This window comes from Comamonas sp. FUJ_7 (genome assembly GCF_057369555.1).
The window spans coordinates 219,290-306,932 of sequence record NZ_JBXXZI010000006.1; the positions used below are offsets into that span (position 1 = coordinate 219,290).

The window sequence follows — 87,643 nt, forward strand, 5'->3', positions numbered from 1 at the left end:
ATGCAGCATGTTTCTCACACTGGAGATGTCGTCATGCACTTTGCATGGCTGGCCAGTCCAGAAAGGAGAACCTGATGACTACCGTCGCCGACATTCTGCGCGCCAAAGGCAATAGCACCATCTACAGCGTCTCTCCCTCCGACACCATGCTTGCGGCGTTGCAGCTGATGGCGGACAAAGGCATAGGCGCATTGCTGGTGCTGGAAGCGGGTGAGATTGCGGGCATCGTGACCGAGCGCGACTATGCCCGCAAAATTGCGCTGCAAGGGCGCAGCTCTGCCAATACCCGGGTCGATGAAGTCATGACGCGCAAGGTGCACTGCGTGCTGCCGCACCAGACTAGCGAGGAGTGCATGTCGCTGATGACCAGTAATCGCATGCGTCACTTGCCGGTCCTCAACGAAACGCAGAAGCTTCAGGGCTTGATTTCCATTGGCGATATCGTCAAGGAAATCATCTCGGCCCAGCAGTTCACCATTGAGCAGCTGGAGCACTATATTTCCGGTACACCCAGCGCCCATCAAGCGCTATAAGCTATCAATTGAATAGTGAAGGCGGACAGGGCTAATGTCCGCCTTTTCTGCGTTTGGTGGCGGCAAGTTCTACACTTGCGGCCATGAGTTTGCTGATCCTCGGAATCGAATCCTCTTGCGATGAAACTGGTGTGGCCCTGGTGCGCACTTCAGATGCCCAAGGCGTGCCTACCTTGCTGAGCCATGCGCTGCACAGCCAGATCGAGATGCATCGCGCCTATGGTGGTGTGGTGCCTGAGCTGGCCAGTCGCGACCATATTCGCCGTGTGCTGCCGCTGACGGAAAAAGTGCTGGCCGATTCCGGGCAAACGCTGGACAACGTGGATGTGGTTGCCTTTACCCGCGGCCCAGGTCTTGCGGGTGCTTTGCTGGTCGGCTCTGGCGCAGCTTGCGCCATGGCGGCCGCGCTGGACAAGCCCGTGCTGGGCGTGCACCACCTCGAAGGCCATTTGCTCTCGCCCTTTCTCAGCGAAGATCCACCGGAGTTTCCGTTCATCGCCTTGCTGGTCTCGGGCGGCCATACCCAGTTGATGCGGGTTGATGGCGTGGGTGAATACGAAATTCTCGGCGAAACCATCGACGATGCGGCGGGTGAGGCGTTTGACAAGTCCGCCAAACTCATGGGCTTGCCTTATCCCGGCGGTCCCGTGCTCTCCAAACTGGCCGAGGGCGGTGACGCCGAGGCCTTCAAGCTGCCGCGCCCCTTGCTGCATTCGGGCGATCTGGACTTCTCCTTTGCCGGCCTCAAGACGGCGGTGCTGACCCAGGCCAAAAAGCTGGGCGATGAGCTGGAGGCGCGTAAGGCCGATCTGGCCGCCAGCACGCAGGCCGCGATTGTGGATGTGCTGGTCAAAAAGACCATGAATGCGCTCAAGCAAACCGGCATGAAGCGGGTGGTGGTGGCCGGAGGCGTGGGCGCGAACAAACTGCTGCGCGAGCAGCTCAATGCCGCTTGTGCCAAGCACAAGATTCGCGTGCACTACCCCGAGCTGCATCTGTGCACCGACAACGGCGCCATGATTGCCATGGCCGCGGCCATGCGCATACAGGCAGGGCGTGAGCAGGCCCAGCATGAATACGCGTTTGACGTGAAGCCGCGCTGGCCGCTGGACTCGTTGAAATAACGCCATCTCCAGAGCTCTTGGAGCCGCTTTTCAGGCAGCGGGGACTCCAGAGCAAACTCAAAACAATAGCGCTTGGCGCTGGTCAATACTTCACTTCAGGTCGTTTTGTATCTGAAGTCAAGGAAGGGCCAGCGCCAAGCGCTCTTTTTATTGATAAAAGCCCGCAATGCTTGCGCACTGCGGGCTTGGGGGGGGTGTCGATCTGCCCTTTGCTAAGAGGAGAAGGAAGAAAGGGTAGGGCAGACCGACAAAAACGGATGGCTTGGTGGCGCTTACTCGATGCTCAGCGTCACGGCCTTGCTCTGGGGTTCGAGCTTGGCCAGTGTCAGCGTCAGCACACCATGCTCAAGGTGGGCCTTGCTAGCTGCGGCATCAATTTCATGGTCCAGCTCCCAGGCGCGCTTGACCTGACGGGCTGCACCTTCGACGCTTTCGAGCTTGACGAGGGCGCCTTCGATGGAGAGCTTGAGCTGCTCGCGGGACAGACCGGGAACGTCAATGCTCAGAGTGGTGGCCTGGTCGTCGCGCTTAACTTGAACTTGTTGCTGCACAGGGGCTACAGCACCCAGGGTGCCTTGCAGAAAACGCTGCAAAGTCAGATCGGCAGCGCGAGGGGAGACAAATGCATTGCGGCTCATCACAGGGGCGAAGATCATGGTTTAACTCCTATCAACGGTGCGGCTTGCAATGTTGCCGCTTGGTTCATAGGTAGGTAGCCGCAAGCGCATTTCAAGAGTTTTTTGGAAAGAATAAATTTTGCGCTAATGCCTTGAATTACCTGTAATTGGCATTATTTTGCGTGCCGTTTGCAGTAGCTGGCGCATGGTCTCCAAGCTTTTTAAAGACTATTGAATTCATAGCTGATGACGCTTTCCCAATAAGCGCCCTGACCCTTTTTCTTTAATTTCTGGCAGCAAGTGCGGCTTGACTGGCCAGAAAGGCATCGTGCACTTCACGGCCCAGTTCAATGACCGAAAGCGCATAAAAAGCCGACCAGTTGTAGCGCGTGATGGCGTAGAAGTTCTCGGTGCCGGCGATGTACTCGGTGGGGCCGGAGCTGCCGTTTTTCAGTTCGATCAAGGCTAGCGGACGCTCGTAATGATCGCCGCCCAGCACGCGTACATTGTGCTCGGCCATTTGCGCTGCGGTGAATGTGGGGTTGATATCGGGGGCCAGCAATGTGGCCAGATTTTCGCCTTGGGCACGCATCTCTACCGTGAAGGCCGTGGGCAGGCCCGGTTTCCAGCCGTGGCCGATGAAGTAGTTGGCTACCGAGCCTATGGCGTCGGCGGCGCTGTTGAACAGGTCGATGCGGCCGTCGCCATCAAAGTCGATGGCGAACTTGTCCCAGCTGGTGGGCATGAACTGGCCCAGGCCCATGGCCCCGGCATAGCTGCCGCGCAGTGCAAATGGGTCGGCGCCTGTGCGGTGGGCGGTGACCAAGACCTGCTCCAGTTCGCCGCGGAAGTAATCGGTGCGGGCTTGCGCGCGGGGGTGGGATTGGGGAAAGTCCAGCGCCAGCGTGGCCAGTGCATCCATCACGCGGAAGTTGCCCATGTTGCGACCGTAGATAGTTTCCACGCCGATGATGCCGACGATGATCTCGGCGGGCACGCCGAACTGCTGCTCGGCACGCTCCAATGCACGGCGGTTGGCTTGCCAGAACTGCACACCCGCGCGGATGCGCACCGGGTCGATAAAGCGGCTGCGGTACACCGTCCAGTTCTTCACAAAGGTCTTGCCGGCGGGCGTCATCAAGCGGGTGACCACGGGCAGGTTCTTGGCTTCACCTAGCTGCGCACGCACCCAGTCAGCGGGCAGGTCACGGCGCGCGGCAATATCGTCGGCCAGCAGCATGGCATCGCCCCGGCTGGCGTAGGCCACGGCAGCGGCAGCGGCAGTGCTGGCGGCTACAGCCGGTGCTGCCTTGCGGACTGTCTTTTTGGCAGGCGCGGCGATGGCGGTGGCTGTGAGCAGGCACAGAGCCAGGGTGCTCAGTGTTTTTGCCTTGAAGTGCTTGCTGTATTTAGAGTGAATGCTCATGTTTTTGATTTTTCTGAGACGAGGCAAGAGGCCAGCGCTGCTTTTTGAGAGCAAGCCAGCGCTGGCGCATTTTTTTCAATTCCAGGCTTTCTTGGCTGTTCGATGGGGCGTAGCGTAGCCGCTCCATGTCCAGCAGCCAGTCGGATAAGGCCGAGGCCTGTGGGGTGCAATCTTGGCTCCAGCGCTTTTGCACGCTATGAGCGAGGCTGCGTGGGGACTGGCTGGCGCTGCTTTCAATGCCTGTGCGCTGCAAATATTGTCGGGCACTGTGCATGAGCTGATTCCAGCCATCGCGCTGCGGGCGTGTGACACGGGCCCAGACCAGCCAGAGCAGGGCCAGTGCACTCAGACTGACGCCCAGCAGGCGCAGCAAATCGGTCCAGCTGGGTGATTCAAAGCCCAGGCTTTGCAGCAGATTGAGCTGGCGGCTTTGTGTGTAGTTGATGACCCACTGGTTCCAGCGGTTGTTGACGGCCTCCCATACGGCCCGCAGTTGTTGCAGCGTGCTGGGGCTCATGAAATTGCCAACAGCGCTGGCAAAGGCACCGGCGGGGGCGCTCAGGCGCTGGAACTGACCGACCCGGCCGGGAGAGACCGCTCCTGTGGGGTCAATGCGGACCCAGCCCTGATCGGCGATCCAGATTTCTGTCCAGGCATGGGCGTCGCTGTTGCGCACGGTCCAGTAGTTGTCCACGCTATTGCGGTCGCCGCCCTGGTAGCCGGTAACAATGCGGGCGGGCACGCCCATGCCGCGCATGAGAACGGCGAAAGCCGAGGCGATGTGCTCGCAAAAACCTTGTTTGCTGTCAAACCAGAAGTCGTCTGCGGTGTGAGTGCTGTTCACCACGCCAGGCTCCAGCGTGTAGGTGTAGCCGCCGCTTTTCAGGCGCAGCAAGGCGGCGGCGATCAGGTCGTGCGTGTTGATGTCGGTATGGGGCGGGCTGCGCAATTCGGCCAGCAATTGCTCACCCAGCGCTTGTGTGCGCGGGTTGCTGCCTGTTGGTAGTTGCAGATAGCGTTTGAGGTCGGGCGTGGCCTGCAAAGGGCCGTGGCTGAACTCTGTATGGCTTTGCGCATCGACGCGCAAAACATCGGTGATGGGGCGCCAGCTCAGCCACTGCAGGCTGGACGTCATGCGCAGGCGGCCTACCGACGCGCCGGGAGGAATTTGCGGCTCTGTCTTGACGGCATCGAGCAGCGTCAGCCAGCGGCGCTTGCTGGGCTCGATCAGCATCTGGTAGCGAATGGGCTCACCGCTCACGCGCAACTGCGGCAGGGTCAGAGCATCCAGCGTAGGGTCGGCCTGCCAGTTGCGCCCGTCGAAATGGCTGAGCACCGGGCCGCGAAAATACAGCTGGCTGGCGGGTGGCTCTTTGCCGCCGGGCGTATCAAAGCGGATGCGCAGGGCGACGCTATCGTCCATGGCCAGTGAGGCGACTTCGCCCACGCGCATGTTTTCGGACAGGCCTGATCGCCCCGCCATATCGTCGGCAGGCACGCCCCACAGCGGAGCCATGCGAGGGAAAAAGAGAAACAAGGCCACCATGACAGGCACACCCCAGAGTGCCAGCTTGGCCGCAGTGCGCAGCGCTTGCCTCAAAGGTGGCTTGCCAGCCGTCATGTGTGCATTAACCAAAGCCGTGAGCAGGCCCATCAGCCCCAGCACCATGGCTGCTGCCGTGGGCAGCGATTGTGAATAGAAGAAGTTGCTGAGCAGTACGAAAAAGCCCAGAAAAAACACCACCATGGCATCGCGCCGGGCGCGTAGCTCCAGTGTCTTGAGGGCCAGCAGCATGACCACCAAGGTCACGCCCGCGTCGCGGCCCACAATGGTTTTGTGACTGGCCCAGGTCGCGCCAATCGCAACAGCCAGCGCACCGGCCAGAACCCAGCGGCTGGGCAATGCCGCGCCGGACAGTGCAAGACGTCCGCGCCAGAGTAAAAGAATGGCGACAAAGGTACTGCACCACCAGGGGGTGTGTTGCACCTGCGGCAGCATGATCCAGGCAATGACGGCCAGTAGGAACAAGGTGTCCCGCGCATCGCGGGGCAGGGCGTCCAGTGACTTGAACCCGCTGGGGGCAGGCGTAGATGTGGTGGTGCTGCTCATGATGCGGCCAAGGCCTCCAGACAGCGTGTGACATGCGGTGCACCGTTGGCCGGGGCAATTTCCTGGCCGTTTGGCAGGCGCAGGCCCCAGGTGCGGCCCTGTTGCTGCGCCATCAGTACCCAGGCGGTGAGGCGGGAAAGACGGGCCTCATGATCTGCCAGGCCGGTATGGCGCGCATCAAGCCAGAGGCGGTGGTGAAAAGCCGTGGGGCGGTCACGGCTGACGAGCTGGTGGCTGCCTGCTGCAAAGGCTTGGGCTGCTTTTTTCCAGATCACAAGCTTGAGCGGGTCGCCTGTTTGATAGGCGCGTACGCCATCAAACTCTTCGCCACTGCGCACTTGAGCGCTGCTATGGCCACCCGCTTCGGGGCTGGCGGCAGGTAGCGGGGGCGCATGGGGCTCGGGGGCAGGATAGACCCAGACTTTGGTTGCCGGGCGCCACAAGGCCCAGACGCGAAAAGCACCCAGCGGATAGCGCGTGAGGATGGAGATCACGGGCAGCTCTTGCTGGCCGCGTTGTGTGGGCACAAAGCTCAGCTCCACAGTGGTGCTGCCTTGCTCGGATACATCGACCCAGGTCCAGACATCTGCGTGCTTGGCATTGTTCCGGGGCTGCTGCAATGTCAGGCCTATGCCCCAGCGGCGTGAGCGGCGGGCATTGTGCAGGCTGATATGCAGAGGGCAGGGGGCATGGGCAAAGCAGCCGCTGGAGCTTGCATGCTGTGCACCCGCTTTGACAAGACCGATCTGCAGGCCGCGCAGATTGCCATGGCCCACGATCATGCTGGCCGCAGCACTGCCAGCCAGTAAAAAAGTGAGCAGATAGCCGAGGTTGAGCTGGTAATTGATAGCCGCAATCAGCAGCACGAGCAATGTAGCTAGCATGGCCCAGCCAGCACGCGAGGGCAGTATGTAGACATTGCCCTGGGTCAGCGTGAGCTGATCGCGGCGCGGCAGGCGCGAGAGCATCCAGTCGCGGACTTTGGAGCGTAGTGGCAGTGTTGGCAAAATTTTGAATGATTTCGGCTTGTAGCCCTTTATTGGTAAGGGCTGTGTGCTATTGGTTTTGTATGCTTACTAGTCCTGGGCTCAAGGCAAAGGGATGGCCTGCATCATGGCGCGCACCTGCTCTACGGCACCGCGCCCGGCTTGGCCCACAGGTACAAGCCGGTGAGCCATCACTTGCGGCAATATGGCCTGCACGTCATCGGGGGCCACATAGTCACGCCCTTCCATCAGCGCAATCGTCTTGGCGGCACGCAGCAGCGCGATGCCGGCGCGGGGAGACAGGCCTTGCACAAACCACTGGCCGTTGCGTGTAGCGGCAATCAGGTCCTGCACGTAGTTGAGCAGGGCATCGCTGGCGTGCACCGCCAAAGCCGCATCCTGCAGCTGCTGTAATTCTTGCTGTGAGATGACGGGCAGCAGCGCATCGGCCGCTGCGCGGCGGCCATTGCCTGCGAGCAGCTTGCGCTCTGCTTCGCGCGAGGGGTAGCCCAGGCTGATGCGCATCAAAAAGCGGTCCAGCTGGCTCTCGGGCAGCGCAAAGGTGCCCAGTTGCTCCAGCGGGTTCTGTGTGGCAATCACAAAGAAGGGGGCAGGCAGGCTGTGGGTCTTTCCCTCGGTGGTGACCTGTCGCTCCTCCATGGCTTCGAGCAGCGCACTCTGGGTCTTGGGGCTGGCGCGGTTGATCTCGTCCGCCAGCAGAACCTGGGCAAATACCGGCCCGGGGTGGAATACAAAAGCCTCTTGGCCGCGGTCGTAGATGGACACGCCGGTGAGGTCGCTGGGCATGAGGTCGGCGGTGAACTGCACGCGTGAGAACTGCAGACCAAAACTGCGGGCCAGCGCATGGGCCAGCGTGGTCTTGCCCACACCAGGCACGTCCTCAATCAGCAAGTGACCGCCCGCAATCAAGCAGGCCACTCCGTCTCTGACCTGATCCGGCTTGCCCTCCATCACCGTGTTAAGCTGATTCAAAAGCGCATTAATTGTGTTCTGTGCATGCATGGCAGAAACATATCCTAAATAAGCGATAGCGGAGACATGGCTGTGGGCAAGACAGGTTATTTCACCCACCGGGATTGCTGGTTGCATGAGATGGGGCCGGGCCATCCAGAGTGCCCGGCGCGGCTCGATGCGATTGAGGACCGGCTACTGATAACTGGGGTGGGCGATGCATTGGAGCGCTGCGAGGTTCCTGAGGCTTCACTGGATGAGGTCGAACTCGCCCATGACCCTATGTATGTGGCGGCGCTGCGAGGGTTGACCGACCGACTGGAGCAGGAACAGGTTGCAGGCGGCCCCGAGTACCGGCAGATGGATACGGACACCTCCATCAATCGCCATACCTTGAAAGCGGCTCTGCGCTCTGCCGGGGCCGCGATGGCGGCAACCGATGCCGTTCTGGCCGGAGAGCTGGAGAACGCCTTTTGCGCCGTTCGCCCGCCGGGCCACCATGCCACACGCAACCAGGCCATGGGCTTTTGCTTTTTCAACAACGTGGCCATTGCCGCCAAGTATGCGCTGGAGCGCCATCAGCTCAAGCGCGTGGCAGTGATCGACTTTGATGTGCATCACGGCAATGGCACGGAAGATATCTTGGCGGGAGATGAGCGTGTGCTGATGTGCGGCATCTTTCAGCATCCTTTCTACCCGTTCAGCGGTGACAAGGAACCAGCCCCCAATATGCTCAACGTGCCCGTGGCGGCCTACACCAAGGGCATGGATATCCGCGAGATTGTCGAGATGATGTGGGTTCCTCGGCTTGAGTCTTTCAAGCCCGAGATGATCTTCATCAGTGCCGGCTTTGATGCACACCGCGAAGACGATATGGGCCAGCTGGGAATGACGGAAAACGACTTTGCCTGGATCACGACACGCATCAAGGATATTGCGCGGCGTTTTTCCCAAGGGCGCATTGTCTCCTGTCTTGAAGGCGGCTATGTGATGGAGCCGCTGGCGCGCAGCGTGGAGGCGCATCTGCGTGTGTTGGCCGATATCTAGTCTGAAAGCAGGGTGACAGTGATGAGCGAACCGTTAGTGCAAAGCAATCTGGACGAGCGTGGCGTGGTGCGTATTACGCTGACGGACCCGCAGCGCTTCAATGCCTTGAGCGCTGAAATGCTTGCAGCCTTGCAAGCGGCGCTGGATACGGTGGCGAAAGATGAGCAGGCCCGTGTCGTGGTGCTGGCTGCCGAGGGCAAGGCCTTTTGTGCGGGCCACAATCTCAAGGACATGGCAGCCCATACAGAGCTGGCCTATTACCAGCAGTTGTTTGCTCAGTGCAGCCGCATGATGCTATCGCTTCAGAAGCTGCCTGTGCCAGTCATTGCAAGGGTTCAGGGCATTGCGACGGCTGCGGGCTGTCAACTGGTGGCGCAGTGTGATCTGGCCGTAGCCAGCAGCGAGGCGCGCTTTGCCACCAGCGGCATTCAATATGGTTTGTTCTGCTCCACGCCCAGCGTTCCGTTGGTGCGCAACATGCCCATAAAGCAATCCATGGAGATGTTGCTGACAGGAGAGTTCATCGACGCGCAGACGGCGCTGCACTATGGCTTGCTCAATCGTGTGGCTGAGCCTGAGCAGCTGGATGCGGCCGTGGAGGAGTTGGTGGCAGCCATTGTGAGCAAGCCCCGTGTGGCCATCAAGATGGGTAAGGAACTGGTTTATCGCCAGCGAGAAATGGGCCTGGAATCGGCTTATCAGCTGGCGGGCCAGACCATGGCCACCAATATGCTGGATGCCGATGCACAAGAAGGCGCTCAGGCTTTTGCGCAAAAACGCAAGCCGCAATGGCGCTGAAAATTCGCGCAAAGCGTGCGGGGCATCTGATGAAGGCAAAGGTCAGCCCGTCCATTTGAACGACGTGACGCCTGGCAGGCGGTGATACCGTGTGGGCTGACTGCCAGTTCGAGATAGATGTTTCTGCAAGTCTGACCTAGGTTTTACCCTGGGTTGAGCCGTGGAGAAGTCATCCCTTGATAGCAGTTATGCATAGAATTGAACGATCGTTCTTTTTTATGCCATGTCGCCTGACAAGGCTGAGCCACACATCTCCGGCAAGATTGTCTGGAATATTGTGCGGAGAGTGTTGCAGTGCCGCATAAAATGAATTCAGTTTACGTAAACGTCAATGCAGTAATCATTAAGGAGCCGCAGCAATGAAGGTATTGGTCCCTGTCAAGCGCGTGGTGGACTACAACGTGAAAGTCCGCGTCAAGTCGGACGGCACGGGTGTAGACATCGCCAACGTCAAGATGAGCATGAACCCCTTTGACGAAATCGCCGTCGAAGAAGCCGTGCGCCTCAAAGAAAAAGGCGTGGTGACGGAAGTCATCGCCGTCTCCTGCGGAGTCGCTCAGTGCCAGGAAACCCTGCGCACCGCCATGGCCATCGGTGCTGATCGTGGCATCCTGGTCGAAACAGACGTCGAACTGCAGCCTCTGGCTGTGGCCAAGCTGCTCAAGGCTTTGGTGGACAAGGAACAACCCGGTCTCGTGATCTGCGGCAAGCAGGCTATTGATGACGATGCCAACCAGACCGGCCAGATGCTGGCGGCTCTGGCCGACCTGCCCCAGGCCACTTTCGCGTCCAAGGTGGAAGTGGCCGGCGATAAGGTCAATGTGACGCGTGAAGTGGACGGCGGCCTGGAGACCGTGGCCCTGAATACACCTGCAGTCATTACCACCGACCTGCGCCTGAACGAGCCCCGCTACGTCACCTTGCCCAACATCATGAAGGCCAAGAAGAAGCAGCTGGACACCTTCAAGCCCGAAGATCTGGGTGTGGACGTCACGCCTCGCCTCAAGACCGTGAAGGTCTCCGAGCCCGCCAAGCGCGGTGCCGGCGTCAAGGTGGCCGATGTGGCCGCTCTGGTCGACAAGCTCAAGAACGAAGCGAAGGTTATCTAATCCCCTGAGTCGCCTGCGGCGCCATCCCCCAAGGGGGACGACGGCCTTGGCTGCGGGGCGGCCCTTGCTGGCCGTCCTTGTTGAGGCAGCGCTGTAGCGCAGGGCTGATAACTCTCTCGAACTACGCAAGAACGTAAAGAATTTTGGAGTTGAAATGACTTCTCTCGTAATCGCAGAACACGACAACGCTTCGATCAAGACGGCGACCCTGAACACCGTGACGGCTGCCGCTGCCTGCGGTGGTGATGTGCACGTGCTGGTGGCCGGTGAAGGCGCTGGCGCTGCTGCCGCTGCTGCAGCCCAGATCGCGGGTGTCTCCAAGGTCATCCACGCTGACGGCGCAAGCCTGAAGGACGGCCTGGCCGAAAACGTGGCCGCGCAAGTGTTGGCCATCGCTGGCAACTACAGCCATATCCTGTTTCCCTCGACCGCCTTCGGCAAGAACGTGGCTCCTCGCGTGGCCGCCAAGCTGGACGTGGCGCAGATCAGCGACATCACCAAGGTGGACTCCGCTGACACCTTCGAGCGCCCCATCTATGCCGGCAACGCCATTGCCACCGTGCAGTCTGCCGATGCCGTCAAGGTCATCACCGTGCGTACGACTGGTTTCGATGCCGCAGCAGCCACCGGTGGCTCCGCTGCTGTCGAAACCGTTGCTGCGGTGGCTGACTGCGGCAAGAGCACTTTTGTGGGCCGCGAAGTGACCAAGAGCGAGCGTCCCGAGCTCACCGCCGCCAAGATCATCGTCTCCGGTGGTCGCGCACTGGGTTCGGCCGAGAAGTTCACCGAAGTGATGAGCCCTCTGGCCGACAAGCTGGGCGCTGCCATCGGTGCCTCGCGCGCTGCGGTGGACGCGGGCTACGCGCCCAATGACCTGCAAGTGGGTCAGACCGGCAAGATTGTGGCGCCTCAGCTGTACATCGCAGCCGGTATCTCGGGCGCTATCCAGCACCTGGCCGGCATGAAGGACTCCAAGGTGATCGTGGCGATCAACAAGGATCCTGAAGCACCGATCTTCTCGGTGGCCGATTACGGCCTGGAAGCAGACCTGTTCACGGCAGTGCCTGAGCTGGTCAACGCGCTGTAAACATTGGCGTAAATCAAAAGAGGGGCTACTAGCCCCTCTTTTTCCATGGGCGCTAGGCTCGCTCTGGCTAGGGCATCAACAATAATTCCGCAACGACATGAGCACTTGTAGCGCTCAGGGTATTGATGGAGAGGGAGACTCGGGATGAATCGCAAGCATTGGGTGTTGGCGCGTGCCGGTTTGGCCGCACTGTGTGCCGGGGCTGCTTTGGTGGCTCAGGCCTGGACTGTTGGGCAGGTTGCTCCCATGTCGGGGGCGGAGGCCAGTCAGGGGCGTGCTTATGCGCAAGGCATGCGTCTGTATTTTGATCAGGTCAACAAGGCCGGTGGCGTGCAAGGGCAGCCTGTGGAGCTGGTGGTGCTGGATGACGTCGGCCACCCGGACGAGACCGTTGCCAAGACCCGAAAGCTGTTGACGGAGTCCAAACCTGTCGTGCTGGCGGGCTATTTCGGTAACCGCAATCTCTCGGCCTTGCTCGAAAGCAAGACACTGGACGGCACGCAAATTCCACTGGTGGGCTATCAGAGTACGGATACCCGTGTACTGGCGTCGCCTCTGATGTTTTCCACGCGTGCAGGCTTGGCCGAGCAGGTGGCAAAAATTTCCACCCATCTGGCAACGGTGGGCATTACGCGTCTGGCACTGGTGTTTGAAGAACGCCCCGACGCGCAGGAGCTGAGCACGCTGGTGACTCAGGCCATTCAGCCCAGTGGAGCCAAGCTGATGGCGACGGCGATGATGAAGGGCAAGAGCGGATCGGACCAGGCGGTGCTGGATTTACAGGCCTCAAAGGCTTCGCCCCAGGCCATTTTGTTGGTGGCCTCCAGTCCTGCGACGGCTGCGTTTGTCGAGGCTTATCGCATGGATGGGGGGAATGCGCAGGTCTATGCCACGGCAGAAGCCGACATCGAGCAACTGGCCAAGCGCCTGCCGGTGGAGTACATGAGTGGCCTGTCCATCGCCCAGGTCGTTCCCAGTCCTTACAAAGTCTCAGGCAAGCTCAACAAGGAGTTTCGTGATGCGACGCTTGCCGCAGGAAAGACGCTGCAAGTGCCTGTGAGCTTTGCCATGATGGAAGGCTATGTGAATGCCAAAGTCATTGTAGAGGCCATGCGCCGCAGCCAGCCGGTGACGCCGGAAAAGGTGAGCGGGGCCTTGCGTGGGCTGGAGTCTTATGACCTTGGGGGATATTGGGTGAACTTCAAGCCCGGGCAGGTGGGGTCCAAATATGTGGACTTGTCCATCGTCAACGCTGCAGGGCGTGTGACACAGTAAGCAGCCAAGGCCTGACGCACTTTGTGTTCAGGCCTTTTTTGTATCCGGAGACTATGCGCCGCATGAGGGCGATGCCGGACTTCAAAACTGTTGCCCATGGGACATGGAATTTATAGGCGAAACGGTAAAACTGGAGGCTTTTGTGCTTGGCTGCAAGTTTTGGATGCTTCTGAAATAAGAGCTGCTTGCGCAATTGCAGTAAGGGCTGGGGCCATTTTTTATAGATAAAACGAAGAAGGAGACCTGAAATGTCAAAACTGCCTAAAGCCCTTCAAGGCCTGGCTTTGCCCGTCATCGGCTCACCGCTGTTCATCATCAGCAATCCCAAGCTGGTCATAGAGCAGTGCAAGGCGGGCATTGTGGGATCCATGCCGTCATTGAACGCCCGGCCGGCAGAGCAGCTGGAGGACTGGCTGGCCGAGATCACCGAGACTTTGGCCGCCTGGGACAAAGCCCATCCTGATCAGCCTTCGGCTCCGTTTGCCATCAACCAGATCGTTCACAAGAGCAATGACCGGCTGGAGCACGATATGCAGGTCTGCGCCAAGTACAAAGTGCCCATCGTTATCACTTCGCTGGGGGCGCGCGAGGACGTGAACCAGGCCGTTCGCAGCTGGGGCGGGGTGGTGCTGCACGACATCATCAACAACAAGTTTGCGCGCAAAGCGATTGAAAAAGGGGCTGATGGTCTGATTGCCGTCGCAGCTGGAGCGGGAGGCCATGCGGGTGTAAAGAGCCCGTTTGCACTGGTGCAGGAAATTCGCCAGTGGTTTGATGGCCCACTGGCTCTGTCTGGTGCGATTGCCACAGGTGGCTCGATTCTGGCAGCCCAAGCCATGGGGGCGGATTTCGCCTATATCGGCTCGGCCTTTATTGCCACGGACGAAGCACGCGCCGTGGACGCTTACAAGCAGGCCATTGTCGATGGTGACTCCGACGATGTGATCTACAGCAATCTGTTTACCGGCGTGCATGGCAACTACTTGGCACCGTCGATTCGTGCCGCAGGGCTGGACCCCGATAACTTGCCGGAATCCGATCCCAGCAAGATGAATTTTGGCGGTGGTGCGCAAAAAGCTTGGAAGGATATATGGGGCTGCGGCCAGGGCATTGGTGCGGTGGACAAGGTGCAATCCACGGCGGAGCTGGTGGCTCGACTCAAACATGAATATGCACAGGCGAGGTCTAGGCTGATGGTGGTCTAAGGTCGACCTAACGCCGGCCTGAACTGTGCAACGGCGCCTTGGGGCGCCGTTTTTGATGGAGCAAAGAGCGACTTTCTGCAGGCTTGACGTTGCTCAATAGCGACGAGGCCTGGTATTAACCCTTGATTTCCTGACAGAGATTTGATGCGGGTCAATGTGAGCCAAGTCCTGCGATTGGCTTTTACCTCTCGAGTCATGATGATGATCAAAAGACAGGTACTATTCTGTTAATTTCAGTAATTACTGAAAATTGGTAAATGAAAAAAGCATCTTCCATCGTGAACGCCACTCAAGCTACTGCTGGTAACTCAGCCGTGGCTGATGCTGTTCGCCGTCCGGGCGCGGGAGCCGTGTGGCAGTTGTTGGCTGGCCTGATCTGGCTGCCACAGGCGGCCTTGCTGGCCTGGGCTGTACAGCGCATGGCGGAGGGGCAAGGAGTTGCCGCAATCTGGCCCATGGCGGCAGCTGTGTTGGTCCTGGGCTTGCTCAAGGCCTGGGTGGATGGTCATGGGGGCTTGTTGGCCAATCGCGCGGCGCGTGCGCAGCTGAGCCAATTAAGAGCGCAGGTGCTCAAGGCCTTGGCACAGGCTTCGCCACTGGATAAGCGGCGTGCACCATCAGGGCAGGCTGCCAGTGCGGTGGCAGAGCAGGCTGAGGCCATTGTTCCCTGGCTTTCTCGCTATCAGAGCGCTATGTGGCGTGTGCGTCTGATTCCATTGGTCATTGTGCTTGCAGTGTTTTTGCAGTCTTGGGTGGCAGCTCTTATTTTGATAGTGGCAGCGCCTCTGATTCCTTTGTTCATGGCCATTGTGGGCTGGCGTGCCAAGTCGGCCAGCGAAGAGCAGATGCTGCAACTGGGGCAAATGAATGCCTTTTTGCTGGACCGCCTGCGTGGCCTTAGCACCTTGCGTGCTTTGCATGCAGTCGAGCTGACGGGCCAGCGCCTGCGCGATCATGCCGAAGGGCTGCGCACCCGCACCATGCGCGTGCTGCGGATTGCCTTTTTATCGTCTGCGGTGTTGGAGCTTTTCTCTGCACTGGGCGTGGCCATGGTGGCCGTCTACATCGGTTTTCATCTGCTGGGCACGCTGAACTTTGGCGCCTGGGGTGACAAGCTCAGCCTGGGGCAGGCCATGTTTGTGTTGCTGTTGGCGCCCGCTTTCTTTGAGCCGCTGCGCGATCTGTCTGCTGTCTGGCATGACAAGGCCTCTGGTGAGGCCGCTTTGCAGACTTTGCAAGATATGCAGCAGCAGTCCGTGGCTCTTGTTGGTGCGCAGACAGGAGAAGAGGTGCTGACTGCACAAGCGGGACAGCCAGTGTCGGTTGCCATCTTTGATCTGGAGGTTCAGGCTCCCGGCGCGGAAGCGCGCCTGGTTCCTGTGAGTCTGCATGTGCAGGCCGGAGAGCATGTCGCTCTGTGGAGTCCCAGCGGCAGCGGCAAGTCCTTGCTGTTGGCTCAGATCGCAGGGCTGCTGCCCGTGCAGCAAGGGCGTATAGAAATTGACCAGCAATTGCTGGATGAGCACAATGCCGCTCAGCTGCGCCAGCGCATGGGATGGCTGGGCCAGCAGCCCCACGTTTTTGCCGGTTCTGTTGCCCGCAACATCGCTTTGGGACGTAAGTCAGTGGGTGCCGAGAAATTGGCGCAGGTCACACAGCAAGCAGCGCTTGAAGATGTCTTGGCGCAGCGCCCGGGCATGAGCCTGGGTGAAGGCGGAGTGGGCTTGTCGGGCGGTGAAGTGGTGCGACTGGCACTGGCGCGCATGGCTGCACAAGCCGATGCCGGCCTGCTGCTGGTGGATGAGCCTACTGCGCATCTGGACCCCGGTACCGCAGCGCAGATTGCACAGTCTTTGAGGCAATTGGCCAAGGGGCGCACCATGCTGGTGGCCACCCATGATGCGCAGCTGGCACAGGCCATGGATCGCGTGATCGAGTTGCCTTTGCAGGACTTGGATGAGCAGCCTGAGCAAGGAGCACAGGCATGAAAAAACAAGAAAGCTCCGTGCGCACCATGCTGAAGTTACTTGCTCAGATGGCACCCCGCAAGCTCTGGCTGGGCGGGGCGGCACTGGCGGCCTTGACCGTGCTGATGGGTATGGCTTTGCTGGGATTGTCTGGCTGGTTTATCACCGCCACAGCACTGGCTGGGCTGCTGCCCGCGACGGCGCTGGTGTTTGATGTCTTTATGCCCTCTGCGGGCATTCGTTTGCTGGCCGTCGGACGTACCGGTGCACGTTATGCAGAGCGACTGGTGACCCACGATGCCACGCTGGCGGTTCTGGCCGCCTTGCGCCAGAAGCTGTTTCTGAGCTGGGCCAGACCAGAGGCTGCCCGCGCTTTACTGCAGCGCCCGGCACGTCTTTTGCAGCGTCTGACTTCCGATGTGGATGCGCTGGACAATCTTTATCTGCGCCTGCTGGTCCCCGCTGTATCTGCGCTGGGCGCGGCTTTGCTGCTGGCTGTGGCTTATGGCTTCATGCGTTGGTGGCTGGGTGCGCTGGCCTTGCTGTGGCTGATTTTGACCGGATGGGGAATTGCGCTGTGGCATGGCCTGCGCAGCCGTAAGGCGGCGATACGCCGTGCAATGGCGCTGGAGTCCATGCGCTCACAGACGGTGGACTTGGTCGCTGGGCAGGTGGATTTGCTGATGGCCGGGCGTTTGCAGGCCCAGGTTGAGCAGGTTCTGCACAGCGATGCGCGTGGTGCGCAGGCTGATGAGCAGCTTTACGGCTCAGAATCGGCTGCAACCAAGGCATACGGCGCGGTGTCTGCTATTACTTTGAGTGCGTCTGTGGTGCTGATGGCTTGGCTGGTGGAGCGAGGTCATATCAATGCCCCAGTCGCTGCGCTAGGGATTTTGCTGGCTTTGTCGGCGATGGAGCCTTTTGCGGCCTTGCGCCGTGGGGCGGAGCAGGCCGGGCGCACCTGGCTGGCGGCGCGCCGCTTGGCACCCGCGCTGGCCTCTCAAGAGTCATTGGAGCAAAGTCTGGCGCAGCCGCAGAAGCCTGAGCTGGCTGTCAGCCTGAATGGGGTACGACTGCGCCAACAAGGGCCGTTCACGCTGGATGTGCGCAAAGGTGAGCGCGTGGCACTGATTGGCAGCAGCGGCGCAGGCAAGAGCACGCTGCTGCATTTGATTGCGGGTGAGTTGCAGGCGGAGGCTGGCCTTGTGCATGCATGCCGCAGCAGCTGGATGACGCAAAGAACAGAGTTGTTTCAGGACAGTTTGCGCGATAACCTGAGGCTGGCCGATGCACAGGCAGGTGACGAGAGGCTGTGGCAGGTGCTGGATGCGGCTGGTCTGAGTGCCGATGTCATGGCCTTGCCACAGGAGCTGGACACCATGCTGGGAGAGGGCGGGCTGGGCCTGTCGGGCGGGCAGTCACGCCGTCTGGCACTGGCCCGGCTGCTGCTGAGTCCGGATGCCTGCTGGCTGCTGGATGAAGTCAGTGAGGGGCTGGATGCGACCACGGCGGCAGATGTGTTGCAGCGCTTGCAGCAAGTGGCGCAAGTGGGCGGCAAGACCGTGATTTTTGCCACGCACTGGCAGCGAGAAGCGCGTATGGCCGATCGCATCGTGCAGTTACAGGCAGGGCAGGTGATAGCGCAGGCGATACGTGATACGCCCGAGTTCGAGCAGTTGATTTCCAGGCTGCGGCCCGATGGGCAAGGTGCCCAGGTGTCGTCAGCCAACCGTTTTTTCGATTGATTTTTTGAAGTACCGAGAAAGGACCAGACCATGGACCTCGATATCGTCGATTTATCGCGACTGCAGTTTGCGATAACGGCGCTCTACCACTTTCTGTTCGTGCCCCTGACGCTGGGCCTGTCCATACTCGTCGCCATCATGGAGACGGTGTATGTGATGACAGGTCGGACGATCTGGCGCGACATGACCAAGTTCTGGGGCGTTTTGTTTGGCATCAACTTTGCCATGGGCGTTGCCACTGGCGTGGTGATGGAGTTCCAGTTCGGCATGAACTGGAGCTACTACAGCCACTATGTGGGTGACATCTTTGGAGCACCTCTGGCGATTGAAGGTCTGATGGCCTTCTTCCTGGAGGCCACCTTTGTCGGTCTGTTCTTCTTTGGCTGGGACCGCATGAGCAAGGTCAGCCACCTGATTGCGACCTGGCTGGTGGCCATTGGCTCCAACTTCTCGGCACTGTGGATTCTGATTGCCAACGGCTGGATGCAAAACCCCGTCGGCGCCGCTTTCAATCCCCAGACCATGCGCATGGAGGTCTCTGACTTCTTTGCCGTGCTTACCAACCCCGTTGCGCAAGCCAAGTTTGTGCACACTGTGTCGGCAGGTTATGTGACTGCAGCCATCTTTGTGCTGGGTGTCTCTGCCTGGTATCTGCTCAAGGGCCGTCATATCCATTTGGCAAAGCGCTCCATGACCGTGGCTGCCTCGTTTGGTCTCGCGGCTTCTCTGTCGGTGGTGGTGCTGGGTGATGAATCTGGCTATCTGTCGTCAGAGCATCAGAAGATGAAGCTGGCCTCCATCGAAGCCATGTGGGAGACCGAGCCCGCACCGGCCTCTTTCACGGCCTTTGGTTTCCCTGATCGTGAAGCGCGAGAAACCCACTTCGCCGTGCATATCCCATGGGTCATGGGTCTGATCGGTACCCGTTCGCTGACCACGGAGATTCCCGGCATCAATGATCTGGTCAAGAGTGCTGAAGGCAATATCCGTAACGGTATTGACGCCTATGACGCCTTGCAGACCATTCGCCAGGCCAAGACGGATGCAGAGATCCCTGCAGAAGCTCGCCTGCGCTTTGAAAACAATGGCGTGCATCTGGGCTATGCCCTGCTGCTGATGCGCTACGTGGATGATCCCCGCAAGGCGACCGAAGAGCAAATCAAGCTGGCTGCCATGGACACGGTTCCCCCTGTCGGCCCGCTGTTTTGGAGCTTCCGCATCATGGTCGCTTTAGGCATGTTCTTCATCGCTCTGACTGCCACTTTCTTCTGGCTGTCTGCCCGTCACAAACTCGACGCCTACCCTTGGTTGCTCAAGGTGGCCGTGCTCTCCATTCCTCTGCCCTGGATTGCTGCCGAGTGCGGCTGGATTGTGGCCGAGCTGGGTCGCCAGCCATGGATCATCGAAGGTGTCTTGCCCACGGTGATGGCGGTATCCAACCTGGGAGCCACTACGCTGCTGCTGACGATTGCAGGCTTCATCCTGATCTACACCGTGCTGTTCATCATCGAGATGAAGCTGATGGTTCGCGCCATCAAGAAGGGGCCGGAGCATGTGAGCGAACCGCATCTGAGCATGTATGAACCCATGATCAAGAAGCTGGCGCGCGGCCAAAGCTGAGAGGAGCAAAGCAATGATCTTGCATGAACTGATTTCGTATGACGTGCTGCGTGTCATCTGGTGGCTGCTGCTGGGCATCTTGCTCACTGGCTTTGCCGTGATGGATGGCTTTGACCTGGGCGCCGCCGCCTTGCTGCGTGCCACGGCCAAGACAGACGTGGAACGACGCACCGTCATCAACTCCATTGGCCCGGTCTGGGAAGGCAACCAGGTGTGGCTGATTCTGGGGGGCGGAGCCATCTTCGCCGCCTGGCCTCAGCTCTACGCCGTGTCCTTCTCCGGCTTTTATCTGGCCATGTTTGCCATCCTGGTGGCCCTCATCCTGCGCCCAGTGGCTTTCAAGTTCCGCAGCAAGCGTGAGGAGCCGGGCTGGCGCAATGCCTGGGACTGGGTGCTGTGCATTTCCGGCATCGTACCTGCGCTGATCTTTGGCGTGGCCATGGGCAATGTGCTGCTGGGTGTTCCTTTCCGTCTCGGCGATGACCTGCGTATTTACTACGAAGGCACCTTCTTTGGCCTGCTGACGCCATTTGCTCTGCTGTGCGGACTGGTTTCTGTCGCCATGCTCGTCATGCATGGCGCAGCCTGGCTGGTCTTCAAGACGGAAGCCGATGTGCAGGCGCGCTCCGCCCGCTATGGCTCTCTGGCTGCTGTGGCAACAACGATCTTGTTTGCTCTGGCTGGTGTGTGGCTTGCCACGGGAATCAATGGCTATGAGATCACCAGCGCCGTGAGCACCACCGGTCCGTCCAACCCCTTGTTCAAGACAGCTGCTGTGGCTCCCGGTGCCTGGATGGCAAACTTCAAGGCTCAACCCCTGCTGTGGCTGCTGCCTGGTCTGGGCCTGTTGCTGCCTCTGGTCACTGCCGCTGGCCTGCGTGGCCGCAAGGAATGGCTGGCGCTGCTGAGCAGTGGCTTGTCCATTGCCTGCATCATCTTGACCGTGGGCGCTGCCATGTTCCCCATGATCCTGCCTTCGTCGCTGGACCCTCGTTTCAGTCTGACGGTCTGGGACTCCTCGTCCAGCCATGTGACGCTGTTCATCATGCTGGTCTGCGCGCTGATCTTCATGCCCATCATCCTGGCCTATACGACCTGGGTGTATCGCATTCTGCGCGGCAAGGTGAACGTGACCGCGATTGCGACGGGTCAGGGTCACTCGTACTAATCAAGAAAGAAAGGACTGTATATGTGGTACTTCGCCTGGTTGCTGGGCCTGCCTCTGGCAGCTGCTTTCGCCGTTCTCAATGCCATGTGGTTTGAGCTGACGGAAGATGAGGTGACGCGACGTCGCCTGCTCGAAAAAGCCAACACACTGCCAGACGCCTGAGCAGACTGAGAAATGAAAAAGCCCGACGGATCTGCATCCGCCGGGCTTTTTTAATGGGAGATAGGGCCAAAGACAAAGATGCCTTGATGAGGCTATGGCGCTTCTTTGCTGCCCTTGCCGGTAATCTTGTCTTTGAGGTCCAGCAACCGGGTGACGGCCGACCCCATGCCCATGAGCTGCATGGCAGTTTCGGGCGACAGGCGCTGCACGTCATCAAACCAGCTCATGAGTTTGTCGATGAGTTCGTGCATATCACGCATACGTTGCTGAGCGTAGCGCTCTTCGTCGCTGCTGGCCTCTTCCATCATGGCCGCGCGCAGCATGGACTGGGTGGGTTCGATTTCGCGGCGGCGGCGCTCTTCGGCCAGACGCTTGAAAATTTCCCAGACATCTTCAGGAGCCTGGAAGTATTCGCGTCGGTCGCCGGGCTGGTGACGCAGCTGAACCAGCCGCCATGCTTGCAGCTCTTTGAGGCCCATGCTCACGTTGGAGCGTGAAAACTCCAGCGTATCGGCAATCTGATCGGCATTCAGAGGCGCTGGAGAAATAAACAGCAGGGCATAGATTTGACCCACGGTGCGATTAATGCCCCAGCGGCTGCCCATTTCGCCGAAATGCGAAACAAATTGTCGGCTCAGCTCCGACAGTGGTTTGGCTTGCGTCATGGTCGCCATTGTGCCTTTGCAGGGAAATTGCAGTGAGGCTAGGGAATCAAGCCGCAGTGCTGCAGCCTTGTTTTTCAAGCGCTCTGGCTGTGCAACGGTATGAAGCTGTTTCGTAAAACTTGCAACGCTGTCAGCAAATTGTCGGGAATCGGCGCAAAATCGCCACCCTGTTTTACGTCACCTTTTTTACTTTGCCTGTCGCCGGGCAAAACTCACTTTGTTGCTGTGCAGCCCGTAGCTGTCAGTGGCCGTGATGCTATGGCCTCCCATTTGTCCTCTACCCACACTTTTCATGCACGCAGCGCTTTGATCGATTGCAGCAAAGGGCTGGCCTGTGCCGCCATTGTTTGGCATCACCTGGCTTTTTACGGGCCCATGTCGGACGTGGCACATCCTGCCATGCCTGATTTGCTGGACTGGCTGTATGAGTACGCCCGCATGGCAGTGCAGATCTTTCTGGTGATCGGTGGCTTTCTGGCTGCAGCCAGCCTGGCACCGCAGGGGCTGGCGCGCTTTGACTCGCCATGGGCCAAGATTGGCAAGCGCTTTGTGCGCCTGGTTGTGCCCTATGCCGTGGCGCTGATGGTGACGATTGTGGTTTCGGCAGCCATTCGCCCCTGGTTTGATCACGAATCGGTCTCTGCCGACCCGGATCTATGGCAACTGCTGGCGCATGCCTTGCTGCTTCAAGGCATTGCGGGTGAGGAGTCTTTGTCGGCAGGTGTCTGGTACGTGTCGATTGACTTTCAGCTCTTTGCTGGCACTGTGCTCTTGCTTGCCGGAGTGCGCTGGGTCAAGCAACTGGCGTTGTCTCGTTGGGGGGCCCAAGCTGTGGAGCACTGGTGGCCATGGGCTGTAACAGGCATGCAGGCGCTGGTTGTGCTGTGTGCCGGCCTATCGTTGCTGAACTTCAATCTGGATGCAGATCTGGATGTCTGGGCCATTTATTTCATGGGGGCCTATGGCCTTGGCATGATGGCTTATTGGGCCGTGGCTGCAGACAAACGCTTGACGGCCTGGAGTTGGGCCTTGCTGATTGCGGCGCTGGTGATAGGTGCCTTGGTCTATGAATGGCGCGACCGCATTTTCCTGGCAGGAGTGACGGCCGTCCTGCTGGTGATGGCTATGCGCACCCAAGCCATTGCCAGCTGGCGAGGCTTTGCACCTTTGCGTCGCCTGGGTGAAATTTCTTATTCAGTGTTTCTCATCCACTTCTCTATCTGCCTGCTGGTCAATGCGGTAGTTAATCATTTCTGGCATGACTCGGTTGCCGCCGCCGTAGTGGGGATTCCTTTTGCCTTTGTTCTTTCTTTGGTCGCCGGTTATGCGCTGTATGAACTGGTGGAGCGCCATGTCTCTTCATGGGGTCAGGCGCTGCGCTGGCAAGCTGGGTTGATAGGGGCAGGGTTGCTGACCACGTTGCTGGCGGGCCTGCGCTGATAGGCGAAGTGGACAATAAAAAAGCAGCTCTTAGGGAGCTGCTTTTTGGTGGAAGCTGTGCTGGCTTAGCGATGCAGCTCACCCGAGCTTTCGGGCTGGAAGTCGATGGCGTCAACGCGCACGGTTACCTGGCCCGTGGGGCTGGGCATTTTGAACTCATCGCCGACGGTCAGGCCCAGCAGGGCAATGCCCACGGGGGCAAAGATGGAGACCTTGTCGGTGCTGCCGTCCATGTCCTTGGGATAGACCAGGGTCAGTGTGTTGGACTTGTTGATCTCCAGCATGGTGAAGCGCACCGTGGAATTCATGGTCACCACATTGGCAGGCATTTCAGCGGGGTCGAGCACATCCGCGCGATCCAGCTCTGCTTCCAGTGCTTCGCGGCCAGGAAACTGTGCATTGTTCTTTTCCAGCAGCGATTCAATGCGGTCCAAGTCCAAGGAGGACAAAGTGATATTGGGCTTGCGCTCCATGATGTAGCTCCCTTGCGAGATGGTGTAATTGGCGCTTTGACGTGGCGCAAACGGACAAAGCCCGGGCAAGGGTGTTGTCCGGGCCGATGTGTTCGAAGATAGCACCAAGTTGGTGCGATGCCCTCAATTTTCGGTGGAGCGGCGTGAACAGCCAAGCCATCTCGCACTCCCTCAGTGCGGATTGCTATCGAGTTTGCCTTTGTGGATGGGGCGTGTTAGCTGTGCGGTAGCAAAGGTGGGGATGCTGGAAAGATTCAAAGCCAATCAATGCATGAACTAAGATGGATATTCATTAGAAATTCATGAATATTTCTCTTCAATGATTGAGCGCATTCATTTGTCCATCGTCCGGGAGGTTGAAAAGCAAGGCACTTTGACGGCTGCTGCCGATGTTCTTTGCCTTACGCAATCAGCTCTGAGTCACAGTATGCGCAAGCTGGAAGCCCAGCTGGGCACCGATATCTGGCTGCGCGAGGGGCGCAGCTTGCGCTTGACCCAGGCCGGGCAGTATTTGCTGGCGGTGGCCAACCGTGTGCTGCCTCAGCTTGATCTGGCTGAAGCCCGCTTGCAGCAGTTTGCCCAAGGGGAGCGCGGTACCTTGCGCATAGGCATGGAGTGCCATCCCTGCTATCAGTGGCTGCTGAAAATCGTCTCTCCTTATCTGGCAGCCTGGCCCGATGTGGATGTAGACGTGAAACAGAAGTTTCAGTTCGGTGGCATTGGGGCGCTGTTCGGCTACGAGATTGACATGCTGGTCACGCCGGACCCCTTGTTCAAGCCCGGCCTGTACTTTGAGCCGGTGTTTGACTATGAGCAGGTTTTGGTGGTTGCTGCCGATCATGCGCTGGCGCAGGCTGAATATGCCAGGCCAGCAGACTTGGCGCATGAGGTGCTCATTACCTATCCCGTAGCGGTGGACAGGCTGGATGTCTACACCCAGTTTTTGCTGCCCAAAGGGGTGGCACCGCGCCGCCACAAAACCATTGAGACCACAGACATCATGATGCAGATGGTGGCCAGCGGCCGCGGCGTTGCGGCCTTGCCGCGCTGGCTGGCACTTGAATATGCCGAGCGAATGGCCGTTGTTCCCGTCAAGCTGGGAGCCAAGGGAATTGCCAAGCAAATCTATCTGGGCGCGCGTGAGGCAGAGTTGCACACCGACTACCTGCAAGCCTTTATCGCGCTGGCGCGTTCGCCGCAACCGATGCCCTCTGTCCAGAGTGTTTTGTAGAGGCTGATAAATAGATAGCTGACTTCCATTGCTCTGTAAGGGCTGGAGGCTGTTTTTGCTATAAATTTGATGAGCTCAAGGTCGGGCTGGGCTGGCTTGTCGCCCCGCCTGAACGCCCCATAGCCACATGGCAGCGCCTGCGACCAGCGTCAGTACAAAGGACTGTTGTGCTCCCCAGTGGTCTATCAACCAGCCCGCCGCAGCGGCTCCAAGTGCGACGCCACTGGCCAGACCGGTCAGCAGCCAGGTCATGCCCTCGGTCAGGCGCTGGGCGGGGACCTGTTGCTCGACCAGGCTCATGGCCACGGTAATCGTCGGACCAAAGGTGATACCGGCGAGCAGAACTGCAAGCGTCAGTGCGGTCAGATTGCTGGCCAGCAGCAAGGGCAGAGCGGAGATGGCGACGGATGCGCCCACCCACACAATCTGGCGACTCAGTGGCATCGACAGGCGCAGCGTGCCAAACAGCAGTCCCATGGCGCAGGATCCCAAGGCATAAAAGGACAGCACCACACTGGCCATGCCGGGCTGACCCTGGGCTGTGGCAAAGGCTACGCTGGCCACATCAATCACACCGACGATAACGCCTTGCGCCAGCATGAACAGCGCCAAGGTACGCACAACGGGCTGGCGCAGCATGGACGGTGCACTGTGCTTTGGGGAGTGAGCGAGCGGGTTGACCGCGGGCTCAGTGCGACGCTGCATCACAAACAGACTTACGCCCACGATGAGAAACAATGCCGCAGCCAAGGGGCCGGCCTCGGGAAACAGCATCATGCTCAGCCCCACGGAAAAGGGAGGGCCCACGATAAACGCGAGATCGTCCAGTACGGCCTCCAGGGCAAACGCTGTCTGTAACTGCGGCGTACCGCTGTAAATGGCTGTCCAGCGGGCGCGCACCATGGCCGGCATGCTGGGCAGGCTGCCCACGGCGGCGGCCAGCACCAGCAGCAGCCAGTCCGGACCTTCCCAGTGAGCGCAAGCCAGCAGCGCCAGCATGGACAGCGCGCTGCTGGCCGCAGCAAACGGCAGCACCCTGGATTGGCCGTAGCGGTCCACCAGAGCTGAAATACGGGGGGCCAATATGGCAATCGACAGGGCAAAGCAGGCAGACACCATGCCCGCCAGCGTATAGGCACCGCGCTGCTGCGACAGCATGGTGATCAGGCCAATTCCCGTCATGGAGAGTGGCAGGCGAGCCAGCAGGCCCGCGAGAACAAAGCCTGTGCTGCCTGGCGCTGTAAACAGGCTGCGATACGCATTCAACATGAAAACCTCGGGCAGATTAATGCATCAATTCACTTGCATACATCGTGTATGTGAATGGCATTCTATAGAGTGCCTGGCGTGGCGTCGTATGATTGGCATACGCCTTGTATGTGTTTTTTCTGGAGCTTTCTGTGACCCAAGTTCGCCAAAGCCGCAGCAGCATGATTGAAGCCACTCGAGCCAAATTGATTGCCGCAGCACGCTCTGCGTTTGCCCGGCATGGCTATGCGCAGGCGTCCATGGATGAACTGACCGCACAGGCGGGTTTGACGCGTGGCGCGCTTTATCACCACTTTGGCGGCAAGCCTGGGCTGCTGGCGGCTGTGTTTGCACAGATCGATGCGGAAATGGATGCGCGGCTGGAGCAGGTGTTGCGCAACCATGGCGATCTTTGGGAGGGCTTTCTGGCCTACTGCCGCGCCTACCTGGCCATGGCGCAAGAGCCGGAGATACGCCGCATCGTGCTGCAGGATGCGCGAGCCGTTCTCACCGGTACCGAGCAGGGGGCGCAATACCAGCAGTGTGTGCAGTTCATGGCGGCGTATTTGCAGGAGTTGATGGATCAGGGCGTGATTGTGCGCTCCAGTCCTCAGGCTATGGCCCACCTGCTCAATGGCAGTCTGATTGAAGCGGCAATCTGGATTGCGCAGGAGGGGGCGTCCGACGAGCGGCTGGATGAAGCGCTGCAGGCACTGGAGCTCATGCTGGCAGGCTGGAAGGCGGCGTGAGTCGACCTTTCCCTTTTTCCGCTGCTAAACCACTGCTGCACTGAGGGTCAGGCGCTGGCAACGCCAGAATCCATGCGGCAGTGGCAGCCTCCCCCAGGTCATTGGTCATGAGCAGGGAGTTTTCGTGCCCCGAGCACCGCGCCCCTCCAGCAGATGACGTCGCCTAGCTTCATCATAGGCGCGTGTGATGGTGGTCAGATCGGCATTCAGCGCAGCAGCCAGCCGACGCTGTGGCGGCAGGCGCTCGCCAGGAGTCAAGGATCCGTCTGTCACAGCGACCTGCAGGGCATCGGCAATCTGCAACAAACAAGGGCCGCCCTGGGTGCTTAATCGCCGCAACCAGATGGGCAGCGAATCATCTTGCATGGATCGAGGCTAGGACATTTTGTCCGCATGTATGGAAATTGCTTTTAAGTAGTATCTCCCTGAGCGCAAGGCAATACCAGGTTTGTATGGAAATTGCCGGCGTTCGCTTCGCTCACGCCTGCTGGTGCAGAGTGTTTCGCGATTGATAGTGCCAAGTCATTGGCTGGAAATTCTCAAAATGATCGACTGGGTCCCTGTAGTCTTTGTGGTGTTCAAAGCGCTGATCTTCGGCGCGTGCATGTTCTTTGCCATCAAGTGGCATTACGACCAAGGCAAGAAGAAGGGGGCGGACACGCGTACCTTGCTGCTCTCGATCGGCAAGATCGCGGTCGTTTTTGTGCTGGGGCTGCTGTTTGTGCTGGGCTTTACCTTCGGCCTTGCCGGCATGCTGGGCATGGACTTGCGCCTTCCATAAGCGCAATGCCTGGCGCAGCCGGTCTGGGCTGCTCGCTCTGAGGTCAGAGCAGGGTCACGGTCTGTGGTCCTTAACTATCCACTCTCAAAAAAATAGCGTGCAGTGCTTGATGGGTAAGCGCTGCACGCTATTTTGTTTAAATCTGGGTTAAAGCTTATTTGTACTTTTGCTCCAGCCCATCCCAGAAGTCCTTGTTCACCAGGCGCTGGCGCTCCAGGAAGGGGGCGACGATGGCGGGATCTTCATCCACCTTGTGGTCGTCACGCAGCAGGGTCAGGCACTTTTGCATGCCAGCGACCGCGCCTTGCAGGGCGGCGTTGGCGTACAGCACAAAGCCAAAGCCCAGCTGGCCCAATTCATCGGCGTTGAAGATCGGGGTCTTGCCGCCAATGACCATGTTCATGAGTTGGGGGGCTTGCAGGCGCTGTGGCAGGGCGCGGACTTCTTCTTCCTTGGTCACGGCTTCGACAAACAGGATGTCGGCACCAGCTTCCTGAAACTGCTGCGCACGCTCGATGGCGGCTTCAAAGCCGTGGACGGCTGCCGCGTCGGTGCGGGCCATGATGAGGGTGCCGCTGTCGCGGCGCGCATCGACGGCGGCTTTGATCTTGCCCAGCATTTCGCTGGTTTCAATGACTTGCTTGCCATTGAAGTGGCCGCAGCGCTTGGGCGAGACCTGGTCTTCGAGCTGAATGCAGTCGGCCCCGGCACGCTCGAGCGTGCGCACGGCATGGTAGGTGTTGACGGCATTGCCAAAGCCGGTGTCGGCATCGACCAGCAGCGGCACCTCCACGGCGTCGCGGATGCGGGCGGTGTGGTCGGCGATATCGGTCAGGCCCATAAAGCCCTGATCGGGCATGCCAAGCCACATATTGGTGACACCGGCACCGGTGACGTAAATGGCTTCAAAGCCCAGATCGGCAATCAGGCGGGCCGACATGGCGTTGAACGCACCGGGGACGATGACGCCGCGGCGTGCATCGGCCAGGGCTTTGAGTTGTTGCTTTGAATTCATGATTGATCTCTTGTTTTGATAGCTGCAAGCGCTTTGCCAGAAAGCGCTTGCAGCCTGTTTTGATGCTTATTTGGCGTTCGGCACTTCGCCGGGCACGCGAATCCAGCCTTCCATGAGAATGCGGGCGCTGCGGCTCATCAGGGCTTTGGTGACCTGCCATTGATCGCCCACCAGCCGGGCCTCGGCCCCTACGCGCAGCGTGCCGCTGGGGTGGCCAAAGCGCACGGCATGGCGCTCGCCGCCACCGGCCGCCTGGTTGACCAGCGTGCCGGGGATGGCGGCAGCCGTGCCAATGGCCACGGCTGCCGTGCCCATCATGGCGTGGTGCAGCTTGCCCATGGACAGCGCCCGCACGACGAGGTCAATGCTGTCGGCCTCAATCGCCTTGCCGCTGGAGGCGGTATAGCTTTGGGCCGGTGCCACAAAGGCAATCTTGGGCGTGTGCTGGCGAGTGGCAGCTTCGCTCAGATCCTTGATGAGGCCCATGTGAATTGCACCGTATGCGCGGATAGTCTCGAACTTGGCCAGCGCTTCAGTGTCATTGTTGATGGCGTCTTGCAGTTCGCACCCCGTATAGCCAATGTCTTTGGCATTCAAAAAGATGGTGGGAATGCCTGCATTGATCATGGTGGCGGCAAAGCTGCCAATGCCGGGTACATCCAGGCGATCGACCAAGTTGCCCGTGGGGAACATGGCGCCTCCATCCTCGCCATCGTCGGCGGGGTCCAGAAACTCCAGCGGCACCTCGGCGGCTGGGAAGGTCACGCCGTCGAGTTCGAAGTCGCCGGTTTCCTGCACCTGGCCGTCGGTGATGGGCACATGGGCCACGATGGTCTTGCCAATATTGGCTTGCCAGATGCGGATGCTGACCACGCCGTTGTGAGGAATGCGCTCGGCAGCTATCAGCCCCATGTGAATGGCGCAGGGGCCGACGGCAGCGCTGAGGTTGCCGCAGTTGCCGCTCCAGTCCACAAAGGCCTTGTCGATGGCGACCTGACCGAAGAGGTAGTCCACATCGTGGTCCGGGCGGCTGCTCTTGGAGAGGATTACGCTCTTGCTGGTCGAGGACGACGCATTGCCCATGCCATCAATCTGTTTGCCATAGGGGTCAGGGCTGCCCAGTGCGCGCAGCAAGATGGCGTCGCGCACGGCGCCGGGCTGCTGGGCCGCCGCTGGCAAGTCTTGCAGCTTGAAGAACACGCCCTTGCTGGTGCCGCCACGCAAATAGGTGGCGGGGATTTTGATTTGCGGTGTGAAGTGATTCATGGTGATGCTGGCTATCAAAGAGTCCATCAAGCATCGATGGTGTGTTGAAGAGCGTGGGGCGGCTCATCGGCGGGATGCCGAGCAAGGGCCGCCCCGCAGCGAGGGCATCGTCCCCCTCCGGCGCCTAGCGCCAGAGAGGGGGAAGCGGCGAAGCCGCTCAGGGGGTGATTACTGATTAGCCAGGAAGTCCTGGGCAAAGCGCTGCAGCACGCCGCCAGCTTCGTAGATGGAAACTTCTTCTGCGGTATCCAGGCGGCAGGTCACAGGCACTTCGGTGCGTGCGCCGGTGCTGCGGTAGATATGCAGCGTCAGCTCGGCGCGAGGCTTGCGCTTGCCGATGACATCAAAGGTTTCCGTGCCATCGAGCGCCAGCGTGTGGCGGGTGGTGCCGGGCAAAAACTCCAGCGGCAGCACACCCATGCCAATCAGATTGGTGCGGTGAATGCGCTCAAAGCCTTCGGCCACAATGGCCTCCACCCCTGCCAGACGCACGCCCTTGGCGGCCCAGTCGCGACTCGATCCCTGGCCGTAGTCGGCACCGGCGATGATGATCAGCGGCTGTTTGCGCTCCATGTAGGTCTCGATGGCTTCCCACATGCGCATGACCTTGCCTTCGGGTTCCACGCGGGCGAGGGAGCCTTGCTGGGTTTGTCCCTTGTCGTCCACCACCATTTCGTTGAACAGCTTGGGGTTGGCAAAGGTGGCACGCTGGGCCGTCAGGTGGTCGCCGCGATGGGTGGCGTAGGAGTTGAAGTCCTCCTCGGGCAGGCCCATTTTGTGCAGGTACTCACCGGCAGCCGAGTCCATCAGGATCGCGTTGGAGGGCGAGAGGTGGTCGGTGGTGATGTTGTCCGGCAGGATGGCCAGAGGGCGCATGCCGCGCAGCGTGCGCTCGCCAGCCAGCGCCCCTTCCCAGTAAGGGGGGCGGCGGATATAGGTCGACTGAGGGCGCCAGTTGTACAGGGGCTCTTCCGCTGCGCCGGTGTCTGCATGGATGGCAAACATGGGCTCGTAGACCGAGCGGAACTGCTCGGGCTTGACGGCGGCCTTGGCCACGCGGTCAATCTCGTCGTCGCTGGGCCAGATGTCCTTGAGGCGGATTTCACGGCCTTGGAAGACGCCCAGTACATCGTTTTCGATGTCGAAGCGGATGGTGCCTGCGATGGCGTAGGCCACCACCAGCGGGGGCGATGCCAGGAAGGCCTGCTTGGCGTGGGGGTGAATGCGCCCGTCAAAGTTGCGGTTGCCCGAAAGCACGGCCGTGGTGTAGAGGTCGCGGTCCTTGATCTCCTGCTCAATGACGGGATCGAGCGCGCCGCTCATGCCGTTGCAGGTGGTGCAGGCAAAGGCCACGACACCAAAGCCCAGGTCTTCCAGGTCACGCAGCAGACCGGCTTGCTGCAGGTACAGCGGCACGGTCTTGGAGCCGGGAGCCAGCGAAGTCTTGACCCAGGGCTTGCGCGTGAGGCCCAGATTGCGGGCATTGCGTGCCAGCAAACCGGCAGCAATCACATTGCGGGGGTTGCTGGTGTTGGTGCAACTGGTGATGGCCGCAATGATGACCGCTCCATCGGGCATCTGGCCCTCTTGCTCCTGCCATTCACCGGCAATGCCCTTGGCAGCCAGATCTGCCGTGGCGACGCGGGCATGTGGGTTGGAGGGGCCGGCCATATTGCGCACCACGGTGGACAGATCGAACTGCAGTGTGCGCTCGTACACGGCGTTTTCCAGGGCATCTGCCCACAGGCCTGCCTGCTTGGCGTAGGTTTCGACCAGCTGCACTTGGGCGGGCTCGCGGCCTGTGAGGCGCAGGTAGTCTATGGTCTGCTCGTCAATGGCAAACATGGCGGCTGTGGCCCCATACTCGGGCGCCATATTGGAGATGGTGGCGCGGTCGCCGATGGAGAGGCTGCGAGCGCCTTCACCGTAAAACTCCAGATAGGCTCCCACCACTTTTTGCTGGCGCAGAAACTGGGTCAGCGCCAAGACGATGTCGGTGGCGGTAATGCCGTTCTGGCGTTTGCCGGTGAGTTTCACGCCAATGATTTCGGGCAGGCGCATCCATGAGGCACGGCCCAGCATGACGTTTTCAGCTTCGAGTCCGCCCACGCCGACAGCGATCACGCCCAGTGCGTCCACGTGCGGCGTATGGCTGTCCGTGCCGACCAGCGTATCTGGGTATGCCTCACCATCGATAGCATGGATCACAGGACTCATACGCTCCAGATTGATCTGGTGCATGATGCCGTTGCCTGGTGGGATCACCTCCACATTCTTGAACGAGCGCTTGCACCAGTCGATGAAGTGAAAGCGGTCTTCGTTACGGCGATCTTCGATGGCACGGTTCTTCTCAAAGGCGTCGGGGTCGAATCCGCCGCACTCTACGGCCAGCGAGTGGTCCACGATCAATTGCACGGGCACCACAGGGTTGACGGCGGCAGGGTCACCGCCCTGGTCGGCAATCGCATCGCGCAGGCCCGCCAGGTCGACCAGCGCCGTCTGGCCCAGGATGTCATGGCAGACCACGCGCGCCGGGAACCAGGGAAAGTCGCGCTCGCGCTTGCGCTCAATGATTTGCGTCAGGCATTCGGTGAGGATGGCGGGCTCGCAACGGCGCACCAGGTTTTCAGCATGCACGCGGCTGGTGTAGGGCAAGCCGGCCCAGGCGCCGGGCTGGATGGCTTCGACGGCGGCTTGCGCATCGAAATAGTGCAGGGCGGTGCCGGGCAGGGGCTTGCGATAGCGGTGGAGATTGTGGGGCATTGTCTCGGGCAATTCTTGTGGGGATCAGTGGGTCAGAGCGGCCATGGCCGATGGGGTCTTCATGCCTGCGGTGTGGCTGTGATGCGCAGTCTGAGATTGAGACTGAGAGTGGGACTGAGAGTGGGACTGAGGCAGGCAGGCTGCGGTGCTGCTGGCGCTGCTCTCTTCAAAGGATGCAGAGCCCAGGGCCAGCTGCAGCCTTGCCTGCGACACACGCAGCAACTGCTCGCCCAGCTGGGTGCAAGGCGCGTGGGTCTGGCGCTGCAGGCTCAGGTGCTCGCTGAGCAAGGCGCACAGCAAGCGTGCCTCGTTGACCTGAGCGGCACTCAGGCGCGTGACCGTCATGCCGCGGCGCGGCTGGGCGGTCAGCAGGCCTTCGTGGCACAGCAGCTTCATGGCCTCTCGCACAGGGGTGCGACTGACGCCATATTCCTGCGCCAGCGCACCGTCATTGATATCGGAGCCGGGAGGCAACTGATGGCTCAAGATGCGTTCGCGCAGTTTGTCGGCGATGGCAATGCACAGGGAGTGGGCTTGCATGGGCTGGGCAGTCATGGCGTGTCGGTGATTACTGGCGGGCTTCGATGGGAACGAACTTCAGATCGTCCGGACCCACGTAGTTGGCGCTGGGGCGAATGATCTTGTTGTCCTGGCGCTGCTCGATGATGTGGGCCGCCCAGCCGCTGGTGCGGGCGATCACGAACAAAGGCGTGAACATGGCGGTGGGCACGCCCATCATGTGGTAGCTGACGGCGCTGAACCAGTCGAGGTTGGGGAACATGTTCTTCACTTCCCACATCACTGACTCCAGGCGTGCGGCAATGTCGTACATCTTGGTGCTGCCTGCTTCGTCGGAGAGCTTCTTGGCCACGCCCTTGATGACCACGTTGCGCGGGTCACTGACGGTGTAGACGGGGTGACCAAAGCCGATCACGACTTCCTTGGCTTCCACGCGGCGGCGGATGTCGGCTTCGGCCTCGGCGGGGTTGTCATAGCGTTTCTGGATCTCGAATGCCACTTCGTTGGCGCCGCCGTGCTTGGGGCCGCGCAGTGCGCCGATGGCACCGGTGATGGCAGAGTACATGTCGCTGCCGGTACCGGCCACCACGCGCGCCGTGAAGGTGGAGGCATTGAACTCGTGCTCTGCATACAGGTTCAAAGAGGTGTGCATGGCGCGCACCCAGCTCTCGGCAGGTTTGGCGCCGTGCAGCAGATGCAGGAAGTGGCCGCCGATGGAGTCGTCATCGGTTTCCACCTCGATGCGGCGGCCCGAGTTACTGAAGTGGTACCAGTACAGCAGCATGGAACCCAGCGAAGCCATCAGGCGGTCGGCGATGTCGCGGGCGCCTGGCAGGTTGTGGTCGTCCTTCTCGGGCAGGGCGCAGCCCATGGCGGAGACGCCGGTGCGCATCACATCCATGGGGTGGCTGGCGGCTGGCAGTTGCTCCAGCGCGGTCTTGACGCTGGTCGGCAGGCCGCGCAGGGCTTTGAGCTTGGTCTTGTAGGCCTTGAGTTCGGAATGTGTGGGCAGCTTGCCATGCACCAGCAGGTGGGCGATTTCTTCAAACTCGCAGACTTCGGCAATGTCCAGAATGTCATAGCCGCGGTAGTGCAGATCATTGCCGGTTTTGCCCACGGTGCACAGCGCGGTATTGCCTGCGGTCACGCCGGAGAGCGCGACGGATTTCTTGGGTTTGAAGGTGGCGGCGGTGGTGGCCAGAATCTGATTGCTGGCGTTGGTTGTGGCGGCGGCTGCCGTGGCGGTCGTGCTCATGGGTGTCTCCTTGAAGTTGTGAACTCAGACGCTGTTGGGTCTGCGATACTTCGCAATCTACGCATTCACATTTCAATCGTATAGGGCTGAATTGGTGAATGATTGCGAAGAAGAAATCAAGAATTTGCGAAGTTTGCAAATATTGGCGGGCTTGAATTGGAGGCATGGCAATGGCCAAGACATTCATGGGCGTGCGTCTGCGCAGCTTGCGCGCCGAGCGAGGTATGACGCAGGCGGCACTGGCGCAGGCACTGGAGCTGTCGCCCAGCTATCTGAATCAGATCGAGCAGGATCAGCGCCCGCTCACGGTGGCGGTGCTGCTCAAGATTCACAAGGTGCTGGGTGTGGACATCCAGCAGTTTTCAGAAGATGAAGAAGCTCGTTTGCTGGCGCAACTGCGCGATGCCGTGGCGGCGATGCCCCAACCCGAAGGGGCTGTGCCCTTGCCTGAGTTGCGCGAGGTGGCGGCCAAGCTGCCCCAGCTGGCGCAGATGCTGCTGCTCATGCACCAAAGACAGCTGGCCGATGCAGAACGTCTGGAAGCGTTGAGTGCCCGGCTGGGGGATGGCAGAGCAGAGCAAGATGGCGGGGGCTTGCAGGAAAGTGGGTCTGCTGGCCATGGCGTGACAGGTCTTCTGGCGGAGTCGCCACGTCAAATGCCTTTTGAAGCGGTACGTGACTTTTTCTTTGCACATCGCAACTACTTTGATGGGCTGGATCGTGCGGCCGAGGCGCTGGCCCGGCAGGCCGCAGAGCAAGGAGGCAGCTTGCAAGAGTGGTTGCAGTACCGGCTGCAGGTGCGCCATGGTGTGCAGGTCTTGCGCGTAGGCGAGGACAGAGAGGGCAAGGCTGCAAGCCACCGCCGCTATGACGCAGTCACCCGAACGCTGTACATCGCACCACAGTTGCGACCCATGCAGCAGGCCTTTCAGCTGGCAACCCAGCTGGCGCTGCTGGAGTTTGATGCATTGATTGCCACGGAGCTGCAAAGCGCGCAGTGGCAGGACGAGGGCACGCGCCGCCTGGCGCGCATGGGGCTGGCCAACTATGTGGCAGGTGCTTTTGTGTTGCCTTATGGTGAGTTTTTGCGTGCGGCGGAAAGCCTGCAGTACGACATCGACTTGTTGGCCCAGCGTTTTGGCGTGGGCTTTGAGACCGTGTGTCACCGCCTCTCCACGCTGCAGCGCAGCGATGCGCCGGGCGTGCCCTTTTTCTTCATCCGAGTGGACAGGGCTGGCAACATCAGCAAACGCCAGTCGGCCACGCATTTTCACTTTTCCAAGACCGGGGGAACCTGCCCTCTGTGGGGGGTGTACGAGGCGTTTACCCAACCGGGTCGCATTGTCCCTCAGCTCGCCAGCATGCCCGATGGGCGTGTGTATCTCTGGATTGCCCGCACTATCAGCCATGCGGGCCAGGGCTGGGGTGCACCGGGAAAAACTTTCTCCATTGGCCTGGGGTGTGACTTGCAGCACGCAGCAAGACTGGTGTATTCCCAAGGCATGGATTTGCGCAATGTGGCTGCGGCCACACCCATTGGCATGGGCTGCAAGGTGTGCGAGCGTGCGGCCTGTCCGCAGCGTGCTTTTCCGTATGTGGCCAAGCCGCTCAAGGTCAATGAAAACGAAAGTGGCTTTGTGCCTTACGGTGGCTAAGCGCGTGTTGACGATCTTGAAGTGGTTCTGCTCCATTCAATAAGAGGAGCTTTTAGCGCTCAGTAGTATTGAGTTTCAGATGGTTTAATGCCTGAAATCAAGAGCTGACAAGCGCTACAAGCTCCTTTTTTGAATGTTTCTGTGCATGTCTGCATGCAGGCCTGTATTCCTGCCCAGCTCGTGCAGAGAGCGCAAACAGGCTCTGACAAAGTGGCCTGTGCTGCGCCTTGATCAGCGATAGCCGGTTTGCGTGGAAAGTCTGATGGGTGAAAACCCTTGCCTGCATTCCGTGGGGAAAGTGATTTTCCTCAGGCCTGCTAAGCGGTTACGGCGATCTTGCAGGCCTGGATATCGATTTTTCGAATTTGCTTAGTCTTGTTGGACGATGGTCTGACGCCGCTTTTTTTCTACGCTTGACTCCAAATTTTGATTGCCAATCAACAAGGAGACATGAATGCGTTTAGCAGGAAAAGTGGCCGTGGTCACAGGTGCAGGTCAGGGCATGGGCCGCGCCATTGCACAGCGTTTTGCGGATGAAGGCGCCACCGTCGTGGCCGTGGACCTGAACGAAGAAGCTGCCAAGCAGACGCTGGAAGGCAAGGCTGGCAAGCACCTGGCGCGCTCCGTCAACGTGGCCGACAGCGCTGCCGTGGACAAGCTGTTTGCCGAAGTGCGTGAAACCCTGGGTGCCGTTGAGGTGTTGGTGAACAACGCCGGCGTGGGCTCGGTCGATCAGTTTGCCGATATCCCTGATGCCACCTGGGAGCGCGTGATTGGCGTGAACCTGAACGGCGCTTTCTACTGCGCTCGCGCCGCTGTCAAGCAGATGCAAGAAGGCAAGGGCGGTGCCATCGTCAACATCTCCAGCACCTCGGCTGTCAGCGGCGACGGCCCAGCGCACTACTGCGCCTCCAAGGCCGCCATCATGGGCCTGACCCGTGGCATGGCCAAGGAGCTGGCACCCAAGAAGATCCGTGTGAACACGCTGGTTCCCGGCCCCACCAACACCCCCATGATGCAAGGCATTCCCCAGGAATGGGCCGACGCGATCATCGCCGGCGTGCCCATGGGTCGCATGGCCGAACCCGATGACATCGCCAAGGTGGCGGTGTTCCTGGCCAGCGATGACAGCGGTTTTGTGACCGGTCAGAACGTGGCGGTCAACGGCGGCAGCGCCTTCCTGTAAGGAGAGAGAAAAATGAGCAAGCGTCTGGAAGGCAAGATTGCATTTGTGACGGGTGGTGGCTCCGGTATCGGTGCTGCAACGGCCGAGCGTTTCGCACAGGAAGGTGCGACGGTGGTGATCTGCGGTCGCCGCAAGGAGCCGCTGGATGAGGTCGTGGCCAAGATCAAGGCAGCAGGTGGCAGCGCCGAGGCCATCGTGGCTGACGTGGGCAATGAAGCCCAGTTTGTCGGTGCGCTGGAGCAGACTGCCAAGAAGCATGGCAGCCTGGACATTCTGGTCAATAACGCCATGGCCTACACCTGGGGTGGCATCGAGGCCATGACCACGGCGGACTGGCATGCCAACTTCAGCACCTCGGTGGACGGCACCTTCTGGGGTACACGCACGGCGCTGAAGCTGATGGCCGGTAAGGGCGGCTCCATCGTCAATATCGGCTCCATCTGCGGCACGCTGGGCACGCCCTATATGTCGGGTTACTCGGCAGCCAAGGCCGCCATCCTCAACTTCTCGCGCGCTGCAGCGGCCGAAGGTGCTCCTGCCGGAGTGCGTGTGAACGTGGTGATCCCCGCTGTGGTGGAAACACCTGCCACGGCCGGCATGCTGGCCGACGAGGCATCGCGCAAGAACACCGAAAAGCTCATCCCCATGGGCCGTGTCGGTCAGTCCAACGAGTTGGCCAATGCCGTGCTGTTCCTGGCCAGCGATGAAGCCAGCTATGTGACCGGTGCTGCACTGCCCGTGGATGGCGGTCGCTCCGCTGTTCTGGTGACTGCGCTGTAAGAGAGAGCTAGAGAGATGAGTGAACCCGTGAATCAGTGGCCGCAAACGCTGGACGAGCGTATCGACAGACTGGAGTCGCTGGATGCGATTCGCCAGCTGGCTGGCAAGTACTCCTTGTCGCTGGACATGCGTGACATGGATGCCCATGTGAACCTGTTTGCACCCGATATCAAGGTGGGCAAGGAGAAGGTGGGGCGCGCGCACTTTATGGCCTGGCAGGACAGCACTCTGCGTGACCAGTTCACGGGCACCTCTCACCATCTGGGACAGCACATCATCGAGTTCGTGGACAAGGATCACGCCACCGGCGTGGTCTATTCCAAGAACGAGCATGAGTGTGGTGCCGAGTGGGTCATCATGCAGATGCTGTACTGGGATGACTATGAGCGCATCGACGGTCAGTGGTTCTTCCGCCGCCGCCTGCCCTGCTACTGGTATGCCACCGACCTGAACAAGCCGCCGATTGGTGACATGAAGATGCGCTGGCCCGGTCGTGAGCCCTACCACGGCGCTTTCCACGACCTGTTCCCGAGCTGGAAGGAGTTCTGGGCGAACCGTCCCGACAAGGATGAGCTGCCTCAGGTAGCTGCCCCTGCGCCGCTGGAACAGTTTCTCAAAACCATGCGCCGTGGCACGCCCGCGCCGCGCATGCGTGTGCGCTAAGGCGAAGGAGTTGGCATGAGTCAAACATTGTTTACCCCTGTTCAACTGGGCAAGCTTGCGCTGCAAAACCGCGTGGTCATGGCTCCCATGACGCGCAATCGTGCAGAGGTCGATGGCACGCCCACGGACATCATGGCCGAGCACTATGGTCAGCGCGGCGATGCTGGACTGATCGTGGCTGAGGGGGCATGGCCTGAAGTCACGGGCCAGGCCTACTGCCGCCAGCCCGGCATCGAGACTGCCGAGCATGTGCGTGGCTGGCGCAAGGTGACGGATGCCGTGCATGCGCGCGGCGGCTCCATCGTGCTGCAGATCATGCATTCAGGGCGCATTGGCAGCAGCTATATCAAGCCCGCAGGCGTGCGCTCGGTGTCGGCATCGGCCATTCAGGCGCAGGGCAAGATCTGGACGGATGCCGCAGGCATGCAGGACTTCGATGTGCCCCAGGCTTTGACCACCCAAGAGGTGCGCCAGGCTATTGCCGAGCATGCTGCTGCGGCCAAGCGCGCAATCGATGCGGGCTTTGACGGTGTGGAACTGCATGGCACCAGCGGTTATCTGAGCTTGCAGTTTTTGCACTCCAGCACCAATCAGCGCACTGATGAATATGGTGGCAATGCGGCCAGCCGTGCACGCTTTGCGATGGAGTGCCTGGGCGCCATGGGAGAGGCCATCGGTGTGGATCGCGTGGGTCTGCGCCTGAACCCGGGCAACACCTTTAACGACACCTCGGACGAAAACTCGGCGGCTACGCATGCTGAGCTGATGCGCCAGGCATCCAGACTGGGCATTGCCTACCTGCATGTGATGCGTTCGGTTTTCGATCCATCTATCGACGCCTTCAAGCTGGCGCGTGAGAACTTTGGCGAGAACCTGATTCTCAACGACGGCTTTGATGCCCAAAGCGCTGAAGCGGCGCTGCAGGCAGGTGAAGGCAAGGCTGTGTCGTTTGCGCGGCACTTTATTGCCAACCCGGATCTGGTGCAACGCATGCGCCAGGGCCTGCCTCTGTCCAAGTTTGATCGCAACACGCTCTACACCCCGGGTGCCAAGGGCTACAACGACTATGCATCCGCAACCGAGGTACAGACGGCCTGATCCGCGGCCATTAGTCAAAAACTGAGTTCATCGTGTTGGCCGCATTCCCTTTTGGGGTGCGGCCTTTTTTTGTGGGTCGTGATGAGGGTTTCCGAGGGTGTCGCCAGGGTGTCGTGCTTGGCTACTGCAAATGGCTGAAAGAAAGGTCTTTACATGCCCCAATTGCTTTCTGATGCTGGGGAGAGTGCTATGGATTTTGCTAGCAAAAGCTGCGAATCGTTAGTCTCAATGGACGATGTTTGTAAAGGCTCTCCTCTCCAAAATCATCAGCATCACTACAAAAGATTTGGGTTGGAGGCCCCGACATCATGATGGAAATACGTGGACTTGCGTACGTTGTCGCCGAGAGCTCTGATTTGGATCGCTGGGTCAGCTATGCACGTGATGTGCTTGGCATGATGCCCAGCATCACAGCCGGTGGCGATCTGCTGATCAAGATGGATGAACGTCAGTTCCGCTTCCAGGTTCAGCCTGGCAGCAATGACAAGTACACCGCATCGGGCTGGGAAGTGGCCAACAAGGATGCCTTTGAGCAGGCGCTCGCAGCGCTGAAGGCGGCCGATGTGCATTACGAGCTGGGCAGCGCCGAGCTGTGTGCCAAGCGTCATGTGCAGCAACTGGCTGTGGTGATGGATCCTTCGGGCAACCGCCACGAAATCGTCTGGGGCTTCAAATCCGACTTCGCCCACTTTGCATCGCCTCAGGGGGTCTCGCGCTTCATTACAGGTGACTATGGCTTGGGACATACCGTTCTGCCTGCCCCTGACTTTGACAAAACCGTGACCTTTGTGCGCGATGTCATGGGCTTTGGCCTCTCGGATATCTACAACTTCAAGCCCGCTGGCGACGAAGGTCCCACGGTGCGCATTCACTTCTTCCACTGCGCCAACGGCCGTCACCACAGCCTGGCACTGGCCGAGTTCCCTTCGCCATCGGGCTGCGTGCACGTGATGGTCGAGGTGGACAACATGCCTGAAGTGGGCCGTGCCATGGACCGCATGCAAAAGAGCCAGACCAAGCTGTCGGCCACGCTGGGTCAGCACACCAACGACAAGATGATCTCGTTCTACATGAAGACGCCCTCGAACTTCGACCTGGAGTTCGGCTATGGCGGCGCCATCATCGACTGGGATCACCACATCACGCACGAATTCACGACAGTCAGCCTCTGGGGGCATGACTTCAGCGTGGGCCGCCCCGAAAACAACTAATAGGAGGCTTGAGAGATGGCCAATAAATTGATGACAGCAAAGGACGTTGTGGCATCCATCAAGGATGGCATGACGATTGGTATTGGTGGCTGGGGGCCACGCCGCAAGCCCATGGCTTTGGTGCGTGAGCTGCTGCGCAGCGACGTCAAGGACCTCACCGTGGTGGCCTATGGCGGCGCCGATGTGGGCATGCTGTGCGCCGCAGGCAAGGTCAAGAAGCTGATCTTCGCCTTTGTGTCGCTGGACTTCATCCCACTGGAGCCTTATTTCCGCAAGGCCCGCCAGAACGGTGAGATCGAAGTCATGGAAATTGACGAAGGTCACATGGTGCTGGGCCTGAAGGCTTCTGCCATGCGTATTCCCTACATCCCGACCCGCGTGGGCCTGGGTACCGATGTGCTCAAGCACAACAGCGATATCAAGCTGATCGAGTCGCCCTACGACGGCAAGGAATGGGTGGCCATGCCTGCCATCCAGCTGGATGTGGCGCTGCTGCACGTGGACCGTGCTGATGCACGCGGTGTCTGCCAGATTGCAGGTCCCGACATCTACATGGATGACCTGTTTGCCCGCGCTGCTACCAACACCTATGTGAGCTGCGACGAGCTGGTTGAAGCCAGCAGCTTCGAGTCGGCAGAGGCCGCTCGCCTGGTGTTCTGGGAGCGTTCCGAGACCACGGGCGTGGTGCATCTGCCAGGCGGAGCGCACCCCACCTCCTGCGCACCTCAGTATGGCTTTGACGTCAAGCACTTCAAGGAATACGTGGCCAGCAGCAAAGAAGAGGGCGGCTGGGACAACTACCAGCAAAAGTACGTGCAGTGCACGGAGCAGGAATATCTGGAAAAAGTGGGTGGTATGGACGCAATCAAGCGCCTGCCCTTGCCCGTGTTCTGAGGAGGCAGGAAGATGAGTGAAATTGCATTGGTAGATCGCGTCATCTGCGCCGCGGCACGTGCCTGGGAAAATGATGGTGAGGTGCTGGCTACGGGTATTGGCCTGGTGCCTCGTCTGGCCGCATCGGTGTGCATGAAGTCCATCAACACGGACTTGATCATGACTGACTCCGAAGCCTGGGTGGTCAACGAACCTGTGCCAGTGGGCCCACGTGGTGACTATCAGATCAAGCGCGAAAGCTGGATGGGCTTTGGCCGCATCTTCGATAACGTTTGGGGTGGCAAGCGCCACGCCATGGTGGGCCCCGTGCAGGTGGACCGCTTTGGTCAGGGCAATATCTCCATGGTGGGCAGTGACTACGCCAAGCCCAAGTCCATGATGCTGGGCGTGCGCGGCTTCCCCGGCAACTCCATCAATCACGCCAACTCCTTCTTTGTGCCTAACCATAGCCCGAAGGTGTTTGTGTCGGGCGAGGTGGATGTGGTTGGCTCCGTGGGCTACAACCCCGCACGTCTGGCCAAGGGCTGGACGCTGGAGGAGACCACGGACATCCGTTTCATCTTCACCAATCTGTGCGTGTTTGACTTTGGTGGCCCCGACTATCAGGTGCGTTTGGTGTCTTTGCATCCGGGCGTGACCGTGGGTCAGGTGCAGGAGGCAACAGGCTTCCCCATCTATGTCCCTGCTGAAGTGGGTGTGACGCCTGATCCCACGCCTGAGCAGCTGGCTTTGCTGGCTCAGCTCGATCCGCACAACCTGCGCGCTACAGTCATGGGAGCCTGACATGGATGCAGCATCCAGCGAATTTGTGACACGCGAAGACAAGGCCGTCTACGAAACCGATGAGCCTGTGCTCTACAGCGTGGACAACGGCATTGCCACGGTCACCATGAATCGGCCCACGTTCAACAACGTGCAGAACTCGCAGATGACCTATGCGCTGGATGCTGCCTTCCGCAAGGCGACCGATGACGACAGCGTCAAGGTCATCGTGCTGCGCGGCGAGGGCAAGCACTTCAGTGCAGGTCACGATATCGGTACTCCCGGGCGTGACATCAACAAGCCCTTTGACCGCGTGCATCTGTGGTGGGATCACACCAACAAGCCCGGTGGCGAGCAACTCTTTGCCCGCGAGCAAGAGGTGTATCTGGGCATGTGCCGCCGCTGGCGTGACATTCCTAAGCCCATGATTGCCATGGTGCAGGGCGCTTGCGTGGCCGGCGGCCTGATGCTGGCCTGGGTCTGCGACCTGATCGTGGCCAGCGATGACGCCTTCTTCCAGGATCCCGTGGTACGCATGGGCATCCCCGGCGTCGAATACTTTGCCCATGCTCACGAGCTGCACCCACGTATCGCCAAAGAATTTTTGCTGCTGGGCGATCGCATGGGAGCTGATCGTGCCTATCAGATGGGCATGGTCAACCGCGTTGTGCCGCGCGCCGAGCTGCAGGAGCAGGTCTATGCGATGGCGCAGCGCATGGCGGCCCAGCCCCGTCTGGGCCTGGCGCTGACCAAGATGGTCGTGAACAAGGCAGAAGAGCTGCAAGGTCTGCGCTCCACCATGGATATGGCCTTTGGTTATCACCACTTTGCCCACGCCCACAGCCAGGCCATGGGCATGGGGCAACTCGGCGGACAGGATGCCAAGTCCATGGTCAAGGCCAACAAAGAAGAGTCAAAGGCATGAGCAATATGAACGACATGGGCAGCCTGCATACCCCTATCTGTGACCTGCTGGGGTGCCGCTACCCCATTATTCAGACTGCCATGGGCTATGTGGCCGGGGCGGATCTGGTGATTGGAACGACCAATGCGGGTGGTTTTGGCTTCCTGGCCGGTGCCACCATTCCTGCCGACAAGATCGAAGCAGAGATTCTGCGCGTCAAGCGCGAGACCGACGATCAGCCTTTCGGTCTGAACTTTCACATGTTCCAGCCCAACGCACAGCAATTGCTGGACCTGGCTGTGAAATACCGTCTGCGTGCCGTGAGCTATGGCCGCGGCCCGGACAAGAAGGTAATTGGCCGTCTGCGTGATGCAGGTATCGTCTGCATGCCCACGGTGGGAGCCCTGAAGCATGCGCAAAAAGCCATCGAGATGGGGGCCAATGCCATCACGGTGCAAGGCGGTGAGGGCGGCGGCCATACCGGCAGCGTGCCGACCACGGTGCTGCTGCCCCAGGTAGTGGATGCGGTGCAGGTTCCCGTGATTGCAGCTGGCGGCTTCTACGACGGCCGAGGTCTGCTGGCCGCTCTGGCCTACGGTGCATCGGGTATCGCCATGGGCACACGCTTTTTGATGACCAGCGACTCCAAGGTGCCTGAAGCCACGCTGCAGCGTTATCTGGCGACCAAAGACGCAGAAAAGATTGCGGTATCTCACCTGGTCGACGGCATGCCGCAGCGCATGATTCCCAACGAATACCTGGCGATGCTGGAAAAAGCCAGCCCCATGAAGCGCTTGCGCATCGCCCTGAGCCTGGCGTTGCAATGGAAGGCCGAGACCGGCATGACCACCGCTCAGGCCATCAGCATTTTCATGAAGGCGGTGCGCGAGGACTCGTCCTCCGTGGCCCAGACCGTGATGGCGGCCAATGCTCCCATGCTGCTGCAGCGCTCCATGGTGGACGGCAACCCGGCCGAAGGCGTGATGTCGGCCGGTCAGGTGGCTGCGCTGATCGGCAAGCTCGACAGCTGCGAAGACGTGATCAGCGGCATTGTTCGCCAGGCCATGGAACGCCGCACCGCATTGAATGCAATGACTCCCGCATAACAACAAGCCAAAGAGGCTGGATATGTCCAATCAACAATTTCATTCCACTATTCATGACAATGGTGTGGCGGAGCTGGTCATTGACCGTGCCCCCGTCAACGCTCTGAACGCAGCCGGCTGGAATGGCCTGGCGCGTGAAATCCAGTCACTGGGCGACAAGCCCGAAGTGCGGGTCATCGTGATTCGCGCCGAGAACCGGGGCTTTTGCGCCGGGGTCGATATCAAGGAGCTGGCCTCCAACGACAAGCTCATCGTCGATGTGAATGCCGGCAACTACGCGACTTTCAAGGCGGTGCACCTGAACAAGGTGCCCGTGATTGCTGCCGTGCACGGCTTTGTTCTGGGCGGCGGTATCGGTATCTGCGGTGCATCGGACATCGTGATCGCCGCTGAAGATGCGACTTTCGGCCTGCCCGAGGTGGACCGTGGCGCCATGGGCGGTGCTGCTCACCTGCAGCGCATGTTCGGTGTGCAAAAGACGCGCTATCTGTTCTTCACGGGCGAGATGATTGGTGCGCAGGAAGCATTCCGTCTGGGCGCTATTGAGCGCGTGGTGCCGCGTGAGCAGCTGCGTGACACCGCCATGGACATCGCCAACAAGATTGCCGCCAAGAGCCCCGCCATGATCCGCATCGCCAAGGAAGCGCTGACCGGTATCGAAGACGGCAACCTGGAAGACAAATACCGCTGGGAGCAGGGCTTCACCCTGCAGGCCTACATGAGCCCTGATTCCGCCGAGACGCGCAGCGCCTTCGTGGAAAAGCGCGACGCCAAATTCTGAGCACCGAAGAGCGCAGAGGAGACAACACATGGATTTGACCTATACCCCCGCTCAGAAAGCCTTCCGTGCGCAAGTGCGCGAGTGGCTCAAGAACAATGTGCCCAAGCAGCGCCTGCAGAGCTACGACACCCGCGAAGGTTTTGAGCAGCACCGCCAATGGGAAGCCAAGCTGGCCGACGCGGGCTACAGTGCCGTGACCTGGCCCAAGGACCTGGGCGGCAGCGGCTGCGACCTGACCGAGTGGCTGATTTTTGAAGAGGAATACTGGGCCGCCGATGCCCCCGCCCGCGTGAACCAGAACGGCATTTTGCTGCTGGGCTCCACGCTGATGGAGTTCGGAACGCCCGAGCAGAAGGCCCGTTTTCTGCCCCGCATGGCCCGCTGCGACGATATGTGGGCCCAGGGCTGGTCCGAGCCCAATGCCGGCTCCGACATGGCGGCCATCAGCAGCCGTGCCATCCGCAAGGGTGACAAGTACGTTCTGAATGGTCAGAAGATCTGGTCCACCCGCGCTGTGTTTGCCGACTGGGTGTTTGGCCTGTTCCGCAGCGACCCTACTTCGAGCCGCCACCACGGCCTGAGCTACATCCTCGTGCCGCTGAACACGCCCGGCATCACTGTGCGCCCCATTCGCGCCATCAACGGTCGTGAGCACTTTGCCGAAATCTTCTTCGACGATGTGGAAGTGCCCGTCGAGAACCTGCTGGGTGCCGAAGGCAAGGGCTGGCATGTGGCCATGGCCACGGCTGGCTTTGAGCGTGGCCTGCTGCTGCGCTCTCCTGCTCGCTATCAGCGCAGCGCGCAGAAGCTGGTGGATCTTTATCTGCGCAACCAGGTCGATGCAGATCGCGACCACTCCATCCGTGATGCCGTGCTGCGCGCCTGGCAGGGTGCCGAGGCGTACACGCTGTCTTCGTATCACACGGTGGGTCGCCTGAACAAGGGTGCGCAGATCGGCGCCGAGGCCAGCACCAACAAGATTGTCTGGTCCGAGCTGGACATTCTGATCAACGAAACCGCCATGCGCATTCTGGGCTCGCGTGCCGAGCTGGCTGACGATGTGGAAGCCAACGACTGGCTGGAAGGTTTCCTGTTCTCGCAGGCCGGCCCTATCTACGCCGGCAGCAACGAAATTCAGCGCAACATCATTGCCCAGCGCATGCTGGGTCTGCCCAAATCCTGATCGGCAGGGAGACAACCATGGACTTCACCTTTACCGAAGATCAAATCGCATTCCGTGACTCCATCAGCCGCTTTCTGATGACCGAGGCGGCTCCCGAGTTGCTGCGCGATATCTGGGAAACCAAGAGCGGTCGCAGCCCTGAGCTGTGGTCCAAGATTGCCGAGCAGGGCCTGATGGGCCTGTCGGCCCCAGAAGCCGATGGCGGCATGGGCATGGCCGATGTGGACTGGGCACTGCTGCTGCAGGAAGTGGGCTATTACGCCTTGCCCGACTCGCTGACCGACACAGCCTATGTGGCGGTGGGCATGTTGTCCGCCTTGCCTGAAGGCAACAAGAGCCGTGCCTGGTTGAGCAAGATTGCCGAAGGCAGCTGCCGTGTGGCCGTGGGCCACCCCGTCAACCCCACGGTGGCAGATGCTGAACTGGCTGACTTGCTGCTGCTGCCCCATGCGACGGCTACGGGCCTGGAGCTGCACCTGCTGATGCCTGAGCAGTGCGAGATCACGCCGCTCAAGAGCATTGACTCTTCGCGCCGCCTCTCCAAAGTGAACTGGAAGGCTTCGGATGCGACCCGTGTGCTCGATGGCGCTCAGGGGCAGAAGGTCTGGGAAACCGCTGGTGAGCGCGGCGCTCTGGCCGCTGCGGCCCAGATGGTGGGCTTGGCTCAGCGCATGCTGGATCTGTCCGTGGACTATGCGGCACAGCGCAAGCAGTTCGACAAGGTCATCGGCAGCTTCCAGGCGGTTCAGCACCACCTGGCAGACATCGTCACCAAGATCGAATTTGCCAAGCCCGTGCTCTACCGCGCTTTCTATGCGTTGCAGCAGGGCGAGACCGATCTGGCCGTGCGCATCTCCCACGCCAAGCTGCAGTGCAGCGAAGCGAGCTGGTTTGCTGCCCGCAACAGCCTGCAGGTGCATGGCGCCATGGGCTACACCTGGGAAGTCGATCTGCAGATGTTCATGAAGCGGGCGTGGGTGCTGGATGCCGCCTGGGGCGACAAGGGCTACCACTCTGCGCGTCTGACACAAGGTTTGCTGAGCAGCCCCAATGCCCCCGTTGGGCCTGGTGCGACTTTTGATCGTGAAAGTGCTTTCTCCGGCTCCTGCTCTGTGCAGGCTGCTATCAAAAATATTGCTGAAGAGGTGGCTGCATGAGCGCCCAAGCCTATATCGTTGACGCACTGCGCTCGCCCACTGGCAAGCGCAAAGGCTCTCTGGCCACGGTGCATGGTGCCGACCTTGGCGCCCATGTCATCAAGGCCCTGGTCGAACGCAATGACATACCCGCTGCTGATTACGACGATGTGATCTTTGGCTGCGTGGACACCATTGGTGCACTGGCGGGCGACATAGCCCGTACTTCCTGGCTGGCAGCGGGCATGCCTTTGAACGTGCCCGGCACCACGATCGATCGCCAGTGCGGCTCGTCCCAGCAGGCCATCCACTTTGCGGCTCAGGCCGTGATGAGCGGTACGCAGGACGTGATTCTGGCCGGCGGTGTGCAGACCATGACAGCCATTCCGATTTCCTCGGCCATGCTGGCTGGTCAGCCCCTGGGCTTTACCACGCCGTTTGCTGAGAGCAAGGGGTGGCAGGCGCGTTTTGGCGATGCGCCTGTCAACCAGTTCTATGCGGCTCAGCGCATCGCCGACCACTGGGGCGTGAGCCGTGCCGACATGGAAGTGTTTGCCAAGGAAAGCCATGACCGCGCGTTGAAGGCGATTGCCGAAGGCCGCTTCGACCGCGAAATCGTGCCTTTCGGTGATTTCAAGATGGATGAAACCGCCCGTCTGAGCACATTGGAGAAGATGGCCACGCTGGAGCCGGTGGATCCGACTTACCCATCGATTACGGCAGCGGTCTCCAGCTCTACCTGCGATGCGGCAGCAGCCGTGCTCGTGGTGTCCGAGGCAGCGCTCAAGCGCTACAACCTCAAGCCGCGTGCCCGCATCCACCATATCAGCGTGCGCGCCGATGACCCCATCTGGCATCTAACGGCACCGATTCCTGCCACCGAGTACGCACTCAAGAAGGCTGGCATGACCATGGCCGACATTGATCTGGTCGAAATCAACGAAGCCTTCGCGTCGGTGGTCATGGCCTGGCTCAAGGAAACCGGCTACGACCACGCCAAGACCAACGTCAACGGTGGCGCTATTGCACTGGGCCATCCGCTGGGTGCATCGGGCGCCAAACTCATGACCACCTTGCTGCATGAGCTCGAGCGCACGGGCGGACGCTATGGCCTGCAGACCATGTGCGAAGGTGGCGGTCAGGCCAACGTGACCATCATCGAGCGTCTCTGATAGCGAGCAATACAGGCACTCAAGGAGTGCCTGTATGCCGTTGAACACTTCATAACGGTCACAAAAGTTAGCTGTTTCGCAAGTCACCCCATAAAAAATCAACGGAGACAAAGACATGCAAGACAACGCGACAGACACGGATCGCAGAACATTTCTCATGGGTGCAGCAGCGACTGCTGCGGCAGCTGCGGCAGCTGCATTGCCGGCTGCCCAAGCACAGACCAAGGTTGCAGTACAAAGCAACACTCCTGCAGACGCCATCAATCTGGCAGAGCAGCTGCGCAAGGGCGAAGTCACGCCGCTGGAGTTGCTGGACGCCACGATTGCCAAAGTCGAAGCCTTGCCCGGCCTCAATGCCGTGGTCATCAAGGACTACGAACAAGCACGTGCTCATGCCAAAAATCTCTCGGGACTGAGTGCAGCCCAGCGTAAGAGCGCTACAGCGCAGGCCGCCTTGTGGGGTGTTCCCTTTGTGCTCAAGGATCTGGGTGTGAGCATGGCTGGCACCGTGACCTCGCAGGGCTGCGCCTTCTTCAAGGATGCGGTCGCCGCACATGACTCCACACTGGTGCAGCGCTACAAGGCGGCAGGCCTGAATATCTTTGGCAAGACGGCCTCTCCAGAATTCGGCATGACCACCACCACGGAGTCCAAGCTCTATGGCGTCACCCGCAACCCCTGGAGCGCCAGCCATACGACCGGAGGCTCCTCCGGTGGCACGGCTGCGGTAGTGGCTGCAGGTATCTTGCCCGTGGGGCATGCCAGCGATGGCGGTGGCTCCATCCGCATTCCGGCCGCGCATTGCGGCCTGTTTGGCCTCAAGCCCAGTCGTGGCCGTGTGCCGGCAGGGCCTGACTCTCTGGATGGCGCCATTGGCCTGTCTGCCAACCACGTTATCAGCCGCTCGGTGCGCGACAGCGCCTTGCTGCTGGATCTGAGTGCGGGTCCTGAGCATGGCTCTCGCGTGCGCCCCGGCAGCGATGTGCAGGGCAGCTACCTGAAGGCTTTGAATCAGCCGCCCGAGAAGAAGCTACGCATTGCAGTCTGGCGCAAAAACTACTTTGGCTCTCCCGTGCACCCCGAATGTCTGGCAGCCGTGGACAAGGCCGCCAAGGCCTGTGAGGCCATGGGCCATATCGTCGAAGAAGCCATGCCCGAGCTGCCTGTGGCAGAAATCTTTGCCGGCATGGGGCCTGGCATGTCTGCAGGCTTGCTCAGTGCCATCGACTACCGTGAAAAGCAACTGGGCCGTGCCGTGCGCGAAGACGAGCTGGAGCCACTGAACTGGGCTGCCTTGCAGGGCGCGAAAAAAGCCTCTGCACTGGATCTATATCGCGGACGCGCCGGTTTTGACAAGGCAGGGCGCCTGATCGATGCCTTCTTGTCTCAATACGACCTGATTCTGACGCCCACCACGGCGGTGCCTGCGCAGAAGATTGGCGCTTTGAGGTTGGATCAGCCTTATGAGAGCTATGCCGCTGAGGCCATGAATTCCTCGGCTTTCACGTCGCTGTTCAACATCAGCGGACACCCCGCCATGTCCGTGCCTTTGCACTGGACTGCAGATGGCCTTCCCGTGGGCTCGCACTTTGTGGCGGCTTTTGGTGGCGAAGGGCGCTTGCTGCGCCTGGCGGCCCAGCTGGAGCAGGCCATGCCCTGGGCGCAGCGTATGCCCGATCTGTCTGCCTTCAAGGCTTAAAGGAGAGCTGGTTGATGGATAGACGCAACTTCATTCAAGGCGCTGGGGCCGCGGTTGCAGCGGCAGCGCTGCCTTCTGGAGCGAAAACGCAGACTGCGAGCCAGTCAGCAGATCAAGGAGCAGGCATGGACGGATACGCGTGGGCCGAGCAGATTCGCAGCGGCGATGTGACCCCCCTGGAGGCGCTGGATGCCGCCATTGCGCGTGTCGAGGCCTTGCCCAAGCTCAATGCCGTGGTCATCAAGGACTATGAGCTGGCGCGCCAACAGGCCCGGAGCATGTCTGCGCTGGGGGCGGCAGCACGCGAGCAGGCCACGCAAAAGGCGGCAATGTGGGGCGTACCGTTTCTGATCAAGGATCTGAACCAGTACATGAAGGGCACGGTCACCACCAATGGCTGCCGCTTCTACAAAGGCGCTGTGGCCGACTACGACAGTACTTTGGTGGCACGCTACAAGGCGGCCGGCCTCAATATCTTTGGCAAGACGGCATCGCCCGAGTTTGGCCAGACGGCCACGACCGAGTCCTTGCTCTACGGTCAGACACTCAACCCCTGGAACAGCAAGCACAGCGCTGGCGGATCCTCCGGCGGTGCGGCGGCCGTGGTCGCCGCTGGCATCTTGCCCGTGGTGCATGCCAGTGATGGCGGCGGCTCCATTCGCATTCCGGCCTCGGCCTGCGGCGTGTTCGGGCTCAAACCCAGCCGTGGACGCCTGCCTGCAGGACCGGTCAACATGGAAGGCTGGATGGGCTTGTCCATGAACCATGTGGTCAGCCGTACGGTGCGTGACAGCGCGCATCTGCTGGATTTGACACGTGGCCCTGAAGATGGCTCTCGGGTAATCCCTCCACGCGATGTGGAAGGCAGTTATCTGCAAGCGCTGGCTCAGCCTGAGAAGAAGCTGCGCATTGCCGTATGGCAGAAAAACTATTTCGGCGTGCCGGTGCATCCCGATTGCCAGGCAGCACTCGACAAGGCCATCAAGGCGTGCCTGGCACTTGGTCATGAAGTCGTAGAGGCCATGCCCGAGCTGCCGGTGGCCGAGATGTTCACCGGCATGGGTGTGATGACTTCGGTGGGCATGATGGTCACGATCAGCCAGCGTGAAAAGCTGCTGGGCCGGGCTGTGCGCGAGGATGAGCTGGAGCCGCTGGACTGGCAGACTCTGCAAAAAGCCAGGACTTACACGGCCGAGCAGATGTTTCTGGCGCGCGGCAGCTTTGATACGGGCGGGCGCATTCTCGATCAGTTCCTGAACCAGTACGACCTGATCCTGACGCCCACCACGGCGGCACCTTCACCGCTGCTGGGCAAGCTTTCGCTTAATCAGCCGTACGAGTCCTTCATGGGAGAGGCGATGAAGTCCTCTCCCTATACGGCGCTGTTCAACATGAGTGGTCAGCCTGCCATGTCCGTGCCCATGCACTGGACGGCAGACAACGTGCCGGTGGGCGCGCATTTTGCGGCCCGCTTTGGCCGTGAAGGTCGCCTGCTGCGCTTGGCTGCCCAGCTTGAGCAAACCGTTCCATGGGCAGGCCGCATGCCGGATCTGTCCGTTTTCAAAGCGTAATTTCAAGAAGGCAGGGCCGGCATGACCGCCGCCCTGCATAGCAAGCAAAAGGGGAAAGAAATGGGTATTTGCAACCAGAGAACCGTCGTCATCACCGGTGCAGGCGGTGGCCTGGGCCGCGCTTACGCGCTGGCCTTCGCGCAAGAAGGTGCAAATGTGGTGGTCAACGACATCCGTGCCGAAGCTGCTGCGGCCGTGGCCGATGAGGTCAAGGCCGCAGGCGGTCAGGCCATTGCCAACACGGGCGACATCACCACAGTGGCCGGTGCGCAATCGATTCTGGATGCCACGCTGGCTGCTTTTGGCGATGTGAACGTCATCGTCAACAACGCTGGCGTGCTGCGCGACCGCATGTTCCTGAGCCTGACTGAAGAAGACTGGGACATGGTCATGCGCGTGCACCTGCGCGGCCACTTCTGCATGGCCAAGGTGTTCGGCGGCTACTGGCGCGATCAGAAGAAGGCGGGCAAGGATGTGGATGCTCGCATCATCAACACCAGCTCCGGCGCGGGCCTGCAAGGCTCCATCGGACAGAGCAACTACGCTGCAGCCAAGGCCGGTATCGCCGGCCTGACGCTGGTGCAGGCCGCCGAGCTGTCGCGCTACGGCATTACGGTCAACTGCCTGGCACCTGCTGCGCGCACCTCCATGACAGAAGGTGCCATGCCCGATATGGTCAAGAAGCCCGAGTCCGGCTTTGACGTCTGGGATCCCATGAACGTCGCCTCCATCGTCGTGTGGCTGGGCAGCAGCCAGTCCAGGCATGTGACGGGCCGTTGCTTTGAAGCCAAGGGCGGCGAGCTGTCCGTGGCCGACGGCTGGTTCACCGGCAAGATCAAGGACAAGCAAGGCCGCTGGGAGCCTTCCGAGCTGACCGCCGTGGTCGATCAGCTGATTGCCGAAAGCAAGACCCCGCAGAAAGTCTACGGCACCTGATGCCTGGAGCCGGGTCACAGTGCCCGGCTTTTTCCCCTTTGATGAAGAACTCAGGACGCGAGCCATCATGGATTTAAGTCTGAACGAAGAACAAAAAATGATCGCCGAAAGCGCGGCGGTGTTTTTGCAGGAAAAAAGCAGCTCGGCGCAAGTGCGCAAAGTCTCTGAAACCGAGGGCGGTCTGGACCGCGCTCTGTGGCAAGAGGTGGTGGAGATGGGCTGGTGTAGCGTGGCCTTGCCTGAAGCCGCTGGCGGCATGGGCCTGGGCTTGCGCGAGCTGGTGCTGCTGCAGGAGAAGATGGGCTACCACTTGGCTTGCGTGCCCTTTTTTGATGCGGTGGTGGCCGTGACTCCGCTGTGGCAGGCCTTGAGCCAGACCGAAGCCGGACTGCCCGTGGTCGAGCGCCTGGCGGCATCCGGCCAGATTTGCGTGCTGGGCATGACGGTGCGCGGCGAGTTGCCCGCAGCGGCGACGGTCAAGGTTGAAGGCGCTACAGGCGATCAGTTGGTGCTGAACGGCCAGTGGGGCCAGATCGGCTCGGGTGCGCACGCCGATGTGTTCCTGCTGCCCGCCACGCTGCCTTGCGGCTCGCTGGGCTTGCTGGAGGTCAGCGCCAAGGCTGAAGGCCTGAGCGTGCAAGCCCTCAAGACCATGGATGCCACGCGCAGCAGCGCCAATGTGACGGCGACCAATGTGAAGCTGACAGGCGCGGCCGTTCTTATCCATGGCGAAGCGCTGACCAAGCTGTGGGCGCAAACTCGCAATGTCGCGGCCATTGGGTTGGCAGCCGAGCAGGTCGGCGTGGCCGAGCGGGCACTGGACCTGGCTGTGGAATACACCAAGGAACGCCAGCAGTTCGGCAAGGCCGTGGGTAGTTTTCAGGGCGTCAAGCACCGCGCAGCGCAGATGCTGGTGAAGGTGGAGACCGCACGCTCTGCCGTTTATGCTGCAGCTTTCATAGCTGATAGCGCTGGCGAATCAACAGATCTGACTTACTTTGCAGCGCAAGCCCGTACAGATGCTACGGAGGCTGCTCTCTTTTCTACGCGTGAAAGCATTCAGCTGCACGGTGGAGTGGGCTTTACCTGGGAGTTCGATCCTCACCTGTTCTTCCGCCGCGCGCAGGCATCCAGCCAGCGCATGGGCACAGTGGAGCAGTGGCGCGAGCAGATTGCAGCGCGTCTGCTGGATCAAGCACAAGAAGATCAGATGGCGGAGGCAGCATGAATATGCAGGAATCGGAAATCAACGAAGCCTTTCGCGCCGAGGTGCGTGAATGGATGACTCAGCACCTGACGGGCAAGTTTGCGCCGCTCAAGCATGCGGCGGGATTGGGCTCTGATGGTTATGACGCGCAACTGGCCAAGGAGTGGGAACAAGAGCTGGCCAAGGGCGGCTGGACCGGCCTTGGCTGGGATGTGCAATACGGCGGGCGCAATCTGCCGCTGGCACAGCAGGTCATCTTCCACGAAGAGTATGTACGCTGCGGCGGTCCCGGCCGTATCGGCCATATTGGCGAAACGCTGCTGGCGCCCACGCTGATGGCCTTTGGCACACCCGAGCAAAAGCAGCGCTTTCTGCCTGGCATTCTGGCCGGTACTGACTACTGGGCTCAGGGCTATTCCGAACCCGGCGCGGGCTCTGACCTGGCCGCGATTCGCACCAAGGCGCGCCGCGATGAGGCGACGGGCGAGTGGGTGATCGACGGCCAGAAGGTCTGGACATCGTGGGCGCATGAGTCCGAATGGATTTTTGTGCTGGCGCGTACCGAAGAGGGCAGCACCCGCCACTCGGGCCTGAGCCTGCTGCTGGTGCCCATCAAGCAGCCCGGCGTGGAAGTGCGAGCCATTCGTCAGATCACCGGTGGTTCGGAGTTCAACGAAGTCTTTTTCGACGGAGCTCGTACCGAAGGCGCGCTGCATCTGGGACCCGTGGGTGAGGGCTGGAAAGTGGCCATGTACCTGCTGGGGTGCGAGCGTGGAGCATCGACGCTGGGCCAGCAGGCGCATTTCCGCCATGAGCTGGATCTGATCATTGCCCTGGCCAAGCGCAATGGCACGGCGCGCGACCCGCTGATTCGCCAGCGCCTGGCCAAGGCTGATATGGGCCTGCAGACGCTGCGCGCCCATGCGCTGCGCTCCAGCGACGAAAACACGCCGTTCCGCGTGGCTTCGGTCTCCAAATATGCCTGGTCCAACTGGCACCGCGATCTGGGCGAGCTGGCCATGGATGTGCTGGGCGAGCAGGGCGAGCTGGCGCTGAGCGATCCGGCCTTGGCACCGCTGCAGCAGCTGTGGCTGGTCAGCCGTGCGGACACGATCTATGCAGGCACCAATGAAATTCAGATGAACCTCATGGCCGAGCGCGCTTTGGGCATGCCGCGTTGATAGCAGGGACGACTTGATCGGAGAGCAGAGTACTCCGGTTGGCATAGAAAAAATGCTGCAAACCAAGGGTTTTTACTCATGGTTTGCAGCATTTTTACGTTTCGAATGTCGGTCTGGCGACATTAGGGAATGACCTATCGTCCAAAGTGACGATGCTGCAATGCAGCGAGGACCTGAAGATCAAGCTAACTACCTTCTGAATGACACATGATTAGCGCTCCCTCCTACGTTGCCCCCCACGGTCTGCTCAAAGACAAAACTGTGCTCGTTACCGCTGCTGCTGGCGCCGGTATTGGCTTCTCTGCTGCCAAACGTGCAGCAGAAGAGGGCTGCAAAGCCTTGTATATCTCGGATGTTCACGAGCGTCGTCTGGCAGAGGCCGTGGAGCAAATCAAGAAAGATACGGGTTTGACCCAGGTCTTTGGCAAGCTCTGCGACGTGAGCAAGGAAGAGCAGGTTCAGGCACTGATCACCGAAGCCGACCAGGCCATGGGCGGCATCGACGTGCTGATCAACAACGCAGGCCTGGGCACCAGCTGCAAGGTTGTCGACATGAGCGACGACGAGTGGGGTAAGGTCATCGACATCACCCTGACCGGTACCTTCCGCATGACGCGCGCCGCGCTCAAGGTCATGCAGCCTCGCGGCAAGGGCGTGATTGTGAACAACGCCTCCGTGCTGGGCTGGCGCGCTCAGACCGAGCAGGCCCACTACGCAGCGGCCAAGGCAGGCGTGATGGCTTTCACACGCTGCTCGGCGCTGGAAGCGGCCGAATTCGGCATCCGCATCAACGCAGTGGCTCCTTCGATTGCCATTCACGCCTTCCTCAAGAAGTCGGCCTCTGAAGAGCTGCTGGCCAAGCTGTCCGAAAAGGAAGCCTTTGGCCGCGGTGCCGAGCCTTGGGAGGTGGCCAACGTCATGATTTTCCTGGCCAGCGACTACTCCTCATACATGACGGGCGAAGTGGTTTCCGTCAGCTCGCAAAGGGCTTGATTCATGAGCGAAGTTGCAGAAAAAGTCTTGTTTGACTCGGCCGCATCGGTGCTGGCCGCAGTGGGCCGCCAACTGGGCGAGACCGAGTGGATGCAGATCAGCCAGGAGCGCATCAATCAGTTTGCCGATGCCACAGGCGATCACCAGTGGATTCACGTCGATCCCGAGCAGGCCAAGAACGGCCCCTTCGGTGCCTGCGTGGCCCATGGCTATCTGACGCTGTCTCTGGCCAATTTGTTCTTGCCCCAGCTGGTGGCCTATAGCGGGCTGAAGATGGGGGTGAACTACGGCTGCGAGAAGGTGCGCTTTCCCGCACCCGTACTGGTGAATAGCTTTGTGCGCGGTAGTGGTGAAGTCGTGGCTGCAACACCGATTGGTGAGGATGGCGTGCAGGTCACGATCCGCATCACGGTGCAGGTGAAAGATCAGGATAAACCCGGATGTGTGGTGGAAACCATCAGCCGACTGTTTTTCAGCCCTGAGAATTGAGTGTGTGCCAGTGCCCGCATACGCAGGCATTGGCATTTTTTGAGAAGAGGTAAGAGCTACCAAAAGAGTGGCCAGCCTCTAAAGGGCAGCACAACTGCCCAAGGCGCGACGAAGAGAAAGTTAGGAGACAGATCATGAAAGACGCAGTCATTGTTTCGACCGCACGTACCCCCATCGGCAAGGCTTATCGTGGAGCCTTCAACGACACCGAAGCACCGGTGCTGGGCGGACATGTCATTCGTGCAGCCTTGAACAAGGTCAATGTGGCTGGCGCCGATGTGGACGATGTCATTTTGGGCATTGCCGCGCAGCAAGGCACACAGGGCTACAACCTGGGACGTCTGTGCGGCTACACCGCCGGTCTGCCGGAGTCTGTGGGAGGCATGGTCATTGACCGCATGTGTGCCTCTGGCCTGATGAGCATTGCCACCGCTGCCAAGGGTGTGATGACGGGCGAAATGAACATCGCCGTCGCTGGTGGTCTGGAATCAATTTCTTTGGTGCAGAACAAGTACAAGAATTCGTACCGTGCCCAGTCCAAGGCAGTGCTGGCTGCAGAGCCCACGGCCTACATCCAGATGATCGAGACAGCCGAGCTGGTCAGCCAGCGCTACGGCATCAGCCGCGAAGCGCAGGATGAGTACTCGTTGCGCAGCCAGCAGCGCGTGGCAGCGGCTCAGGCCAAGGGCTTGTTCGACGACGAAATCGTTCCTCTGACGACGACCAAGCAGCTGTTCGACAAGGAAGGCAATGTCACCGGTAGCGAAGAAGTCACACTGACCCGCGACGAAGGCAACCGCGCCGAAACCACGCTGGAAAGCCTGGCCAAGCTCAAGCCCGTGTGGAAGAACGGCCAGTGGGTGCCGGAAGGCCAGTTCATCACGGCAGGCAATGCCTCGCAGCTGTCCGACGGTGCCAGCGCCTGCGTGGTGATGAGTGCTGACGAAGCCAAGGCCCGTGGCCTGGCTGCTCTGGGCACCTATCGCGGCGTGGCCGTGGCAGGCTGCCGTGCCGACGAAATGGGTATCGGTCCTGTCTACGCTATTCCAAAGCTGCTCAAGCAGCATGGTTTGACCGTGGGTGACATTGGCCTGTGGGAAATCAACGAGGCGTTTGCCTGCCAGGTGATCTACAGCCGCGATCAGCTGGGAATTCCCGATGATCGTCTGAACGTCAACGGCGGTGCCATCTCCATTGGCCACCCCTTCGGCATGTCTGGTGCGCGTCTGGTGGGCCATGCCCTGTTGGAAGGTCGCCGCCGCGGTGTTCGTTTTGTGGTGGTGAGCATGTGTATTGGCGGCGGCATGGGCGCTGCTGGCCTGTTTGAACTGAACTAATCTGTCTGTAGTCGATTTCAACCAGGAGTTGAACATGATGGACAGCGCTTTCGCCAAAATGGGCTTCTTCAGCTACTCACCAAGCTCTATTGCTTGTGTGATGAAGGATGTTCCCGTATTCGACACCCCGGCCCCGGTTCGCTCAGTGCCGACCGATGTGCCTTTTGTAAGCGCCGAGCAGCTCAGTGCGCTGATCAGTCAGCTCTATGACGCGGCCATGGACCCCGAAGGCTGGAAGCCTTTTCTGGAATCCTTGCGTCTGCAACTGGGCGGCAACTATGCTTCGCTGATCGTGCGCCCTGGCACGGCCGACGATGTGGGTCTGATCGTCTCAGCCGCTGGCGACCGCCGCGACCTGATGCCGAACTGCCCCAAGATCAGCATGAGCCCGTTTCGTGGCATGCCCACCGACCGCATTGTGACTGTCGGTGATGTCATGCCCGAGTCGGAGTGGAGGGCTTCGAGCTACTACCACGACTGGTGCAAGTCTTTGCAGGTCTTCCATGTCATGGCGGCCGACATCGTCACCAAAGACAGCTGCGTTTATGGGCTGCGCATCACGCGTCCCGAAGGTGCTCCGGCTTTCACCAAGCAAGAGCGTGCCTTTGGCTCCATGATGCTGCCGCACATCAAACGTGCGCTGAACCTGCACCTTTCCGTGAACCAGGACAGACAGGTCATCTCTCTGTACAGCAAGGCCACGGCCCAGCTGATGGTGGGGGTGGTCATCCTGGATCAGAACGGCAATGTACTGGAATGCAACCCGGCTGCGACCAGCATTCTGGACATGCAGGATGGCTTGAAGATCTCCGGCGGCATGCTGGAGGCCAACTACGCCAACGACAACCGCAAGCTGCAGCGCTTGATCAAGGATGCACTCATGCATACCCAGGTCTCGCGTCTGTCCATGACTGAGGGTATGTCTGTCAGCCGCCAATCGGGTCAGCTCAACTGGGGCGTGGTGGTGCAAAGCATCTCCCCCGATGAGTGGACCGAAGGCAAGCAGCGCCCCAGCGTTGCCGTCTTTGTGCGTGACACCGGCGGCAAGGCCGATCCACCCGTGAAGCTGGCTCAGCAGCTGTTTCAGCTGACCCCGGCCGAAACTTCGCTGGCGATCCAGCTGGCCAATGGCCTGTCGCTGGAAGAAGCTGCCGAGGCTTTGAACATTCGCCGCAACACGGCGCGTGCTCATCTGCGCTCCATCTTTTCCAAGACGGGCGTGCGTCGTCAGACCGAGCTGGTGCGTATTTTCCTCAACAGCGTGGCTTGGTTGGGCAACAAGTAAACGCTTTCTGGAACGAGCATCAAAAAACGGGCCTAGGCCCGTTTTTTGTTATCTGCCCACTGCCTGTGATTGAGAGAGTGATGCGCGAGGTGTGCGCATGGAGCCAGACATGAAGATGGCGAGACCGATAAAGCACAGCACCAGCAGCATGGCGCCGCGCAGCCCAAAGGTTTGACCGACAAATCCCAATATCGGTGGGCCAACAAGCAGGGCGACATAGCCAATAGTGGCCACGGCTTTGACGCGTTCGGCCATCTGGCCGCCGCCCTCTGCTGCTGCGGACAAAGCCACCGGAAATCCCAGTGCCGCGCCCAGGCCCCAGCACATGACAGCCAAGCCTGCCAGAGTCTGGTTGTGGCCCAGTGCGATAAAGGCTACGCCAGCGGCCGCCAGCATGATGCTTGCGCGCACCACCACCAGGCGACCAAAGCGCTTGAGCAAAAAGCTGCCGCCAAAGCGGCCCAGCGTCATCATGGCGGCAAACACCACAAAGATCATGGAGCCCAGCGCCGCGCTGAAGCCATGCTCATCGACCAGCAAGATAGGCAGCCAGTCATAGGCCGCGCCCTCGGTCAAAGCCATGGCAAAAACCACCAAGCCAATCATCAGCACGCGTGTGTCGCGCCATACCGAAGTGGGGGCAGTGGCTGTTGTGGCAGAGCCTTTCTCCTCAGAGTCCTTTATGCCAAGACCCGCAGGAATATGGGCAGAAAAGCGCCACAGCAGCAGGCTGATGACGACAAAAGTGCCGCTCAGGTGAGCGATCACGGGGATATGAATGGCATTGGCAGCCAGCCCCAGCAGGGCTCCCAGCAGCGTGCCCAGGCTGAAGCAGCCGTGCAAGATATGCATGACATGCTGGCCGGATTCGTGCTCCACAACGGCTGCATCCATATTGATGGAGATCTCTGCCGTGCCCATGCCCCAGCCAAAAAATGCCATGCCCAGTCCCACCAGAGGCTGCAGCCCGGTGACGACGCCAGCGCCCATGGTGAGCAAGGAAAGACATACCATCGACAGTCCCAGCATCATGGTGAAGCGCGTACCGCGCTTTTGAATGATGCGGCCCGCCAAGAGTACGCCGCACATGGAGCCGACGGAAAGACCCGCCAGCACCATGCCCATCTGGGCAATGGATGCGCCAATGGCATCGCGAATGGCAGGGGTGCGCGTGACCCAGGAGGCCAGAGCCAGACCGGGAATGAAGAAGTAGACGAAGAGCGCAATCTTTCTGCGTTGCAGAGGCGTTGGCATGAAATGCTCGAAATGTTGTACAAACGTACATTATATGTACGGATGTACTATCACTGTGATTTTTGATCGGAATAAGAGACAGCAAGGGATATGAACAGCACAACAAAAAGGCGCTATGACCCGGAGCGGCGCGACCGGATCATTGAGGCTGCGCTGGAGGTGATTGCTACGCATGGCGTGGCGGGCACCACGCACCGGCGCGTGGCCGAGGTGGCCGATGTGCCGCTGGGGGCAATGACCTATTACTTCCAGGGCATGGAGCAGCTGCTGCATGAAGCCTTCAGCAAGCTGGCAGACGATATGTCGCGCCAGATGCTGAGCAGGTTGGAGCTGGCGGCGAGCAAGGACGAGGCGTGCCAGGCCATCATTGACCTGATATGCAATGAACTCTGGACCTGCGAGCGCAACTGGGTGCTGGTCTTCGAGATGTCTGCCTATGCAGCCAGAACGCCCAGCGGACGGCCGCTGCTGCAGCGCTGGATGGGCTGGACGGAGGGCTATATGAGTCGTTACTTCGACCTCAGCACGGCCAAGATTCTGGATGCGTTTATTGACGGCGTAGTCATGCACAACCTGGTGACCAAGAACCACATCAGCCGTGAAGAAGTCACGGAGTTCGTGCGCCGGATCACGGTCTGATGCCTAAAGCCGTGGGTAATCTTGCTATTGAATAAAGAGCTTATAGCGCCTATCTGCTATTGATTTCATATAAGAATTGATCGGAAAATCAATTACAGAAAGCGCTAGCAGCTCTTATTCTTGAAGGTTTGCTGAAATGAGGGCTGTGAAAGCTTGTCCAGCAAAAGCCCTTAGATGGCAAAAACGCTCTTGGCCTCAGGCGCAAGCCTTGGCTTGGCGCAGCGCAGCAATATCGGTTTCGGCATAGCCCACGCTGGCAAGCAGGGCGTCCGTATCCTGACCGATGCGCGTGCCGGGCACTGGCTGGCGTGCCGGCGTGCGTGAAAAGCGCGGTGCGGGCGCGGGCTGGCGCTGGGTTTGGCCGTCGACCTCCAGATCCACAAACATCTGACGCTCGGCGTTGTGGGGGTGGCTGGGCGCATCGGCCAGGCTCAGCACCGGGGCAAAACAGACATCGCTTCCTTCCAGTGCTTCGCACCACTGGGCCTGCGTCTTGCCACGCAAAATATCGGCCACGCGGGCTTTGACTTCGGGCCAATCGGCGGTTTTGTACTGGCGCTTGGGGTCCACATCAGTCAATCCCAGTTTTTGCAGCAGCAGCGCGTAGAACTGCGGCTCGATGGCTCCCAGTGTGATGTGCTTGCCATCAGCGCACTCAAACACTTCGTAGAAGGGCGAGGTGTTGAGAAAGTGATTGTGGGCCGGGTCGTCCTGCCAGTAGTTCATGGCGCGCATCTGGTGCATGAGCCCGCTCATGGCGGCTACGCCGTCGATCATCGCGGCATCTACCACCTGCCCCTTGCCGGACTGGCGCGCCTCGTGCAGGGCGCACATGATGCCGAACAACAAAAACATGGCGCCGCCTGCCATGTCGCCCACGATGGTTGGAGGCAGCACGGGGGCCTGGCCGGGACGCATGGAGGTGGACATTGCCCCGGTCAGCGCCACATAGTTGATGTCATGGCCGGCTGCCTGCGCCAAGGGGCCAGTCTGGCCCCAGCCGGTAACGCGGCCAAAGACCAGGCGCGGAGCGCGCTTGGCGACCTCTTGCGGGCTGAAGCCCAGGCGCTCCATCACGCCGGGGCGAAAGCCTTCAATCAGGGCGTCGGCCGATTCAATCAGCTTCCACGCGGCTGCGCGTCCCGCTTCGGATTTGAGGTCTAGCGCGATGGATTTCTTGCCCCGGTTCTGCGCCATGCGCGGGTAATGCGAGGCGGTGGCATGGTCGGCGCTGCGCTCGATCAGGATGACCTCGGCGCCCATGTCGGCCAGCATCATGCCGGCAAACGGAGCCGGGCCAATGCCGGCAAATTCGATGACGCGCAGACCGCTCAAAGGGCCTGTGCTGCTGCTTTTGTTGTGATGTTCTGTGCTCATTCTTGTCTCCTGCGGGGCTTCAATGCGTTCACTTTTGCCCAGCTCAGGCGCTCTGACCCCGTCCGTTTGAAGTATGTAGCGACCCCAGGTGTGGCCAACACTGCAGGCTTGTGAGTCATTATCTGGGGACAAGAACAATGTTCAGATTAGACGGAAAAGTGGCGCTGGTCAGCGGTGCCGGTCGCGGCATGGGCTTTGGTATTGCGCAGGCACTGGCGACGCAGGGCGCGCATGTGGTGGTCAATGACTTTCACGCCGACCGAGCCGAGAGCGCAGCGCGCCAGTTGCAGGAGATGGGTTTGAAGGCCTCGGCGCAGGCAGCCGATCTGACCGACCGCGCAGCCATTTTTGCCATGGTTGATCGCATCAAGGCCGAGGTAGGCACGGTCGATATCTTTGTGCACAACGCTGGCATTCCGGCACAGGGCTGGGGCTACACGCCGTTTCTGCAGTCTCCGGAGTCCGAGTGGAATGCCTGGCTGCAGCTCAATCTGCACGGCCTGATGCATGCCTGCCAGGCGTTGCTGCCCGCCATGCAGGAAAAGGGCTGGGGCCGTATCGTGGCCATCAACTCTGATGCCGCACGCACGGCCACGGGCATGGGCCTGTGCGCTTACGGCGCGGCCAAGGCGGCGGCCATTGGCTTTATCCGCAACCTGTCGGGCGAAGTTGGCCCGCATGGCGTGACGGCCAATGCATTGTCCCTGGGCACCATGAATAACTGGGAAGGCTCGGAGAAGATCGCCAAGCGCGGCACGTCCGTGGGCCGTGCAGGCTCGCCTCAGGATGTGGGCGCGGCGGTGACTTATCTGGCTTCCAAGGAAGCTGAATGGGTGAACGGCCAGGTGCTGCCGGTCAACGGTGGCGGCTTGGTGTCCTGATCCACTGAAGGCGCAAACCCACGCTGAAGTCTTGACTCCAAAGCCTTCCAGTCTCGCAAGAGCTGGAAGGCTTTTTTCATGGGGCCTGGCGGCGAAGAGATGCGCTATGGGCCTGCTGATCAGGCTAGCAGGGCTCAGCCTGAGGTCTTGATGCTGTTCATTATTTTGATAGCAAAAAACACCGCATCTACAGCCATTTCAGGCGTCTTTTCTCATAGTCTGCACCTAGTCTGAATCAAGTAGGTTTGCGCAAAATCCGTATGGCAATCTGAAAAAGAACTCGACAACTAGCGATGTGAGGAAAGCAGATGGAGGCATTGATCTTTGACCATGTCCGCACCCCCCGGGGCAAGGGCAAACCGGACGGCGCTTTGCATGAGGTGACGCCCGTGTGGCTGGCAGCCCAGCCTCTGGTGGCGCTGCGTGAGCGCAACCAGCTCGACACCAGCGTGGTGGACGACGTGGTCATGGGCTGTGTGGTGCCCGTGGGCGAGCAGGGCGGCAACGTGGGTCGCATGGCCGTGCTGCAGGCCGACTATGCGCAAAGCGTGGCGGGTGTGCAGCTCAACCGCTACTGCGGCTCGGGTCTGGAGGCGGTGAGTTTTGCCGCCGCCAAAGTCATGGCCGGCCAGGCAGACATGACGATTGGTGCCGGTGTGGAGATGATGTCCCGCGTGCCCATGGGCTCGGACGGCGGTGCCTGGGCGCAGGATCCGCAGCTGGCCAACAAGACCTATTTTGTGATGCAGGGCATCTCGGCGGACTTGCTGGCATCGCTGCGCGGCCACAGCCGCCGTGATCTGGACGCGTACTCGGCCGAGAGCCATCAACGTGCGGCCAAGGCCTGGGCCGAAGGGCGTTTTGACAAGTCTGTTGTGCCCGTTAAAGATTTTCTGGGTATGACGCTGCTGGAAAAGGACGAGACCATTCGCCCCGAGACCACAGCCGATTCGCTGGCTGCTCTCAAGCCCGCCTTCACCGAGATGGGGCAGAAATACGGCTACGACAGCGTGGCGCTGCAGCGCTATCCGCAGGTCGAGCAGATTCACCACCATCACCATGCCGGCAATAGCTCGGGCATTGTCGATGGCGCAGCAGCCGTGCTGATCGGCACGGCAGAGGCTGGAGCCCGCCAGGGCATGAAGCCGCGCGCCCGCATTCGCAGCTTTGCCAGCATTGGCTCCGAGCCGACCTTGATGCTGGACGGCCCCAGCTATGCGGCCCGCAAGGCACTGGAGCGTGCACGCATGCAGGCATCCGACATTGACCTGTGGGAGCTGAACGAGGCGTTTGCCACCGTGGTGCTGACCATGATGGAGGAGCTGAACATTCCTCATGACCGCATGAACGTCAACGGTGGTGCGATTGCCATGGGCCATCCGCTGGGCGCCACGGGGGCCATGATTTTGGGCACGGTGCTGGATGAGCTGGAACGCACAGGCAAACGTACGGCGCTGATCAGCCTGTGCGTGGCCGCAGGCATGGGCTCGGCCATGATTATCGAACGCGTGTGAGTGAGGGAGAAGAAGTCATGACAACGGAAATCATTCGCTACGCGGTCGATACGGACGGCATTGCCACGCTGACGCTGGACTATCCCGGCAAGACCATGAATGTGATCGACCAGGCTTTCATGGACAGTCTGGACGCCTGCATTGAGCGCATCAAGAGCGATGAAAAAGTGCGCGGCGCCATCATCACCTCGGGCAAGGACAGCTTTGTGGCCGGTGCCGACCTGATGGGCATGGAAGCCAATATCGACGCCATGGCCGATATGCCGATCGAGGAGCTGTTCGAGTCCTGCGCCTCGCTGTCCAAGCTGCTGCGCAAGCTCGAAACCCTGGGCAAGCCGCTGGTGGCCGCCATTAACGGCATGGCACTGGGCGGCGGCTATGAAATCTGCCTGGCTTGCCACCACCGCATTGCGGCCGATGCACCCACGGCGATGGTGGGCTTGCCAGAGGCACAAGTTGGCCTGCTGCCCGGTGCTGGCGGCACGCAGCGCCTGCCGCGCATGATTGGCATTTTGGCTGCCATGCCTTTCCTCATGGAGGGCAAGCAGCTGCAGGCCGTGAAGGCCAAGGAAGCCGGTCTGGTCAACGAAGTCGTGGCACCCGAGCAATTGCTGAGCGCCGCCAAGGCCTGGTTGATGGCCAACCCTACGGCCCAGCAGCCATGGGATGTCAAAGGCTTTCGCATTCCCGGCGGCGGCCCGCTGGTCCCGCGCGTGGCCCCGGCCTTTGTGGTGGGCAACACCATGCTGCAGGCCAAGACCTATCACAACATGCCAGCGCCGCTGTGCATTCAGAGCTGCATCTACGAAGGCTGCCAGCTGCCTATCGACAAGGGCCTGCGCGTGGAAAGCAAGTACATGGCGGTGCTCTCGCGCAGCCCTGTGGCACGCGGCATGATTCGCACCCTGTTCGTCAACAAGACCAAGGCCGAGAAGGGCATGCACCGGCCCGCAGGTTTTGAGCCTTTCCAATGCCGCAAGCTGGGCATGATTGGTGCGGGCATGATGGGCGCCGGCATTGCGCTGGTGGCGGCGCAGCGCGGCATTGACGTGGTACTGATCGACCGTGAGCAGGCGGCTTCCGAGAAGGGTAAGCAGCACGCTGAAAAAGCGCTGGCCAAGCTGGTGGACAAGGGCCGCCAGACCCGCGAAAAGGCCGATGCCATCTTGGCACGCATCACGCCCAGCACCGATTACGAGCTGCTGCGCGACGCCGACATGGTGGTCGAAGCCGTGTTTGAAGACCGTGCCATCAAGGCCGAAGTCACGAAGAAGCTGGATGCCGTGCTGCCGCCCACCTGTGTGCTGGCCAGCAATACCTCGGCACTGCCCATCAGTTTGCTGGCGCAGGCCAGTGTGCGGCCCGAGCGCTTTATCGGTCTGCACTTCTTCTCGCCTGCCGACAAGATGCCGCTGGTGGAAGTCATTCGCGGCCAACAGACCTCGGACGCCACGCTGGCGCAGGCGCTGGACTTTGTGGCCCAGCTCAAGAAGACGCCCATCGTCGTCAACGACAAGCGTGGCTTCTTCACCAGCCGCTTTATCGGTGCGTTTGTCGATGACGCCATCGGCATGGTGGCCGAGGGCATCGCTCCCGCGTTGATCGAGAACTGCGCCAAGCATGCGGGCATGCCCGTGGGGCCGCTGGCGATTACCGATGAGCTGTCCATCGACCTGTCCAAGCACGCCGGTGAATCGCAGGCCAAGGAGTTCCCTGACGAGTACAAGCAGGGCCGCTCGGTGCCGGTGATCAACAAGCTGTTCGACCTGGGTCGTCTGGGCCGCAAGGTAGGCAAGGGCTTCTACGACTATGACCCGAGTGAATGCGGTAGTGGCAAGCGCATCTGGCCCGGTCTGGCGGGGCACTACCCGCTCAAGAGCGAGCAGCCCAGCGCGCACGACCTCAAGCAGCGCATTCTCTATGTGCAGGCCGTAGAGGGCGCGCGCGCCATGGAGGAAGGCGTGCTGCTGGCGCCGGCCGATGGCGATATTGGCTCGATTCTGGGGGTGGGGTTCCCGGCGTATACGGGCGGGCCGTTCTGCTTTATCGACGGCATTGGTCTGCCGCAGTTTGTCGCCGAGGCCGACCGTCTGGCCGACCTGTTTGGCGAGCAACTGCGCCCGCCGCAGCTGCTGCGCGATATGGCGGCCAAGGGCCAGACCTTCTACGGCAAGACCGCCCGCGCCTGATCAGGCATCGAGCACGGATGGGTAGGCGCGCCCGTCCGTGACTCGACTCAGAGCAATCACTCATCCGATATCCGATAACTAAACGAATGGAGACAAGCCATGGATGAAGTCTTTGATTACATCGTCATTGGTGCAGGTTCTGCGGGCGGCACTCTGGCCGCAAGGCTCAGCGAAAGCGGACAGCACAAGGTGCTGCTGCTGGAAGGGGGGGCAAGCCACAAGGATTTGCTGGTCTCCATGCCCTCGGGCTGGGGCCAGATGATCAACAGCCCCAAGTATTCCTGGGGGCACGAAACCGAGCCCGAGAAGTACGCGGCCAACCGCCGCATCAGCCTGCCGCGTGGCAAGCGCCTGGGAGGCTCTTCGTCCATCAACGGCATGATTTATGTCCGTGGCGACCGTGCAGACTTTGACAGCTGGGCGGCGCAAGGGGCCAAGGGCTGGAGCTATGAAGAGCTGCTGCCGCACTTTGTGCGTACCGAAGACCAACAGCGCAGCGAAGAAGAGTTCACCCAGCCTTGGCATGGCCGGGGCGGGCCGCTGACGGCCAACAATCTGCACAATCCGCATCCTGTGTCTCTGGCCATGGTGCAGGCCGCGGTTCAGGCCGGAATGCCAGCGTGCAAGGATTTCAATAACGGCCACCCCGATGGTGCGGGCCTGTTCCAGGTCAATCTGAAAAACGGCCAGCGTTCATCGGTAGCCAGGAATGCCATCGAGCCGGCCATGCAGCGCAGCAATCTGGATGTGCGCATGCAGGTATTGGTGACCCGCATCGGTCTGGAAGGCCAGCGCGCGAGCACGGTGCACTGGAAGGACAAGGCGGGGGGCAGTCATAGCGCCCGTGCCAACAAAGAGATTTTGCTGTGCGCTGGCGCGCTGCAGTCGCCGCAATTGCTGATGCTCTCCGGTATTGGTCCGGCGCAGCATCTGCGCGAGCTGGGCATTGAGGTCAAGGTCGATCTGCCCGGTGTGGGGGCCAATTTGCAGGATCACGCCATCGTGCCCATGTCATGGCGCATGAAGGCCGATACGCCCAGCCTCAACCAATCGCTGCGCGGCATGGGGATTGCCGCGTCGCTGTTCAAGTACATGCTGACCAAGCAGGGGGCGATGGCCATGCCTGCCTCTGAATTCGCGGCCTGGTTCAGCAGCGATGCCAGCCTGCCCTACAACGATATTCAGATCCACGGCCTGCCGGTCACTGGCGATATCGAGGGCTATATGCAAAACGGCAAAAACTATCGCACCGAAGCCTTTCCCGGCATGACCATGGCGCCTTACCAAGTGCGGCCGTATTCGCGTGGGCAGTTGAAGCTCAAGAGCGCCAAGCCCGAAGAGCTGGCCAGCATTCGAATGAATTTTCTGCACGACGAGCGTGACCGCAAGGCCCTGCTGTATGGCGTGCGCATGGCCAGCAAAATTGCCCAGCAGCCGGCGCTGGCACATTTGGTGGAGACACAGACCCGTCCTGCTCCGAATCTGCAAAGCGATGACGAGCTGCTGGACTGGATTGGCATGTATATGGGCTCGGGCCACCACGCCAGCGGCAGCTGCCGCATGGGCGATGCGCTGGACCCGCTGACCGTTGTTACCCCCGACCTCAAGGTCAAAGGCGTGCAAGGTCTGCGCGTCATCGATGCCTCGGTCATGCCGCACCTGGTGTCGGGCAATACGAATGCGGCGTCGGTGGTGATCGGCGACAAGGGGGCTGATCTGGTGCTGGGCCTGCCTGCGCGGGATGCTCTTTCACCGGTTCGCGAGACCAAGAGTTTTACGGAGGCGCAAGAGCAGCGGCGGCCCCAAGGAGTGGCCGCATGAGCGATGGCGCACGCTACGACTATGTGATTGTGGGCGCGGGCTCGGCAGGCGGTACGCTGGCTGCCGGGCTTAGCGAAGACTGCAGGCACAGCGTTTTGCTGCTGGAGGCCGGGGACAGCACGCACCGCTCCCTGTTTGTCACCATGCCTGCGGGCTGGGCAGCCACCACATACAACCCGCGCTATTCATGGATGCATGAGACCGAGCCTGAAGCCTATGCCGGTGGGCGCCGTCTGATGATGCCGCGTGGCAAGCTGGTGGGCGGCTCTTCCTCGATCAACGGCATGATCTATATACGAGGTCATAGCCAGGATTACGACGACTGGGCTGCGGCTGGTGCCACGGGTTGGTCGTGGCAGGAGATGCTGCCTTACTTTGTGGCCACCGAAGATCAGCAGCATTCGGCCAGCGCTCTGCATGGCAAGAATGGCGTACTACCGGCCTATGACCTGCCCAGCCCACATCCCACCACGCGTGCGCTGATGGAGGCCGCCGTACAGGCAGGGTTGCCGCGCAGCAGTGATTTCAACGATGGCCAGGCCCAAGGGGTGGGCTTGTTTCAGTTCAATATCCGCAAGGGCCAGCGCTCTTCGGTGGCGCATAACGCTATCGAGCCGGCGCTGGCGCGCAAGAACTTCACGCTGCGCTCGCGCTGCGCAGTGCAGCGCGTCGTGCTGGAGGGCAGGCGGGCCACGGGTGTGGAGTACCGGGATCACCGCGGCGGCCTGCACCGGGTTCAGGCCGCCAAAGAGGTGCTGCTGTGCGCGGGTGCCATTCAGTCGCCGCAACTGCTCATGCTCTCCGGTATAGGGCCGGCGCAAGAGCTGCAGCAGCTGGGCATACCGGTGGTCAGCCACGCGCCGGGCGTCGGGCAGAACCTGCAGGATCATTGCACGGCACCGCTGTCATGGAGGCTCAAAAGCGCAGACCAGAGCATGAACCGCTCGTTTACCGGTATGCGCATGCTGTGGTCTCTGCTGCGCTATGGCCTGAGACGCCAGGGGCCGCTGACCACGCCGCCAGCAGAGCTCGGCATGTATCTCAAGACCGATCCATCGCTGCCCTATCAGGATGTGCAGGTGTTTGGCCTGCCCATGAGTGCCGACCCCCGCAGCCGCAAGCACAGCAGCGCTGCAATGAAGCCCGATATCTTTGGCGGCATGACGCTGGCGCCCTATCAGGTGCGCCCTTACTCGCGTGGCAGCATTACTTTGAAGACACCCCATGCAGCCGATCACCCGGCCATCCGGATGAACTACCTGCATGACGAGCGCGATCGCCGGACGCTGATTCATGCGCTGCGTTTTCTGCGCACCGTGAGCCAGCAGCCCGCGCTGGCCGGCTTGGTGGAGCAGGAAGCTCAGCCAGGGCTGGAGGTTCAAAGCGATGCGCAGTGGCTGGACTGGATTGCTCCTCAGCTGGCCACTGGCTACCACCCGGTAGGAAGCTGCCGCATGGGCGCGGCAGACGATGAGATGGCCGTGTGCACACCAGACTTGAAAGTCAAGGGCATACAAGGGCTGCGGGTGATTGATGCCTCCCTCATGCCCAACTTGATTTGCGGCAATACCAATGCAGCCGCGGTTGCGATAGGGGCCAAAGGCGCAGACCTGGTGCTGGGCAAGCCACCCTTGCTGCCGGTGGCCTGAGCCGCCTCAACACGGAAAACTAGAACGGAGACAGAGAAATGAATTTCGATTTCAGTGACGACCAAAATGCCTTGCGTAACGAGATACGCAAATTTCTGACCAAGGAATCCCCGCTGACCAAAGCGCGTGCCTTGCTGGAAGGCGAGGGTTGCTACGACCAGGGCGTGTGGAGCGGCATGGCGCAGCTGGGCGTGACGGGTCTGATGCTGCCCGAAGACTGCGGCGGCATTGGCTTGGGGGCGATGGAAATGTGCGTTGTGGCCGAAGAGGTGGGCCGCCAGCTCAGCCCCGTGCCGCTGGCCTCCACCATGTATCTGGCCGTGCAGGCTTTGCTGCTATCGACAAAAGAGCATTCTGCGCAACGCCAGCAATGGCTGCTGCCAGTTTCGGGTGGAAGTATTGGTTGCCTTGCGGCTCCGACTGACGGACAAAAGTCGCTGGCTGATCTGCCCGTGTTTGACGGCCAGACCCTGAAGGGCGAGTGCCCGCTGGTCGCAGATGGCATGGCTGCGCAATGGGGCGTTGCGCTGGCGGTGGATGCGGCAGCTCAGCCACTGCTGGTGGCTTTCAAGACCGATGAGACGGTACAGCGCAAGGCGCTCAAGACGCTGGACCCCTCCAAGTCTTATGCGGCGCTGCGCTTTGATGGCACGGCAGCAGAGCGGCTGGACGGAGCGCGCAGCGCAGACGATGTGCTGCGCCGTGTGCGCCATCGCGCTGCGGTGATGCTGGCCTTTGAGCAACTGGGCGCTGCCGATGCTGCGTTGGAGATGGCAGCCAGCTACGCCAAGGAGCGCAAGGCCTTTGGTCGTGCCATTGGCTCCTACCAGGGCATCAAGCACAAGCTGGCCAACCTCTACACCAACAACCAGCTGGCCCGTGCCCACTGCTACTACGGTGCATGGGCGCTGACGGCAGACATGGCAGCGGCGGATGGCGCACCAGAGTTCGCGGAGCTTGCAGGCGCTGCCGCAGCGGCCCGGGTCAGCAGCACGCAGGCCCTGTCCGATACGGCGCAGGAAAACCTGCACACCCACGGCGGCATGGGCTACACATGGGAGCTGGACTGCCATCTGTTCTATCGCCGTGCGCGCCAGCAGGCCGTGGAGCTGGGCAATATCCACGCCTGGCGCGAGCAGGTCGCGGCCGAGCTGCAAAAGCGTCTGGACCAGCCTGCATCGCCAGCAGCTGCCAAGAGCGCTGCTGGCGCAGACAGCCAGTCCATGGACTTTGAAGACACGCCCGAAGAGGCGGCATTCCGCGCCGAATGCCTGGCATGGTTGCAGGCCAATGCCCAGCCAAAAAACAGCGCCGATGACTATTACGGCCGCGATATGACTGCCGAGCAGCGCATGAACGATGCGCGCGTCTGGCAGGGCAAGAAGGCGGCGGCAGGCTTTGGTGCCATCACCTGGCCCAAGGTGCTGGGCGGGCGTGGTGGCACGCCCATGCAGGAGCTGATCTGGCGCCAGGAAGAGGGCAAGTTCAAAGTGCCCACCGGCATGTTCAATGTGAGTCTGGGCATGGTGCTGCCGTCTGTCATGGCCCATGCTAGCCCTGAAGTACTGGGCCAGCATGTGGCACCCGCACTGGGCGGCAAGAACCTCTGGTGCCAGTTGCTCAGCGAGCCTGGTGCTGGGTCGGATTTGGGCATGGTGCGCACGCGGGCCGAGCGCGCCACCGATGGCCGCGAGGGCTGGATCATCAATGGCCAGAAGGTCTGGACCTCGCTGGCGCAGTTTGCCCAGTTTGGCCTGGTGCTCACGCGTACCAACCCGCAGGCCAGCAAGTTCGAGGGTCTGAGCACCTTCTTCCTTGATATGAAGTCGCCCGGCATCACGATCCGCCCCATCCGCCAGGCCGGTGGCGAGTCGGAGTTCAACGAGGTCTTTTTCGAGGACGTGTTTGTGCCCGACAGCCAGCTGGTGGGCAAGCTAGGCGGCGGCTGGAAGGTCACCCTGACGGGGCTGATGGCCGAGCGCCTGGCCATTGGCGGTGTGATGCCGGCCGAGCTGTGGCGCACTACGGCGGGCTTGCTGGCCGATCATGAATTTGAAGGCAAGCCTGCGCTGCAGGACGGGCGCTTGCGCGAGCGCTGGGCCGATCTATATCTGAAAGAGCAGGCGCTGTGGCTGCTGCAATGCCGCGCATTGACGGCGCTGAGCAAGGGCCGCCAGCCCGGTCCCGAGATGAGTGGCGCCAAGAACGTGGCGGCGGCGGCGCTGCAGTCGTTCAGCTACTTCGCCATCGACCTGCTGGGGCAGCGCGGCGTGCTGGCGGCCAGCGAGCTGGCGGATTGCGGCTTGGGAGAGCGCTTTGCCATGGTCGAGCGCCTGTGGTTTGGCGCAGCTGGTATGCGCATTGCGGGCGGCACCGACGAGGTGGTGCTCAACAGCATTGGCGAGCGTGTGCTGGGCCTGGCTCCCGAGCCACGCACGGATAAGGATGTGCCTTTCAGCGAACTGCTTGCCTAGGCTTGGGCGCGGCACAGTCCCGTGTGCCGCGTCCTTTTTTACGTACGAAATTTCATCCATGCAGCGTGACGGAGATTGCGCTTTCTGAGGAGACAGGAAATGAGTGCATCTGCTGCGGCCCAAGTGCCGCAATCCTTGCCGCCAGGCGCTTCGGTCAAGGCTCGCCCGACCAGCAACGTCACGGGCTGGCGACGCCATTACCTGCTGTTTGTGTTGTTGCTCGTCTATGGCATGAGCATGATCGACCGCCAGATCATGGGTGTTCTGATTGAGCCCATCAAAGCGGAGATGGGCGTGTCTGACAGCGCCATGGGACTGCTGACCGGGCTGGCTTTTGCCCTGTTCTACAGCATTCTGGCCGTGCCGTTTGGCCGCTTTGCGGACCGCACCAACCGCCGCAACCTGATCGCCTGGTGCTGCGGCGGCTGGAGCATCGCCACGGGCCTGTGCGGCCTGGCCGTGGGCTTCTGGAGTCTGACGGCTGCGCGAGTCGGCGTGGCCGTGGGCGAGGCCGGCAGCACGGCGGCATCGACCACCATGATTGCCGACGTTTATCCGTCCGAGCAGCGCAGCCGTGCCATGAGCGTGTTCAGCCTGGGCCCGCATCTGGGCTCGCTGGTGGGGCTGGGTGTGGGGGCCTGGATTGCCCAGCACTACGGTTGGCGCGCAGCGTTTTTGTGGCTGGCCGTGCCAGGCGTGCTGATTGCGCTGGTGCTGCGCCTGACTTGCCGCGAACCCGTGCGCGGCGCGCAGGAGGGACGTGTCATGGCGCAGGCTGCCGCAGAAAAGTTCAGCGTGGTGATGGCGGCCTTGCTGCGTAACAAGGCCTTTATCGGCCTGGGTCTGGCCGGGATGCTGATGGCGTTTTCCGGCTATGCCATTGGCATGTGGAACACGGCGTTTCTGGTGCGCTCTCACGGCCTGCAGCTCAAGGAGGCGGGCGCCATCATGGGCTTTATCGGCGGGCCTGCGGCCATCGTCGGGGCCTTGCTCAGCGGCTGGATCACCGATGTGATGGCGCGGCGCGACACGCGCTGGCAGGTGGGTGTGCCCCTGCTGGGCACGCTGATCTCCATTCCTCTGGGCCTGGCCTTCTACCTCAACACCTCGGTGCAAAGCTGGGAACTGGCCGGGCTGAAGATTCCCCATGCCGTGGGCTATTACGGCGTGTTTGCCATCTTCTCCAGCTTCTGGGCGGCCCCGGCGTTTGCGGCATTGACCAATGTGATTGCCGCGACCCGTCTGGCGACATCGCTGTCCATCTACAACCTGCTGCTCACCGCCGTGGGCGGGGGGCTGGGGCCGCTGACCGTGGGCTTGCTCAGCGACGTGTTCACGGCGCAGGCCGCTCAGGAGTCGCTGCGCTGGGCGCTGGTCTGCATGCTGGCGTTTTATGGAGTTGCCGTGCTGATCTATGGCTGGGTCATTCGGCCTTATGCGGCACAAGTCAATGCAAAAAACATAGCTTGAGGGGCTTTTCCAGTAAAGCGTTGAGCCTGATTTGGCTTGATTTTTTGTCTGTTCAAGGCATGGCGTTCGCCCAGGAAAACCGAGGGTCTGCCCTCAGTTCAAGCGGACGATGAGACAAAGCGCGGGTCTGGCCACCATGGCGGGGCTTGCAGGAAATGTGGATTCGAAAACGGAAGACGGAGACAAGAAGATGACACGGACCTTCAATCTGGCAGATATTTTTGAGCTGGTGGTGCAAGCTGTGCCAGATCGCACAGCCTTTGGCTGTGGCGAGCAAAAGCTCACCTTCAAACAGCTCGATGAGCGCGCCAACCAGCTGGGCAATGCACTGCGTGCGCGCGGCATTGGCCGCGGCGACAACGTAGGCATTCAGCTCTACAACTGCGCCGAATATCTGGAGGCCTTTTTTGCCTGCTGCAAGATAGGAGCCATCCCTGTCAATGTGAACTACCGCTATGTGAGCGAGGAGCTGCAGGGGCTGTTCAACAGCCTGGATCTACGCGCGCTGGTATATGGGGCGGATTTTGATACGTCGGTGCTGGAAGTCATCCCTCAGGTTCCCACCCTACGCCTGGCGCTGCGCGTGGGCGAAGAGCGAGCAGCTTTGCACAAGACCGTGCAGGCTTACGAGCGCGTGCTGGCTGAAGGCGACAAGACCTTGGTGGATGATGGCCGCAGCGATGACGACATCTTCATGCTCTGCACTGGAGGTACCACCGGTTTGCCCAAGGGCGTGATGTGGCCGCACAAGTCGCTGTTCATGGGCGCTCTGGGTGGTGGTGGCTACTATTTCCGTCGCCCGCCCATCGAGACACCCGAAGAGCTGCTGCAGCTGGTTCCTAACAGCCCGCCACTGGCGTATCTGGCCGCGGCGCCGCTCATGCATGGCGCTGCCATGTGGTCCACGCTGATCAGTCTGTTTTCCGGCCATCCGGTCTATGTGAATGACCGCAAGAGCTTCGATCCGGCACATATGCTGGACTTGATCGAGCGCAATAGCATCAATGTCGTGGCCGTGGTGGGGGACGCCATGGCGCTACCCATTATTCAGGCACTGGAGAACCACCCTGGGCGCTGGCCGCTGAAGTCTTTGATGATCTTTGGCAATGGCGGCGCAGTGTTCTCGCGCCACTTGCAAGAGCGCCTGCTGGTGCAGGTGCCGCACCTGATCCTCAACAACGGCATGGCCAGCTCGGAGTCAGGCGTGCTGGGTGGAGGGGAGAAAACGCCCGATGGCGAAGGCTTTATGCGCATTGCGCCGCGCCCGGACCTGAGCGTCATCTCGGAAGACCTGCGCATCCTGACCCAGCCCGGTGAAGAGGGCATTTTGTCGCGCCGTGGTCACACGCCGCTGGGCTATTACGGTGATGCCAAGAAGACGGCGGAAACCTTTGTGGTGATTGATGGCAGCCGCTGGGTGCTAACCGGTGACCGCGCCCGCATCGATGTCACGGGGGAATATGTGGTGCTGGGCCGTGGCTCGCAATGCATCAACACCGGAGGCGAGAAAGTTTACACGGAAGAGGTGGAGGAGGCAGTGCGCCGTTACCTGCCGGTGCAGGATGTGGTGGTGGTGGGCATTCCCGATGAGCGCTGGGGCAACAAGGTCGTGGCCGTGGTGCAGGTGCAGGCTGGCCATGAGTTTGATCTGCAGGCCTTTGACCAGGTCTGCCGCGCCAATCTCTCGGGCTACAAGGTACCGCGTGCCGTATATGTGGCACCAGAGATCAAGCGCAGCCCGGCAGGCAAGGCTGACTATCGCTGGGCCAAGGCTTTTGCCACCGACAACGCGCCGCTGGCGGCGGCGACTGCGGCTGTGGCCTGAGAAGCAAGCGTAATCACGAATCAGAGCAGCGGGCTGTAAAGCCACGCCAGAAATACCCTGTTCGTCGCGCCTGACGAGGGGACTTTGAAGGAGGCTACGGCCTCCTTTTTTTTGTCCGGCGCAGTGTCTTGAGGCTGCTTTGGGTCGCTGCCAGTTTTGCCTGCGGCGCAGACCAAACTGGCGTGGGCTCAGGGAATATGGCAGCCAGTTCTCAGGTCTGGTCGCTGCGCCTGACCAGGCGACCCGGCAGTGCTTTGGTGGCTACGCCATCGCGATAGGTGATGTGGCCGGACTTGATGGTGTAGCGATAGCCTTCGGCGTTTTGCAATAAGCGTTTGCCGCCGGCCGGCAGGTCTTTGACGATATAGGGCGACAGTATCTTCAGGGCGCTCAGGTCGATGATGTTGATGTCGGCCAGCAGGCCTGCTTTCAGGCATCCCCGGTCGCGAAAGCCGTAAAGAGAGGCCGGACGCTGCGTCAGCAGGTGCACGGCCTGCTCCAGCCCCAGCACACCGCGCTCGCGCACCCATTCGGTCAGCAAGAAGGTGGTGGCGCTGCCGTCGCAGATGGTGCCCACATGCGCGCCGCCATCGCCCAGGGCGGGGACGGTGTGCGGGTGCTCCAGCAACTCGCGCAAGGTGCTGCTGTCATGGTTGAGGTAGTTGGCCATGGGCAGATACACCAGCGCCTGCCCGTTCTGGCCCAGCATGAAGTCGTACAGCCATTCCAAAGGCGCTACGCCTGCGGCATCGGCCAGCACCTGTACCGAGTCGTCAGCCTGGGGCAGGTAGTTGGGCTGCTCATCACGCCAGGGGTACATGCCGGCGTAGTTCTTGCCGAAGTACTCCATGAAAAGATGGGGCTTGTCGTCCGCCTCACTGAGGATGGCGCTGCGCGTGGCTGGCTGGGCCAGAGCCTTGATGCGCTCTGCGGAGGGCAGTGCAGCCAGTGCCAGATAACTGGGCTTGCAGGAAAAAGGGTTGAGGCTGCACTCAAAGCCCATCAGCACGCCCACCGGTCTGCCCAGCACTTGGGCGGTGATGCGCTGGCCACAGGCATTCGCCTGCTCTATGCGCTGCAGCAACTCGCGGTGCAGCTGTGGGCGGTGCGGGTATTGCAGCACGGTCAAGGTGCTGGTGCAGCCCGCCCGCTGGCTGACGGTTTGCAAGATGTTGAACTCGTCCTCGGTCTGATCAAAGTCCGAAATCATCTGGAACACGCTGTTGGGATGATTCTGGAGTGCCAGACCCAGGGCCAGCAACTCGTCGCTCACGGCCCGGTACATGGGCGTGAAGTCACCCGACTTGGAGCGGTGCGCCATGGTGCGCGAGGTGGACAGGCCTACGGCACCAGCGGCCAGTCCTTGCTGCACCAGCTCCTGCATGAGTTGCAGATCCTGCGCAGTCGCGGCTTCCCGGCGCACGGCACGCTCGCCCATGGCATAGACGCGCAGCGGTGCATGGGGCAGCAGGGCGGCGATGTCTATGTCGTAGCTACGCTCGCTGAGCGCCTGCAGATATTCGGGAAAGCTCTCCCAGTTCCAGGGCAGACCTTCGTGCAGGGCGGTGTTGGGAATGTCCTCCACTCCCTCCATCAGCGCAATCAAGGTGTGGCGGTCTTCGGGGCGGCAAGGCGCAAAGCCTACGCCGCAGTTGCCCATGACCGCCGTGGTCACGCCTTGCTGTGAGGTGGGCCAGAGGCGAGAGTCCCAGGTGGCCTGGCCATCAAAGTGCGTGTGTACATCCACAAAGCCGGGTGTGACGATCAGGCCGCTGGCATCAATGGTCTGGGCGGCGCTGCCCAGGTGGTGGCCGATGGCGGCAATGCGCCCGTTGCGAACGCCGATGTCGGCGTTGTATGCGGGGGCGCCAGTGCCGTCCACCACGCAGCCGTTGCGAATCAGCAAGTCCAGTTGCTGCATGTCTGTCTCCTTGATGTTCTGGTTCTGGCTGGCGATGCAGCCGCAAAACATTAGGAGGCAAAGCGCTGGCAATGCCTATCGGGGTTAGGGAATCGTCCGTTGAGACGATGTAAGCCCCGCAAGGCTTGACCACGATGATCGAGCCTGCTGGCTGGGAGAGCTGGTGGCGCCGCGAGTGAAAAAACCAGGACAACAATGAACGAAAAAAACGATCAAAACAAATCAAGAGTGTATGTACTGGTGCTGTTGACGGCTCTGTCTGCGCTGACCTTTATGGACCGCCAGATACTGGCTGTCTTGCTGCAGCCCATCAAGCAGGAATTTGGTTTTTCCGATCTGCAGATCGGCCTGATTACCGGGCTGGGCTTTGCCCTCACCTTCGGGGTGCTGGGCATCCCGCTGGGGCGTCTGGCAGACAAGCATGAGCGGCGCAGCCTCATCGCCTGGTGCCGTGGGCTGGGTGGTTGCGTGGCCGCAGCCGGGGCGCTGGCCACAGGTGCAGGTGGGCTGACGGCCTCGCGGGCCGGTGCGGCGCTGGGCGATGCCGGCGGCGGGGCCGCTTCCATGTCGATTCTGGCCGACCTCTACAAGCCGCATGAGCGCTCGCGTGCCATGAGTGTGTTTGGCGTGGGCGGAGCGATTGGGGCCTTGCTGGCGCTGCTGCTGGGGCCTGTGTTTGCCCAGTGGTGGGGCTGGCGCGTGACCATGGTCATCATCGGCGTTGCCACGCTGGTGCTGTCGCTGGTGCTGCGCCTGAGCGTGAAGGAGCCGCAGCGGGTGCTGACCCAGCTGGCGGCTTCGGCCCATGCCAAACCGGCCGAGAGCGAGAAGAAATCTGCCGTACTTTTGATATGGAATGAGCCTGTAACCCGCTTCCTGATTATGGGGGCTGCTTGCGCATTGATAGCGGGTTTGTCCATCGGAGCGTGGAATGTGGCGCTGCTGGCGCGGCGCTTTGAGCTCAGTTTGCAGCAGGCGGGCTGGTTGTCGGCCGTGGCGGCGTTTCTGTCGGTCTCCGGCAGCTTGTTTTCGGGCTGGCTCACCGACCGCATGGCCCGGCGCGACGTGCGCTGGCAGATCCGGGTGCCCGTCATCGGCGTGGCGCTGGCCGTGGCCTTCGGCCTGGCCTATTTGCTGGTGGGCGACCACTTGTTCGAGTTGTCGGTGGGCTGCATGTTGGTCTATTCCTTTTTCACGGCCTGGTGGGCGCCGGCAACCTATGCCGCGTTAAGTCTGGTGGTGCCGGTCCAGCGCCGTGCCACGGCCAGCGCCATGGTGCTGATGGCCGGGGCCTTGCTGGGCAATGGCGTGGGGCCGATTGTGGCGGGCTGGCTCAGCGATGTGCTCAATGCCATCACCCAGGGCCAGGGCCTGCGCTATGCGCTGCTGGCGATGATGTGCATGCTGCTGCCGGGGCTGTGGGCCTTTGCCAAGGCGCTGTCGCATTACCCGCAGGCCTATCACCGTGCGCACCCGCCAGCGGGGGCCGCAGTTGGAGAGTAAGGCCTGGCTTTGAGTAGAGCCAGGAAAGAAGATGAAAAGAGAAGATGCTTTGGCTGTTTGGAAGATGATTTATCTGGCGCGGCGCAACCCGGCGCTGGCGGCCGAGGACTTTCCTCAGGCCTGGCGTGAGCACTCGGCGCTGGGGCGCCAGTGCAAGAACGTGGGCCAGCGCGTCAAGGCCGTGGCGCAATGCTCGCGCATGCTGAACGTGCAAGGAGCGGAGGTTTCTGGTGCTCTGAGTCAGGACTATGACGGCGTCAACCTGATGGTGCTGGCCGACCGCGAGGCAGGCAGCGTGATCTGGAATGATCCGGAAACGCTGGCCGTGATGCGCCCCGACGAGCCGCGTGTATTTGCCGACTATGTGCGCAATTTTTCGGTACTGGCGCGTCAGCAACTGCTGTTCAGTCGCTTGCCACAGAAGGACTTCTCTCAGCAGGTCTTGCCGCAGAAAGAACAGGTCATGCTGATCGGCTTTTTGCAGCGCAATGATGAATGGCAGGGCGCAGCGGCAGAGCTTTCAGCCTGCCCACCGCAGTGGCAAGCCGGAGGTCTTGGCAAGGCCAGCCGCATTGTCTGCAATCTGCTGGACGAAGAGGCGCCCACAGGCTACGGCTTTCGCTATGTGGTGGAGTGGTGGTTTGACACGTCCCAGCAGGCGATTGCCGCCGCGCAGGGCTTGCGCACCGATGCAGCAGCCTGCGCAGGTGAGTGGGGTTGGGGCGAGCATGTGTTCATGCTGACTGAGGTGACGCACGCCAGACCCTGACCTTGAGCGGGTTCGGAAGCGTGGATTTCATGGTTCTAAAACAATAGCTGGCAGCGCTCGCCTTACTTGGTATTCATAGAGTTATCTATTTGAAATCAAAGATAGGCGTGCGCTGCCAGCTATCTTTTTATGTGATTATGGCGTGCGTCGTGCATATAAAAAAAGGCCCATGGTTTCCCATGGGCCTTTGAACTTGGAGTAACCCTTGAATTACGCAGTGGCTTCTTCCGCTTCCTGCGTGTAGGCAACCATGCCGCGTGGGATGTACTTGCCTTCGCACTGCTCCAGATACTCGGAAGCCTTGCTGCGGGGGTTGTAGAACTGCTTGTACCAGATGCGAGCCTTGAGGAAGGCGCCATCGCTGGGGATGAACAGCGGGTTCAGGCAAGGAGCCTTTTGCGACCAGACTTCGAAGTCCTGGGCAAAGGCCAGACGGCTGGCTTCCTGGAACTGCTTGGCGGCGACCACATCGGCCTTGCCGGGTAGACCGCCGTGGGCGGTCTTGACCAGCAGGTTGTGCCAGACCTTGATCTTGCCGTCCTCAATGGGGGTATGCATGATCATCATGAACGAGTTGAACATGCCGCTGACCTTGGAGACCAGAATGGCAGGACCGTGGTACCAGGTGTCGGTGTGCAGCAGCTCGCTGGCGCCGCCTTCGCCCACCAGGGTGCGGTGGCCGCCGCACTGGCGCTGAATCGCGTTGTGGCCCTTGAACTCGTTCTCGAAACGCTCCACGGTAGAGCCGTGAATGGGGCTGAGGTGACCGTAGTCGGCAATATTGTCCACCACTTCCATGGGGTGCTGGTTCAGCTCGCCCAGGTAGTCCCACTCGCCGTTGACAAAGGTTTCGTCGAACCAGTCGCCAAAGACGGGCAGCTCATAGTCGGGCTCGCCACCTTCGGGATCGAACCAGACCCAGATGGCGCCGTACTGCTCGACTACGGTCCAGCTCTTGACAGCTGCAGCGGCGGGAATGGCTCCGTCGTGATAGGGGATGTCGTTGCACTTGCCGTCCGCGCCAAAGCGCCAGCCGTGGTAAGGGCAACGAATGTTGTCACCTTCCACATTGCTGCCGCCGCCGTCGATCACCACATAGCTGGTGGTGTTGGGTGCAGCCAGGTGGGTCTTCATGTGGGGGCAGTACGCGTCCAGCAGAATCACCTTGCCGCTTTCGCGGCCACGGTACAGCGCGAAGTCCTGGCCGAAGAAGCGCACGGCCACGGGCTTGTGGGTGTCGAGCGCCTTGGCCTCGGAAATCATGAACCAGCCACGTGGGTAGGTAAATTCACCGAGACGATAGTCCTTCGTGGTTGCCATTGCAGGGGTCTCCATATTTAGTTTTGGACCCTTGAATCTTCGACCAAGGCCTGACGCTGCGCATACTCTGTTTGGACGAGTGAGAGCGTGGCTTTGATCTGGCGCAAACCGCTCAGGGTTTGCACTAGATCGTATGTTGGTACACGCTTACGGAATCACTCAGCGACTGCGGCCACGCGCTCTTTGTACAGGGGCTGCAGATCGATCATGGTGTAGCTCTTGGCCAGCGGCAGCGCATCCTCTTCGGTGCCCAGCCAGAACAGCGCAGCGGCGATTTCCTCAGGGGTGGATGCACCGTAGCGCTGGGCCAGCACACCGTCGTCGCCCAGGGTGGCCTTGACGGCTTCCGTGGTCACCACACCGGGGTTGACGCTGAAGGAGCGCACGCCTTGGGTTTTGTACTCGGTGTTGATGCAGCCCGCGAGACGCGCGATCGCAGCCTTGGAGGCGCCGTATGCAAAGCCCCAGCCGCCCTTGTCGGCGGGCACCGGAGGGTTGTACTGGCCGGCTGCCGAGCAGACATTGATGATGCGCCCGCCGCCCTGGGCCACCATGGCCGGCAGCAGGCGCTGCGCCAGATGGAAGGGAGCAATCACATTGCCCAGCATGGAGCGCTGCAGGGCGTCGGCCGTGATCTCGGGGATCAGGTGGTTGACTTCGCGGTTCTGGTAGACGGCGTTGTTGATCAGCAGGTCCACGCGGCCAAAGCGCTCGAGCACGGCATCGGCGGCCTTGTCCAGACTGGGCAGGTCCATCAGGTCCATGACATGGGCGAATACCTTGCCGCCAGCGGCTTCAATGGCCTGCGCGGTGGACTCCAGACTGCCGCTGAGCAACTGGCCATTGGGCAGGCGCAGCTGGTTTTCCATTTGCGCGCCTTCGCTCAGCGTGCGGGCGGTGATGGCAACGCGCCAGCCACGGCTGGCAAAAAAGACGGCGGTGGCAGCGCCGATGCCGCGGCTGGCACCGGTGATGAGAACGACGGGTTGAGTCATGAGGAAGTATCTCCAGAAATTCTTGTTATGAACAAAGCTCAGGCAGCTGCGCTGCGCAGCTGCTGCAGACGCTGGCGGTAGGGTGAGACTGCCAGTGCAAAGAAAAACACGGTGAGCAGGAACATGCAGGTCACGCCGGATAGTGCCCAGCGCAGGCCTTCCGTGCCATGCGTGCGTGCAAAGTAGTCAGAGAGTACGCCGGTGACCACAGGGCCGATGCCAACGCCCAGCAAAGTGATGAAGAGGTTGAGCAGTGCGGCGGCCACACTGCGCTCGCTGGCGCTGACCATCTGGCTGACCGCGCTGTATGACAGCGTGGCAAACCAGGCACCAAAGAAGCCAAAGATCAGCGCAAAAGCCATGGCATAGGGCACTTTGATGCTACCGAGCATCCAGAAATCGGCCGCGGGCCAGAAGAACACACCAAGACCTGCAGGCACGGCGCAGAAGGTGCCAATGGCCGCCAGGCGCAGCTGCCAGCGCGCATCACGCTGGCTGAGCTTGTCGGACAGCCAGCCGCAGAACATGGCACCTATCACAGCGCCGCAGCCGCTGGCCAGGCCAAACACCAGGCCTGCGTGAGACAGGCTCATGCCGTGGATACGGATGAAAAAGCTCGGAGCCCAGACGCCATACCCATAACCGGCAATACCGGCCATGCCGCAAGCCAGGCAGACATAGCGCAAAGGCTTCATGCCCAGCAGACGCCAGACTTGCTTCATCATGGGCTCGCGCGGTGTGTTGACCGGAGCTGCTGCGCGGGGCGCTTCATAAGCGCCGCGCACAGGCTCCTTGACCCAGAAATACACGATCAGGCTCAGGATGACGCCCGGAATGCCAAAGGCCAGAAACACCGAGCGCCAGCCGTAGTACTGGGCCACCACACCACCGATGACCAGGCCCAGCAAGGTGCCCAGATTGGGGCCCATCATGAACAGGCTGATGGCAAACGAGCGCATCTTGGGCGGGTAGGAGTCAGAGACAATGGAGATCGACGGGGCCATGCCGCCCGCTTCCCCCACGGCCACGGTCATGCGGGCCACCAGCATGTGCCAGTACTGCGTGGCAAAGCCGCAGGCGGCGGTGGCCAGGCTCCAGATGCCGCAGCACAAGGCAACGATGTTGCGGCGGTTGTGCGTATCGGCCAGGCGGCCGACCGGAATCCCCAGCAAGGCATAGATCAGACCAAAAGCCAGACCGGTCAGAAGGCCCATCTGGGTGTCTGAAGCACCAAACTCCTGCTTGATGGGCTCCAGCAGAATCGACAGAACCTGCCGGTCAATGAACGAGAAAATATAGACCAGCGCCAGTAGCGCAAGGCTGAGGTGAGTGCGCCAGTTGACGACTGGTGGCGGTGTTTGTGGGGTATGCATGCGCAGCATCGTGCGGGGCACCTAGGGGTTGTGCCATCGTCCCTTTGGACGAAGCACGGGTAATCCTGAGGTCTGAGCATCGGTGCTGTTTCGCGTGGTGTTCTTAGGAAAATAAGCAAGGAGACAATATGAGCCAAGTTAACCCGTCCATAGGCATTCGCCAGTTGCTGGACATGCAAAAACAAGCCTTTATCGAAGAGGGTGCCGTCAGTGCCGAAGTGCGCGTGCAGCGCATTCAGCAGGTCATTGATCTGCTGGTCGAAAACAAGGATGCGCTGTGCCAGGCCATGGGCGAAGACTTTGGTGGTCGCCCTGCGGTTTTTTCGCTGGCCAACGACATCCTCGGCTCGCTGTCCTCACTCAAGCATGCGCGCGACCACCTCAAGGACTGGCTGGGTGATTCCACACGTCCCACGGTCAAGCCTTTTGACATGTTTGGTGCTTCTGCCTGGGTCAAGTACCAGCCCAAGGGTGTGATCGGCATCATCGGCACCTGGAATGCGCCGCTGTTTACGCTGCTGTCGCCCCTGGCCTGTGCATTTGCAGCAGGCAACCGCGCCGTGCTCAAGCCATCCGAAATTGCACCCCGCACCGCGCAGGTGCTGGCCGATGCCGTGGCCAAGCGCTTTGATCCGCAGGTGCTTGCTGTGGTGCAGGGCGGCCCCGAAGTGGCGGCAGCATTCTCCGAGCAGCCCTGGAATCATCTGGTCTTCACCGGCTCGACCAGCGTGGGCAAGCTCATCATGGCGGCTGCCGCCAAGAATCTGGTGCCGGTGACACTGGAGCTGGGCGGCAAGTCGCCCGTGCTGGTGGGTGACTCCGCCGACATTGGCAATGTGGCCGAGCGCATTGCCGTGGGCAAGTCGCTCAATTCCGGTCAGCTGTGCGTTTCGCCCGATGTGGTCTGGGTGCATGAATCGCGCCTGCAGGCACTGGCCGACGGTATTGCGGCTCAGTACCAGTCGCTGTATCCAACGGTCACCGGCAATGCCGATATGACGCCGTTGGTCAACGAGCGCCACCACGCGCGTGTCAGCGCCTATGTGCAGGACGCCAAGCAGCGCGGCGTGCAAGTGGTGGAAGTGGGCGCAGCCGATGCCGGCGTTGACCGCCGCCTGCCGCTGGCGCTGGTCATCAACCCACCAGCGGAAGCTGAAATCTCGCAGCACGAAATCTTTGGCCCTGCCGTGGTGCTGCGCAGCTTCCAGAACATCCGCGATGCTGTGGCGCAAATCAACGCAGGCGAGCGCCCGCTGGCGCTGTACTACTTTGGCAGCGATGAGGCCGAGCAGAACTGGGTGCTGGACAACACTTTGTCGGGCGGCGTATCCATCAACGATGTGGTCATGCACCCGGCGCTGGAAGATGCGCCGTTCGGCGGCGTGGGCGCATCGGGAATGGGTCACTACCACGGCCGTGAAGGCTTCCTCGAATTCAGCCATGCCCGCTCGGTCTACAAGGCTGGCAACCACGACCCGCGTCGTGAGTGGGGCATGCTGCCGCCGTACAACCCTCAGTTCCAGCAGATGCTGGAACAAGCTGTAACCCCCTGAGGCTCTGCGCGCCTTCCCCCCTTTCTCTAAGCGCTGCGCGCTAGGGAAGGGGGACGACAGCATCGCTGCGGGGCGGCCCTTGTTTGCTGTACCGCGTTCGAGTGGTGCTAGATCGGAGTTTTGCGTACTGACGTAAGCGCTTGGACAGCACCATGGGGCTTGTCCCATGGTCCGTTTGGCGGATGTTACAAAAACGATTCATACAGAGTATGAGTGGGTCAGAGCGCAATAAGAGGAAGAGACATGAACGAGATTTTTCGCCAGTTTTCGCTGGAAGGTCAGGTGGCCGTGGTCACGGGCGCCGGCAAGGGCATTGGCCGCGCCTGTGCGATCACGCTGGCAAAGGCGGGTGCAGACGTGGCACTGTTTGCCCGTACCGAGGCAGACCTGAAGGCCGTGCAGGCCGAGATTGTGGAAATGGGCCGCCGCGCCATCATCGTGCCCGGTAATGTGAATGAAGAAGCCGACCTGCAAAACCTGATCGACCGCACCGTGGCCGAGCTGGGCAAGATCACTGTCCTGATCAACAACGTCGGTGGCGGTGGACCCAACGATCCGCGCAAGGTTGCAGGCAAGGCCGTGGGCGACATGCTGGCCTTTAACGTGGTGCCTGCATACACGCTGATCCAGAAGGCTGCCATTGCCATGGAAGCCGCAGGCGGTGGTGCCGTGGTCAATATCTCCTCCACGGCGGCGCGCTATTCGCAAAAGCATTTCAGTGCCTATGGTGCGGCCAAGGCTGCTCTGAACCAGATGACACGTTGCCTGGCCCAGGATTTTGGCCCCAAGGTGCGTATCAATGCCATCGAGCCCGGCACCATCATGACCGATGCGCTGGCACCCTTCCTCACGCCTGAGCGCAAGGAGCGCATGGAAAAAACCACCCCCATGGCGCGCATGGGCCAGCCCGAAGACATCGCCAAGGCTGCGCTGTTTCTGGTCAGCCCCGCCGCAAGCTGGATCACCGGCAAGGTGCTGGGCGTGGACGGTGGCGTAGAAGCGCCGAACTTCTGAGCCTGATTGCATAAATCAAGCTGGACTGACCATCACCAAAAAGAAAAGGGAGCCTTGGCTCCCTTTTTCTATGAGTGCAGATGCTGGGCCCGCCAGCAGCCGAGTCGTGAATGGCGGTGTTCGACCCCTAGCAGCCCTTCGATGGCTGAAGCTTAACGATCTCCAAATGACCATTCTCTGCAGCAGCTTGAAGGGCACTCCAGCCTAGAGCGTCCACTGCATTTGGGTTGGCTTTCTCTGACAATAGCCTTCGTGCGACTTAAGTTCGTCCAAGCGATGCCCAATACACGATTGCGGGCGCTTCAATTGCTCCCTGTGGAACAGAGCTGGCTTCTGATTGAGTCATAGTGAAAACCATTGACAGAGAAAGAGCTAGCGGCCTGAGCATATGAGCCCCAAATAGATTTAGACGACAAATCAAGCGCTGCTGTTGTTCCGACGTCTTCGCACATTTGAATAGCATTTGGACTTGAGAGCAAATTTGGACGACTGCTTCTGGTAGAGGCTGTGTGGAAAC

Annotated in this window: 73 protein-coding genes and 1 pseudogene; 53 read left to right on the forward strand and 21 right to left on the reverse strand. The window is 60.7% G+C overall.

All coding sequences use genetic code 11. The features are described 5' to 3' along the window. Positions 1-74: 74 nt before the first annotated feature. Together AC2I9W_RS11260 and tsaD are read left to right on the forward strand one after the other, a co-directional pair. On the forward strand, positions 75-533 hold the full coding sequence (locus tag AC2I9W_RS11260; protein ID WP_486410046.1) for a CBS domain-containing protein: 459 nt from the start codon (positions 75-77) through the stop codon (positions 531-533). Positions 534-616: 83 nt separating this feature from the next. After that, positions 617-1,657 (forward strand): tRNA (adenosine(37)-N6)-threonylcarbamoyltransferase complex transferase subunit TsaD, encoded by a 1,041-nt coding sequence (tsaD, locus tag AC2I9W_RS11265; protein WP_486410047.1) that lies wholly within the window; start codon positions 617-619, stop codon positions 1,655-1,657. Between the two features lie 272 nt (positions 1,658-1,929). Here tsaD and AC2I9W_RS11270 read toward each other — a convergent pair whose 3' ends face one another. The 5 genes from AC2I9W_RS11270 to AC2I9W_RS11290 form a co-directional block, all read right to left on the reverse strand. Then, positions 1,930-2,313: an Hsp20/alpha crystallin family protein gene (locus AC2I9W_RS11270; RefSeq protein ID WP_486410048.1), complete on the reverse strand. Its 384-nt coding sequence runs from the start codon at positions 2,311-2,313 to the stop codon at positions 1,930-1,932. A 244-nt stretch (positions 2,314-2,557) separates the two neighbouring features. After that, the gene (gene mltB / locus AC2I9W_RS11275) at positions 2,558-3,700 is read right to left on the reverse strand and encodes a lytic murein transglycosylase B (RefSeq protein WP_486410049.1); all 1,143 of its coding nucleotides are present in this window, start codon (positions 3,698-3,700) and stop codon (positions 2,558-2,560) included. Then, positions 3,684-5,810 (reverse strand): transglutaminase TgpA family protein, encoded by a 2,127-nt coding sequence (locus tag AC2I9W_RS11280; RefSeq protein ID WP_486410050.1) that lies wholly within the window; start codon positions 5,808-5,810, stop codon positions 3,684-3,686. Before AC2I9W_RS11280 ends, mltB begins: the two co-directional genes overlap by 17 nt. Then, complete coding sequence (locus AC2I9W_RS11285) at positions 5,807-6,778, reverse strand: DUF58 domain-containing protein (RefSeq protein WP_486410122.1); 972 nt, start codon at positions 6,776-6,778, stop codon at positions 5,807-5,809. Before AC2I9W_RS11285 ends, AC2I9W_RS11280 begins: the two co-directional genes overlap by 4 nt. Positions 6,779-6,898: 120 nt before the next feature. After that, positions 6,899-7,819, reverse strand: a complete 921-nt coding sequence (locus AC2I9W_RS11290) for an AAA family ATPase (protein ID WP_486410051.1) — start codon at positions 7,817-7,819, stop codon at positions 6,899-6,901. A gap of 36 nt (positions 7,820-7,855) precedes the next feature. On the opposite strand from AC2I9W_RS11290, the gene AC2I9W_RS11295 reads away from it, so the two are divergent. From AC2I9W_RS11295 to cydX, 11 genes are all read left to right on the forward strand, one after another. Next, complete coding sequence (locus AC2I9W_RS11295; protein ID WP_486410052.1) at positions 7,856-8,815, forward strand: histone deacetylase family protein; 960 nt, start codon at positions 7,856-7,858, stop codon at positions 8,813-8,815. A gap of 21 nt (positions 8,816-8,836) precedes the next feature. Then, positions 8,837-9,613, forward strand: coding sequence for an enoyl-CoA hydratase (locus tag AC2I9W_RS11300; protein ID WP_486410053.1), 777 nt, complete (start codon positions 8,837-8,839; stop codon positions 9,611-9,613). A 359-nt stretch (positions 9,614-9,972) separates the two neighbouring features. Beyond that, positions 9,973-10,722, forward strand: a complete 750-nt coding sequence (locus AC2I9W_RS11305) for an electron transfer flavoprotein subunit beta/FixA family protein (RefSeq protein ID WP_486410054.1) — start codon at positions 9,973-9,975, stop codon at positions 10,720-10,722. A gap of 154 nt (positions 10,723-10,876) precedes the next feature. Then, on the forward strand, positions 10,877-11,809 hold the full coding sequence (locus AC2I9W_RS11310) for an electron transfer flavoprotein subunit alpha/FixB family protein (protein ID WP_486410055.1): 933 nt from the start codon (positions 10,877-10,879) through the stop codon (positions 11,807-11,809). Positions 11,810-11,953: 144 nt separating this feature from the next. After that, a complete protein-coding gene (locus AC2I9W_RS11315; RefSeq protein WP_486410056.1) occupies positions 11,954-13,084 on the forward strand; it encodes an ABC transporter substrate-binding protein in 1,131 nt (376 codons plus the stop codon). A 248-nt stretch (positions 13,085-13,332) separates the two neighbouring features. After that, positions 13,333-14,289, forward strand: coding sequence for an NAD(P)H-dependent flavin oxidoreductase (locus AC2I9W_RS11320; protein WP_486410057.1), 957 nt, complete (start codon positions 13,333-13,335; stop codon positions 14,287-14,289). Positions 14,290-14,546: 257 nt separating this feature from the next. Further along, positions 14,547-16,277: a thiol reductant ABC exporter subunit CydD gene (cydD, locus tag AC2I9W_RS11325; protein ID WP_486410058.1), complete on the forward strand. Its 1,731-nt coding sequence runs from the start codon at positions 14,547-14,549 to the stop codon at positions 16,275-16,277. Further along, entirely contained in the window at positions 16,274-18,001 is a 1,728-nt protein-coding gene (locus AC2I9W_RS11330) for an amino acid ABC transporter ATP-binding/permease protein (RefSeq protein ID WP_486410059.1), read from the forward strand. The genes cydD and AC2I9W_RS11330 overlap by 4 nt, the downstream gene beginning before the upstream one ends. A 30-nt stretch (positions 18,002-18,031) precedes the next feature. After that, the gene (locus AC2I9W_RS11335; protein WP_486410060.1) at positions 18,032-19,621 is read left to right on the forward strand and encodes a cytochrome ubiquinol oxidase subunit I; all 1,590 of its coding nucleotides are present in this window, start codon (positions 18,032-18,034) and stop codon (positions 19,619-19,621) included. Positions 19,622-19,634: 13 nt separating this feature from the next. Further along, a complete protein-coding gene (cydB, locus tag AC2I9W_RS11340; protein WP_486410061.1) occupies positions 19,635-20,789 on the forward strand; it encodes a cytochrome d ubiquinol oxidase subunit II in 1,155 nt (384 codons plus the stop codon). Positions 20,790-20,810: 21 nt separating this feature from the next. Next, positions 20,811-20,951 carry a cytochrome bd-I oxidase subunit CydX gene (cydX, locus tag AC2I9W_RS11345; RefSeq protein WP_486410062.1) on the forward strand — a complete coding sequence of 47 codons (141 nt, stop codon included), beginning with the start codon at positions 20,811-20,813 and terminating at the stop codon, positions 20,949-20,951. 92 nt (positions 20,952-21,043) lie between these two features. On the opposite strand, the gene AC2I9W_RS11350 is transcribed toward cydX, so the two are convergent. Further along, positions 21,044-21,625, reverse strand: coding sequence for a GbsR/MarR family transcriptional regulator (locus tag AC2I9W_RS11350; RefSeq protein WP_486410063.1), 582 nt, complete (start codon positions 21,623-21,625; stop codon positions 21,044-21,046). Positions 21,626-21,874: 249 nt separating this feature from the next. On the opposite strand from AC2I9W_RS11350, the gene AC2I9W_RS11355 reads away from it, so the two are divergent. Then, a complete protein-coding gene (locus tag AC2I9W_RS11355; protein ID WP_486410064.1) occupies positions 21,875-23,056 on the forward strand; it encodes an acyltransferase family protein in 1,182 nt (393 codons plus the stop codon). A gap of 65 nt (positions 23,057-23,121) precedes the next feature. On the opposite strand, the gene rnk is transcribed toward AC2I9W_RS11355, so the two are convergent. Beyond that, positions 23,122-23,529, reverse strand: a complete 408-nt coding sequence (gene rnk, locus AC2I9W_RS11360) for a nucleoside diphosphate kinase regulator (protein WP_486410065.1) — start codon at positions 23,527-23,529, stop codon at positions 23,122-23,124. 319 nt (positions 23,530-23,848) lie between these two features. Between rnk and AC2I9W_RS11365 the strand changes: the two genes are divergently transcribed. Beyond that, the gene (locus tag AC2I9W_RS11365) at positions 23,849-24,760 is read left to right on the forward strand and encodes a LysR family transcriptional regulator (protein WP_486410066.1); all 912 of its coding nucleotides are present in this window, start codon (positions 23,849-23,851) and stop codon (positions 24,758-24,760) included. A 75-nt stretch (positions 24,761-24,835) separates the two neighbouring features. On the opposite strand, the gene AC2I9W_RS11370 is transcribed toward AC2I9W_RS11365, so the two are convergent. Beyond that, positions 24,836-26,029 (reverse strand): MFS transporter, encoded by a 1,194-nt coding sequence (locus AC2I9W_RS11370; RefSeq protein WP_486410067.1) that lies wholly within the window; start codon positions 26,027-26,029, stop codon positions 24,836-24,838. Between the two features lie 161 nt (positions 26,030-26,190). Here AC2I9W_RS11370 and AC2I9W_RS11375 point away from each other — a divergent pair, with 161 nt between their 5' ends. Further along, positions 26,191-26,757 carry a TetR/AcrR family transcriptional regulator gene (locus AC2I9W_RS11375; RefSeq protein ID WP_486410123.1) on the forward strand — a complete coding sequence of 189 codons (567 nt, stop codon included), beginning with the start codon at positions 26,191-26,193 and terminating at the stop codon, positions 26,755-26,757. Positions 26,758-26,880: 123 nt separating this feature from the next. Here the strand turns inward: AC2I9W_RS11375 and AC2I9W_RS11380 are convergent. Further along, a pseudogene (locus AC2I9W_RS11380) lies at positions 26,881-27,123 on the reverse strand (GntR family transcriptional regulator); the annotation flags it as partial. 178 nt (positions 27,124-27,301) lie between these two features. Between AC2I9W_RS11380 and AC2I9W_RS11385 the strand changes: the two are divergent. Beyond that, positions 27,302-27,538 (forward strand): hypothetical protein, encoded by a 237-nt coding sequence (locus tag AC2I9W_RS11385; protein WP_486410068.1) that lies wholly within the window; start codon positions 27,302-27,304, stop codon positions 27,536-27,538. A 154-nt stretch (positions 27,539-27,692) separates the two neighbouring features. Here the strand turns inward: AC2I9W_RS11385 and AC2I9W_RS11390 are convergent, their stop codons facing one another. The 5 genes from AC2I9W_RS11390 to prpC form a co-directional block, all read right to left on the reverse strand. Beyond that, positions 27,693-28,553 (reverse strand): isocitrate lyase/PEP mutase family protein, encoded by an 861-nt coding sequence (locus AC2I9W_RS11390; protein ID WP_486410069.1) that lies wholly within the window; start codon positions 28,551-28,553, stop codon positions 27,693-27,695. Positions 28,554-28,619: 66 nt separating this feature from the next. After that, positions 28,620-29,846, reverse strand: coding sequence for a 2-methylaconitate cis-trans isomerase PrpF (prpF, locus tag AC2I9W_RS11395; protein ID WP_486410070.1), 1,227 nt, complete (start codon positions 29,844-29,846; stop codon positions 28,620-28,622). A gap of 141 nt (positions 29,847-29,987) precedes the next feature. Beyond that, positions 29,988-32,582, reverse strand: a complete 2,595-nt coding sequence (gene acnD, locus AC2I9W_RS11400) for a Fe/S-dependent 2-methylisocitrate dehydratase AcnD (RefSeq protein ID WP_486410071.1) — start codon at positions 32,580-32,582, stop codon at positions 29,988-29,990. 24 nt (positions 32,583-32,606) lie between these two features. Further along, positions 32,607-33,137 carry a GntR family transcriptional regulator gene (locus AC2I9W_RS11405; RefSeq protein WP_486410072.1) on the reverse strand — a complete coding sequence of 177 codons (531 nt, stop codon included), beginning with the start codon at positions 33,135-33,137 and terminating at the stop codon, positions 32,607-32,609. A gap of 13 nt (positions 33,138-33,150) precedes the next feature. Further along, complete coding sequence (prpC, locus tag AC2I9W_RS11410) at positions 33,151-34,356, reverse strand: bifunctional 2-methylcitrate synthase/citrate synthase (protein WP_486410073.1); 1,206 nt, start codon at positions 34,354-34,356, stop codon at positions 33,151-33,153. A gap of 170 nt (positions 34,357-34,526) precedes the next feature. Here prpC and AC2I9W_RS11415 point away from each other — a divergent pair, with 170 nt between their 5' ends. From AC2I9W_RS11415 to AC2I9W_RS11525, 23 genes are all read left to right on the forward strand, one after another. Beyond that, entirely contained in the window at positions 34,527-36,011 is a 1,485-nt protein-coding gene (locus tag AC2I9W_RS11415; RefSeq protein ID WP_486410074.1) for a short-chain fatty acyl-CoA regulator family protein, read from the forward strand. 454 nt (positions 36,012-36,465) lie between these two features. Continuing rightward, positions 36,466-37,197 carry an SDR family NAD(P)-dependent oxidoreductase gene (locus AC2I9W_RS11420; protein WP_486410075.1) on the forward strand — a complete coding sequence of 244 codons (732 nt, stop codon included), beginning with the start codon at positions 36,466-36,468 and terminating at the stop codon, positions 37,195-37,197. 12 nt (positions 37,198-37,209) lie between these two features. Further along, on the forward strand, positions 37,210-37,977 hold the full coding sequence (locus tag AC2I9W_RS11425; protein WP_486410076.1) for an SDR family NAD(P)-dependent oxidoreductase: 768 nt from the start codon (positions 37,210-37,212) through the stop codon (positions 37,975-37,977). 15 nt (positions 37,978-37,992) lie between these two features. Further along, positions 37,993-38,640 (forward strand): nuclear transport factor 2 family protein, encoded by a 648-nt coding sequence (locus tag AC2I9W_RS11430; protein ID WP_158384596.1) that lies wholly within the window; start codon positions 37,993-37,995, stop codon positions 38,638-38,640. Between the two features lie 15 nt (positions 38,641-38,655). Further along, positions 38,656-39,738, forward strand: a complete 1,083-nt coding sequence (locus AC2I9W_RS11435) for an alkene reductase (RefSeq protein ID WP_486410077.1) — start codon at positions 38,656-38,658, stop codon at positions 39,736-39,738. 308 nt (positions 39,739-40,046) lie between these two features. Then, the gene (locus AC2I9W_RS11440) at positions 40,047-40,949 is read left to right on the forward strand and encodes a VOC family protein (protein ID WP_486410078.1); all 903 of its coding nucleotides are present in this window, start codon (positions 40,047-40,049) and stop codon (positions 40,947-40,949) included. A gap of 15 nt (positions 40,950-40,964) precedes the next feature. Beyond that, positions 40,965-41,843 (forward strand): CoA transferase subunit A, encoded by an 879-nt coding sequence (locus AC2I9W_RS11445; protein ID WP_158392481.1) that lies wholly within the window; start codon positions 40,965-40,967, stop codon positions 41,841-41,843. 12 nt (positions 41,844-41,855) lie between these two features. Continuing rightward, entirely contained in the window at positions 41,856-42,626 is a 771-nt protein-coding gene (locus tag AC2I9W_RS11450) for a CoA-transferase subunit beta (RefSeq protein ID WP_486410079.1), read from the forward strand. Between the two features lies 1 nt (position 42,627). Next, positions 42,628-43,530 (forward strand): enoyl-CoA hydratase, encoded by a 903-nt coding sequence (locus AC2I9W_RS11455; protein WP_486410080.1) that lies wholly within the window; start codon positions 42,628-42,630, stop codon positions 43,528-43,530. Then, positions 43,527-44,615, forward strand: coding sequence for a nitronate monooxygenase (locus AC2I9W_RS11460; RefSeq protein WP_158392475.1), 1,089 nt, complete (start codon positions 43,527-43,529; stop codon positions 44,613-44,615). The genes AC2I9W_RS11455 and AC2I9W_RS11460 overlap by 4 nt, the downstream gene beginning before the upstream one ends. 22 nt (positions 44,616-44,637) lie before the next feature. Then, on the forward strand, positions 44,638-45,396 hold the full coding sequence (locus tag AC2I9W_RS11465; protein ID WP_486410081.1) for an enoyl-CoA hydratase family protein: 759 nt from the start codon (positions 44,638-44,640) through the stop codon (positions 45,394-45,396). A 28-nt stretch (positions 45,397-45,424) separates the two neighbouring features. Further along, positions 45,425-46,579 (forward strand): acyl-CoA dehydrogenase family protein, encoded by a 1,155-nt coding sequence (locus tag AC2I9W_RS11470; RefSeq protein WP_486410082.1) that lies wholly within the window; start codon positions 45,425-45,427, stop codon positions 46,577-46,579. Between the two features lie 17 nt (positions 46,580-46,596). Next, positions 46,597-47,736 (forward strand): acyl-CoA dehydrogenase family protein, encoded by a 1,140-nt coding sequence (locus AC2I9W_RS11475; RefSeq protein ID WP_486410083.1) that lies wholly within the window; start codon positions 46,597-46,599, stop codon positions 47,734-47,736. After that, positions 47,733-48,887, forward strand: a complete 1,155-nt coding sequence (locus tag AC2I9W_RS11480; protein WP_486410084.1) for an acetyl-CoA C-acetyltransferase — start codon at positions 47,733-47,735, stop codon at positions 48,885-48,887. The genes AC2I9W_RS11475 and AC2I9W_RS11480 overlap by 4 nt, the downstream gene beginning before the upstream one ends. A 115-nt stretch (positions 48,888-49,002) precedes the next feature. Then, complete coding sequence (locus AC2I9W_RS11485) at positions 49,003-50,586, forward strand: amidase (RefSeq protein WP_486410085.1); 1,584 nt, start codon at positions 49,003-49,005, stop codon at positions 50,584-50,586. A gap of 14 nt (positions 50,587-50,600) precedes the next feature. Next, positions 50,601-52,157 carry an amidase gene (locus AC2I9W_RS11490; protein ID WP_486410086.1) on the forward strand — a complete coding sequence of 519 codons (1,557 nt, stop codon included), beginning with the start codon at positions 50,601-50,603 and terminating at the stop codon, positions 52,155-52,157. A gap of 60 nt (positions 52,158-52,217) precedes the next feature. Then, positions 52,218-53,093, forward strand: a complete 876-nt coding sequence (locus AC2I9W_RS11495; protein ID WP_486410124.1) for an SDR family oxidoreductase — start codon at positions 52,218-52,220, stop codon at positions 53,091-53,093. A gap of 67 nt (positions 53,094-53,160) precedes the next feature. Then, positions 53,161-54,321 carry an acyl-CoA dehydrogenase family protein gene (locus tag AC2I9W_RS11500; protein ID WP_486410087.1) on the forward strand — a complete coding sequence of 387 codons (1,161 nt, stop codon included), beginning with the start codon at positions 53,161-53,163 and terminating at the stop codon, positions 54,319-54,321. Then, the gene (locus AC2I9W_RS11505; RefSeq protein ID WP_486410088.1) at positions 54,318-55,481 is read left to right on the forward strand and encodes an acyl-CoA dehydrogenase family protein; all 1,164 of its coding nucleotides are present in this window, start codon (positions 54,318-54,320) and stop codon (positions 55,479-55,481) included. Before AC2I9W_RS11500 ends, AC2I9W_RS11505 begins: the two co-directional genes overlap by 4 nt. A gap of 207 nt (positions 55,482-55,688) precedes the next feature. Continuing rightward, positions 55,689-56,474, forward strand: coding sequence for an SDR family oxidoreductase (locus tag AC2I9W_RS11510; RefSeq protein WP_158392459.1), 786 nt, complete (start codon positions 55,689-55,691; stop codon positions 56,472-56,474). Between the two features lie 3 nt (positions 56,475-56,477). Continuing rightward, entirely contained in the window at positions 56,478-56,963 is a 486-nt protein-coding gene (locus tag AC2I9W_RS11515) for a MaoC family dehydratase (protein WP_486410089.1), read from the forward strand. Between the two features lie 134 nt (positions 56,964-57,097). Next, positions 57,098-58,300: an acetyl-CoA C-acyltransferase gene (locus AC2I9W_RS11520; protein WP_486410090.1), complete on the forward strand. Its 1,203-nt coding sequence runs from the start codon at positions 57,098-57,100 to the stop codon at positions 58,298-58,300. A gap of 34 nt (positions 58,301-58,334) precedes the next feature. Next, positions 58,335-59,585 carry a LuxR C-terminal-related transcriptional regulator gene (locus AC2I9W_RS11525; RefSeq protein WP_486410091.1) on the forward strand — a complete coding sequence of 417 codons (1,251 nt, stop codon included), beginning with the start codon at positions 58,335-58,337 and terminating at the stop codon, positions 59,583-59,585. A 48-nt stretch (positions 59,586-59,633) separates the two neighbouring features. On the opposite strand, the gene AC2I9W_RS11530 is transcribed toward AC2I9W_RS11525, so the two are convergent. Further along, positions 59,634-60,839 (reverse strand): MFS transporter, encoded by a 1,206-nt coding sequence (locus AC2I9W_RS11530; protein ID WP_486410092.1) that lies wholly within the window; start codon positions 60,837-60,839, stop codon positions 59,634-59,636. A gap of 90 nt (positions 60,840-60,929) precedes the next feature. Here AC2I9W_RS11530 and AC2I9W_RS11535 point away from each other — a divergent pair, with 90 nt between their 5' ends. Continuing rightward, complete coding sequence (locus tag AC2I9W_RS11535) at positions 60,930-61,478, forward strand: TetR/AcrR family transcriptional regulator (RefSeq protein ID WP_486410093.1); 549 nt, start codon at positions 60,930-60,932, stop codon at positions 61,476-61,478. A 195-nt stretch (positions 61,479-61,673) separates the two neighbouring features. Here the strand turns inward: AC2I9W_RS11535 and AC2I9W_RS11540 are convergent, their stop codons facing one another. Next, on the reverse strand, positions 61,674-62,804 hold the full coding sequence (locus AC2I9W_RS11540) for a CaiB/BaiF CoA transferase family protein (RefSeq protein WP_486410125.1): 1,131 nt from the start codon (positions 62,802-62,804) through the stop codon (positions 61,674-61,676). Positions 62,805-62,992: 188 nt separating this feature from the next. On the opposite strand from AC2I9W_RS11540, the gene AC2I9W_RS11545 reads away from it, so the two are divergent. The 8 genes from AC2I9W_RS11545 (at position 62,993) to AC2I9W_RS11580 (ending at position 76,678) form a co-directional block, all read left to right on the forward strand. Next, positions 62,993-63,736 carry an SDR family NAD(P)-dependent oxidoreductase gene (locus tag AC2I9W_RS11545; RefSeq protein WP_486410094.1) on the forward strand — a complete coding sequence of 248 codons (744 nt, stop codon included), beginning with the start codon at positions 62,993-62,995 and terminating at the stop codon, positions 63,734-63,736. Positions 63,737-64,044: 308 nt separating this feature from the next. After that, positions 64,045-65,250 (forward strand): acetyl-CoA C-acetyltransferase, encoded by a 1,206-nt coding sequence (locus AC2I9W_RS11550; protein ID WP_486410095.1) that lies wholly within the window; start codon positions 64,045-64,047, stop codon positions 65,248-65,250. Between the two features lie 17 nt (positions 65,251-65,267). Continuing rightward, positions 65,268-67,439, forward strand: a complete 2,172-nt coding sequence (locus AC2I9W_RS11555) for an FAD-dependent oxidoreductase (RefSeq protein ID WP_486410096.1) — start codon at positions 65,268-65,270, stop codon at positions 67,437-67,439. 99 nt (positions 67,440-67,538) lie between these two features. Continuing rightward, on the forward strand, positions 67,539-69,260 hold the full coding sequence (locus AC2I9W_RS11560) for a GMC family oxidoreductase (protein ID WP_486410097.1): 1,722 nt from the start codon (positions 67,539-67,541) through the stop codon (positions 69,258-69,260). Continuing rightward, positions 69,257-70,909, forward strand: coding sequence for a GMC family oxidoreductase (locus tag AC2I9W_RS11565; protein ID WP_486410098.1), 1,653 nt, complete (start codon positions 69,257-69,259; stop codon positions 70,907-70,909). Before AC2I9W_RS11560 ends, AC2I9W_RS11565 begins: the two co-directional genes overlap by 4 nt. A 38-nt stretch (positions 70,910-70,947) precedes the next feature. Beyond that, complete coding sequence (locus AC2I9W_RS11570) at positions 70,948-73,383, forward strand: acyl-CoA dehydrogenase family protein (RefSeq protein WP_486410099.1); 2,436 nt, start codon at positions 70,948-70,950, stop codon at positions 73,381-73,383. Between the two features lie 99 nt (positions 73,384-73,482). Continuing rightward, entirely contained in the window at positions 73,483-74,853 is a 1,371-nt protein-coding gene (locus AC2I9W_RS11575) for a spinster family MFS transporter (RefSeq protein ID WP_486410100.1), read from the forward strand. A 190-nt stretch (positions 74,854-75,043) separates the two neighbouring features. Beyond that, positions 75,044-76,678 (forward strand): AMP-binding protein, encoded by a 1,635-nt coding sequence (locus tag AC2I9W_RS11580; RefSeq protein WP_486410101.1) that lies wholly within the window; start codon positions 75,044-75,046, stop codon positions 76,676-76,678. Positions 76,679-76,889: 211 nt separating this feature from the next. On the opposite strand, the gene AC2I9W_RS11585 is transcribed toward AC2I9W_RS11580, so the two are convergent. After that, a complete protein-coding gene (locus AC2I9W_RS11585) occupies positions 76,890-78,650 on the reverse strand; it encodes an N-acyl-D-amino-acid deacylase family protein (protein ID WP_486410102.1) in 1,761 nt (586 codons plus the stop codon). 144 nt (positions 78,651-78,794) lie between these two features. On the opposite strand from AC2I9W_RS11585, the gene AC2I9W_RS11590 reads away from it, so the two are divergent. Continuing rightward, entirely contained in the window at positions 78,795-80,102 is a 1,308-nt protein-coding gene (locus AC2I9W_RS11590) for an MFS transporter (RefSeq protein WP_486410103.1), read from the forward strand. A 31-nt stretch (positions 80,103-80,133) separates the two neighbouring features. Next, positions 80,134-80,871 carry an EthD domain-containing protein gene (locus AC2I9W_RS11595; RefSeq protein ID WP_486410104.1) on the forward strand — a complete coding sequence of 246 codons (738 nt, stop codon included), beginning with the start codon at positions 80,134-80,136 and terminating at the stop codon, positions 80,869-80,871. A gap of 210 nt (positions 80,872-81,081) precedes the next feature. Here the strand turns inward: AC2I9W_RS11595 and AC2I9W_RS11600 are convergent, their stop codons facing one another. The 3 genes from AC2I9W_RS11600 to AC2I9W_RS11610 form a co-directional block, all read right to left on the reverse strand. After that, positions 81,082-82,191 carry an aromatic ring-hydroxylating dioxygenase subunit alpha gene (locus tag AC2I9W_RS11600; protein WP_486410105.1) on the reverse strand — a complete coding sequence of 370 codons (1,110 nt, stop codon included), beginning with the start codon at positions 82,189-82,191 and terminating at the stop codon, positions 81,082-81,084. Positions 82,192-82,346: 155 nt separating this feature from the next. After that, positions 82,347-83,186: an SDR family NAD(P)-dependent oxidoreductase gene (locus AC2I9W_RS11605; protein WP_486410106.1), complete on the reverse strand. Its 840-nt coding sequence runs from the start codon at positions 83,184-83,186 to the stop codon at positions 82,347-82,349. Between the two features lie 38 nt (positions 83,187-83,224). Next, on the reverse strand, positions 83,225-84,559 hold the full coding sequence (locus AC2I9W_RS11610) for a spinster family MFS transporter (RefSeq protein ID WP_486410107.1): 1,335 nt from the start codon (positions 84,557-84,559) through the stop codon (positions 83,225-83,227). A gap of 128 nt (positions 84,560-84,687) precedes the next feature. Here AC2I9W_RS11610 and AC2I9W_RS11615 point away from each other — a divergent pair, with 128 nt between their 5' ends. Together AC2I9W_RS11615 and AC2I9W_RS11620 are read left to right on the forward strand one after the other, a co-directional pair. Continuing rightward, positions 84,688-86,112 (forward strand): coniferyl aldehyde dehydrogenase, encoded by a 1,425-nt coding sequence (locus AC2I9W_RS11615; RefSeq protein ID WP_486410108.1) that lies wholly within the window; start codon positions 84,688-84,690, stop codon positions 86,110-86,112. Between the two features lie 243 nt (positions 86,113-86,355). Continuing rightward, positions 86,356-87,126 (forward strand): glucose 1-dehydrogenase, encoded by a 771-nt coding sequence (locus tag AC2I9W_RS11620; RefSeq protein WP_486410109.1) that lies wholly within the window; start codon positions 86,356-86,358, stop codon positions 87,124-87,126. Positions 87,127-87,253: 127 nt separating this feature from the next. Here AC2I9W_RS11620 and AC2I9W_RS11625 read toward each other — a convergent pair whose 3' ends face one another. Continuing rightward, positions 87,254-87,370, reverse strand: a complete 117-nt coding sequence (locus AC2I9W_RS11625) for an ankyrin repeat domain-containing protein (protein WP_486410110.1) — start codon at positions 87,368-87,370, stop codon at positions 87,254-87,256. Between the last annotated feature and the right edge of the window lie 273 nt (positions 87,371-87,643).

Excerpts from the sequence above, each read along its gene's own strand:
- AC2I9W_RS11260 (WP_486410046.1), top strand. The coding sequence starts at position 75 with ATGACTACCGTCGCCGACATTCTGCGCGCCAAAGGCAATAGCACCATC.
- tsaD (WP_486410047.1), top strand. The coding sequence starts at position 617 with ATGAGTTTGCTGATCCTCGGAATCGAATCCTCTTGCGATGAAACTGGT.
- AC2I9W_RS11270 (WP_486410048.1), bottom strand. The coding sequence starts at position 2,313 with ATGATCTTCGCCCCTGTGATGAGCCGCAATGCATTTGTCTCCCCTCGC.
- mltB (WP_486410049.1), bottom strand. The coding sequence starts at position 3,700 with ATGAGCATTCACTCTAAATACAGCAAGCACTTCAAGGCAAAAACACTG.
- AC2I9W_RS11280 (WP_486410050.1), bottom strand. The coding sequence starts at position 5,810 with ATGAGCAGCACCACCACATCTACGCCTGCCCCCAGCGGGTTCAAGTCA.
- AC2I9W_RS11285 (WP_486410122.1), bottom strand. The coding sequence starts at position 6,778 with ATGCTCTCGCGCCTGCCGCGCCGCGATCAGCTCACGCTGACCCAGGGC.
- AC2I9W_RS11290 (WP_486410051.1), bottom strand. The coding sequence starts at position 7,819 with ATGCATGCACAGAACACAATTAATGCGCTTTTGAATCAGCTTAACACG.
- AC2I9W_RS11295 (WP_486410052.1), top strand. The coding sequence starts at position 7,856 with ATGGCTGTGGGCAAGACAGGTTATTTCACCCACCGGGATTGCTGGTTG.
- AC2I9W_RS11300 (WP_486410053.1), top strand. The coding sequence starts at position 8,837 with ATGAGCGAACCGTTAGTGCAAAGCAATCTGGACGAGCGTGGCGTGGTG.
- AC2I9W_RS11305 (WP_486410054.1), top strand. The coding sequence starts at position 9,973 with ATGAAGGTATTGGTCCCTGTCAAGCGCGTGGTGGACTACAACGTGAAA.
- AC2I9W_RS11310 (WP_486410055.1), top strand. The coding sequence starts at position 10,877 with ATGACTTCTCTCGTAATCGCAGAACACGACAACGCTTCGATCAAGACG.
- AC2I9W_RS11315 (WP_486410056.1), top strand. The coding sequence starts at position 11,954 with ATGAATCGCAAGCATTGGGTGTTGGCGCGTGCCGGTTTGGCCGCACTG.
- AC2I9W_RS11320 (WP_486410057.1), top strand. The coding sequence starts at position 13,333 with ATGTCAAAACTGCCTAAAGCCCTTCAAGGCCTGGCTTTGCCCGTCATC.
- cydD (WP_486410058.1), top strand. The coding sequence starts at position 14,547 with ATGAAAAAAGCATCTTCCATCGTGAACGCCACTCAAGCTACTGCTGGT.
- AC2I9W_RS11330 (WP_486410059.1), top strand. The coding sequence starts at position 16,274 with ATGAAAAAACAAGAAAGCTCCGTGCGCACCATGCTGAAGTTACTTGCT.
- AC2I9W_RS11335 (WP_486410060.1), top strand. The coding sequence starts at position 18,032 with ATGGACCTCGATATCGTCGATTTATCGCGACTGCAGTTTGCGATAACG.
- cydB (WP_486410061.1), top strand. The coding sequence starts at position 19,635 with ATGATCTTGCATGAACTGATTTCGTATGACGTGCTGCGTGTCATCTGG.
- cydX (WP_486410062.1), top strand. The coding sequence starts at position 20,811 with ATGTGGTACTTCGCCTGGTTGCTGGGCCTGCCTCTGGCAGCTGCTTTC.
- AC2I9W_RS11350 (WP_486410063.1), bottom strand. The coding sequence starts at position 21,625 with ATGGCGACCATGACGCAAGCCAAACCACTGTCGGAGCTGAGCCGACAA.
- AC2I9W_RS11355 (WP_486410064.1), top strand. The coding sequence starts at position 21,875 with ATGGCCTCCCATTTGTCCTCTACCCACACTTTTCATGCACGCAGCGCT.
- rnk (WP_486410065.1), bottom strand. The coding sequence starts at position 23,529 with ATGGAGCGCAAGCCCAATATCACTTTGTCCTCCTTGGACTTGGACCGC.
- AC2I9W_RS11365 (WP_486410066.1), top strand. The coding sequence starts at position 23,849 with ATGATTGAGCGCATTCATTTGTCCATCGTCCGGGAGGTTGAAAAGCAA.
- AC2I9W_RS11370 (WP_486410067.1), bottom strand. The coding sequence starts at position 26,029 with ATGTTGAATGCGTATCGCAGCCTGTTTACAGCGCCAGGCAGCACAGGC.
- AC2I9W_RS11375 (WP_486410123.1), top strand. The coding sequence starts at position 26,191 with ATGATTGAAGCCACTCGAGCCAAATTGATTGCCGCAGCACGCTCTGCG.
- AC2I9W_RS11385 (WP_486410068.1), top strand. The coding sequence starts at position 27,302 with ATGATCGACTGGGTCCCTGTAGTCTTTGTGGTGTTCAAAGCGCTGATC.
- AC2I9W_RS11390 (WP_486410069.1), bottom strand. The coding sequence starts at position 28,553 with ATGAATTCAAAGCAACAACTCAAAGCCCTGGCCGATGCACGCCGCGGC.
- prpF (WP_486410070.1), bottom strand. The coding sequence starts at position 29,846 with ATGGACTCTTTGATAGCCAGCATCACCATGAATCACTTCACACCGCAA.
- acnD (WP_486410071.1), bottom strand. The coding sequence starts at position 32,582 with ATGCCCCACAATCTCCACCGCTATCGCAAGCCCCTGCCCGGCACCGCC.
- AC2I9W_RS11405 (WP_486410072.1), bottom strand. The coding sequence starts at position 33,137 with ATGACTGCCCAGCCCATGCAAGCCCACTCCCTGTGCATTGCCATCGCC.
- prpC (WP_486410073.1), bottom strand. The coding sequence starts at position 34,356 with ATGAGCACGACCGCCACGGCAGCCGCCGCCACAACCAACGCCAGCAAT.
- AC2I9W_RS11415 (WP_486410074.1), top strand. The coding sequence starts at position 34,527 with ATGGCCAAGACATTCATGGGCGTGCGTCTGCGCAGCTTGCGCGCCGAG.
- AC2I9W_RS11420 (WP_486410075.1), top strand. The coding sequence starts at position 36,466 with ATGCGTTTAGCAGGAAAAGTGGCCGTGGTCACAGGTGCAGGTCAGGGC.
- AC2I9W_RS11425 (WP_486410076.1), top strand. The coding sequence starts at position 37,210 with ATGAGCAAGCGTCTGGAAGGCAAGATTGCATTTGTGACGGGTGGTGGC.
- AC2I9W_RS11430 (WP_158384596.1), top strand. The coding sequence starts at position 37,993 with ATGAGTGAACCCGTGAATCAGTGGCCGCAAACGCTGGACGAGCGTATC.
- AC2I9W_RS11435 (WP_486410077.1), top strand. The coding sequence starts at position 38,656 with ATGAGTCAAACATTGTTTACCCCTGTTCAACTGGGCAAGCTTGCGCTG.
- AC2I9W_RS11440 (WP_486410078.1), top strand. The coding sequence starts at position 40,047 with ATGATGGAAATACGTGGACTTGCGTACGTTGTCGCCGAGAGCTCTGAT.
- AC2I9W_RS11445 (WP_158392481.1), top strand. The coding sequence starts at position 40,965 with ATGGCCAATAAATTGATGACAGCAAAGGACGTTGTGGCATCCATCAAG.
- AC2I9W_RS11450 (WP_486410079.1), top strand. The coding sequence starts at position 41,856 with ATGAGTGAAATTGCATTGGTAGATCGCGTCATCTGCGCCGCGGCACGT.
- AC2I9W_RS11455 (WP_486410080.1), top strand. The coding sequence starts at position 42,628 with ATGGATGCAGCATCCAGCGAATTTGTGACACGCGAAGACAAGGCCGTC.
- AC2I9W_RS11460 (WP_158392475.1), top strand. The coding sequence starts at position 43,527 with ATGAGCAATATGAACGACATGGGCAGCCTGCATACCCCTATCTGTGAC.
- AC2I9W_RS11465 (WP_486410081.1), top strand. The coding sequence starts at position 44,638 with ATGTCCAATCAACAATTTCATTCCACTATTCATGACAATGGTGTGGCG.
- AC2I9W_RS11470 (WP_486410082.1), top strand. The coding sequence starts at position 45,425 with ATGGATTTGACCTATACCCCCGCTCAGAAAGCCTTCCGTGCGCAAGTG.
- AC2I9W_RS11475 (WP_486410083.1), top strand. The coding sequence starts at position 46,597 with ATGGACTTCACCTTTACCGAAGATCAAATCGCATTCCGTGACTCCATC.
- AC2I9W_RS11480 (WP_486410084.1), top strand. The coding sequence starts at position 47,733 with ATGAGCGCCCAAGCCTATATCGTTGACGCACTGCGCTCGCCCACTGGC.
- AC2I9W_RS11485 (WP_486410085.1), top strand. The coding sequence starts at position 49,003 with ATGCAAGACAACGCGACAGACACGGATCGCAGAACATTTCTCATGGGT.
- AC2I9W_RS11490 (WP_486410086.1), top strand. The coding sequence starts at position 50,601 with ATGGATAGACGCAACTTCATTCAAGGCGCTGGGGCCGCGGTTGCAGCG.
- AC2I9W_RS11495 (WP_486410124.1), top strand. The coding sequence starts at position 52,218 with ATGGGTATTTGCAACCAGAGAACCGTCGTCATCACCGGTGCAGGCGGT.
- AC2I9W_RS11500 (WP_486410087.1), top strand. The coding sequence starts at position 53,161 with ATGGATTTAAGTCTGAACGAAGAACAAAAAATGATCGCCGAAAGCGCG.
- AC2I9W_RS11505 (WP_486410088.1), top strand. The coding sequence starts at position 54,318 with ATGAATATGCAGGAATCGGAAATCAACGAAGCCTTTCGCGCCGAGGTG.
- AC2I9W_RS11510 (WP_158392459.1), top strand. The coding sequence starts at position 55,689 with ATGATTAGCGCTCCCTCCTACGTTGCCCCCCACGGTCTGCTCAAAGAC.
- AC2I9W_RS11515 (WP_486410089.1), top strand. The coding sequence starts at position 56,478 with ATGAGCGAAGTTGCAGAAAAAGTCTTGTTTGACTCGGCCGCATCGGTG.
- AC2I9W_RS11520 (WP_486410090.1), top strand. The coding sequence starts at position 57,098 with ATGAAAGACGCAGTCATTGTTTCGACCGCACGTACCCCCATCGGCAAG.
- AC2I9W_RS11525 (WP_486410091.1), top strand. The coding sequence starts at position 58,335 with ATGATGGACAGCGCTTTCGCCAAAATGGGCTTCTTCAGCTACTCACCA.
- AC2I9W_RS11530 (WP_486410092.1), bottom strand. The coding sequence starts at position 60,839 with ATGCCAACGCCTCTGCAACGCAGAAAGATTGCGCTCTTCGTCTACTTC.
- AC2I9W_RS11535 (WP_486410093.1), top strand. The coding sequence starts at position 60,930 with ATGAACAGCACAACAAAAAGGCGCTATGACCCGGAGCGGCGCGACCGG.
- AC2I9W_RS11545 (WP_486410094.1), top strand. The coding sequence starts at position 62,993 with ATGTTCAGATTAGACGGAAAAGTGGCGCTGGTCAGCGGTGCCGGTCGC.
- AC2I9W_RS11550 (WP_486410095.1), top strand. The coding sequence starts at position 64,045 with ATGGAGGCATTGATCTTTGACCATGTCCGCACCCCCCGGGGCAAGGGC.
- AC2I9W_RS11555 (WP_486410096.1), top strand. The coding sequence starts at position 65,268 with ATGACAACGGAAATCATTCGCTACGCGGTCGATACGGACGGCATTGCC.
- AC2I9W_RS11560 (WP_486410097.1), top strand. The coding sequence starts at position 67,539 with ATGGATGAAGTCTTTGATTACATCGTCATTGGTGCAGGTTCTGCGGGC.
- AC2I9W_RS11565 (WP_486410098.1), top strand. The coding sequence starts at position 69,257 with ATGAGCGATGGCGCACGCTACGACTATGTGATTGTGGGCGCGGGCTCG.
- AC2I9W_RS11570 (WP_486410099.1), top strand. The coding sequence starts at position 70,948 with ATGAATTTCGATTTCAGTGACGACCAAAATGCCTTGCGTAACGAGATA.
- AC2I9W_RS11575 (WP_486410100.1), top strand. The coding sequence starts at position 73,483 with ATGAGTGCATCTGCTGCGGCCCAAGTGCCGCAATCCTTGCCGCCAGGC.
- AC2I9W_RS11580 (WP_486410101.1), top strand. The coding sequence starts at position 75,044 with ATGACACGGACCTTCAATCTGGCAGATATTTTTGAGCTGGTGGTGCAA.
- AC2I9W_RS11585 (WP_486410102.1), bottom strand. The coding sequence starts at position 78,650 with ATGTTTTGCGGCTGCATCGCCAGCCAGAACCAGAACATCAAGGAGACA.
- AC2I9W_RS11590 (WP_486410103.1), top strand. The coding sequence starts at position 78,795 with ATGAACGAAAAAAACGATCAAAACAAATCAAGAGTGTATGTACTGGTG.
- AC2I9W_RS11595 (WP_486410104.1), top strand. The coding sequence starts at position 80,134 with ATGAAAAGAGAAGATGCTTTGGCTGTTTGGAAGATGATTTATCTGGCG.
- AC2I9W_RS11600 (WP_486410105.1), bottom strand. The coding sequence starts at position 82,191 with ATGGCAACCACGAAGGACTATCGTCTCGGTGAATTTACCTACCCACGT.
- AC2I9W_RS11605 (WP_486410106.1), bottom strand. The coding sequence starts at position 83,186 with ATGACTCAACCCGTCGTTCTCATCACCGGTGCCAGCCGCGGCATCGGC.
- AC2I9W_RS11610 (WP_486410107.1), bottom strand. The coding sequence starts at position 84,559 with ATGCATACCCCACAAACACCGCCACCAGTCGTCAACTGGCGCACTCAC.
- AC2I9W_RS11615 (WP_486410108.1), top strand. The coding sequence starts at position 84,688 with ATGAGCCAAGTTAACCCGTCCATAGGCATTCGCCAGTTGCTGGACATG.
- AC2I9W_RS11620 (WP_486410109.1), top strand. The coding sequence starts at position 86,356 with ATGAACGAGATTTTTCGCCAGTTTTCGCTGGAAGGTCAGGTGGCCGTG.